The organism is Flavobacterium sp. AK-345 (genome assembly GCF_058310175.1).
Genome location: NZ_JBZEER010000010.1, coordinates 115,343 through 208,495 on the forward strand (window position 1 = coordinate 115,343; position 93,153 = coordinate 208,495).

A 93,153-nucleotide genomic window follows, 5' to 3' on the forward strand; every position below is an offset into this window, starting at 1 on the left:
CGATCACTTCAAAATCTGTAAAATTGTTGAAATAATTTTGCAAGACTTTGATAGCCAAAGGCTCATCATCAATCAATACGCATTTAATCTTCATTATGAATAGGTATTTGCAAGCGGATTATATAGTAATTTAGTTTTGTTTTGTGTTTTAAGCTGAAATCATTTTTATAAATTAATTTCAGTCTTTTTTTGGTATTGACTAATCCAATACCACTTTTCGGGTTAAGATTTTGTGAAATTACAAAATTATTTAAGATTTCAAAATCTAACCTTTTATTATCAATAACTTTACAATTGATCTTGATTTTTAAGTTTTTATTGTTTAGTCCGCCATGTTTAAAGGCGTTTTCAACCAACGAAATAAATATTAGCGGAGGCACAACAATATCTTCAATATCCGACTCAAGATTTATCGTAACTTCTACATTTTCAAAACGTAACTTCTCAATTTCAATATAATTCTGAATATAGTCTATTTCTTTTATAAGCGGAACAAATTTGGTTCCTTTAACATCATACAAGACATATTCCATCAAATTGGATAACTTGATAATTACGTCGGGAACCTTGTTTGAAGATTCTAAAGATAAGGCGTATAAGTTATTTAAGGTATTGAAGAAAAAATGCGGCTGAATTTGATTCTCCAAATATTTCAATTTGATTTTAAACTGATTTTCTCTTAATGATCTGTTTCTTTCTCTTTCCCTTAGCCAGGTTAAAGTCAGGTAAACAGATGAAGCCATGGCCAATACATATAATTCGCCAATGCAAACAGCAACAATATGATTGATTTCAAACGGATGATATTCTCTGTTGGCTTCCGGCCAGATATTCTCAGATATAATATAATAGGTAAGTGCGGTTTTTAATAAATAAATACCGAAAAGGCTTAAAATCAAGGCAAAAGTATATTGAATATATTTCTGTTTTAGTACAAATTTCGGTACCAAAACAAAAAGATTAAAATAGACTAACGGAATGTGCAATGAAAATTCAATCAGGTTAGATTTGAATGAATAAGGATAGTCATTAAAATAGGCTCCCCATCTTAAAAAGTTAAGAGTAAAGTAACTTCCCCAAAACCAAATATGATTTTGCAGTTTTATTTCAAATTTTAATTTTTGAATTTCGTTCAATTTTGATTATTGGGGGTTAATGTAATTATTCTTAGGAATAATAATTTGCAACTTTAAACAATTAGTTGGTAAAACGCAATTCTTTTGAATAAAATTTTATCAAAAATGGCATTTCGTCGATTATTTTTTAAAGGCATCGTTTTCGTAAAACGTATTATTGATTGTTTTCTGTTGTTTGTTTAAGGTTTAGGGTAGTTTGTTTAAAAAGTTTTATTTATGTTAATTTTAACAATAGATTTATCGCTTAACCAACAAAACCATGACAAAAATGAAGAAAATTGTATTAATCTTTGTTGTTTTTTTTACGTCGCAGGTTATTCTTGCACAAGTAAAAACAATCAAAGGTTTAGTAAGCGACCAAAAAGGACTGCCGTTGCCAGGAGTTACTGTTCTTATCCAGGGAACAGCGAAGGCAGCACAAACAGATTATGATGGTATGTACAGTATTGAAGCATCAAAAGGAGATGTTTTAGTATTTTCATACATTGGAATTAAAACTAAAGTTGTAACAATTGGAGATTCTCCGCAAGTAAACGTGGCGCTTGAAGAAAATGCCCAAAACTTAGATGAAGTTGTAGTTACGGCATTAGGTATTAAGAGACAAAAGAAGGAACTGGGTTACGCAGTTCAGGACATCAAAGGCGACCAGTTGAATAAGGTAATTACAACCAATGTAGCCACAGCACTTTCTGGTAAAATTGCGGGTGTAGATGTTTCTATACCAGCTACAGGTGCCGGCGGAAGTACCAGAGTTATTATTAGGGGGATTTCTAGTATAGGCGAGAATAACCAGCCGCTTTATATTGTAGATGGAGTTCCTATTGATAATACAGGTTTGTCTAATGATACTGCAGCATCAAGCAAATGGTTTGATGGAAGAGATAACGGTGACGGAATTTCAAGTATAAACCCAAATAATATTGAGAGTCTGACTGTATTAAAAGGTGCAGCAGCATCTGCTTTATATGGTTCCAGAGCTTTGAATGGTGTAATTTTGATTACAACCAAAAAAGGAAGTAAAGGTAAATTACAGGTAGAACTTACCAGCGGTGTTAGTTTTGACAGAGTAAATGCTAAATATCAGGATTTTCAAAGTGATTATGGAACGGGATCTCACGGGATTTTGCCGGACCCTTCAAAAGCGCCTTCTGAAATTTACGGATATACTACAAGTGCCTGGGGACCGAAATTCTCGGAAACAGTTGGGCAACAGGTTATAATATTTGATGGTTCTATGAAACCTTATGCCAAAGTAGACAATAATATTCAGGATTTTTTTAAGACGGGATTTACAACAACTAACGGAATTTCGCTCTCTGGCGGAAGTGAGAATGCCTATATTCGTTTTGGATTCAACAATCTTAAAAATGATGATGTTGTTCCGGGTTCAGGTTTAGAAAGAAATGATGCCAGTTTGAATGCTACTTTAAAATCAGAAAAATTTACTTTGGCGGCAAATGTAAATTACATGGTTGAAAACACCGAAAACAGACCAGGTTTGGGAGATTCTCCAAACAACGTAGGTTATTCTTTGAGTGGTTTAGCACCCAATATCGATCAGGCCTGGTTGAAAAATTATCAAGATCCGGATACAGGAGAAATCTACAAGTGGAATAATAATATTTATCAATTAAACCCATATTTTACAGTAGATGCCAATCATAACACCTCTAAGAAAAATCGTTTTATGGGGAATGTTACGGGAACTTATCAACTTGAAAAATGGGTTGGATTGACTTTTAGAACCGGTTTAGATACTTATAATTTTGGCACTAAAGATTTTATGGCGGCAGGAAGTACCTGGCCGGGCAGAGATACAGGTTATCTTGGATTGAATGATATTACGGTTTCTGAAATGAATACTGATATCATAGCTACTTTTAGCGATATTAAATTGGCTAATGACTTGACTTTCTCAGGAATTTTAGGAACAAGCAGAAGAGATTTTAGAAGACAGGAAAATTCTAGCCAGGGAACAAATATTATTGAGCCGGGAACAGAATATATTAGTAATTTTTCGACTCAGACAATCAACGCACCATCAGAAACCAAAACAAGAACAAATTCTGTTTACGGTTCTGCAAAATTTGATTATAAAGGTTATTTATATGCTGAATTTACAGGAAGAAATGACTGGTTTAGTGTGATAACCAAAGATGCTTTTTATCCGGCAGCTTCGTTAGGTTTTGTATTCTCAGATGCATTTGCTATTCAGAGCAATACTTTTTCTTATGGTAAATTGAGAGCATCATGGGCAAAAGTTTCGAATGCACCGGGTGCTTATAAAAATGCATTAAATTATACTACTTATTCTGCTTATGACGGACAAAGTGTTGTGAATATAAAAAATTCATCGGCACCAAATGCGAATCTTACTTTTCAATCAAAAACAGGAATTGAGTTTGGATTGGAAACAGCTTTCTTTAAAAACAGATTAAAAGCTGATATAACAGTTTACCGTGAAGATACTGCAGATCAAACGCTTGATTTAGCATCTTCTGCAACATCGGGTTATGAGTTTCTTTCTGTAAATGCAGGGAAATTGCGTAATGAAGGTATCGAGATATTTTTATCGGGTTCACCAATTAAAACTAAAGATTTTGAGTGGGGAATTGATTTGAACTTCTCAAAAAACAAAAACTCAATTCTTTCTTTACATCCTGACATTAATACTTATACTATTTCTGAGGCTCGCTGGGCCGGAGCAGCAATTGTAGCTCAGGTTGGCGGACAATACGGAACTATTATTGGTAAAGATTTTCAAAGAACACCTTCCGGCGAAATGATTGTAGGGGCAAACGGTCTTCCTGTTTACACAGATACAAAAGTAGAATTAGGAAAAGGGCTTCCGGATTGGGCGGCAGGTTTAACCAATAGATTTTCTTATAAAGGAATTACACTTCAATTTTTATTGGATATGAAGTTTGGTATGGATGTATATTCTATGACAAACTCTGTTGCCGCAGGAAAAGGACTTTTGGATGTAACTACAGAAGGAAGAGATGCTTACAATGCTGCAAGAGCAGAAGCCGCAGCAAATGATCCAAATTTCAATGTAGGAAATTGGACTCCAACAGCAGGTTATGTAGCAAACGGAGTTGTAAATACGGGAACGGCTGAAAATCCGGTTTATGTAAAAAATACGACTCCTGTAGATCCTCAAACATATTGGTCAAATGTTACTGAAAATACACCGGCACCTTTTATTTATGATGCTTCATACGTTAAATTAAGAGAGGTAAGTTTAGGCTATACAATACCCAGAAGTGTTTTTGGCAGCTCAAAAATAAGTTCAATCTATATTTCGGCATTTGCCAGAAACCTATTGACATTTAATAAAGATTTACCAAATATTGATCCTGAGTCTATGTACACTTCCGGAAACGGACAAGGTTTTGAGTATGGTTCATTACCGTCAAGAAAATCGTATGGTTTTAATATTAAAGTTACATTCTAAAAAAGTAAATTATGAAAATTAAATATATAGTAGCCATACTTGCAGTATTTACGGTAGTTGGCTGTACAGAAAATTTTGACGAACTGGTAAAAGATCCGGTGGCGTTATCTCCAAATCCGGCAGGACAGCTCACCTTTACTCAATTGTGTATGTCCGGAGATGGATATTACCAACACAGAACCAACCTTATATATGCCGGAGGTTTTGTGCAGCATTATTCAGGTTCCTGGGCAGTAACAGAATATGGCAGCAAATTTAAAAATAACGAAGAGTATGCAGTCGCTTTATGGAGAAATGTTTATGCCCACGAAATAAAAAGTATTGTCGATATTCTGGATAATACCAGTGCAGATCCTGCAGCAGTAAACATGAATGCTGTTGCTAAAATTATGAAAGTAATGATCGCACATCGTTTAACCGATATTTATGGTGATGTACCTTATTCAGAAGCCGGATTGGGATTTTCTCAGGGAATTGTAACACCAAAATATGATAAACAGGAAGATATTTACACTTCTTTTTTCAAAGAATTAGACGAAGCTTTTAATCAGTTAAATGCCGGAGGAGGCGCAGTAAAAGGAGATTTGTTTTATAATGGAGATATTGCAAAATGGAAAAAATTAGCCAATACAATGCGTTTGCGTTTAGCAATGAGAATCTCTGAAGTAAATCCAGCAGAAGCTGAAAAACAAGTAAAAGCCGCTTTTCAAAATGGCGTTTTTGCCAGTAATGATGACAACTGTATTATGCATCATTTGGATTTTCCTTTTAGTGATGACCCATCCAGATTGGATTATAGAGGAAATGGATTATCTTATGGTTTTATTTCAGATGAGCATGGAGACCATTTTAGTTCTTTATTAATAGATTTTTTAAGAGATAATGGCGATCCAAGATTAACCATGATCGCAACTCCAAAAACAAGCAGCAGCGTGGTTCCGTGGTCGCCAATACAGCCGGGAGAAACGTTATATGAAGGTGTTAAGCCGGGAATGTTTAGATGGGATCTTCCCGGTGGATCAAATTCGGCCTCTGGAATACAGCCTTATTTAAAACTAAGAACAACTCCTTTTTTACATGTTAGTTATTCAGAAACACAATTATTATTGGCCGAAGCAGCTGTGAGAGGCTGGGTTTCAGGCTCTGCCGCTGATTATTATAAAAATGGAGTAGAAGCAGGGATTAAACAAATGGAAATTTACGGTGCTGCGCCTGCAACTCAGGCAAATATAGATGCATATGTAAATGCAAATCCTTTGGTAGCCGGAACAGAAAAAGAGCAAATAGGAACACAAATTTGGGTTACTTATTTATTTAATAGTATAGAAGCTTATTCAAACTGGAGAAGAACAGGTTATCCTCATTTAGTGCCCATAACAAATTCAGATTCAGGAACAGGTGGTGTTGTACCAACACGTTTGTATTATCCGAATGATGAAATGCAAAAAAATGAGAAAAACTATTTAGATGCCTTATCAAGAATGGGAGGAAAAAATGACTGGCTTGGTAAAGTTTGGTGGGATGTAAACTAGCTAGTTACTTTATGGAATTAAAAATTAAAAATTAAAAAATCTGCTTAATCTGCAAAATCTGCGTGAAAAAAAATAAGCACAAACTTTCTATTTGTTAGAAACTATTAAAGGGTAATTCCCAAACATAAAGTCATGCCTAATAAGGTATTATTTTCATTCTAATTAAATTAAAAACAATAGTTTAAAATTAAAAATTATGATAAAAAATAAAGCCTTGTTAGGCATCCTTTTTTTTCTAAGTTCCCTTTTTTCAGTTTATAGCTGTTCACATCAAAAAGAAATTGATTCGGAAAATTCAAAGAATAAAACAGCCAGAGTAGTGGGGTATTTATCTTCGGATAATTTTGATAAAATGAATTTGATTCAGTTTTGCAAATTAACGCATCTCAATTTAGCATTTGCAAATCCGGATAAAAATGGAAATTTGAATTTTACGGGAGATATTGACGTACTTGTAAAATATGTAAAATCAGTTAATCCTAATATTAAAATCAGCATTTCGCTCGCAGGCGGAGTTTTATCTGAAGAAGTAGCTTCAAATTGGAAATATCTAATTGATAATCCGGAAAACAGGCCAAATTTAATTCAGAACATTATAAATTTTACAGAACTTCATCATTTGGATGGAGTTGATGTTGATCTCGAATGGGATGCTGTGACAACAGGTTACAGCGGTTTTGTTTTAGAATTAAGAAAAGAACTCACAACGAAAAATAAACTTTTAACGGCGGCCCTGCCTAATAATTCGCGTTTCGAAAATATAAGTCAGGAAGCTTTAAATGTATTTGATTTTCTAAATATCATGTCGTATGACAGCACCGGACCCTGGACACCGGATAATCCGGGACAACACAGCTCTTTTGAAAACGCAAAAGCCGGAATAGATTTTTGGCATAAACTGCAAAATGTGCCAAGCGAAAAATTGACTTTGGGAGTTCCTTTTTATGGTTATAATTTTACTTATAAAGAAGTTACAAGTTCAACTTATGGAGAAATTGTATCTGCAGGAACTCAATTTGCAGATCAGGATGAGGTTGGAAAAATTTATTATAACGGAAGACCTACAATAACTCAAAAAGTAGAATTTGCTTCTCAAAACACAGGTGGAATTATGATTTGGGAAATTGCCCAGGATTCTTTTGACAACTATTCGCTTTTAGATGTCATTCATCAAAAATATACTTCGTTAAAAATAAAAACGACAGGTTTGTGTGGCAATTAATATTCAATTAATTGTTCCATTACTTCTGTACTATTCTTTAAATTTTGTTAATTTTTTGGTTTCGGTTTAGCTAATATCTTCATTATTATGTAAATATCGGTTTTAATGCTAAAAAAATGATAATGCACAATTATTAAGTAAATACTCTTTTTTATTAAATATAATTCTAATAATTGCTAAAAATGTTAGCGTTTATTAATTTGAAAACGTTTTCGTGAAACGCATTATTGAATGTTTTATGTCGTTGGTTTAAAAAATAAAGCCGTTTGTATAAATAATTTTTTTTAACAATCCCTTAAGAATAAATTTACACCATAACTAACAAAATAAATTAACATGAAAAAAATTTTCTTAATCTTTATGATTGCTTTTACGGCGCAAGTTTCGCTTGCTCAGGTAAAAAGTATCAAAGGTGTGATTACAGATTCTGATGGGATGCCGTTACCAGGGGCGTCTGTTGCAGTACAAGGAGGTCAAAAAGGTGCAAGCACCGATTTTGACGGTTTGTATTCAATTGAAGCACAAAAAGGACAAACATTAGTTTTTAGCTATGTTGGTCTTGAAACACAAAGTATAGTTGTAGGTGATGCCACTACAATTAACGTTAAAATGGGACAAGCAGCATCAAACGCACTTAACGAAGTTGTAGTAACTTCATTAGGTATTAAGAAAACGAGAAAATCTTTAACATATGCTGCTCAGGAGCTAAAAGGTGAAGAGTTAACTCGTGTAAAAGATGCAAACGTTATTAATACTATCGCTGGTAAAATTGCCGGTGTTGCCGTAACTAAAAGTTCTGGTGGAACTGGAGGATCTACAAAAGTAGTTATTCGTGGAAATTCTTCAATCTCTAACAGTCAGCCTTTATATGTAATTGATGGTATCCCGATGTTAAATTCAGGTTCAGGTCAGCCAAATGATTCATTTGGTAGTTTATCAGGTGGTAACCGTGATGGTGGAGATGTTGTATCTTTAATAAATCCGGATGATTACGAAGGAATGACAGTTCTTAAAGGTGCTGCAGCTTCTGTATTATACGGATCTCAGGGAGCTAATGGTGTAATTTTACTTTCATCTAAAAAAGCCAAAACAGGAAAAGCTAATATTTCTGCTTCATCTGTTACTACTTTTGAAGAAGCGGCTTATATGCCTAAATTTCAAACAGATTATGTTGCAGCTCCAGGTGCTGATGAGTCTTGGGGACCAGCAGGAAAAACAAAAGATCACGTAAAAGATTTCTTCAATACAGGAACCACTCAAATTACTTCAATAGGATATTCAATAGGTTCTGAAAATTCTTCTACGGCATTTTCTTATGCAAATACTTCGGCTACAGGAATTGTACCTGGAAACAGCTTAAAGAAAAACAACTTTGGAGTTAGACAAACAGCTAAATTTTTTGAAGATAAATTGATATTTTCTGCTAATGCAAATTATACATCTCAAACAATTGCAAATAAACCAGTAAACGGATTTTACTTTAACCCTTTAACAGGAGTTTATTTAATGCCAAGAGGAAATGATTTTGATTATTACAGAGATAATTATGAAGTATTTAATCCTACGAGAAACTTAATGGCGCAAAACTGGATGACTAATAGAGATATTATGCAAAATCCATATTGGGCAATTAACAGAAACAGATCTGAAGATAAAAACGATTTCTTTAATGGAGCATTATCTTTAACGTATAAAGCTAACAATTGGTTAAGTATTGCATCCAGATATAGTTATAATAGAGTAACAAGTATTTTTGATAAAAAAATATATGCTACAACACAAGGAACGCTTTCTCATGTAAACGGAAGATATATCAATGAAAATTCTTTAAGTACACAACGTTATGCTGATTTAATCGCGACAATTAACACAAAAATTGGTTCAGATTTTACCTTCAATGCAAATATTGGTACAAGTATTACAAATACACTAACGAATCAAAAAACAATTTTAGATTCTGGAATTAGTGGAGGTTTGAATATTACAAACTGGTTTACACTTCATAATTTTAATAACAACACAGGTAACTATCAAACAGTAGATTCTCAAAGAGAAGTGCAATCAGTTTTTGCAGCTACTACTTTTGGATATAAAGACATGTTATTCTTAGATCTTGCAGGAAGAAATGACTGGTCGTCTACGGTAGATGATTCTTATTTCTATCCATCTGTGGGGGTAACAGCTCTTATTAGCGAAATGACAACATTGCCAGAATGGATTAACTATGCTAAAGTTCGTGGTACTTACGCACAAGTTGGTAATGATATTTATCCTTTCGTTACTGATCCTACATATTATTCTCAGCCGGGAATTTCAGGAATAAACCCTAAAGTTGGTCCAAGACCAGGTGAAACATTAAAACCAGAGTTAAAATCTGAATTTGAATTTGGTACTGAGTGGAGAATGTTTAATAACAGATTAGGTTTTGAAATATCTTACTACAACTCAGAAACTAAAAACCAATACTTACAAGTAGTAGCTCCGGTAAACGATCAAGGTTATGATTTTTATGGAATTAATGCAGGAAGTATAGAAAATAAAGGTATTGAGGTTGTTTTAAGTGGAGGAATCATCAGAGGAGAGAAATTTTCCTGGGATACTGCTGTGAATTTTTCTCAAAACAAAAATAAGGTAAAAGAAATCCCTACTGAATTAGGAGGTAGAGTAAATTTAACAGAAGCAGGCGTAAATAGCTATAGATATGCTTTGGTTGAAGGAAAACCTTATGGAGTAATTGAAGGAATCAACTTTAAAAAAGACGATCAGGGTAGAATTTTATTAAATGATGACGGAACTTTTCAAAAAACTGATTTCGAAGAAGTTGGAAATTCTAATCCGGATTTCATGTTAGGTTGGTCAAACTCATTCAAATTTGGATCTTTCTTTGCTAATGTATTGATTGATGGTCGTTTTGGAGGTGATGTAATGAGTTTAACAGAAGCTCAAAATGATTCATTTGGAGTTTCAAAAGCAACTGGAGATGCAAGAAATGCAGGTGGAGTAGCAATAAATGGCGTTAGAGCAAGCGATGGCGTAGCAGTAACAAATGTAACCGCACAATCTTACTATACACAAGTTGGAGGTAGAGCAGGTATTACAGGAGAATATGTATATGATGCTACAAATGTAAGCGTTAGAGAAGTTTCTATCGGTTATAATTTCAATCCAAAAGCTTTACCTTTTATTCAATCTGCAAGTGTCTCTTTAATTGCTAGAAACTTATTCTTTATCTATAAAGATGCGCCATTTGATCCAAACATTGCATTAAGTACAGGTCAAGGGTTACAAGGAGTAGATATTTATGGTTTACCATCTACTAGAAGTATCGGTCTTAATTTAAACGTAACTTTCTAAAATTAAAAACATGAAACTAAATAATATAACAAAAGCAGCTGTCTGTATTTCATTGTTGACAACGTTTGGTTGCACAGACAATTTTGAAGAAATTAATACTAATAAAGAAGGTATTACACCAGAATTATTAGAGCAGGATTTTAATCATATCAAACAAGGTTTTGCACCTATCTTTAATAATATTCAGGTAATCACTGCTAATTTTGAGTGGGTATACCAATTGCAACAAAACCTAAATAGTGATATTTGGTCAGGTTACATGGCTACTCCAACAGGTTTTGCAGGAGGTATTAACAATACAACATATTCATTAGTTGATGGTTGGAACGGTTTTATCTGGGATTATGCCTATAAAAATGTAATGTATAATGCTGTAGATATCGAAAAGAAATCAAAAGGAAAATTCGATCAGTTTTATGCCTTATCATTGATTTTGAAAGTTGAAGGAATGCACAGGCTAACAGATACTTTTGGTCCAATTATATATTCTAAATACGGAAACTCAAGTCCAACAGAATATGACAGCCAACAAGAAGTTTACAATCAATTTTTTAATGAATTAGATATTGCAGTTGCAGATTTAACAAAAAGAGTTGATGATGGAGATAGTGGAGAAAGTACTTTTAAAACTACTGATTTATCAGGATACAAAGGAAAATACAAACAATGGGTAAAATTTGCTAACACTTTGCGTCTAAGATTAGCAATGCGTATAGTAAAAGTAAACCCTGCACTAGCAAAACTTGAGGCAGAAAAAGCGGTATCTCATAAATTTGGTGTGATGCAGTCAAACGGTGATTTATTTAAAATTGTATCTCCAGTTTATACAAATCCACTTGCAACAATTAGTGGTTCATGGTTAGATATTCGTATGTCTGCTGATATGGAATCAATTATGGGTGGATACGAAGATCCAAGAATGGAGAATTATTTTGATACATCATCTCAATTTCCTGGTCAATACAAAGGTGTTCGTACCGGAATTGATATTGCGGCAAAAGCAGATCACCAGGATTTTTCTGGTCTTGGAACTGTTGCAAAATCTAACGAAATTGTTTTAATGACAACCGCTGAAGCTTATTTCTTAAGAGCAGAAGGTGCATTAAGAGGATGGGATATGGGAGGCGATGCCAAATCATTATATGAACAAGGTATTGCTGCGTCATTCGGACAAAGAGATGCGGCAGGTGTAGCAGCTTATATGGCTGATAATGTAAAATTGCCTAAAGATTATGTTGATCCTAAGTTTCCTGTAAATAATTCTCCTGCAGTTAATAATGTTACTGTTGCCTGGGATGAAGCTGCAACTAACGAAGTTAAGCTGCAAAAAATTATTACTCAAAAATGGATTGCAGGTTTCCCTGAAGGACAAGAAGCATGGTCTGATTACAGAAGAACAGGTTATCCTAAACTTTTCCCGGTACTTAAAAATTACAGCGGAAATACGATTACAACTGAGTTCGGTGTAAGAAGAATAAACTTTGTTCAATCTGAGAAATCAAGTAATCAAGGTGGTGTAGATAGTGGAATTTCAAAATTAGGCGGTCCTGATACAGGAGGAACCAGACTATGGTGGGATACTACTGCTCCAAATTTCTAAAAAATATCAAAGAATTATAAGATTTTAAGTTTGGTTAGTAAATGGTATAAGCAGTGAAAATTGCTTATACCATTTCAAAAACCAAAATTGTACATACAAAAAAAAGAAAAAAATGAAAAGTGCTTTAGAAATAAAACCTGATATCAGCTATAAAAGTGCAGGGAAATTTGAAGAGACCAGATTTGAGAAAATCCACAACGAAATTTTCAAAAGTTCTGCCGAAGCTTCAATAATCGTTGCCCAGGAAATTGCACAATTAATCAGAACCAAACAAGAAAAAAATAAATCTTGTGTATTGGGTTTGGCAACAGGTTCTTCTCCTATAAAAGTTTATGAAGAATTAGTGAGAATGCACAGAGAAGAAGGACTGAGTTTTAGCAATGTAATCACTTTTAATCTGGATGAATATTATCCAATGACAAAAGAGAACAATCAGAGCTACCATTATTTCATGCATCAGCATCTTTTTAATCATATTGATATTAAACCTGAAAATGTTAATATTCCAGATGGTACGGTATCTATTGATGAATTAAATCAATATTGTATCGATTATGAAATGAATATTAAAAATGCGGGAGGACTTGATTTTCAATTATTAGGTATCGGGCGTACAGGTCACGTAGGTTTCAACGAACCGGGATCACACATTAACTCCGGAACCAGAATTATTACACTGGATCACATTACAAGAGTAGATGCTTCATCAGATTTTAATGGTATAGACAACGTTCCAAAACGTGCTATCACTATGGGAGTTTCTACCATTATGAGATCAAAAAGAATCGTATTAATGGCTTGGGGACAAAACAAAGCCGATATCATCAAAAGAACTATTCAGGGTGATATCAGTTCAGAAGTTCCTGCTACATTTTTACAAAACCATCCCAATGCGACTTTCGTTTTAGATCAGTCAGCAGCGGTAGAATTAACACGTTTTAAAACGCCTTGGCTTGTGGGAGAATGTATCTGGACACAAGAATTAAAAAGCAAAGCGATTGTTTGGTTATGCCAAAAAACAAAACAATCGATATTAAAATTAACAGACCGTGATTACAATAATAACGGAATGTCTGATCTTTTGGCGCAAGAAGGTTCTGCTTATGATTTGAACATCAATATGTTCAACGTATTGCAGCATACCATCACAGGATGGCCGGGTGGAAAGCCAAATACAGACGATTCACATCGTCCGGAAAGAGCCAATCCTGCAAAAAAACGAGTGATTCTTTTTAGTCCACATCCGGATGATGATGTGATTTCTATGGGAGGAACTTTTTCAAAATTGATAAAACAAGGTCACGATGTACACGTAGTATATCAAACCTCCGGAAATATAGCTGTTACAGACGACGAAGCATTAAAATTTGCTGAGGTTGCCAAAGATTTTATTGGCGAAGCCGGCAGCGGAATAAACTTCAAATCTGTTATTGACTTTTTGAATAGCAAATCAGAAAATCAAATTGATTCTTTGGAAGTTCGAAAATTAAAAGGACTAATCAGAAGAAGAGAATCTTATGCAGCAACAAGATACATTGGCTTAAAAGATGAGAATACTCATTTCCTGGATCTTCCATTTTATGAGACAGGACAAGTAAAGAAAAATCCGCTGGGACCAGAAGACATTGCCATTGTAAAAGATATTATTGCAAAAATAAAACCACATCAGGTATTTGCAGCCGGAGATTTGGCAGACCCGCATGGAACACATGAAGTTTGTTTAAATGCAATTTTTGCTGCCATGAAACAATTGAAACCGGAGAAATACATGGATGATTGCTGGTTGTGGCTTTACCGAGGCGCCTGGCACGAATGGGATATTCATGAAATTGATATGGCCGTTCCGCTTTCTCCATCAGAAGTATTATTGAAACGTCACGCGATTTTATACCACCAGTCTCAAAAAGACAGAGTAATGTTTCAAGGAAACGACTCCAGAGAATTTTGGGTTAGGGCAGAAGATCGTAATAAAAATACAGCCATCTTATACGATGATTTAGGTTTGGCTGAGTATGAAGCTATCGAGGCGTTTAAGCGTTTTGACTATTAGCGTTGTTTTTAAAAAGGATTCGGGTGAGAGCGAATCAAACTACAAAATTCAGATTGACTTTCATAGCGATTTGTGAGGGTTTCTAGAAAGTCGTCTGAATTTGTTTTTCTGTTATCCAATTTATTAATGTTGCCCCGGTGACATCTTTTCAAACAAATTAAAATGAAATATTTATTAGTCCTACTATTAGCAGGTTTAACTTCTACTGCTCAAATTAAGAAAGAGCAGTTGAATCTTATGCCCTGGCCTCAAAGTGTTGTTTTAAACGACGGAAATTTTGCTTTAACCAAAAACTTTAAAGTAAACATTACCGGAAATCCAAATCCAAGAATTTTTGGAGGAGTAACACGTTTTTTACGTCGCTTAGATGGTAGAACCGGTATTTTTTTCGAACAGGGTTTTATTACGAAACTAAATGAATTCCCCTCAGCCCAACTTCAGATAAACTGTACCAAAAGCGGAAAAATTGGTTTATATGAAGATGAAAGTTATCATTTAGACATCAAACAAAACCAAATTACAATAAATGCAACCAGCGATTTAGGAGCCTTACACGGTCTTGAAACGTTATTGCAAATGTTGCAGAATAATAATACCTCATTTTATTTTCCGAACTCACAAATTTCAGATTTTCCAAGATTTACATGGAGAGGTTTAATGATAGATGCTGCAAGACATTTTCAGCCTGTAGATGTTATCAAAAGAAATATTGATGGACTGGCTGCCATGAAAATGAATGTTTTTCACTGGCATTTAGTAGACGATCAGGGTTGGAGAATAGAAATGAAAAAACATCCAAAATTAATCGATTTAGCTTCGGATGGAATGTATTACACACAAGAGGAAATCAAAAATATCGTAAAATACGCTGATGAGCGCGGTATTTTGATCGTTCCTGAAATTGATGTTCCTGGTCACGGATCTGCAATTCTTACGGCGTACCCGGAAATAGGAAGCAAAGTGATTACGCTGACAGGTGGAACTTCAGAAAAAAACATTCAGGGAACCGCAATTGCGACCTATGGAGTTGAAAGAAATGCAGGTATTTTTTCGCCAACATTAGATCCTTCAAATCCTAAAACGTATCAATTATTAAGTGAACTTTTTGATGAAGTTTGCCCTTTATTTCCCGGAGCTTATTTTCATATCGGGGGAGATGAAAATGAGGGGAAAGATTGGGATGCAAACCCAAAAATTCAGGCATTTAAAAAGAAAAATAATTTAACAACCAATCACGAATTGCAAACCTATTTTACGATGCAATTAGTGCCAATGCTTAAAAAACACGGAAAACAATTAATGGGTTGGGAAGAAATTTTGACAAAAAACATGTCAAAAGAAGCCATCATCCATTCCTGGAGAGGACCAAATGAAGGTGTTGTAGCGGGTCAGTCATTAGTAGATGCAGTAAAAAAAGGATACAAAACAGTATTGTCAAACGGATATTACATTGATTTGATGTATCCAATTGCAAGTCATTATTTAAACGATCCAATGCCAAAAGGCGCTGATTTAACTGCAGAAGAAAAAGCAAAAATATTGGGTGGAGAAGCCACAATGTGGACAGAGCTTACAACACCATCAACAATAGATTCAAGAGTTTGGCCAAGAACAGCAGCCATTGCAGAAAGACTTTGGTCTGCCGAAGATATTACAGATGTTGCCAATATGCGCAAACGTCTGGAAACAGTTTCTTTTAGATTAGAAGAATTGGGATTAACGCATATTCGCAACAAAGCGGTTATTTTAAGAAACATTGCCAATAACCAAAACATAAAATCACTTAACGAATTTGCAAATGTTTGCGAACCGTTAAAAGGATATACCAGAAATAAAGGCGGAACAGAATATCAAATGTATTCTCCGTTTACACTTTTTGCCGATGCGTGTACGCCAGATGCCAAAGATGCTTTGGCTTTTGATGAGGCAGTAACGCAATATCTGGCCAATAAAACACCAGAGAATAAAGCAAAAGTAGCAGGATTTTTAAACAAATGGATTGCAGTAAATAAAGGATTAGTTGAGTTGGGTTCCAATGCACCGTTAGTACAGCCAATTTTACCTTTATCAAAAAAATTAAATGATGCATCGCAGGAATTGTTACTTGTTTTAGATAACAAATCGACTTTAAAGAAAGAAGATTTAAAAAGTTTAATTGAGCAATGTAACACAAAAGATCATGCAGATGTGGAGCTGGCAGTTTATGCGAGTCTGAAGAAATTAATATAAAGTTTGAGTTGAATTAGTTTAGTAAGTTACAATGATTGTTTTAGATTACTAATTATCTCTACTGGAATATTTCAGTAGAGGTAATTATAATAAGACTTTAATAGTACAAAACTTTTTTTCGGACTTCAAAAAAATTAACCAAAAAAATCATTAAAAAATAACCATTAAAAGAGTATTAACCTTAAAAAACCAAATAAAAAGAATAAAAAACATGACAGAACAAGTATTTAGATTGATGAGTTCTCCCAAATTTATCATTTGTATGTAATACTAATTTTTTAAAAGAATTATACATAAATATCAATCAATACTATTTGCTAATGATTATGGTAGAATCAGTAATAGTAATATTTATTTATAGAAGTAAGATGAAGTAATTTCCAACGGATTGCAATGTTTTTATTGCAGTTTATTGAATCCCGATTGTTGTGTTTTATGTGTCGAAATTGACATGTAAGATGTTGTAATTGGAATATTTATTTTCTATTAACCAATATTTATTAATTATGAAACATTATTACAGATTGCTCTTATTGTTACTGTTTCCCTTGCTCGCCATGGCACAACCAGCTCATGGTAAAAAAGTAGTAGGGTATTATGCGCAATGGTCTATTTATGCGAGGGATTTCAACGTACCCAAGATAGATGGAAGTAAAATCACGCATTTGAATTATTCTTTTTATGGAACAACTTATGATCCCGCTCATCCGGAAAATACAAAGTTGTTATGTTTAGACACTTATGCTGATTTTGAGCATATGGAAGGCGGAATTCCGTGGGATGCTCCTGTAAAAGGGAACTTTTATGACTTAATGAAACTTAAGGAAAAGTATCCACATCTTAAAATTTTAATTTCTGTTGGAGGATGGACAAAAGGACAGGATCTATCTCCAATTGCAGCAAGTCCTGTTGCAAGAGCTGCTTTGGCTGCAGATATGGCAAACTTCATTGTAAAATACCCATTTATTGATGGATTCGATATCGACTGGGAATATCCTCTTTCTGGAGGAACAGACGGTACTGAAGTAATTAACGGAGCGCCAATTCCTCCACAAAAGTACAGCCCGGACGACAACAAAAATCTGGTTTATTTATTGAAAGCAATGCGTCAGGCAATGCCAAATAAATTAGTCACTATTGCTGCCGGAAACAATGTTCGAAATGTTGCCAAACAATATTTAGGGCCATCAAACAGAGCACAATACGGAATGACAGAAGATATTTCGACTTATTGTGATTACATTACTTATTTTGGATATGATTTCGGTGGAAACTGGTATGATAAAACATGCTACAACGCTCCATTATATGCAAGTGGAAACACAAATGACCCGCTTTATGGCGCAACACAATCAGAATCATTAGACGAATTAACCAATCAATATTTGAATGTTGTTGGTTTTCCTGCGAATAAATTAATCATGGGATTGCCTTTCTACGGAAAAAAATTCGATAACGTTGCCAATAACGGCACCAATCCGAATTTACCCGGATTATTCGTTGCTGCACCAAGATATGTAGTTTCTGGATGCACAAACCCACAAAACCCAACAGGAACCTGGGATGGCCCTGCAGCCTGCGAAAAATCAGGAAGTATCGAAATTTGTGATTTAGTTGGAAATCCGGTTACAAATTCACATGCTTATTTAGATCCAAATACCATGTTAGTTACACCAACTGCGGCTTCTGCAGGATGGGTACGATATTTTGACAACACAACAAAAGTACCTTATTTATACAATGCTACTTTAAAACAGTTTATTTCTTATGAAGATAAGCAATCAATGGATTTAAAAGTGCAGTATATTAAATCGAGAAACCTTGCCGGAGGTATGGTTTGGGAATTATCTCAGGATACAAGAGGCTCAATTCCAAACTCATTATTAACTCAGGTAGATACATCTTTCGGAAGCGTAGTTCCGGGAACAGTAAGTATTTCGGGTTCTGTAAAAAACGGATCAGCTTTAGTTACCAATGTTACAGTTGAATTACGTAACGGAAGTAATGTAGTATTGCAGACAGTAGTTTCTACAGGAGGAAATTTTACATTTAGTAATTTAACTTCGGGACAAAATTATATCCTTACAGCTGCAAAAGCCACGTATACTTTTACTCCGGTAACGTTAACCAATGTAACAACCAACCAAACGGCAGTTGTTATTAACGGAACGCAACCTTTATATACTGTTAGCGGAACAGTTCTTAACGGAGCAACAGGAGTTTCTGGTGTAACGGTTACAGCAACTTCAGGAGCTACAGTTTTAACAGCAGTTTCTAATGCAAGCGGTGTTTACAGCGTAGCAGGTTTAACAGCTGGACTTAACTTCACCGTTACAGCTGCAAAAACAGGATTCTCATATACACCAACTTCAACAGTTTATAACGCAATTGATGCAAACAAAACGTTGAATTTTGCTCAGGGTGCTCCAGTGGTTTATTACACAGTAAGCGGAACCGTTTTAAATAATACAACTCCGGTTTCAGGCGTAACGGTTACGGCAACTTCAACAACCGGAACTTTTACGGCAACTACAAATTCAAGCGGAGTTTATTCGATTGCTAATTTGCCTGCTGGCGGAAATTATACCGTAACGGCAGCTTTAGCAGGACAAACATTTACTCCGGCTTCAACAGTGTATACGAATCTGACTTCAAGCAAAACATTAAACTTTTCTCAGGACGCTGTTGTAGTTCCTTCAAGTAAAATTAGCGGAACAGTTAAAAACGGATCGACTCCTGTTTCTGGTGCAAAAGTAGAATTAGTTTTACCTTGGACAGATAACACACACAACTGGAAAAGTGTAATTGCGATAACAGATGCACAAGGAAAATACAGTTTTGACAATTCAGTTGTAGCAGGTTATACAACCGCTACAAGTTTAAAATTAAACTCTTGGGAAAACGGAGAAGTAGCTTACTTCCCTAATAATCTGGCCAACTTTGTAATTCCTGCAAACCCAACGGTTTATAACTTCAATACAAGTTCTACTGCAAAAGCAGCATTGGTAGCGGCAAACTTGATTAGCGGATCAGTTAAAAACGGGACAACTCCGGTTGCTGGTGCAAAAGTAGAATTAGTTTTACCATGGACAGATAACACACACAACTGGAAAAGTGTTTTGGCCACTACAGATGCATCAGGAAACTATACTTTCGATAATTCAGTTGTTGCAGGTTATACACAAATTTTAAGTTTGAAATTAAACTCATGGGAAAATGGTGAAGTGACTTATTATCCAAATAACTTAGCCAACTTTGCAGTTCCAACAACTCCAACGGTTTATGATTTCAATAGACAAGCGGTAGTTGCGACTAAGCCAGTGGTTACTATTACAGCGCCAACAGCTTCTGCGATTGCTATAAATTTAGGATCAGCAATTAATTTTGTTGCAAGTGTTGGATTAAGTGCCGCTGATGCCACTACAATCTCATCTGTTGTATTTAGTTTAGATGGACAAAGCCTGAGTGCTACCAATTCTTCGGGAACTTATACAGCGATTTGGACACCGGCAGCAAATCAGTTTTCGCTTCCTCATACGTTAACCGTTACGGCTACTGCATCAAACGGAACAACAGAAGCTAAAACATATAGTTTTACATTAACTTGTTCAGGTGCAAACTGCCCGAATTCATTGCCTGTAATTACTTGGAGTTCACCATCGAATACTACTGTAACCCAGAGTTCTTTTCAGGTTGTACCAATTTCAGTTACAGCTGTTGATAGTGACGGATCGATTTCAGGTGTTACAATTACAATAAATGGAGGTACATTTAATATGGCAGCAGGTACAAATAATACCTATACGTATAATTTTACACCATCTACTTATCAGGATTATCCGGTTGTAATCAAAGCAACAGATAATAAAGCTGCTGTAACTACATTAAACAATACAATTAAAATTGCTCCGGTGAGCACGAATAGATTCATTCCGCTTCCATCTAAAATTATTTTAGGATATGCACATTCCTGGGAAAATGCAGGTGCTCCATTTTTATATTTTTCTCAAATGGTAGGAAGTAAGTTTAACGTAGTTGATTATTCTTTCGTAGAAACCGTTAATCGTGATGGTTATACGCCAGTATTAACTACAAATGACACTAGATACTTGACCAATGGCGTTTTCAATAAACAATTGTTGAAAAACGATATAAAATCCTTAAGAGATAGCGGCGTTCCTGTTATTGTTTCTATCGGAGGTCAAAACGGTCATGTTGTTTTAGACAATGTAGCTCAAAAAAATATTTTTGTTAACGGTCTAAAAGCAATTATTGATGAGTATCAATTTGATGGAGTCGATATTGATTTTGAAGGCGGATCGATGAATTTTAATGCAGGAGGTTTAAGAGATATTTCTTATGCGGGTATTTCTGCTTATCCAAGATTAAAAAACGTAGTAGATGCTTTCAAAGAATTAAAAGCTTACTATGGTCCTGGATTTTTATTAACTGCAGCTCCGGAAACACAATACGTACAAGGAGGATATTCTACCTATACGGACACTTTTGGTTCCTTCCTGCCAATCATTCAAAACTTACGTAATGAATTGGATTTGTTAGCGGTACAATTGTATAATACAGGAGGAGAAAACGGATTAGATGGCCAATATTATGGTTCAGCTAAGAAATCAAACATGGTAACAGCCCTAACCGATATGATTATAAAAGGATATAACATTGCTACAACAGGAATGCATTTTGATGGTTTACCGCCCTCAAAAGTTCTTATTGCATTACCAGCTTGTCCAAGTGCAGCAGGTAGCGGTTATTTAACGCCGACAGAAGGAATTAATGCTATGCATTATTTAAGAACCGGAACCACTTTTTCAGGAAGAACATACACTATGCAGCCAGGCGGACCATATCCTTCTTTAAGAGGTTTAATGACTTGGTCTGTAAACTGGGATGCATCTTCTTGTGGTAATTCATCTGAATTATCTAAAGCGTATGCAGCTTATTTCGCATCACAATCAGCAGCAAAAACATTGGCAGTTGATAAAATTGAAGTAAAAAGTAATACAATTGTTTACTTTAAAAACAATGCCTTATCAGTTACAAACGAAACTGAAGACATTGCTCGTGTAGACGTATTTAATACAATTGGACAAAATTTGGTAAACCACCACAACATCCAAAATAATAAAGAGATTCTGCTACAAAACCAAAGTTTCTCAACAAAACAAATGTTTATAGTTGTAGTAACAGACAAAGCAGGAAACAAAAAATCATTCAAAGTAATAAACTTTTTAAACTAAGTTATAATGAATGTAAAATTTAGAAATAAAAAAATTGGGACGGTTAAAATTGAGTTTGGTTATTTATTTTTTAATCTGGTTTTTATTTCGAATAAATGTATCGAATTCAGTTGATTTGTTATTTGGTTTTCACCTGAAGGAGAGCATTATGAACCCGGCAATTTTATTGCCGGGTTTTTTTTATGGATTAAGATGAAGTAAAAGAATAATGTTTTTCAGGAGCTATTTCCTGCTATCCGTTTCAATCTTTTGTGCCTCCCGAAGCCTCGGGACCGGCACAAAAGGATTTCCACTTCTATCAGGGCTAGGGCTTTAGGTTTTATGAGAGGTTTGATATATTTTCAGACAGGTTTGTCATCCTGAACGAAGTCGAAAGAAATGCAGGAAACTCTGCATAGAAATTGCCAATCTTTGTAGATCCACTATCGTTACTTCTCCCGATGCCTCGGGACGCTCAGGATGACATAAAATGCGAATAAAAAAATGCAAGTAAAAAATCCGCAATAATCCGTGTCTTTGCAAAGCAAATCCGCGTCATCCGCGTTCTAAAAAGACAAGGCTTTAAAAAAAAATGGCTATTTTTGAATTTCAATAAAATCAAAAATGCAAAAAGCAATCACCATACTATTATTTCTAATATTCACGTCAAGTTTCGCCCAAACAAAATTTGGTAATCCAGAAGTCGACCCAATCCAAATTCAAAAAATATTTACAGATTGGTCAGCCTATCAAAGTAAAAAAATCATGCTTTCCAGAGATTTTGTGGCACTTGATGTTCTTTCAAAAGAAATCTCAAAAGAAACCTTTTTAGATCAGTTAGCAAACGGAAATTTCATCCCAATTCGATTAAAATCAGACGATTCAATTTACTATTATAAACTGTTTAAAATTCAGCCAAAATCAGATACAAGCATAAAAGCCACCATCAATCAAATTGGTTTTGATGCCTACAAAAATTATAAAATGGAAGGCACCGCTTTTCCAGATTTCTCCTTTAAGGATTTAAACGGAAATGTAGTTTCAAACGAATCAATGAAAGGAAAAATCATCGTGATAAAGTGCTGGTATATTCATTGTACGCCTTGTATAAGAGAATTTTCACAGGTAAATAGATTAACAGAGGAATACAAAGATCGAAAAGACATTCTTTTTATAAGTCTGGCCGAAGATTCTCCCGAACAATTAAAAACATTTCTGGCAAGAAAACCATTATCCTATTCCGTAATTCCGGATATGAAAGTGTATATGAATGAAAGCCTGCAATTGAATTCATTTCCAACACATTTTATCCTGAATAAAGAAGGCTTGATTTCTAAAGTGCTACCTAATTTTGAAAGTTTAGAAGTGGCTTTGGCGAAGGAAAGCAAATTGTGATTTTTTTTCACCATATAAGTTATATAAGAAATTATAAGTCTGGTTTAAATATTTACGAACTTATATGATTTCGAATTTTTAGCCACACAGTATTTCAGAATTATTAAGTATAGTTTTAAATGAACTTACATCACTTATATGGTGGAAAAATATTCGGTTACAATAAAAAAACTTAGCGCCTTTGTACCTTTGCATTTTTGAACCTTTTTCCGTACTTTTGCACCAAATTAATTAAAAAGACATTCATGTTAACAGTCAATAATTTATCAGTTCAATTTGGCAAACGAATTTTGTTTGACGAAGTAAATACCACTTTCACACACGGAAATATTTACGGCGTTATTGGAGCCAATGGTGCTGGAAAATCAACTTTTCTAAAAATCATTTCGGGCGATATCGATCCAACTTCTGGCCACATTCATTTAGAACCGGGAAAACGTATGTCGGTTTTAAACCAAAATCACAACATGTTCGACGAGCATACGGTTTTGGAAACTGTTTTGATGGGAAATAAAGTTTTGTATGCTGTTAAAAAAGAAATGGATGAACTTTATTTAGACTACAACGATAAAAACGCAGACCGAATTGGAGAATTACAAGTTCAGTTTGAAGAAATGAATGGATGGAATGCCGATTCTGATGCTGCTGCAATGTTATCTAACTTAGGAATCAACGAAGAACATCATTATACTTTAATGGGCGATCTGGAGGGAAAAATTAAAGTTCGTGTACTTTTGGCGCAGGCACTTTTCGGAAACCCGGATTTGCTTATTATGGATGAGCCTACCAACGATTTGGATTTTGAAACAATCGCCTGGTTAGAGAATTTCTTAGCAAATTATGAAAATACAGTAATTGTAGTATCTCACGACCGTCACTTTTTGGATGCCGTTTGTACACATATTTCTGACATCGATTTTGGGAAAATCAATCACTATTCAGGAAACTATACTTTCTGGTACGAGTCTAGTCAATTAGCGGCAAAACAACGTGCTCAGCAAAACAAAAAAGCAGAAGAAAAGAAACAGGAATTGGAAGAATTTATTCGTCGTTTTAGTGCGAACGTTGCAAAGTCTAAACAAGCCACTTCTCGTAAAAAAATGATTTCTAAATTGAATATTTCTGAAATCAAACCTTCAAGCCGTCGTTATCCAGCAATTATCTTTGATCAGGATCGTGAAGCTGGAGATCAGATTTTGAATGTTGAAGGTTTATCAGCTTCTATAGATGGAGATCTTTTGTTTAAAGATGTAGATTTGAATATGGCAAAAGGCGACAAAATTGTTCTTTTTTCTAAAGATTCACGTGCTACAACAGCTTTCTACGAAATTTTAAATAATCAGCAAAAAGCAGACTCCGGAACTTTTGATTGGGGAATTACAACAAATCAGGCTTATTTACCTGCAGAGAATCATTCCTTCTTTGAAAATGATTTGACATTGGTAGATTGGTTACGTCAATACGCAAAAACAGAAGAAGAGCGTGATGAGGTTTTCATTAGAGGATTTTTAGGTAAAATGATTTTCTCTGGAGAAGAAGCTCTAAAAACAAGCCGTGTATTATCAGGAGGAGAAAAAGTACGTTGTATGTTATCAAGAATGATGATGGAGCGTGCAAATATCCTGATGCTTGATGAGCCAACAAATCACTTAGATTTGGAGTCTATTACAGCTTTTAACAACTCATTGAAAAACTTTAAAGGTTCTGTAATTTTCACAACACATGACCACGAATTTGCACAAACGGTTGGTAATAGAGTAGTGGAGCTAACGCCAAACGGAGCAATTGACCGCTACATGACATTTGACGAATATCTTGATGATGAAAAAGTTCAGGAATTAAGAAAGAAGATGTATAATCTATAAGATTTTCTATAATACTAAAAATCCCGATCGTTTTGATGATCGGGATTTTTTTATGTTTTTTATTTTCTGAAAAACCTGCTAAAGATCCAGATTATTATCGCAATAACAAAAACGACGATAAAAATTCCGACACCCATTCCGGCTTTAAAAATGTCTCCAACTAGTTCGCAGCTTGTAAATGAAAACAGTATTACGAATACCATTAACAAACGTGTAATGTTTTTTTGCATGATGTTGCTTTTTTAATTTGTTTTAAAAAGAATTTTGTATTCTAATTATCGTAAAATAAAATTACTTCAAAGAGAAAAAAAATGTCTTATATAATTTGACTCAAAAGTTCTATGATTTTGGGATTACATCAATAGTAGAATGAAATAGATGGTTACTATTGTAAAGCTCCAGCGGAGCATCATATTTATAGCTAATAATTATACGCAATTGAGAAAAGCTCCAGCGGAGTGAAATTTATTATCCAATTATAATTGACACTAAACCTCACTAAATAGATATTCATCTTTAAAATCAATATTAAATAAATTCAAAAAATCAATATATTCTTCTTTGAATGTTTTTGTTTTATGATGTTCTTCCTGACGTTCAATATAATGTATAACATTTGTTAATTGGGAATGACTGTATGAAAAAGCTCCAAATCCATTTTGCCATTCAAACTTTCCATTAATCCATTTTTTGTCATTTATAAATTTTGATGAATTTGATTTTATATCCCTAACTAAATCTGAAATGGACATGTCTGGTTTTAAACCAATTAAAATATGGATATGATCAGGCATTCCGTTAATTGCAATTAGCTTTTGTCCCTTATTTGTAACAATACCAGTAATATATTTATAAATTTCGTCCTTCCAATTTGCTGAAATCAGGTTTTGTCTTCCCTTAACAGCAAAAACAATATGAATGTATAGTTGCGAGTAGGTATTTGCCATAAATTGTATATTTAAATTATAAGTCACCCCCGATGGGGTTCAATAAAATAAATCTACAAAATTGCTATAAGCATGCTTTCCCTATGGGATTTAATTGTATTAGATTTGGCCAATTACTTAATTGAGTTTAATGAATAACATCTATGCGCCATCGAGAAAAACTCCAGCGGAGCATAATATTTATAGAAAATTAATTACGGCAATAGAGAAAAGCTCCAGCGGAGTATTTTATAGCAAATTAATTACGTACAATTGAGAAAAACCCCAGAGGAGTATAATGTTTATAGCAAATTAATTACACGCAATAGAGAAAAGCTCCAGCGGAGCATAATATTTATAGAAAATTAATTACGCGCAATAGAGAAAAGCTCCAGCAGAGTATAATGTTTATAGCAAATTAATTACGTACAATAGAGAAAAGCTCCAGCGGAGTATAATGTTTATAACAAATTAATTACGTACAATTGAGAAAAGCTCCAGCGGAGTATAATGTTTATAGAAAATTAATTACGTGCAATTGAGAAAAGCTCCAGCGGAGTATAATGTTTATAGAAAATTAATTACGTGCAATTGAGAAAAGCTCCAGCGGAGCATAATATTTATAGCAAATAATTATGCGAAATTGAGAAAGCTCCAGCGGAGCGACATATCTCTTTGATTGTAGTATTGAAGATATCACCCCGATGGGGTTTTGCTGATTAGACTGATTTTTTCTATAAATATAGCGTCCCGCAGGGACTTGTATATGAGTTATCTACTCTCCAATAGTTCCAGTCTTAACTTCTCCGGCTCGTTTATAACTAACCGCAATAACGCCACTTGGCGTAGTCGTGCTTTCTATTAATGTAAATCCTGCAGGAGTTGAGCTATCACTAAATAGTTTTTTTCCTTTGCCCAAAATTATAGGATAAATTAAGAGTCCAAGTTCATCAACTAAATCATGTTGAAGCAAAAGCTGAACAAGTGCAGCACTTCCCCAAACTTTAATATCGCCGCCTTCTGAATTTTTGAGTTTTTTGATATTTTCTATGGTCGAAAGAAATTCGGTATTTTGCCAATCAGAGTTTTTTCTGGTCGAGGACAAAACGTATTTGGTAACTTCATTAATTCCCGGCCAGCCATCTGCATGTTTGGGCCAATAGTCTTCAAAAATATCAAATGTTTTTCTGCCTAAAAGAATATCGGCAGGCTTCATTTGTTCCTGCATAACATTGCCATATTCTTCATCTCCAAAAGGCGCCACCCAGCCTCCGTATTCAAAACCGTTTGATTTATCTTCATCAGGACCACCAGGTGCCTGTATTACGCCATCGATTGTAATCATGGTTATTACGATTATTTTTCTCATGATGGTTGGTGTTTTTGATGTTTATCAAATATAATAAAAAAGAGGAAAATTTTAAAATATGCTGATAAAGAGCCATCGGCTCGACGATATTGTAGGGCTGGATTTTAATCCAGTTTGTATTAAGGGAGGAAAAAAGAGCCGTAGGTTCGGCACATATTTATGTTTATTAATATGAATCGTCCCGATGGGACTTTATAGATGATGTATAATTTACAACGGATTAAAATCAGTTGCTAAAACATTGTTCATTCCTACGGAATTTTAACGCTGATTATACTTTGTGGAAACAGAAATAATTTCAAAACTATCTGATCTCTTTAGTTTATAGGTTCTTCATATAATTGTTTACCCCAATCTTGAATATTTCTTTCGGGATAACCAGAATGGTAAAATAATTCGTTGTATTCTGTTACGATTTTATCAACAGCAATTTTATCAATAGTTCTAATTCTTGTTTCATAATTATCTTTCGTTCCACTATATGTAAAATTTAGAGAACCCATAAAAACAATCTCGTCGTCAATTATATATATCTTTCCATGAATAAAGGTGCTTTCAAATGTATTTATGTTTTTAGGTGAAATATAAACTTTAAAAAGAAATAGTTGAGTATAGAAATAACTATAAATAATCTTCTTTTTTATTTTATTCAAATATATTTTTCTTGACAGATAGAATACTAATAATGGAAATAAGATAAAAAGTGTTTTGAAACTTTTAAATAAAAATAATGCGAAGATAAAAATAGCTACAAATCCAAAAACTATATAACGAAGCGTCTCTTCAATACCGATCCATTTATTTCTTAATTCTTGTGCTTCATTGTCAGTAACTCGCGTTTGATTTATTAATTTGTAGATATTTTTCTCATACGTTCCAGAGAAATCTTCTATTGTGTCACTTGTTACAAGTGAAATACTAATGCCTTTTGAATGAAGATTTATGAGTTCATTTATTAAAGAAGGAGAAAGATAGGGAGAAATTATTTTAACTGATTTTCTCGCATTTGAAATATCATAGAGTAATTTTTTCCCCGCACCTTTACCAATATAAATATCGCAATTTGCACTGTTATGAAATGTTCCCATATTTTAAATAAATAAATTGCAAAAATTTCACATCATACCTGATGATTTTTTACAGCATAATTTCTTACAAATTTAATGATTTTATTTTTAAATCTAACTAAGAAAGATATGCTTAAAAAATACAGACTAAGACCCAAAAATATTCGATAACTCAAAAAAAAATATTTCCCCACCCAACACCCCAACAAATAAATTCTGATTTCGTATATTTGCCCAACCAAACATTACACTTAATTATGAGCCAAAAAGTATTACTTAATTCAAAAGAAGTTACTATCATACTCCATCGTTTGGCTTGTCAGTTAATCGAAAAACATCTTGATTTCTCCGATACTATTTTAGTCGGAATCCAGCCAAGAGGGGTTTTTTTAGCTGAACGTTTAAAACAAATTTTAGAGAACGAATACCAAACTCCCGAAGTTCCTTTGGGATATTTAGATATCACTTTTTTTAGAGATGATTTCCGTCGTACTGATAAACCGCTAGAAGCCAATAAGACACAAATCAATTTTATAGTCGAAAACAAAAAAGTCATTTTTATAGATGACGTTTTGTTTACCGGACGCAGTATTCGTTCGGCCTTAACCGCAATTCAGTCTTTTGGGCGACCATCAGAAATCGAATTGTTAGTGTTAATCGACAGACGTTTTAGCCGTAATTTGCCTATTCAGCCCGATTATCGCGGCCGTCAGGTAGATGCCATAAATAATGAAAAAGTAAAAGTAAGCTGGAAAGAAAATGAAGGCGAAGATGCAGTTTACCTAATAACCAATTAGTTTAACCGTTAAATCGGTTAATTGTTTAATCGCAAAATGAGATGATTATAAAAAAGTTTAATCGGGTAAATCGTTTAACCGTTTAATCGGAAAAAAAAGAATAAACAATTAACAAATAAACGATTTAACAAATAAACGAATAAACAATAAAGAATGACAGAGAACGAAAAGTTTATTTATGAATCAATTTTTAATCAGGTTAGAATGGGATTTCTTTCTCTTGATGAAATTCAGGAAAACATTATAGAAGAAATCGAGGACAACGAATTTGCAGACGAAATCTCAGAAGAATGGGCTTTTGATAAAATAAGAATGGAATACCAAAAGTTACTTGCAGAAAGTAAACAATGGAAAAGCCCAACAGATACTGAAAGGCTTATAAATGCGTTTGATGAATTGTGTGATGAAAATATCATTGCGCTACATAATGCAGGTTACACCACAACCGACGGCGAATATGAAGTAGTTGAGGTGGAAAGAGATTTGCAGGAAAATGAAGTAGAGTCTGATGGTTATTGTTTTTACCATGAACAAGATTTAGCAAGAGCAATTGATACTGAAAATCCAGGTTTGTATATCGCTTTTCAGAAAGTTGATAATGCTGATGATGCGGTTACAATAGAAGTTGGAAAACGTGTTGCCGAAGTTTTAATAAATAACGATTTTAAAATAAAATGGGATGGCTCTGCAAGAACTAAAATTGAAATTCCGGGTTTCAGATGGCAGAAGATTTTTGATGAAGATGCGAGAGATCTCCAGGATTATAGTGAAGTTGTAGACAGAATGATTCAATAAACAGCTTCTCTTTAAGGAAGCATTGACAAATAATATTAAAGAAACAAAAATGAAAGAATTAAGCGTAAATCATTTATTAGGAATTAAATACATCAACGAGAATGATATTAACCTAATTTTTGAAACGGCAGATCATTTTAAAGAAGTCATTAACAGACCCATTAAAAAAGTTCCTTCATTACGAGATATTACCATTGCCAATATATTTTTTGAAAACAGTACCAGAACAAAACTTTCGTTTGAGTTAGCCCAAAAAAGATTGTCTGCAGATGTTATTAGTTTTTCTGCCGCACAATCTTCGGTTAAAAAAGGAGAAACTTTAATTGATACTGTTAACAATATCCTTTCCATGAAGGTTGACATGGTTGTAATGCGCCACTCCAATCCCGGAGCGGCTTATTTTTTATCTAAAAATGTCAAAGCCAGTATTGTAAATGCAGGAGACGGAGCACATGAACATCCAACTCAGGCTTTGTTAGACAGTTATTCTATCAGAGAAAAATTGGGCGATGTTGCCGGAAAAAAAGTAGTTATTGTAGGTGATATTCTGCACTCGCGTGTAGCGCTTTCGAACATATATGCTTTGCAAATGCAAGGCGCCGAAGTTAAAGTTTGCGGACCAAAAACACTGATTCCGAGATATATTGAATCACTTGGTGTTACGGTTGAACCAAACTTGCGAAAAGCATTAGAATGGTGCGACGTTGCCAATATGCTTCGTGTACAAAACGAACGTATGGATGTGAATTTCTTTCCTTCAACAAGAGAATACGCTCAGCAATACGGAGTAGATAAACCACTTTTGGATTCTCTTGGAAAAGAAATCGTAATCATGCACCCGGGACCAATAAACAGGGGAGTAGAGATTACTTCTGAAGTGGCAGATTCTGATCATTCTGTAATTCTAAATCAGGTAGAAAACGGAGTAGCAATTAGAATGGCAGTAATTTATCTTTTGGCGTCGAAAATTCAGTAAAGATTTATTTGTTTCAAGTTTCAGTTTTAACTTTGTCCCGTATTGAATTACAGATGTCATCCTGAGCGTCCCGAAGCTTCGGGAGAAGGCTTGTAAGTTAAAAAGGGCTTCTCCCGAAGCTTCGGGACGCTCAGCCTGACACTTGAAACTTGAAACCTGAAACAAAACAGAACAAAAAACAAAAACTAAAAAAACTTCGTACCTTAGCTTAAGAAATCAATTTTTATACTAGCCTCAAAATTATAAAATGAAAGTAGATCAAAAAGGACATACCGTTACGATAAAAGATACTCAGGGAGATTTTAAATCTTTTCTGGAAAAAGTAACGCAGCAATTTAAAACCTTTGAAAAACAAAATGTTATAATTGATTTATCAGCTGATGATAAATTGACCGAAAGTGATGTGAAACTTTTTTTACCACTTTCGAAACAACAAAAAAAAGCAAAAAAATCCTTTATTATTGTAGTTTCTGATCTTGATTTTAATGCTATTTCTGATAAATTGGCCGTGGTTCCTTCACTTTTAGAAGCACACGATATTATCGAAATGGAAGAAATAGAGAGAGACTTAGGATTTTAAGATTGGTTAATTGTTTATTTGTTTAACTGTTTAATCGATTTTAGCTGGGCTGAAATTTATCCGATTAATCGATTTTCTACTTTAACAATTATCCGATTAAACAAATAAACAATTAAACGAATAAACAAAACATTGAAGCTCACGATACTTGGCTGTTATGCAGCAACTCCCAGAACAATTACCAACCCGACTTCGCAGGTTTTAGAAATTAAGAACAGATTGTTTTTAATTGATTGTGGCGAAGGAACTCAGGTACAATTGCGTAAAAACAAGATTAAATTCTCAAAAATTAATCACATTTTTATTTCGCATTTGCATGGGGATCACTTTTTTGGATTAATAGGAACTATTTCGACTTTTGCACTTTTAGGCAGAACTGCAGATCTTCATATTTACGGACCAAAAGGCGTTAAGGAAATTATTACTTTACAACTGCGATTATCAAATTCCTGGACGACTTATGATTTGTTTTTTCATGAACTGGAATCAGACAAAAGTGAAGTAATTTTTGAAGATAACAGAGTGATTGTAAAAACGATTCCGCTCAAACATCGCGTTTATACCAACGGATTTTTATTTCAGGAAAAACCTGCAGAAAGAAAACTAAATGTCGATGCCGTTCAGCAATACGAAATCCACACGGCTTATTATCAAAAAATAAAAAACGGAGGAAATGTTACCCTTGATGACGGAACTGTAATTGAAAACGAAAAGTTATCATTTGATCCAATTGCGCCAATGAGTTACGCATTTTGTTCTGATACAGTTTACAACGAGGCTGTAATTCCAATTATAGAAAATGTAGATGTTTTATACCACGAATCTACTTTTTTAGAATCAGAAGCTCCTTTGGCACTAAAAACATTGCATTCAACCGCAAAAGAAGCTGCAACAATCGCGCTTAAAGCAAATGCAAAACAACTTATTTTAGGACATTATTCTACAAGATATGATGGAATTGAACGTTTTAAAGATGAGGCAGAAACTATTTTCCCAAATGTACTTTTGGGTGATGACGGAAGAAGTTTTGAATTCTAAGATGCTAAGGTTCTGAGGTGCTAAGTGACTAAGTTTTTGAGTTGCTATCCCAAGGCTTCGGTACAAAAATCTAAAATAAAAATATAACCTTTAGTATTTTAGACAATCCAAAGGAAATCTAAAATCTAAAGTCAACAATCTAAAATCTAAAGTCATGAACGATTTAAGCAATTATAGAAAATCATACGAGAAAAGCGAATTATTAGAAACTAATATACCCGAAGATCCAATTAATCTTTTTAACAGATGGTTTCATGAAGTAGAAGATTTTGGTGCAAACGGAGAAGTAAACGCCATGACAGTCTCTACAATTGGTTTGGATGGATTTCCAAAATCGAGAGTGGTTCTGTTAAAGAAATTCTCAGAAGAAGGTTTTATTTTTTACACCAATTATAATTCTGAAAAAGGAAAAGCAATTGCAGCGAACCCACATGTTTGTTTGTCTTTTTTTTGGCAGGAAATGGAGCGTCAGGTAATTATTAAAGGAATTGCTCAAAGAACTTCTGAAAACATATCTGACGGTTATTTTGATTCTCGTCCTGATGGAAGTAAATTAGGCGCAATAGTTTCCAACCAGAGCGAAGTAATTCCGTCCAGAACTTTTTTAGAAGAAAATCTAAAGAAATTAGAAACAGAATTTGAAGGAAAACCAATTCCGCGACCGGATAATTGGGGAGGCTTTTTAGTAACTCCTTTAGAAGTTGAATTTTGGCAGGGAAGACCGAACAGGTTGCATGACAGAATTCGTTATCAAAGCCAGTCTGATTTTTCATGGAAAATCGAGCGCTTATCCTCTTAATTGTAAGAAAAATATATTAAACTTAGTTAAAAACATGTATTTCATCGATTATTTTTGTAGTTTACCGATAAATTAAATAGGTTTGAATCAGAATTAGGAATTTATCACATAATAAATATAAAGCATTTGCCCCAACATTTACTTTAGAATTAAACTACCATTTTGATTATGAAAAAGATTATGTGCATCATGACGTTCGTTGTAATTTTTATTACAATGAACTCATGTACTGCAGACACTGCCGAGGCAACTCAAGATAGTAGCACGACAACAGAAACTCTGATAACTAGCTATAGTTACAATGATTCGGAGTTGGAAACCATGAAATTAATAAACGATTATAGAGTAAGCATTGGCTTAAATCCTTTGGAAAGAATCAATCATATTTCTTATAAATGTGAAGAACATAATAAATATATGATAGCAAATAATGTCATGAATCATAATGATTTTGTGGCACGTTCTGAGAATATCATTGAATTATTAGGCGCAAAAAAAGTGGGTGAAAATGTTGCTTATGGCTACCAAACATCTGCTGCTGTTTTAAAAGGCTGGTTAGAAAGTGCAGGGCACAAAGAAAACATCGAAGGAGATTATACTCATTTTGGCTTGGCGGTAACGACAGACGCTTCGGGTAAAAAATATTACACAAATATATTTGCTAAAATATAAAGATTTATTGGACTGGTTTTTTAGTTAGTCGTTGTAGCTCTTTGTTGAGTTACAACGATTTTTTTTGTAGAAAAAGCTGTCTTGGCCAAAGACAGCTTTTTAATTTTTTACACTTGTTTTTTTGTTATAATGCAGTGATAATAAATTCACTTCGTCTATTGGCCTGATGCTGCTCTTCGGTGCATATTACATTGTCTGAACATTGGTTAACAAGCTGAGTTTCTCCAAATCCTTTTCCGGTCAGCCTGTTTGCATTAATTCCATTTTTAATTAACCAGTCAATTGTTGATTTTGCTCTTCGGTTAGACAAAGCTTCATTGTATTTATGTGTTTGTCGGCTATCTGTATGCGAGCGAATATCAAGTTTCATTGTAGGATGGCTATCCAATACATCGAGTATTTTCTCCAAATCAATAGCTGCTTCTGTGCGAATATCGGATTTGTCCAGATCAAAATAAATCATTTTTATTCCAAAACATTTACCCAGATCATCTCCAATTGTGACTTTGCATTTTGATTTATCTAAGGCTATTGGCAAACTTGTTTTTCCGGATACCTTTTCAATAGTAATACTAACTTCTTTTGTGGCGTAATCTACTTTTTCGGCTCTGACATTATAAGTTTTCCCACATTCTACAGGAAAGATATAAAAGCCGGCAGCATCAGAAAGAATAGTATTTTTCATTACTTGATTTTCATATAAAGTAACTTTTGTACGCGGTAATATTATTCCTGATTCTGCATCTGTAATAATTCCGTTTAATTCCTGAATACATTGAAGTTTTCGGGTTTCCAGGAATTTGTAGATATCATCAGAACCATGTCCGCCCACTTTGTTAGAACTAAAATAACCTTTTCGGGAAACCGGATCAATTATATAAGCAAAATCATCTTTTGGAGAATTGACATCTGCACCAATATTTTGTATTTCACCTATGGTCCCGTCATCTTCGATTTCGCCCACATAAACATCCAATCCACCAAGTCCCGGCCGACCATCGGAGGAGAAGTAGATTTCTTTTTCATTGGTTACAAAAGGAAATGTTTCCTTCCCTTCAGTATTAATTGTTGGCCCTAAATTTTGTGGAGAACCATAACCTCCGTCGTTATCATTTATGGCTACCCTGAAAATATCAGACTGTCCTAACGTTCCAGGCATATCAGATGAAAAATATAGTGTTTTTTCATCCGGACTAAGTGCAGGATGTGCCGTACTATAATTGTCACTTGTAAAAGGTAAGGCGGTTATATTTGTCCACTTGTCGTTTTCAAGAGTAGCTTTGTAAAGCTTTACTAATGTAGTATTGTTTTCGTTCTTTCCTTTTTTTCCATTTATGTAGTTATTTCTTGTAAAATAAACTGTTTTTCCATCTTTTGTAAAAACAGGAGTGGCATCATGAAATTTAGAATTTAATGAAGATTTGAATTTTTTTACTTTAGCAGAATCAACATCAGACACATACAGATTAGTGAAATATTCACCAGTCCAGGTATGTTTTCGTTTAGAAAAATTTCCGGTATCTCTTGCTGAGGTAAAGTATAATTTCTTATTGTAAACAAAAGCACCATAATCTGAATATTTAGAATTGATACCTGCATCTTCAATTTTATAACGTCCCGAATTTTCTTTTATCAAATCCATATAATTTGGATTTTCTTTGTAGAGTTTACCGCGAGTATCGTTTTCAAATTTAGAAGTAAATTCATTCATCATTTTATCAGCTTTATCAATTTGCCCTGTTGCTCTTAAAGATTGGGCATATCTGTAATAATATTCAGGTTCAATATTTGTATTCATGGCAAATAATTCGCCATACCATTTTGCTGCACCTTCAAATTCTGAATTAAAATAATAGGAATCTCCCAGTTTTCTAAACATATCTTCAGATTTGTATCCTTTAAGTGCTACTTTCTCATAAGTTTTTATCACATCGATATAAGCATAGGTGTCGTAATCTTTGTTGGCTGCCTTTATTTTTGCCTGCTGGGCATTGCCCTCTAATGCAACAAAACTAAAAATGGTTATGTAAAAGAGTATAAAATTTTTCATAATAAATATTTTTAGAAGAAACGGGGGCTGGTTATCTTGTTGTTCTTTTTGATAAACTCATATCTAATAAATATCTCATGCGATCCTGAATTATAGTTGTTCAGGTTCGTAGTTTCACGATCGTAACCATATCCTATATAAAGACCGTCTGTGATCTGAAATCCGGCCATGGCACTTACAGAAGCACTCCATCTATAGGCAACGCCAAGCACAAATTTATCTATAAACATAAAATTGGCGGATACATCAACTTGCAGGGGTGCACCTTCTACCATTTTGGCCAAAACTGCCGGTTTAAATTTAATGTACTGATACTTATCAAGATCAAATACATAACCTCCCATTAAATAATAATTGATTTTATCTTTGTAAATAGCGATGTCATTATCATCATAACGATTGGTTTCGATAAAGTTAGGAACAGATAATCCGATATAAGCCTTATCAGAATGCCAATAAACTCCGGCTCCAACATTGGGAGAAAATTTATTGTCAAGATCCTGAAATTGTGGATCTCCCTGATCTTCCGGATTTAATTTACTGATATCCAGATTGAATAAATTAGCTGTTCCCTTGATACCAAAAGAAAGTTTAAAATCAGCAGATGTCTGAACCGTGTAAGAGAGATCTACAGAGAAGCTATTCTCATTTGTAGGCCCTATTTTATCGTTAACCAAAGAAAGTCCAATTCCTAAATTAGAATTGTTTATAGGTGTGTTGGCAGAAAAACTACTGGTTTCCGGTGCCCCGTCTAGTCCAACCCATTGCGTACGATACAACCCGAAAATGCTTAACGCTCCGCGAGAACCCGCATACGCAGGGTTAATATTTATGGTATTATACATGTATTGTGTAAACTGCGCATCTTGCTGTGCAAAACTTACAAAGGATACAAACATTATGACTAAGGATGGTAATTTTGCTCTCATAGTAGATGTTTATTAAATTACTATTGATTTTTTTTGGAAGTAAAAACCTAAGATTAAACTGCAGATTACATACTCAAAAATACGGATTTTTTTTATTAAATATATTTAAAACTCGTATAAAAGTTTGTTATACAGTTGATTATCTTTTTTTTTACTTCGATAAATATAAAAACCCATCTTTTTTATTTGATTGAATTATATTATTCCCGTCTAGAGATTTATAATTAATGATATAAAAATAAGTTCCTGTTGGCAACCCTTCTGATTGTTTAAAAGTTGTTCTGCCTCTGGAAGTTCCGTCGAATGCATTCGTTGTGTTATTGTAATTAACAGTTTCGAATACTAATATTCCCCATCGATTATAAATTTCAACTGTATTTTCAGGATAACATGTCAGGTCATCAATACTGTCAATTTTAAAAGCATCGTTTATTCCATCTCCGTTAGGAGAAAAAGCGTTGTGTATTATGACATTTCCACAAGCTAAAACTTGACAATCATTATTGATCTCCATATTTAGAATAATGCTTCGTGGACAAATTTCATCGGTAATTTGATATTCTAACAAATAATTGCCCAATGCCAGACCAAACGGATTGAAGATGTTGCCTTGCAATGCATTGCTGTTATTTTTATCAATCCAATTTCCGGTTGCAGTTGTGTTTACCGGCAAGAGTGCCAATAAATTAATAAGACTGGAATCGTCGGCGCAAGCCTCACTTGATATAGTAGTTACTTCATTTGGAGAACTTGGCTGTGTAATAATTACTGTTGCTGTTGCAGAACAAGTTTGGTTTTCATTAACAGGAAAAGAAGCTGTTAAGCTATATGTTCCGGCTGGTAAATTAGAATTTCCAACAATTTCATTTTCTTCGTTTGTAATAACAACAGTTGAACCTGCTGTATTTGTAACCAGAATTGAACCGTTGTCTCCGCCAAAACAAGTAACAGCAGAAGCAATTCCTGAAACTGAAATTTTATTTTCTACAGTAAACGTTTGTACTAAATCGGTTTTATTACCTGCACAATCCATCAAAGTATAGGTTCTGGTCAGGATATAAGCATTTCCTTCGCAACCAGAAGCTCCATTATTAGTATCATTAATCGTAATAGTTACATTTTGACTGCAGTTATCAGCGGCATCTATTATGTCTTGTGAATTTGCTAACGGAATATCTGTAATACTTTGTAAACCTGAAACATCTGCAGGAGCAGTTCCTGTTGGCGGAGTTGTATCTCTTACTGTAATAATTTGTGTAAATGAAGTCGTGTTTCCGGCACAATCACTTGTTGTCCATTGACGTGTCAAAGTATAATTAGAAGCACATTCATTTTGAATATCACTTTTAATTTCAGAAAATACAACTGGTAAACCTAAATTGCAATTATCTGCAACATTCATTTCAGCTGGTTCAGGAACGGCATCGCAAGAAACCGTAACATCAGTTGGAAGATCTCCGCTAAATATTGGTTTTGTAGTATCCTGAATCGTAATTACCTGAGTAAAAGTATCAGAAACATTTCCGCAATCGTCGGTAACTGTCCATGTATTGGTATACGTTCCCGCATTCGAACAAGAACCTGAAGCTATAAACTGTCCGTTGGTTTTTACAATATTCAAAACATCGGCATCGCATAAATCTGAAGCTGTTGGAAATAACGCTTGCGCGGATGCCAAAGCAGTTAAGTCGCTGCATTCTAAAGTTAAGTCTAATTCATTAGCAGTTGTTGTCCATGTTGGTTTTGTAGTATCTTCAATTGTAATCACTTGGAAAAAAATATCAGAAACATTTCCGCAATCATCTGTAACTGTCCATGTATTGGTATACGTTCCTGCATTCGAACAAGAACCTGAAGCTATAAACTGTCCGCTGATTTTTACGACATTCAAAACATCGGCATCGCATAAATCAGAAGCTGTTGGAAATAACGCTTGCGCGGAAGCCAAAGCAGATAAATCACTGCATTCTAAAGTTGCATCCAAAGAATTTACCTGACTTGTCCATGTTGGTTTTGTAGTATCCTGAATCGTAATTACCTGAGTAAAAGTATCCGAAACATTTCCGCAATCGTCGGTAACTGTCCATGTATTGGTATACGTTCCTGCATTCGAACAAGAACCTGAAGCTATAAACTGTCCGCTGGTTTTTACAACATTCAAAACATCGGCATCACATAAATCAGAAGCTGTTGGAAATAACGCTTGCGCGGAAGCCAAAGCAGATAAATCACTGCATTCTAAAGTTGCATCTAAAGAAGCGGTTTGTGTTGTCCATGTTGGTTTTGTAGTGTCCTGAATAGTAATTACTTGGGCAAAAGTATCAGAAACATTTCCGCAATCGTCGGTAACTGTCCATGAATTGGTATACGTTCCCGCATTCGAACAAGAACCTGAAGCTACAAATTGTCCGCTGATTTTTACAACATTCAAAACATCGGCATCGCATAAATCAGAAGCAGTTGGGAATAACGCTTGCGCGGAAGCCAAAGCAGATAAATCACTGCATTCTAAAGTCGCATCTAAAGAAGCGATTTGTGTTGTCCATGTTGGTTTTGTAGTATCTTCAATTGTTATCACTTGGAAAAAAATATCAGAAACATTTCCGCAATCATCTGTAACTGTCCATGTATTGGTATACGTTCCTGCATTCGAACAAGAACCTGAAGCTATAAACTGTCCGCTGATTTTTACGACATTCAAAACATCGGCATCGCATAAATCAGAAGCTGTTGGAAATAACGCTTGCGCGGAAGCCAAAGCAGATAAATCGCTGCATTCTAAAGTTGCATCCAAAGAAGCGGTTTGTGTAGTCCATGTTGGTTTTGTAGTATCCTGAATTGTAATTATTTGGGTAAAAGTATCCGAGATATTTCCGCAATCATCCGTAACTGTCCAAGTATTGGTATACGTTCCTGCATTCGAACAAGAACCTGAAGCTATAAACTGCCCGCTGGTTTTTACAACATTCAAAACATCAGCATCGCATAAATCAGAAGCCGTTGGAAATAACGCTTGTGCGGAAGCCAAAGCTGATAAATCACTGCATTCCAAAGTTGCATCTAAAGAACCTGTTTGCGTAGTCCATGTTGGTTTTGTAGTATCCTGAATCGTAATTACCTGAGTAAAAGTATCAGAAATATTTCCGCAATCATCTGTAACGGTCCATGTATTGGTATATGTTCCCGCATTCGAACAAGAACCTGAAGCTACAAACTGTCCGCTGGTTTTTGCCACATTCAAAACATCTGCATCACATAAATCAGAAGCTGTTGGGAATAATGCTTGCGCGGAAGCCAAAGCTGTTAGATCGCTGCATTCTAAAGTTGCATCTAAAGAATTTACCTGACTTGTCCATGTTGGTTTTGTAGTATCTTCAATTGTTATCACTTGGAAAAAAATATCAGAAACATTTCCGCAATCATCCGTAACGGTCCATGTATTGGTATAGGTACCCGCATTCGAACAAGAACCTGAAGCTATAAACTGTCCGCTGGTTTTTACAACATTCAAAACATCAGCATCACACAAATCAGAAGCTGTTGGAAATAGTGCCTGCGCGGATGCCAAAGCAGATAAATCACTACATTCTAAAGTTGCATCTAAAGAATTTACCTGACTTGTCCATGTTGGTTTTGTAGTATCTTCAATTGTAATTACTTGCGTGAAAGTAATAGACGCATTCAAACATACATCATTTGCAATCCACGTATTAGTGTAAGTTCCAGAATTGACACAAGAACCTGCAACAAAAATTCCGCTGGTTTTAGTGTACGTTACAGTTCCTCCACAATTATCGGTCGCAACCGGAGCTTGGTTTTGAGCTGTAGAAAGTCCCGCAGCATCACTGCATTGCAAAGTTACGTTTAATGCATTTGAAGCTGTTGTCCAGGTTGGCGCAGTATTATCAATAATTGTTATCACTTGTGTAAAAGTGGTAGAAGTATTCAAACATACATCATTGGCAACCCATGTATTAGTATAAGTTCCGGAATTAACACAAGAACCTGCAACAAAAATTCCGCTGGTTTTAGTGTAAGTTACAGTTCCTCCGCAATTATCGGTCGCAACCGGAGCTTGATTTTGAGCGTTTGAAATTCCTGCAGCATCACTGCATTGTAAAGTTACGTTCAATGCATTTGAAGCTGTTGTCCAGGTTGGAGGGGTATTGTCAATAATTGTTATCACTTGCGTAAAAGTGGTAGAAGTATTCAGACATACGTCATTGGCAACCCATGTATTGGTATAAGTTCCGGAATTAGCACAAGAGCCTGCAACAAAAATTCCGCTGGTTTTAGTGTAAGTTACAGTTCCTCCGCAATTATCGGTAGCAACCGGAGCTTGATTTTGAGCGTTTGAAATCCCTATAACATCACTGCATTGCAAAGTTATATTTAATGCATTTGAAGTTGTTGTCCAGATTGGCGCAGAAGTATCCTGAATTGTAATTATCTGAGTGAAAGTAGTTGAGCTATTCAAACAGGCATCATTGGCAACCCATGTATTGGTGTAAGTTCCGGAATTAGCACAAGAGCCTGCAACAAAGTTTCCGCTAGTTTTAGTATAAGTTACTGTAGAACAATTATCAGCTGCTATTGGCGCTTGGTTTTGCGCTGTTGCCAATCCAGCTGTGTCACTGCACTCAAGTGTTACATCAAGAGAAGCAGCTGGAGTTGTCCAGATTGGCGCTGTAGTATCTACAACATTTATAGTTTGACTTACCGGAAGCGATATATTATTGCAGGCATCTTTTGCTGTCCAGGTTCTGGTAATAGAGTATGTGCCGGTACAAGATCCGGGTGTATTTACATCTACATATGTTAATGAGGTTACTGTACCACTATTATCACTGGCTGTAGCCTGAGTAAACACAGGTAAATCCGGACAATTAACTGTAGAATTAGCTGGTAGCGGATCAATAATTGGCTTAATTAGATCTCCGCTTGTTATAGTCACAGAAAGCTGTTTAGTACAACTGTTACTATCTGTAACCGTAACAGTATAAGTTCCTGGTAATACATTTTGCAAATCTTTAGTTGTTGCACCTGTATTCCATAAGTAAGTGTAGGCCGGAGTTCCTCCTGTTGCTGTCAACGTTATAGTCGATGTACCTCCGCTACAACCCACATTAGTATGAGATTCACTTAACATCAATTCTGTTGGCTCAATTATCTGGAGTGTATATGAATTTGATATATTTTGTGAGTCCGTAACAGTTAATTTTGCCGTGTTATTCGAAGTCGTATAAGTATACGTTGGATTTGGTAAAGTTGAATCTGGTAAACCACCATTGTTTTGGAAATCCCAGGCGTAGGTGTAGGGTGTTTTACCTCCATTGGTTGTAGAGATAAAAGTAACTGTTGTGTTTGCTCCAACTTTACAAGCCTTGTAAGTAAATTGAACAGCTAATGGTTTAGAGATAATAAACGAATTTGTAAAATCACATTGTGAGTTTGTAAAACTGCCACATTGATAATTTGGACCAGGATCATTATTACTGTTCGTTTTCCATGCTATTATGGTATTGGTAAGACCTAATTCTTCACCGCAAGTCCAGTTAAATGGCCCGTACAATAACTTTTTGTTACTTCCCGGAACAATAGTTCCAAGCAATACATTCAAAAAAGTTGTAACTCCGTTTATAGTCAAATCAGAATTTAACCGTGCAAAGTGTATACTTGAATTTGAATTCGAAGAATAATTAAGGTAAATATATACCTGTTGCACTTGCCCAATAGTACAGGTAGTATTTGTTATTGGATCTCCATTTACATTAGAAAGACTTAAATATACATCTGTCAAAGTGTAATTGTTGGAGGTGCAGTCAAAACCGCATGTTCTCAAATCTACTTGTGAAAACGAAAAGTGGATATTAAATAGTAAAAGCAACGTTATGAAAACGCTCTTAACATTAATATTTTTAAAAAAAGAAGTAATGTTTTTCATAATCTCTATTTTTTAAACATTATTATTTTATTGAGATTTTTTATTTTTTTAATCAATATGTTTTTGATTAAAATTATCCGGCGATAAAATAATTTGATATCAAATATTTTTCGTTAGTTAAAAGGCGTATACAGTAATTTTGATATCAAATTATATATTGTTTTAATCAAATTATTTAGGATTTGATTAAGTACAAGGGTTTTTAAGTGTTTGTTTTTAAACTAAAAATTTATGCCCTTAAAGTTTTAAGTGTCAGTCGAAAACCGGTATTGTCTGAAATCAGGAAATGAGCATTTTTATAAGATGGAATGCTTCTGATGTTTCCCTGATTTTCAATCAAAATAGCATCAAAAGAAGCTGTTGGTGAAAATGAAATATGCAAGAGAGGAAAAATGTTTTTTTGATAAATCACTTTTTTGAAAGAAAAAATAGACTTACAATTTTTTACAAATTTGACCGCGGTTCTAAGAGTAATTTTTGTTCTCATAACTTAAGATTTTGTTTTGCATTATTTATAAAAAATTAACATAATCAAAGGTATATAGTCAGTTTATTTTTGATTTTTTTTATCCGTAACTAACCTAAAAACTCGTTGAAACGTTCTTTTTTTGTTAAATATGGATCAAAAAACGATTTTTTTTTGTCATTTGTAACAATTAAAAAAGTACGAATTTTTACTTTTTTGCCCAAATCTGTAAAAAAATAAAACAACATAACTGCTTATAAATCAATTATTTAGTTAATTTATTACGTATATCGTCATAATCGACTAAGTGATGGTTTTAAAGGATGAAGTACATAAAATGAAAAAAAACATATTCAGCTATTTTGTAAAATTTTGAATATTATGCATTTCATATTCTTGTTAAAATTTTCTTTAAATGTTAACAGAATTAAAAAAAAGAGAACTATTACAATTTCTTTTGTAAATTAGAACTTAATAAAAAAGTAACTTCAATTTTGATGTTTATAAATCCTTGCACATATGAAAAATTTAATATTGATACGACATGCAAAATCAAGCTGGGAAGCTCCTTTAAAGGATTTTGACAGACCTTTAATGAAAAGAGGAATTTTAGATGCTCATGAAGTATCAACTCATATTTCAAAATATCTCCCTAAAACCTATATAATCTGGAGCAGTACTGCAGCACGCGCGTCTGAAACGGCTCTTATCTTTGCTCAAAATATATCTTATCCTATAGAAAGTATCGTTTATAAAGATGATCTTTATACTTTTGACGATAAACAACTCGAAAAAGTTATCAAATCATGTGATAATAGTTTCGAAAGCGTTATTCTTTTCGGACATAACGAGGCTATTACAAATTTTGTTAATAAATTTGGGGATGTTTTTATTGAAAATGTACCTACTTCCGGATTTGTATCACTTAAATTTGATGCCGAAGCCTGGGATGCAATTCATAAAGGCAAAACCCAAAAAACAATTTTCCCCAAAGATTTAAAATAAATAAAGTGTACGAGCAGAAATATATCGATAGAGAAAAAAGTTGGTTAGCGTTTAATGCAAGAGTGCTTCAGGAAGCAGCAGACAACACAGTTCCACTTTTAGACAGGTTGCGTTTTGTTGGAATTTTTTCAAACAATTTAGATGAATTTTTTAGAGTTCGCTATGCCGCAATCCGGAGATTGAGTCTTTCTGGAATTTCAGGTGAAAAATATTTAGGAGGTGTTTCTGCCCACCAATTAATTAAGGATATTACAGAAATAGTAATTCAGCAGCAATCTGAAAGTTTACGTATTTTAGGAAATATCGAATCTGAACTCGAAGCCGAAAATATATTTATTATCAACGAAAATCAGGTTACAGAAAAACAGGAATGTTTTTTAAAGGACTTTTATATGCAGAAATTGAGTCCCGAATTGGTGACCATTATTTTGAATGACCTTGCAGAATTTCCTATTTTAAAAGATACTTTAGGATATCTGGCGGTGCGTTTGGAACTCAACAACGATGAAGTTCGCTATGCTGTTATTGAAATTCCCAAAACAATCAACAGATTTGTTGTTCTTCCATCAGAAGATGATAAACAATATGTTATCTTAATTGATGATGTAATTCGGCTTAAACTGAAAAACATCTTCAATATTTTCGATTATAAAACCGTTTCGGCACACATGATCAAAATTACTCGTGATGCGCAGTTGGATATCGACAGCGATTTGAGTAAAAGTATGCTTGAAAAAATTGCTACTTCTGTAAAAGACAGACGAATAGGAGAACCCGTTCGTTTTATTTATGATAGTTTAATTGAAGATGATACGCTGCATTTTTTCTTAGATAAAATGAAAATTGTCGAAACAGACAGTATAATTCCGGGAGGAAGATATCACAATCGTCGTGATTATATGGATTTTCCAAATTTAGGGCGCTACGATTTACTTTATAAAGCAAATGAGCCTTTACCAGTTCCGGGATTAAGCCTTGATGGAAGTATTTTAGAGAAAATCAATAAAAAAGATTATTTACTAAACGCTCCATATCAGTCTTTTTCATACATAACTAAATTTTTGCGTGAAGCAGCTTTAGACCCAAAAGTGACGAGTATAAAAATCACCTTGTATCGTTTGGCAAAAAATTCGCAAATTATTAGTTCGTTGATAAATGCCGCAAAAAACGGAAAAAAAGTAACGGTTCAAATCGAACTTCAGGCACGTTTTGATGAAGCTTCGAATATTTCGTATGCCGAACAAATGCAAACCGAAGGAATCAATTTAATTTTCGGAATAAAAGGGTTGAAGGTACACAGTAAAATTTGTGTTATCGAAAGAGCAGAAGAAGGTAAAAGTCGTCGTTACGGATTTATTTCAACAGGAAACTTTAACGAATCAACAGCCAAAATTTATACCGACGTAACGCTTTTAACCTGTCATCAGGGAATTTTGAAAGACATTTCTAAGATCTTCGAATTTTTTGATATCAATTACAGAGTTCACCGATATAAGCATCTAATAGTTTCTCCGCATTACACAAGAACCAAATTTGTAAAACTGATAGACCGTGAAATTTTGCACGCTTTAGCAGGTAGAAAAACGCATATAAAACTGAAGATGAATAGTTTGTCGGACTTTAAAATGATCGATAAATTATATGAAGCAAGTAATGCCGGAGTAAAAATTCAGCTGCAGGTAAGAGGAATTTGCTCTCTGATTCCGGGAATTCCGGGAATGAGCGAAAACATCGAAGCCATAAGTATTGTCGACAATTATCTTGAACATTCAAGAGTTTATATTTTTGGAAACGCCGGTTTAACTGAAGTTTACATTTCATCTGCCGATTTCATGACTCGAAATCTCGATGGAAGAGTTGAGGTAACCTGCCCAATTTATGACCTTGAAATTAAAAAAGAATTAATTGACAATTTTAATATTGGATGGAAAGGGAATGTGAAAGTGAGATATCATTCCTATAAATTAGATAATAAATATAAGCCCAGAAATCATCATGCCCCATTTAGAGCTCAATTGGAAACCTATAAATATTATCAGAATAAAATCTCGGTACTAGAAGCGGTTACTCAAAAAGTAAATTAATAAAACAAATTCAAATCATAAGTGAGCATGATTAATATAAAGAAATATGCAGCAATAGATATCGGTTCAAATGCCATGAGGCTTCTGATATCCAATGTTGTAGAACAAGATGGCAGAGAACCGCAATTTAATAAAAGTTCACTTGTTCGTGTACCAATTCGTTTGGGACAAGACGCCTTTACAGTTGGAGAAATTTCAGAAGAAAATATAGATCGAATGGTTGATGCCATGAAAGCATTCAATCTTTTGATGAAAGTACATAAAGTCGAACGTTATATGGCGTTTGCAACTTCGGCAATGCGTGAAGCTTACAATGCCAAAGAAGTTGTGGCATTAATCAAGAAAAAAGCCGATATTAAAATCGAAATCATTGATGGTAAAAAAGAAGCCGCTATAATTGCTTCTACAGATCTGCATCATTTACTTAAAACAGATGAAACTTATTTATTTGTAGATGTAGGTGGTGGAAGTACAGAATTTACGCTTTTCTCTGACGGAAAAATGATTACTTCAAGATCGTTTAAAGCAGGAACGGTTCGTTTATTAAACAATATGGTACATGATGTGGTTTGGGATGAAATCGAAAAATGGATTAAAACCAATACTGCAGATTATGAAGAAGTAACACTGATTGGTTCTGGCGGAAACATTAACAAATTGTTTAAAATGTCTGGAAAACAGCAGGAAAAACCGCTTTCATATATTTATATCAATTCACAATACGCATTTTTAAACTCGTTAACGTACGAACAAAGAATCGCCGAATTAGGTTTAAACTCTGATCGTGCCGACGTAATTATCCACGCCACTCGTATTTATCTTAATGCAATGAAATGGAGTGGAGCACGCCAAATTTTTGTTCCTAAAATCGGACTTTCTGACGGAATCGTAAAAGCAATGTATTACGGGAAAATATAATTTTTGAGCCACGAATTTCACGAATTTTTACTAATTATTTTTTAAGATTTAGAATAAAAAATCCGTGAAATTCGTGGCAACCTTTTAACTTATATAAAATGAATAAAACCAGACTCGAAGCCTTTAGTGATGGTGTTTTAGCAATTATTATTACCATTATGATTTTAGAAATCAAAGTGCCTCACGGACATGAGTTTGCCGATTTAAAACCACTTATTCCGAAGTTTTTGAGTTATATTTTAAGTTTTATTTACGTTGGGATTTACTGGAATAACCATCATTATTTACTTCACGGTTTATCCAAAGTAAATGCGAAAATAATGTGGGCAAACCTTCATTTATTATTTTGGCTGTCGCTAATTCCCGTAGCTACAGGCTGGATGGGAGAACATAATTTTGCAAAAGCAGCAATGGCATTTTACGGAATCATTTTATTACTTTCTGCAATTGCTTATGTAATTCTGCAAAAAACAGTTTTAGATGTCGAAGGAAAAAATTCTGCATTGGCAAAAGCTTTGGGGAAAGATTTAAAAGGAAAAGCTTCTGCAGTTTTATATACTGTTGGAATTATAGCTTCGTTTTACAACGAATGGATTTCCGGCGCAGCGTATTTTATTGTGGCAATGTCGTGGCTTATTCCCGATAAAAGAATTGAGAAGGCTTTTAGTAAATAGATTTCAGAATAAATATTTAGCCACGAATTCACGAATTTTTTGTTCTCAAATTAGCATAAATAATTCGTGAATTCGTGGCTAAAAATAATAGTTAGAAAGCCGGATGGATATTAGTGTTTTCAAATTTTAATATTTTTTTAAATGAAATCTATTTTTCAATCCATTCAGGTTTTACCACAAGATGAATTAGATCAGTTAGACGATTTAATTACTTTTAGAAAACTTAAAAAAGGAGAACTTTTATTGACAGAAAATCAGGTTTGTAACGAAATTGTTTTTATCAAAAAAGGAATTTTACGTTCGTATTTTTTCAATCATCAAGGCGATGAAATTACCAATTGTTTTGCTTTTGAAAATGAATTTATGGCTTCGTTTTCCAGTTTTATAACCCAGGAAGTAGCCGAAGAAAGTATTCAGGCTCTCGCTAATACGGAATTACAGATTATCAGTCGCGAAAGTTTAGAGAAACTTTATAAATCAGGAATTCATTGGCAGGAGATTGGAAGAAAATTAACAGAAATGGAATACGTAACGCTTCAAAAAAGAATGATTTCTTTTCAGAAATTATCCGGAAAACAGCGTTATGAAGAACTATATCAACACCATCAAAAATATATTCAGTTAATTCCACTTCAATATCTGGCTTCTTATCTGGGCGTTACGCCAAGACATTTAAGCCGCATTCGAAAAGCGATTTTATAGGACATTTGTCCGGTACCTTTTTTCATGCTAATAGTATTTTTGTAAAAACGTAAAACATGAAAAAAATACTGATTATAAACGGACATCCAAATCCTGCAAGTTTTAACTTTGGTATTGCAGATTCTTACCAAAAGGGCGCCATAACTTCGGGTGCGCAAGTAGAAACAATTACAATTGCTGAATTAGAATTCAACCCCAATTTAAAATTTGGTTACCAAAAACGAACCGAATTAGAACCGGATTTACTAGATGCATGGCAAAAGATTCAAAATGCTGATCATTTGGTTTGGATTCATCCCGTTTGGTGGGGCGGGCTTCCGGCAATTACAAAAGGATTTATAGATCGATTATTTTTACCGGGAATGGCGTTTCAATATCGCGAAAATTCAGTTTGGTGGGATAAACTCATAAAAGGAAAAACAGCGCATATTATCACAACTTTAGATCAGCCAGGCTGGTATTACAGATTGTTTTTTGGAAGACCGAGTGTAAATCAATTGAAGAAATCAACCTTGGAATTCTGTGGAGTAAAGCCCGTAAAAGTAACCTACATCGGAATCATAAAAACGGCCAACGATTCTCAAAGAGATAAATGGCTGCAAAAAGTCTATAATTTGGGATTAAGAAATAAATAAAGCAGAAAAAAAAATCTTAAGTATGTAAATCCAATCCAAATGTAGAACGTAAAAGTTCAATGTTTGGGTTGATTTCCAATAATCGATTGTATCTGTCCTGATCGCTAAAAGTTCTTTTGGTTTGTACAGCTTCATTTACAATAATTTCAATCGTAATATCATGATTGTGTAAATGTCCTTTTAAATGCCCTAAAAGCCCATTAATTTGACTTTCAAAATCTAATTTAGAACCTTCGTTTGGTAATTCAAGCGTAATCACCGTTCCGTTCAAAGTTGGGTCGTTAATCAGTAATAACGATTCCATAATTTTCAAACCTTTTTCACCCAGACGCTGTGCATATTTGTTCCAATGCAATAACATTTCGGTTTCTGTAAATTCCTCAGTTGGTAAAACAGATGAAGGTTTTACATACGATTTACTGCTTTCTTCCATCGCTTTTTTCGCGCGAATACTGGCTAGAGAAAAAGCAGAAACCTTAGAGGTACCATTTACTTCAGCTCTTGGAGTTTCAGGAGTTTCAACTTTTGGACTTTCAGTTTTTACTTCAATATTAGAATTTCCATTTTGATTGACATTGCCATTCTCTCCAGTATTTGGAATTTGGCTTTTATTAGTTGGAATTTCAGCATTCGAAATTTCATTTCCCTCATTTGGAATTTGGGATTTATTTTTTGGAATTTCAACTATAGAATATCCACCATTTTTAAAATAAGTGGGAGGAATTATGTATTGCTCAACTTTTTTTTTTCTCCATCAAAATTGATAGAGGCCAATTGCATCAAACATAATTCAACTAAAAGGCGCTGATTCTGACTTAATTTGTATTTTAAATCGCAGTCGTTGGCAATATCAATTCCTTTCAATAAAAACTCTTGCGAACATTTTTGAGCTTGTACACCGTACATTTGCTGTGCTTGTTCACCCACTTCAAGCAAACTTAAAGTAGCAGGAGTTTTGCTAACTAATAAATCTCTGAAATGCGAAGCCAATCCGGCAATAAAATGATGTCCGTCGAAACCTTTTGAAAGAATTTCGTTATAAGCCATCAAAAGATCCGGGATTTTATTTTCTAAAAGTAAATCGGTGATACTAATATAAGTTTCGTAATCTAAAACGTTTAGGTTTTCGGTTACGGCCTGACGTGTTAAGTTGGTTCCGCAATAAGAAACAACACGGTCAAAAATCGATAAAGCGTCACGCATGGCACCATCGGCTTTTTGAGCGATAATGTGCAATGCATCGTCTTCAAAATTGATTCCCTGACTTGCAGCAACTTCAGCCAGATGTTCTTTAGCGTCTTTTACCGTAATTCTCTTGAAATCAAATATCTGACAACGAGATAAAATCGTTGGAATAATTTTGTGTTTCTCCGTCGTAGCTAAAATGAAAATAGCATGTTTTGGCGGTTCTTCTAATGTTTTCAAAAAAGCATTAAAAGCGGCCGAAGACAACATATGAACCTCGTCAATAATATAAACTTTGTATTGCCCGGTTTGTGGTGGGATTCGAACCTGATCAATCAGGCTACGAATATCATCAACTGAGTTATTTGAAGCTGCATCTAACTCAAAAACGTTAAAAGCAAAATCTTCATTTGGATCATCATATCCCGGCTGGTTTATTTTACGAGCCAAAATACGCGCGCAGGTTGTTTTTCCAACACCACGCGGTCCGGTGAATAAAAGGGCAGAAGCAAGGTGATTGCTTTCTATGGCGTTCAGCAAAGTGTTGGTAATGGCTTTCTGACCCACAACATCCTTAAAGGTTTGCGGACGATATTTACGAGCCGATACTACAAATTGTTCCATATTCTATTTTATTCGATAGCAAATATAGTCTGAAAATTACCAAATCACAAATCTGAAATCAACAAATCTGAAAGGGATTTTTAAGTGTTTTGAATATGAGAAAGTAACCGTTAATTTTAAAATTGAACCCTTAAAAAATTAAGAAAAATTAGGGATTATTTCCTGTAAAAAATGGTATTTTTAAGAATAGCTAATTTTGGATTTATCCTCAAAACTTATTTTATGAGAAAGTTAAAATTACAAATGAACATGACTCTTGACGGATTTGTTGGAGATAGTAAAAGTAAAAATGAAGAAGTTGCCTACGCCAATTTGTTTGTAAAAACCCCAAAAATCATTTTCAGTAAAACATTAAAAAATTTTGAAGGCGAAAATACTTCAATCGAAAAAGGCAATTTAAAAAAAGCGATATCACAATTAAAAGCTGAACCCGGAAAAGATATAATGGTTTATGGCGGTGCAAGATTTGTTTTGTCTTTAATAGAACAAAATTTGATAGACGAATTACATTTGTTTGTTCATCCTGTAGCGATTGGAAATGGTTTACCCATTTTTGGTAAAAAATCTAAGTTTGAATTAGAAAAATCGGAGAGTTATAGTAATGGGATTGTGCTTCATTTGTATAAAAGTTTTTGAATTGTGAATTTATAAGGATTTATTTATAAGGATTTCGAATTCTTTTAAGATAAAGCACTATTTTGATCAATAGATAATGAATAAAAATAAAGAAAAGTAATATGAATAAACTAAATAAAAAAGAAGCGTTAAATAGTGTTTATAAATCTGTATTAAGTATGATCCCCTATGCGGGGACTGCCTTGACAGAATTGGTTTTTGAATATAATGGAAGATTAAAACAAAATAGATTGAATAAATTTGTAGAATTATTGTCTGATGGTTTTACCAATAATAAAGAAATTGATATTGATAATATAAACACAGAAAATTTTAATGATCTTTTTGAAGCAGTATTAAAGAGAGTATATCTAACAAAATCTGAGTTAAAATTAAAAAGGTTTAAAGATATATTATTAAAAGAATTAAGATATCCAACAAATGAAAGTGAATTAACAGATATATATCTGGATTTAATAACAAGTTTATCTGAAGATGAGTTGGGAATCTTATACAATCATAGGAATTTTGATAGAAACTATAATGATGAAATAAAGAAAATGAATGAACTAAGTGATAGATTATTTATCGCAAGAGAAAACAAGAAAAAAGAGACTATTGTTATTGGTGAGTCAAAATACTCAGAAATAATCAACAATTCAGAGGACGAAATTAAGGCTATAAAAAATAAACATGACAAATTTTTAAAATATAGAAAATCAGAATTTTATAATATAAATGATAATAAATTCATGTTTTACAAACAAAGACTTTACTCAAAAGCTTTATTAATTGATACTGGAGTTGGTGCAATTGGAACAAATTCATTTGAAATTATGACTATAACAGAATTTGGAATAGAATTCATTAATTTTATAAAAACCAATGAATAAGTAAGCAAGAATTATTTAGTGGGAAAATAAAACTAATTCGTTGCTAACTTATATTAAATCATGTCAAAACACTTCTTTCTTTTCTTCTTATTACTAATGTTTTCAAATCTTTCAGCACAAAAAATGAATTCAAAAACTCAAAATCAATTCCTAAAAATTACAAATCAATTTTCTGTGGAAGATTTTGAAAAGGTTAAAAGTTTCATTCTAAAAGAAGGAAATCAAAAGACTTATAGAAATTTGATAACAACAATCCATACTACGATTTTAAGAAATTTGCAGCTTATTTGGCTTCAGACATTGGGCAGCAAAATATTAACAATGACCCAAAAGTATCTGATTTTAATAGATTGACTTTAAAAGATGAAGATCAATATTATGAAATTATTATCGTAAGAAATGGAGATATTAAGGCAAAGAAAAAAGGAATTGTAAACGGGATGCTGGAAAATGAAGTTTACCTGACAGATTATGGCAGAAATGATTTAGATAAAATTCCGAATCAATTAATTATCTATTTTGATAACATGCTGAAACTTATAAAATAAAATCCTTATCATAGAAAAAATATAAAATTGTAAGATTATTATGTAATATTTGGTATTTTAATTCGTTTAACTTTATTAGTAAATAACTAAAAAATATCGATTATGAAGATTAAATCAGTTTTATTAGGAATGGGTCTTGCTGTTTCATTTGTAGCTTGCGGACCAAAAGATGCGGATATTCAAAAAGAAATCAGTGCCAAATTAAGTGACAGACCAGAAGTACAAGTTACTGTAGAAAAAGGTGTTGCGACTATTTCGGGTATTTGTAAAGATGATGCATTCAAACAAGAAGTTGCAAATTCTATAAAAGAAATAAAAGGAGTAAAATCTGTAGTGAACAACTGCCAGATCGTAGCTCCTCAGGAAACTGCTGCTGCAGCTGTTATCATTAGTCCGGATACTGAATTGGATAAATCATTACATAAAGTGATCGAATCTTACGATGGTGTGAGTGCAACTGTTGTGGGCGGTGTAGTAACGCTTAAAGGAGAAATTAAAAGAAGCCAATTGCCAAACCTAATCAAAAGTGTACAGGAATTGAAACCTAAAAAAGTTGATAACAAGTTAATTATTAAATAAGAAGCCATGAGTTTACAAGATAAATATAAAGAGTTAACGGATTTGGCGACTAATTTAGGAGTTTCAAATTTGCAGGTAAGAGATCAGGATAATGTTTTGTACATTGATGGTACGGCAAAATCTGCAGATGATAAAGAAAAACTTTGGAGTGCTTACGGAAAAATTGATCCCGATTTTAGAGCTGGAGATTTGGTTATGAATATTGAAGTTACCGAAGGAGCAACAACAGATTATACTGTTGTAAGCGGAGATTCTCTTTCGAAAATAGGAAAAGCTCACGGCGTTTCCTGGCAAACCATTTACGAAGCCAATAAAAATATTATTAAAAACCCTGATGTTATTCAGCCGGGTTGGAAATTAAAAATACCAACTGCATAATTTACTTTGTGTGTTGTGTTTAAAAGTCTGTCATTTTTTATGATGGACTTTTTTGCTTAAAAATGGCACACGGATGACGCGGATTTTGACGGATTTTTCTTTTTTTTGTCCTTGCGAGGAACGAAGCAATCTCACTTGCTTAATCAATTGTTAGTGAGGTTGCTTCCTTCGCCGCAATGACTTAGATTGTGGTTACTTTGTGAAAACAGTTCCTGAAAAATTACCTCCCCTTAATACTCAAATCGAATAAAAACTTTGAAGTCTCCAGATCAGAGCCTGCGGAGAAACCTGCTACATAAACGCCTTTTTTGCCTGATGTTGATTTAATTCCGTATACAACTGCCTCATCGCCCGGGTCCGATTCCCCTTCGTATCGATACACATGAACAATTTCAAATTTTTCGGGATTTTTTTTAATCATGTCTGAATTTGAGTTCAGATTAAAATCACATGTAAATCCTTTTTCATTCAATTGATCTAAAGCCTTTGAGACAGTTGCGTAATGATACATTTTAGCCATAATAAATGAATTTAAAAATTAAGGATTTTAAAGATAACTAATTTAAAATTAAAACGTTATCAAAATTTTATAAAAATCTTAAATTTAGATCCCTGTTTCTTCGCTTATAAATCGCTACTTTTGCGCCGCAGACCGCCTTATCGTCGTTCGCTTTTGCGGAGGGAGGAAAGTCCGGACACCACAGAGAAGCATAGCGGGTAACACCCGTCGGCGTTAGTAATAGCGTAAGGACAAGTGCAACAGAAAGTATGTACAGGTAATGCTGTAGTGAAACCAGGTAAACTCTATGCGGTGAAATACCAAGTATATCAGCATTTAAGGGCTTCTCGTCCGTTGTTGAAGGGTAGGTAGCTTGAGTTCCGGAGTAATTCGGAATCTAGATAAATGATAAGGCTCTGATTTATCAGGGACAGAATCCGGCTTATAGGTCTGCATTTTTTATATATTTGTGAATACTAACTTATCTTCATGAATATAACTACACCAAACGCTGCCGGTAAACCAAAGAAAAGTACTTTCAGGGCAGTAATTACCAATCTTACTTTTTGGGTTTTAATCGCCATAATTGCAGGTATTTTGCTTGGACATTTTTCGCCTCAAAATGGCGTAAAAATGGAAATTGTCGGGAAAACTTTTGTCGATATTATCAAGTTATTTATTGGACCAATTATATTTTTGACCATTGTTTTGGGGATTTCCGGAATGGGAAATCTTAAAAAAGTGGGTCGAATTGGTGTAAAAGCTTTGGCGTATTTTGAAGTCGTTTCGACAGTTGCTCTGGCAATTGGGGTAAGCGTTGCCTATTTTTTTCAACCCGGAAAAATTGACAAATCAGGATTAACTTTACAAGATCCAAGTAAGTATACCAGTCATGCTGCTGAGAATTTTTCATGGCTGCAATTTTTTCTCTCAAATTTTACCTTGCAGGTTCTTTTGGCTGCCATCGTTTGTGGTATTGCATTGAATTTTTATCAAAAAAGAGAACAAACTATTTTGGTTTTAGAACGCTTTTCAAAAGTTGTTTTTACAGGATTAAAATATGTTATGTATCTCGCTCCGCTTGGTGCTTTTGGCGGAATGGCATATACAATAGGTAAATTCGGATTAGAAACTTTGATTCCGCTTGGTAAATTGATGCTTTGCGTTTACCTGACAATGGCTTTGTTTGTGTTTTTTATTTTAGGAAGTATTTTAAGATACTATAAAATCAATATTCTTTCGATTTTAAAATACATTAAAGAAGAACTTTTATTAGTTCTCGGTACATCATCTTCAGAAGCAGCGCTGCCAAGTATTATGGTAAAATTAGAACAAATGGGCTGTAGTAAATCTGTAGTAGGTTTGGTAATCCCGACAGGATATTCGTTTAATCTCGACGGAACTTCAATTTATTTGTCGATGTCGGTTATATTTCTTGCACAATTGTATGATGTACATTTGAGTTTTTTTGAGATTTTAACCGTAATCGGAATTTTGATGATTACTTCAAAAGGAGCAGCTGGCGTTACCGGAAGCGGTTTTATTGTTCTGGCGTCGACTTTAACAGCTTTGCATAAAATTCCCGTCGAAGGTTTGGCTTTTTTATTAGGAGTAGATAAATTTATGAGCGAAGCAAGAGCGATTACAAATTTGATTGGAAATACTGTGGCAACGATTATAATTTCGAAAACAGAGCATGATTTTACAGAGTTAAATCTGGAGCCTGTTTTGGAGGAATAATTGCTTTGCCGTGAATGGCACGCGGATGAGACGGATTCGCTTTCGCGAAAGCGCGGATTTATAAGGATTTTTTTAATGGTTGTGTTTGTTTTAAGCAATCACCGCATTTTTTTGTCATTTCGAGGAACGAGAAATCTCCGTGAGAAACTCTACAAAGATTGGAATTCTCATTACGGAGTTACTTGCGTTCCTTCGACTCCGCTCAGGATGACAAACGGTTCGGTCACTGTTTAATGTTTATTGGAATTTGGAATTTTTTTAATTGGACTTTATCATGATAAGAATAGGGATTTTAGGACTTGGCGGTGTAGGTGGTTATTTTGGCGGACTTTTGGCGAAAGCCTATTTTAAATCTGAAAATGTTGAAATTATTTTTATCGCTCGCGGCGAAACTCAAAAAGCAATTGCAGAGAATGGGTTGAAAATTATAACAGATAATACTGAAACGATCGTGCATCCAAAATTAGTTTCGAATAATCCAGATGAAATTGGAATTTTAGATTATTTAATTTGTGCTACAAAAACCTATGATATTAAAGAAAGTTTACTTTCAATAAAAAAATGTATAGTTCCAAAAACTGTAATTCTTCCTTTGTACAATGGTGTTGACGCACCGGAACGAATTCAGAAAATATTCCCCGAAAATGATATTTTACAAGGTTGTGTTTATATCATTTCGATGATTTTTTCACCAGGAACTATTAGAAAAATTGGCTTTTACGAAAAACTATTTTTTGGTTCAAAAACAGCTTCAAAAGATAAACTAGATCAATTGCAACGTATTTTTGAAAAGGCCAAAATAGAAAGTTATTTAGTTGATAATATTGAAGAAACGGTTTGGGAAAAATTCATTTTTATTTCAGCACTTGCTTCTTCGACTTCTTATTTAAATCAAAACATAGGTGAGATTTTGAATAATAAAAAGTCTAAAGCTGTGTATGTAGAATTATTGAATGAAATTGAAGCTGTTGCAAAAGCAAAAGGCTTACAATTGCCAGGCGATATAATAGACCAGACAATTTTAAAACTCGAAAAATCGCCTAAAGAAGCGACTTCATCGATGCACAGAGATTTAACCGCCGGCAATAAAACCGAAGTTATTTCGCTAACGCAATTTGTTGTAAACGAGGGTTTGAAACATGGTGTAAAAACACCACTTTACGAAAAGATTGCAAATGCGTTGGTTTAACTACGATTCGTCTTTTGTAGTTCGAACTAAACTGATGCCCGACATGAAAAAAACGATTCCTAATATTCCGTAAATAATTAGTGATTTGATATCTCTTGTTTCGCCGGAAGTTCCTGCAAAAATAACTGCAGTATAGATAAGACCAACTATTCCCAGAATAGTAAGCAGTCCTCCAAAAAATCTTTTAAGGTTCATGATTTATGTATTTAATGTTTACAACAAATGTATTCGCTAAATACTGACACCTTGTTATACAATTGCTTATGAAACTTATATGATTTGCAGTACGACTTAATGTCGTTTCTATGAGTTTTTTTCTATCTTGAATTCCAGCCCAACATTACGAACACTTTCAATGCTGATTTTTGGATCTGAATTGAAATATTTTCTAAGCCTGCTGATAAAAACATCCATGCTTCGCCCGGAGAAATAATCATCTTTTTTCCAGACAGACATTAAAATTTGATCTCTTTTTAATAACTGGTTATTGTTCAAATATAAATATTCAATAAGAGAAGCTTCCATTTCTGTAAGCTGCTGGACATGATTTTTATTGTTTAGGGTTAGTCTTTCAGTATCAAAAATATATGAACCAATTTCAATAATATTATTTCCGTCCAGGCTTCTTTTTTGTTCGATTCTTTTTAGAATATTCTGCAAACGCAAAATCAGTTCGTCGACTTCAAAAGGTTTGACGATATAGTCGTCTGCACCTAATTTTAATCCAATGATTTTATCTTCTTTTAACTTTCTTGCGGTTAGAAAAATAAATGGAATCTCAGGATTGATTGTAATTATTTTTTCGGCCAATGAAAATCCGTCCAATTTCGGCATCATGACATCAAAAACACAAATATCAAAAGTCTGGTTTTTAAAATAGTCTAAAGCTATTTCTCCATTTTCTGCCCAGATTACTTCAAATTGATGCAGTTCTAAATATTGTTTTAAAATTGCAGCAAAATCAAAATCGTCTTCGGCTAAAAGTAATTTTTTCAAAATAAGGTAATTAAACTTTTAATAAAATAGTAAACTGAGTGCCTTTTCCTAAATCACTCACAACACTAACAGTGCCCTGATGCGCTTTTATAATTTGATCGACATAATATAATCCTAAACCTAAGCCTTTTGTATTATGAAGATTTCCTTGCTCTACGCGATAGAATTTTTCAAAAAGAAGTGATTGTTTGTTCTTTTCAATCCCGATTCCGTCATCTTCAATACTAACGGAAAATTGATTTTGAACTATTCTTGTTTTTATCTTAATCGTATTTGAACCATATTTTACAGCATTTTCCAAAACATTTAAAAAAGCGGTTGTCAGATGGAATTTATCCAAAACCAGAATTGTTTTTTTGGTTTGAAAATCAGTTTCAAGATGAATTTTAGGGTTTCCAATTTTAAAATCTTCAATAATTGAAAGTAGAAAAGCTTCCGTATTTATTTTTTCTTTTTGCAATTCGATTTCATTTTCTGCCAGTGAATTTGCCATAACCTGATCGATCAGGTTTTGCAAACGATTGTTTTGGCGCGAGATCGTATTGACAATAGCATTAAAATTTTCATCGTTTTCACGGATGTTTTTCTGTTCTAAAATTTTAGTAGAAATGCCTAAAGTTGCCAATGGCGTTTTGAGTTCGTGTGTGATATTATTGATAAAGTCAGTTTTAACATCGCTTACTTTTTTCTGTTTTATTAAAGCTTTTAAGGCAATTACAAAAAGAGTGATGAGCGTTAAAATCGAAAGTAAAGATAAAACGAGAATGAAAGTCATTCGTTTTAAAATAATCATTTCCCAATCGACAACAGAAATGTACATTGAATCTTCTGTCAATAACTTATAATCTTGATTTTCAAAACTTCCGTTCGTTGTTCCAACATAACTCCGAACCAAAAAAGCATGGTTTAAAGAAGCCAGATTTCCGTATAATTTATTCGCTATAAAAGGTTTTTCAGAGAAAATTGTATCTGCTTTTTTTGTGTTTTGATACAGAATAAATTTGTTCAGAACAATAGCAAAATCTATTTTAAGATTTGGCAAATCTCTTTCGAATTTGCGTTGAATTTTCTGTGTTAAAATATCTCTGAATGCATTTTGGAGAACACTATTTTTAAGATCAATTTTCGTCTTTTTTCCCTGAATATAATTCTCTGATAATTGCTTGTAAAGTGCTTCTTTTTTTGAAACAATAACAGAATCTATATCACTATAATTATTTGAAATTTGGGCGATTTCGTTTTTAATTTCAGTATGAAACTGTGCTACTTTATAATCGTAAGTTGTTTTTACCAAATAGCATTGCACCGTCGACAAAACGATTAAAGCTATTACAGAAAAAGCGATTAATAAATTGATTCTTTGTTTCATTAGTTTTTATGGCACGCGGATGACGCGGATTAAACAGGTGTACACTGATTTTTTTCACGCAGATTTAAAAAAGATTTAAGCAGATTTCTATAATAATTGAATCTGTGCAAACCAGTTTAATCCGTAAAATCTGTGGGCAATTTCGATTCAAAAATAAAGCTTTTATGATACACTTTTCGTATTAACCGCCCATTAACCTTCAATTAACTTTCGCAACCTTTTTTTAGAACCACTTTTGCATCAAATCAAACCAAAATCTTTCTAAAAATGAATCTTTATTTGCCTTTAAAACTTTTTCTGATCTTATTATTTATTTTGCTTTCTATAGCTGCAAATGCACAAAATGAGATGCCAAAAGATAGTATTTCCAATAAATTAAATGAAGTTATTATTACTCAAAATAAAAAAACATTTTCCAATCAAAACGGAAATATAAAAGTAGATGTTGCTAATTCTATTTACAATTCAATTCCTAATGCAGTCGATTTATTGGCAAAATTACCAACGGTTCAGGTAAGCTCTGACCAGGAAAGTATTACAGTTGTCGGAAAAGGAAATCCGTTGATTTATATTGACAATCAAAAAGTTGGGATAAACGATTTGAATGCTTTGGCTGTCGCCGATATTAAAACTATCGAAATCATTCAGAATCCATCTTCTAAATACGAAGCAGAAGGTCGTGCGGTAATTTTGATTACAAGGAAATTTAGTAAAAAAGACAGCTTTAGAACAGAGATATCTGAAGTGGCATCATTCAAAAAAAACTTTAATAATTACCTCGGATTTAATTCTAATTTCAAAAAGAATAAACTGGAGTTGAAAGCTAATTTCAATTATAATAGATTAAATCCGTGGGAAGGTCATAGTATTGATTATCAAATTCCAGCGGCAGAAATCGCTTCTAAATATGATGTAACGGCCACTACAAAAAGAAATCAATATGTTTTTGGAGCCGGCTTGTTTTACAAAATAAATGAAGACGATTATTTTTCGTTTAGCATCAATAGTAAGTTACAATCTGATACTTTTCCCATTAATACCATAACCGATAATAAAAATAAAGAGGTGGTAAATAACGTGGTGACTTTTACGGATAATGACAGCAAAAAGAATTTTGTAAACTTCTTTTTAAATTATCAGAAGAAAATAAAATCAATTGATGCACAGGTCTTTACTGGTTTTCAATATTCTAATTTCGATCAGGGATTGTTTACCGAAGTAAATAATAATTTTAATGATGCCCAATTTGAATTAGATCAAATCAGAGATCAAAAATTTCAAATTAATTATTTCTCAGGAAGAATTGATATCGAGAAAAAACTTAAAAATGACATGAAATTTGAGTTGGGAGGATTGTATTCATCGGCAAATTCTAAATCTGATGTGGCTATTTTTTATACCGAAACCAATCAAAACGAGTTAAGCTATTATGATTTTAAAGAAGAAAATTTATCAGGATACACGCAATTGTCAGGGAAAATTAAAAAAGTCGATTTCTCTCTTGGTTTTAGGGTTGAAAACTCCACTGTAAAGGGAAAATTCAGAGCAGATGAATTGCCATTATTGGATAAAAAATACACTAATTTTTTCCCGAAAGCACAGTTTACGTTTCCAATTGACAGCGTTAAAAGCATTTCTGTAAACTATGCCAGAAGCATTTCAAGACCTAATTATTCGTCTCTAAGTCAGGGATCAACTTATATAAATCCGTATTTTTTATATACCAGAAATATTAATTTGGGACCAACAATTATTAACGAAATTTCGACCACTTTTCAATATCACGATAAATCGGTTAAATTGAGTTATACTAACGCTAAAGACCCTGTTTACAATAGTTTTTCATTCGATGATCAAAATAATATAATGACTTTTAAGGACATTAATTTTGATAGAAGTTCTGCATTTACAGCTGATTTTACGTTGCCATTCACATACAAATTCTGGACGACAACCAATTCTTTAGTTTTTATTTTAGAAAAGATTGAAGATCATTCGGCGGCATTTATGGCTTCAAAACCTTATTTTTATTATACTTCAAATAACGAATTTAAACTTCCAAAAGACTATTCTTTAGTTTTAAATTTCTGGGGATTAACGAAACAATATACAGGCGTTTTTATCACAAATCCCAGATTTATAATGGATATGGCGGTTTCAAAAACATTCTATAAAAAATGGAATTGTACTTTAAGCTGTAATAATATTTTAAAAAATAATATCGAAACAGAAGAATTCACGATCAATACTATTAATTCTAAAGCACGATATGTTGTAGATAATCATTTGATTTCAATAGCAATAAAATATTCTTTTGGAAAAGTAAAAGAAACAGAATTTAGAGAGAAAAACAACGACGAAAATCAAAGCAGAGTTAATTAGGATTAATTTACCGCAAAGAACGCAAAGGTTTTTCGCAGAGTTCGCTAAGATTTAAGTTGTGTATACACAATCTAAGTTCGCAAAGCTTTGTATTGATTTAGCTTAGCGAACTTTGCCCTTTTCAAGGGTACTCTTAGATAAAAATCTTTGCGTTCTTTGCGGTAAAAAAACTTAGTAAAACGAAATTATCCTTCGTCTTCGTCTACTATTTTTAGAGGTGAATCATCAGGAAGTTCTTCATCATCATCTGTAGAATTTAATTCGAAGAAACTAAAAAACGAACCACCGTAACTTTTCTGAAAAGAGAAATTACTTAAATGCTCCATTTTGGTGTATTTAGAATGTTCGATAATCATCATTCCGTCGTCGTGAAGCAAATCTCTTTCGAAAACAGTTAAAACAATTTTTTCAAAAGCAGCCTGATCTAAACCGTAAGGCGGATCGGCAAAAATAATGTCATACGATGTTTTGCAGTTCTCAAGAAATTTATAGACATCACTTTTGGTTGCTGCAATATCAAAATCATATTCTGATGAAACCTGCTTGATGAATTTTACACACCCAAAATCGCCATCAACAGACGTAATTGGTGCACTTCCGCGTGAAGCGAATTCAAAACTAATATTGCCGGTTCCCGAAAATAAATCTAAAATCTTTAAGCCGTCAAAACTAAAATGATTATTTAAAACATTAAATAATGCTTCTTTACTCATGTCAGTCGTAGGTCTTACAGGAAGATTTTTTGGTGGGAAAATGCGGCGCCCTTTGTATTTTCCTGAAATGATTCTCATGATTGAAATAAGATATAATGTTTTTGATTCTGAGCAGTTGAAAAGTTGTTTTTTTCTTGTAATGTGCTTACATCCAAGAATGAAACGTTACGAATATATTTGTATGCGATGGCGTAATAAGCATCATTTTTTTCAATTGTTCCCAATAATTCAAGCGGAAAACTTTCCGGGTTTAAACTCAATTGTTCGGCAGTAAAAAGCAAATAATAAATAAAATCGGTTGGGGTTTGATATTCAAACGAATTAAATAATAATAACTTTTGATTTTGAACCACGATAATTTCAAAATGACCAACATTAAAATTGACAATCATTTTTTTATCATCATTATTTTTTGACGCTTCTAAAATTTTCTCGATTAAAATACTATTGGCATGTTTGTAATCAAACGAACCAACCTGATCAATCAGGAAATTATTGATGTTTACATACGGGATGTAAACAGAATTCATTTCGTACTTTGAAATTTGATCGTATGTAAAGAAATCAGTTTCAAAAACTTTGGTTGTATATTGTAAATAACTTCCCAGATAATGTTCGTCAAAAAGAGCTGAAGGCACAAAAGTGGAAAGATTGTTATTGTGAATAACTATAATTTCGTCGTAAGTATCCTTTAATTCAGCAAATTTTTTAAAATTATCGTGATATAAATCTTCTATTTTAGCTATTTTCTGTGAAGGATCGAAACTAACTTCATTAAAAGATGTAATCGTATTATTGAGTGTGTCAAAACAACAAAATGAAAATCCGGTCAGGGATACCTGAATCGAAAGTTTTTTGTATTTTTTTGATGTAATATTAGTATTTTGTAAAGACATAACTTGATTTACAATTCGTTACCTGCTTTAGAGTCAAGAAAGAATTTAATTCGAAGACAAACTTACAAATTAAAAAGCAACAATAATAATTGCAATTTCAAAAATCATTTTAATATGCAGTTTAAGCCAATGTTAAGATTTTTTTCACCATATAAGTTATATAAGTTCAATTAAGTAGAGTTGCGCAGTAAAGCTTATCATTAAAAAGAGATTTAAGAAGACATAGCGAGAAATTAAATGAACTTATATAACTTATATGGTGAAAAATTTATTGATTTTTGAAATTGGCATTTGCCATTTAAAAAACCGTACTTTGTATTTCAATTTTTCCCTATGAATTCATCATTGTTTTACGGCGTTTTACAAAAAAGATTTCCATTTGCACCAACTTACAAGCAGGATATTTTTTTTCAAAAAATTGCTATTTTCTTAACCGATACGCATAACGATACCATTTTTGTATTGAAAGGATATGCCGGAACGGGAAAAACAACTGTGATTTCGACTATTGTAAATAATCTTGGCGATATCAATAAAAAATTTGTTTTGCTTGCACCAACCGGACGAGCTGCAAAAGTCATTGCCAATTATTCGAATACGCCGGCTTTTACGATTCATAAAAAAATTTATTTTCCTAAAAAATCGTCGGGTGGAGGAGTGGCTTTTACCAAACAAGTCAACAAGCATAAAAACACGATTTTTATTGTCGATGAGGCTTCGATGATTTCAGATAGTACTTTAGACAGCGGTTCGCTTTTGGATGATTTGATTAATTATGTCTATTCAGGAACCAATTGCAAAATGATTCTTTTGGGCGATACTGCGCAGTTACCTCCTGTGAATTTAGATATTAGTCCGGCGCTTGATATTCAGACTTTGGGCGTTCATTATGATAAAGAAATCGAACATATAGAACTTGATGAAGTTATGCGTCAGGAAGAAAGTTCCGGAATTTTATTTAATGCGACGGAATTGCGTGAATTGCTGAAAGAAAGTTTTATTACAGAGTTTAAATTCAATGTGAAAAAATTCAAAGATATTGTTCGTTTAACCGATGGATATGATATTCAGGATGCTATAAATACCGCGTACAGCAATTATAGTATTGAAGATACTGCTTTTATTGTTCGCTCAAATAAACGAGCCAATCAGTATAATGAACAAATCAGAACCCGAATTTTATTTAAAGAAAGCGAACTTTCGGTTGGTGATTTTTTGATGGTAGTGAAGAATAATTATTTCTGGCTAAAAGAAACCGATGAAGCCGGATTTATTGCCAACGGAGATATTATCGAAGTTTTGGAACTCTTCGGAATCAAGGAATTATACGGATTTAATTTTGCGCGCGTAAAAATCAGAATGGTCGATTATCCGGATCAAAAACCTTTTGAAACGGTTTTGCTTTTGGATACGATTAAAAGTGAATCTCCGTCATTAACCTACGAAGAATCAAATCGTTTGTATGAAGAAGTGATGAAAGATTATGAAGATGAAAGTACGAAATACAAGAAATTCCAGAAAGTAAAAGAGAACGAATATTTTAATGGTTTGCAGGTAAAATTCTCCTACGCCATAACGTGTCATAAATCGCAAGGGGGACAATGGGATACGGTTTTTATCGAGCAGCCGTATTTACCAAACGGAATCGATCGCGATTATATCAGATGGCTTTATACCGCTATGACGCGCGCCAAAAATAAATTATATTTGATAGGATTTAAAGATGAGAGTTTTGAGGAATAAAAACACGAATTTCACTAATTTTCACGAATTATTTTAGATTAAGATTTGTGAAAATTAGTGCAATTCGTGTTGAATATCTAATACTATATGACAACACTAAACGACTTACATTCGATTTCGTCTACGTTTTCGAATACAGATAAAATGCCGGTTTTGTTTTTAGGGCACGGCAGTCCGATGAATGCGATTGAAGAAAATCAGTTTGTGGCGGGTTTTCGTAATCTGGCAAAAACCTTACCGCAGCCAAATGCCATTTTATGTGTTTCGGCGCATTGGTTTACCAACGGAACCAAAGTTACTTCAATGCAAATGCCAAGAACCATTCATGATTTTGGAGGATTTCCGCAAGCGCTTTTTGATGTACAATATCCCGCAAAAGGAAGTCCGGAATTGGCTATAGAAACTAAAAAAATATTAGAACCGGTAAATGTGGATTTAGACGAACACTGGGGTTTAGATCACGGTGCCTGGAGCGTTATCAAACATTTGTATCCTGAGGCAAATGTTCCTGTAATTCAGTTGAGTATTGATTATACCAAATCGGGGCAATATCATTTTGAGTTGGCACAGAAGTTACAATCTTTACGTCATAAAGGAGTTTTAATTATCGGAAGCGGAAATATTGTACATAATCTTCGTTTGGTAGATTTTAGAAATTTTGATAAAGATAATTATGGTTATGATTGGGCAATCGAAGCACGTGAAACCGTGAATAATTATTTATTAGATGGAAACTTTCAGCCTTTAATAGATTTCGAAAAAATGAGTAAAGCCGTTCAGGTTGCGATTCCAACACCTGATCATTATTTACCTTTGTTGTATACTTTAGGTTTAAAAGACAAATCAGAAGAATTAAGTTTGTTCAATGATAAATTACTGGCTGGTTCGTTAAGTATGACCTCAGTAAAAATTATGTAAAAAAAATTCTGTGAATCTCTGTGAAAACCTTTGCGAATCTCTGTGGTAAAATTGTTACGCAAAGTTGCAGGAAGATTTTCACAGAGATTCACAAAGAAGAAAATAAATTTAAAAATAGTAGAATGAAAATAATAGCTGTAATTCCGGCGCGATATGCATCAACACGCTTTCCCGCAAAGTTAATGCAGGATCTGGGAGGTAAAACGGTAATTTTAAGAACTTACGAAGCTTCTGTAGCTACAAATTTGTTTGATGATGTATTTGTTGTAACCGATTCAGATTTAATTTATGATGAGATCGTTTCTCATGGTGGAAAAGCCATTATGAGCATCAAAGAACACGAATCTGGAAGTGATAGAATTGCAGAAGCCGTTGCAAATCTTGATGTTGATATTGTGGTGAATGTACAGGGTGATGAACCTTTTACAGAAGCCGGACCTCTGGAACAGGTTTTATCTGTTTTTAAAAATGATGAAGAACATAAAATTGATTTGGCTTCGTTAATGCGAGAAATCACGAATGAAGACGAAATCAATAACCCTAATAATGTAAAAGTGGTGGTAGATCAATCGCAATTTGCATTGTATTTTTCAAGATCGGTAATTCCGTATCCAAGAGATACAGCTGTTGGAGTTCGTTATTTTCAGCATATTGGTATTTATGCTTTTAGAAAACAAGCTTTATTAGATTTTTATAGTTTACCTATGAAATCTTTAGAAGCTTCTGAAAAGTTAGAGCAGCTTCGTTACTTAGAATTCGGAAAACGTATTAAAATGGTTGAGACAACCCATGTTGGTATTGGAATTGATACGGCTGAGGATTTAGAGAAGGCGAGAGCTATTTTGGCATCTAAATAGATTGCGAGATGGCACGCGGATGACGCTGATTCGCTAAAGCGAAGACGCGGATTTTGACGGATTTTTAATAATAAGTCTTACTGACATGCGAACTTTGCTCAGCCTAATAGAGAAACAAAAAAGCTTATAAACAATTGTTTATAAGCTTTTTTTATATCGAAAACCTAATTAAATCCTAGTATAAAACGGGAAATTTAGAAGGATTTGCTTCATTCATCATGCTGTATACTTTCTCGAAAATATCTTCGGCAGAAGGTTTTGAGAAATAGTCACCATCAGTTCCGTAAGCAGGTCTGTGGGCTTTTGCAGCAAGTGTTTGTGGTTTACTGTCAAGATATTTATAAGCGTCTTGTTCTTCCAGAATTTGTTGAAGGATATAAGCTGAAGCTCCACCAGGAACATCTTCGTCGATTACTAAAAGGCGATTTGTTTTGGCAATACTTTTTACAATATCCTTATTAATATCAAACGGAAGTAAAGACTGAATATCAATTACTTCGCAATCAATTCCTAAATCTAATAATTCAGTTGCAGCCTGTTCTACCAGTCTTAAAGTAGATCCGTAAGAAACCAAAGTAATATCTGAACCTTCTTTTAATGTTTCAACAACACCAATTGGTGTTTTGAATTCACCAAAATTTAAAGGCGTTTTTTCTTTTAAACGATAACCATTTAAGCACTCAATTACTAAAGCAGGTTCATCACACTCTAAAAGCGCGTTGTAGAAACCAGCTGCCTGCGTCATATTTCTTGGAACCAAAACATGAATTCCGCGAATAGCGTTAATAATCATCCCCATAGGAGAACCAGAATGCCAGATACCTTCTAAACGGTGTCCGCGGGTTCTGATAATTAATGGTGCTTTTTGTTTTCCAACAGTTCTGTATTGCAATGTCGCCAAATCATCACTCATGATTTGAATGGCATACAATAAATAATCTAAATACTGAATTTCGGCAATTGGACGTAAACCTCTCAAAGCCATTCCAATTCCCTGACCAATAATAGTAGCTTCACGAATACCAACATCGGCAACACGAAGTTCTCCGTATTTTTCCTGCATCCCTTCAAGGCCTTGATTTACGTCTCCAATGTTTCCAACATCTTCACCAAAAATCAAAGTTTCAGGATATTTGGTAAACAAAGCATCAAAGTTATCACGTAAAATCATTCTTCCGTCCAGATCTGCTTTTGCATCATCTGCATATTTTGGAAGCACTTTTTCTACAGAAAATACATTTTTATCTGATTCAGAATATAAATTACTACTGAATCTTCCCTGTGTTATTCCGATATAGTTCGTAATCCAGTTTGATAAAAGAACTTTACTGTTTGGAACTTCAATAAAGCGTAAAATCTTTCTTGCAATGGCAAGCATTTCTTTTTTCAAAGGCGATTTTATTGCGCTTAATTCTGAGATATATTTTTGAATTCTTTCTTTATGGTTGATACTTGCTTCTGCAATTTGTTCTAGTAAAGCCAAAAGATTCTTTTGATCTTCAATAATAGGGCTGATAAAAGAATTCCACGCTTCTTTTTTAGCCTCAAGAATTTCTTTTTTGATTTCAAAATCAATTTCAGTCAATTCTTCAGGTGATGCAATATTAATGGCAATCATCCATAAACGCATTTGGCGAATACAGTCAAAATCTCTTTCCCAAGCCAGTCTTTCTCCGTTTTTATAACGTTCGTGAGAACCAGAAGTTGAGTGACCCTGTGGTTGTGTTAATTCATTAACGTGAATTAAAACCGGAACATGTTCTTCTCTTGCAACTGCTGCGGCTCTTTCATAAGTCGAAACCAGTTCAGCATAATCCCATCCTTTAACTCTAAAAATTTCATACCCTTTCGCATCTTCGTCGCGTTGGTATCCTTTTAAAATTTCAGATATATTTTCTTTAGTAGTTTGATGTTTGGCATGAACAGAAATTCCGTATTCATCATCCCATACACTCATAACCATCGGAACCTGTAAAACTCCGGCAGCATTTATAGTTTCAAAAAACAGGCCTTCAGATGTACTTGCATTACCGATAGTTCCCCAGGCAACTTCGTTTCCGTTTACAGAAAATTTGTCTTTAATAGTAATACCATCAACATTTCTGTAAATTTTTGAAGCCTGTGCTAATCCCAATAATCTTGGCATTTGTCCGGCTGTAGGAGATATATCTGCGCTTGAATTTTTTTGTTGTGTTAAATCTTTCCATGAACCGTCTTCGTTCAAACTGTGCGTTACAAAGTGTCCGCCCATTTGCCTTCCGGCAGACATTGGATCATATTCTAAATCGGTGTGACCGTATAAACCTGCGAAAAATTGCTTTGGAGTCAATTCGCCAATAGCCATCATAAAAGTTTGGTCGCGATAGTATCCGGAACGGAAATCTCCGTTTTTAAAGGCTTTTGCCATAGCAAGCTGCGGCACTTCTTTTCCGTCACCAAATATTCCAAACTTGGCTTTTCCTGTCAATACTTCTTTACGGCCTAAAAGACTACATTCACGGCTTGTAACCGCAATTCTGTAATCTTTCATTACTTCTGTTTTGAAATCTTCGAAAGTAAGTGTAGTATTGTTGTGTTCTTTAATCATAATCTCAAATGGGTCATGTTACGCAGCAAAATTAATTAAAAAGTATCAATAATCATAATTCATTAAAATAAATATAATTTAATTATTTATAATTAAAATGCTAAAACTACGTATATTTTTTGTGTAATATTTAAGTTTTTTCTGGTTCTAATAACAATAATTTATGTTTTTGTGTAAAATTTATTGAATTAAAACCATTTTCGGGTAAAAAGTGTGACTAAAGTTTTTGGAGAGAGTGTAACCACAAATCTAATTTTTTCATTGTATTTGTTCTGAGAAATCTCCCAGCCGTTATTCGAGTAAACCGGAAAATAGACTTCAAAATAATCAGTTACCAAGTTTAATCTGATACCACTATCATATATAAAACGTTCATTTTCATGTGTGTTTTTCATAAAACCAAGATCTCCGTAAACTTCAATCCAGTTCCAGATTGAGTAACTGGCATTTAAAGTTGTCATCCATTTATCGGCATATCGTGGTTCTATTTTCGATTTAAAACCACCTTCTGCCATTACATATTGCTGACTAAAAAATCCGGTGCTTTCTGATCTTCCGTAAAAATTATAATCAAACAAATAATCAGTTGGACGATCCAAACCAAAACTAAAATAATCTGAATTGGTTGTGTTGTATACAAAACTTCCCGCGTATAATCTCAAATTTAATTTTCGATTATTATCAAATAATCTTCTGTATTCTACTTCTGCTGCCAATTTTCCAAAATCACTTGAAAACTGTACATCAGTCATAAAATTAAAATGATTGATTAATTCGGTCTTTGTGTTCGAATATCGGGCATTGAAAATAGAATAGTTTGGTTTCGAATTGTCTGTTATATAAGTACTTGCTTCGCGATTTACAATAACCTGACGCAACAAAATCAATTGTTTTCTGTTGTCCCTGAAATTTTCTTCCCGAATTCTAAACTGAACCATCGGATTCAATCTAAAATAAGTAGCATCGGGAGCATAATGAAAATAATTCTGACTGATAGAGTAACGTACATTATAAAGTGTGCTGTTTCTATAATATTGACTGTATGAAAAAGCAGATGAACCCGTTAAAGTTTCCGTATTAATCGAATACGTTGGATTAATATCAAAATTAAAAGGCTTGTCGAGTATTGTTTTGTTGTGAAAACGTATTCCCGGCATAAAACCATCATATAAATTATAAGTCAGCGTTGGAATGTATAAAATCTGATTGTAATACGGATCTTCCAGATCTTTGGCAAAATTAAATTTTATGGGACGGTTTGTAACCACCAGACTTTTTAATGATTTCCAGTTATTTCTTTGGTTGTACTCCGGAACTTCATTGTCATAATTAATTACAATTTTATCTGCATTTTTTCGTCCAAATGTATAAGTTGTATCCTCATTTTTAGGTTCAATCCATTCTTTAAAAACGACCTCATTTTTCTTAATTCCGTACACAGGAATTGGAGCATAAATACCGGTTTTGTTTTTTATAGAAAATTGTACACTATCTTTTGTTCTCGAAACATTCGAGAATTTGTAGTCGATAATGTCGCGGGAATCAATTATAGTTTTAAAAAACCAATCGATATTTTTAGGACTCTTTTTGAGTAGTATTTCTTCAAAATCATATCGGTTTGTCTGTTTCGTTTTATTCAAATTATAAAATTCCTGAACACTTTCAGGAACAACACCATTATTTAAATAATCATCCAGATAGCTTAAACTTAAACCTGCGCGATATTTACTGGCAATTTGCTCATTAAATTTTATCAATGTATTTTTTGGGTCACCAAGAGGCTGATCGAGATTTTTTCGGGCCATCAGCATATAATAATAGCTGTATTGCTCATTAAAAGATAAGTTGGTAATATTATAACTTTTAAAAAGCTTCATGTCCGAAAGTTTTCCTAACATCTTCTGATCCAGATGTTGTTCTTCCATAAATTTCATCATGGCATAGATCTGAATTCCGTCATAAACCCAATTGTCTTTTCTGGGGTCCAGTCGGAGACTATTTTTTAAGTAATTATTCAGATATGTTTTTAAGAAAGTAATTTCGAAGATAAAATCATCCGGAAACGGACTAATAAATGATGGTAACTGATTTAGTCCATAAAATGGATTTCGATCATAATCTGCCTGAGAAACTGTGATTTTTTGATGTGGATATTTCCCAATAAACTCACTCGCAAAAGTCACCACTCTATTGATGATAATTGCTTTTTGAATGTCGCTGATTTTTTTACTTTTTAAATCCGAAAGAATCTCTAAAGAGTCATTGGTGTAACTTCTAAAAGTATTTTGTCTTTCAATAAAAAAGTTAAAATCAGTTCTGTTAGATCCCGAAAAAAGATAAGAAGTATAAGAAGGGTTGGAATTGTCTTTTGAAACCGAATTCAAATCAGTCGTTATCGAATATTCATTCGGAATTTTTATTTCAATTTCATAATCTGTACTTGCATTTGCAATATCATCAAGATTAAAATTATTGTTTTTCACAAAACTATGATTCTCAAAACGGGAAGGATTTAAAAACCAATTTTTTAAACTCATTCCGCCATTTTGATCAAAACCGTAATGTGTAAATTTATCACTCGGAATTTTAGAAATGTAAGTAAGGTGAAGTTCTATTTTTTCGCCGGGAAGTAACTTTTGCTTCAGTTTTACGATAATAAAATCCGGGTTTTTATCGGTTCTTTCCCATTCAAAAGCCAAATTATTAGAATCAGAAAGATTTAAAATCGTAGTATTTCCTCTTTCGGCTGCCTTCGCTAAATGAAAACCTCTGTAAAATTCATCCGAAAAACGTTTAGCCAAAGGCGTATTTTTATCAGAGAAAGCATTATTCCAGTCATTCAAAACAATCGTACTCAAAGTATCATTTGAAGTATTATAAAATGTGATATCTTGTTTTACATTCAATGTTTTAAGCTCAAGATTCACAGCTACTTCCATCTTAGATTGATGCTGTGCGTATTGTTTTATCGAGCTGAATAAAACTAGAATAATTAAAATGTTTCTATAAAATGGCTTCAATGATGACTTGGTATTAAAGTATATCACTTAAATTACGTGCATAAACTTGTTTTGGTTTTTTGTAAAAATAGCATAAAAAAAGCTGTTTTAAAAAACAGCTTTCATTTTTTGTAAGACTTAACGTTATTTGCTCATTCAGGCAAATTTATATCTATTTATTAAACTTAGGTTAACTTAAGTTACTATATAATTTAAAAATTAGAAATTAGGACTTAAATCATATTTCTTGTAGAATTTATCCAGAACATCAACTACTTCATCTTCAGTGTCTACGATTTTAAATAAGTTTAAATCATCAGGACTTACAGTTTGCATTTTTTCAACCAAAACTGTTTTTACCCAATCAATCAAACCAGACCAGAATTCAACACCAACTAATATAATTGGGAATTTTCCAATTTTCTTTGTCTGAATTAAAGTTATCGCCTCAAACATTTCGTCAAGAGTTCCAAAACCTCCAGGCATTACCACAAAACCTTGCGAATATTTTACGAACATTACTTTCCTCACAAAGAAATAATCGAAATTCAGGTTTTTGTCGTGGTCAATATAAGGATTAAAGTGTTGTTCAAAAGGTAGTTCGATGTTTAAACCAACCGAAGTTCCACCGCCTAAATGTGCGCCTTTATTTCCGGCTTCCATAATTCCCGGCCCTCCGCCTGTAATTACGCCATAACCGGCTTTACTAATTTTATAAGCAATTTTTTCGGCCAATAAATAGTATTTATCCTCTGGTTTTGTTCTCGCCGATCCAAAAATCGAAACACAAGGACCAATACGCCCCATGCTTTCGTAACCGTTTACAAACTCGGCCATGATTTTAAAAATCGCCCAGCTGTCATTGGTTCTGATTTCATTCCACGTTTTTTGTTTCAAACGGTCCTGAATTACTTTATCCTCATCATTATCAAAATCTTCTAATCTCATTTTAGGTATTTTAATTATTTATATTTTTATTTCTAGCTGTGTCGTTTAATTATTTTTATCTAGTCGAAGGAAGGAGCTGATTCCTGCTGTCCGCTATATCTTTTGTGCCGAACCCCGGCACAAAAGGATGCCTCCCGAAGCTTCGGGACCATCAGGGCTAGGGCACTCGTTTTCAATAGAAACATTGTTTTATAAAAAAAAGAATTGTCTTTTAATTAATACGTTTGTTCCTCAATTGATTTAGTAATGTTGCTTTTAACTTTTCCCGTATGTTCAGTAGTTTTCGATTCAATCAGCATTATTAAACATTCGTCAACAGATGAAACCCTATGATTTACGCCTTTTTTTACAACAAATAAATCGCCTTTTTTCATTGTAAAAGAGGGTTCATTCTCAATTTCCATTAAAAGTTCGCCATCAACGATGTAAAATAATTCATCTTCATTTTCGTGATTATGCCACGGAACTTCCTGACCTTTTATTTTAGCCACTTTGATATATTGATCGTTTACTTCATCAATTATTTTAGGTGAAAAATATTGGTCTACGTTACTGAATTTCTCTTTTAGATTCATAGAATTTATCTTAACCTTTCAAAATCAAATAAGCTTTGACAAAAAGGGCGTACTAAATTAGTGCTTTTTTTAAGAATTGTTACAAAAATGGGGATTTATTAATTTAAATGTAACATTTAAAATAGATGTAGACTGGAGTTGTTGTTCATTATCAAATGATTAATGAAATCAGAAAAATATGTCATTCCTGCGGAACTTGGTTGTGGTATAATTATATTGGTACCAACGGATTAAAATCCGTTGGTACCAATATATAGTTCCTACGGAACTTTTAGATGCTTTGATTATGACTAAACGGTAATATCCACGAAAAACAATCTCATTTTTTGTCTTCCTTCGTTCTCTGGGATGACAAGTGCATAGAGTAACATTGGATTTCAACCTTTGTCAAAGTTTTAAACTTTGACAAAGGTATCGCCGCAAATCTTATGCTTCTAATTCCTTTTTCAAAAACTTAGCTGTATAGCTTTTTTTATTTTTGGCAACTTCTTCCGGAGTTCCTTTGGCGATTAATTGTCCACCGCCTTTTCCGCCTTCTGGACCAATATCAATAATATAATCGGCAAGTTTGATAACGTCCATATTATGCTCGATTACCAAAATTGTATTTCCTTTATCGACTAGTTTATTGATAACATCCATCAAAACACGAATGTCTTCAAAATGCAAACCTGTTGTAGGTTCGTCCAGAATATAAAATGTATTTCCGGTATCTTTTTTAGACAATTCTCCGGCAAGTTTTATACGCTGCGCTTCACCACCAGAAAGTGTTGTACTTTGCTGACCAAGTGTAATATATCCTAAACCAACATCCTGAATTGTTTTTACTTTTCTGTAAATCTTCGGAATATTTTCAAAAAACGGAACCGCTTCATCGACTGTCATATTCAACACATCCGAAATAGACTTTCCTTTGTATCGAATTTCCAGTGTTTCTCTGTTAAAACGTTTTCCCTGACATGTTTCGCATTCTACATAAACGTCCGGTAAAAAGTTCATTTCGATCGTTCTTACTCCAGAACCTTCGCAGGTTTCGCAACGTCCGCCTTTTACGTTAAAACTAAAACGTCCTGCTTTGTAGCCACGAATCATACTTTCAGAAGTCATGGTAAACAAGTTTCTGATTTCGGTAAAAACTTCCGTGTAAGTCGCTGGGTTTGAACGTGGCGTTCTACCAATCGGACTTTGATCTATATCAATTACTTTGTCAATATGTTCTAAACCTTCTATCTTTTTATAAGGCTGTGGTTTTTTCACGCCATTAAAATAATAAGCGTTCAAAATAGGGTAGAGCGTTTCGTTAATCAAAGTCGATTTTCCGCTTCCCGAAACTCCTGTCACGCAAATCAATTGACCTAAAGGCAATTCTATAGAAACATTTTTCAGGTTATTTCCGGTTGCTCCGGTTAGTTTTAAAAACTTTCCGTTTCCTTTTCTGCGTTCTTTCGGAATCTCTAATTTCATTGTACCATTCAAATATTGAGCGGTAATCGTGTTCGATTTTAAAGTTTCTGCAGGCGTTCCAATACTAATGATTTCTCCACCGTATTTTCCTGCTTTCGGACCAATATCGATAACATAATCTGCTGTTTCGATCATGTCTTTATCATGTTCAACAACAATAACAGAGTTTCCAATATCACGTAATTGTTCCAGTGATTTAATCAGTTTTTCATTGTCTCTTTGGTGCAAACCAATACTTGGCTCATCCAAAATATACAAAACACCAACTAACTGTGAACCAATTTGTGTTGCCAGACGAATACGCTGCGCTTCACCACCGGAAAGTGATTTTGAACTTCGGCTTAAAGCCAGATAATTTAAACCAACATTCATCAAAAAGTTCAAACGATCTTTGATTTCTTTCACGACTTCTGATGCAATCAAAAGTTGTTTGTCTGTTAAATGACTATTTAAATCCTGAAACCAGGCTGTTAAATCAGAAATATCCATATCACATAATTCGGTGATATTTTTTCCATTAACTCTAAAAAATTGTGCTTCTTTTTTTAAACGTGAACCTTCGCAAACCGGACAATTTACTTCGTCCATAAAGTCTTTTGCCCAACGTTTTATAGTTGTCGAAGGGCTTTCATCATATTGATTTTTGATAAAATGCGAAATTCCTTCAAAATCTATTTTATAATCTCTTGTGACACCTAGGTCTTTTGAGTTTACGGTGAATTTGTCCTTTCCGCCGTGAAGAATCATATTCATGGCTTCTTCCGGAATTTTTTCAATCGGATCGGTTATTTTAAACCCAAATTTTTCTCCAATAACTTCCAATTGCTTAAAAATCCAGGACGATTTATATTCGCCAAGCGGAGCAAAACCACCGCTTTTTATTGATAATTTAGGATTTGGAATAATCTTTTTGATGTTGATTTCATGAACAGTTCCTAGTCCGTTACAATGCGGACAAGCTCCTTTTGGAGAGTTAAACGAAAATAAATTTGGTTCGGGATTTTGATAGGATATTCCGGTTGTTGGACACATTAAATTTCTACTGAAATAACGAACTTCATTTGTATCCTGATCTAAAATCATCAAAACATTTTCACCGTGATGCATCGCTGTGTTAATACTTTCGGCTAATCTTTTTTGATTGTCTTCGGTATTTTCGATCAACATTCGGTCAACAACAATTTCTATATCATGGGTTTTGTAACGATCCAGTTTCATCCCTGAAACCAAATCCTGAACTTCGCCATTTACGCGAACTTTCAAAAATCCCTGTTTGGTAATTTGCTGGAATAATTCAGCATAATGTCCTTTTCTGGCTCTAATAATCGGAGCCAAAATATTGATACGTTTTCCGTTGAAATCCTGCATAATCAAATCCTTAATCTGATCATCAGAATAAGAAACCATTTTTTCGCCTGTGTTGTAACTGTAAGCATCGGCTCCACGAGCGTATAAAAGTCTTAGGAAATCGTATATTTCAGTAATAGTTCCAACGGTTGAACGCGGACTTTTACTTGTTGTTTTTTGTTCAATGGCAATTACCGGCGAAAGTCCGTCGATTTTGTCAACATCAGGACGCTCCAAGCCGCCAAGAAACTGTCTGGCATAAGCCGAAAACGTTTCAACATAACGACGCTGTCCTTCGGCATAAATAGTATCAAACGCCAAAGATGATTTTCCCGAACCTGAAAGACCGGTAATAACAACCAGTTTTTCACGCGGAATAGAAATGTCTATATTTTTTAGATTATGAACTCTTGCACCAAGAACTTCAATAGTATTGTCTTTTTCTAACATAATTTTGAGCAAAACGCAAAGTTACCACTTTGATTTGTTCTTTTAGTACTCCAAAACAAAACTTTATGTTACAATTAGTAACAAAAAACGCTAACCTAAATTAGCGTTTTCTTTTTCGTGTAAGCATATATTCGTCTATGGCTTCTTTGGTTGTATACCAGTTTCGGCCTTCTTTATAAGCGTCTATTTTTCCTGTTCGGGCAAGTAAACTAATATATTCCTGACCATACGGAGTTTCTCGTTCGCTCACAATATTAATTATCGGTTGATAATCGTAACTGCTTCCCGGCATAGCACTTAAGTAAATATTTAAAGTTCTCTCTAAAGCTTGACACATCAAAAGGGTTAGTTTTTGATAATTGCCGTTATTGGCCTGATTAAGCGCTTCGTAATATTTTTTTCTATCATTTTTGAGGATAATTGCCGGTGGAAAACCACAACGCATCAACAATAAATTCATACTTAAACGAACGGTTCTGCCATTTCCATCAAAGAAAGGATGAATCCAGACTAATTTATGATGGTAAATTGTTGCGAGCTCAATATCGTTTAAACCCAACGGATTTGTATTGATAAAATCAATTAGTTCATCCAGATAATCTGAAACTTTATTGGCATTTGGAGGCATAAAATTAGCACCTGAAATTCGAACACCACCATTACGTAAACGTCCTGCAAAATCATCTTCAATAGAACGAAGGACTAATCCATGAATAGAAAGAATGTCAATACTTCGAAGCTTGTAATTATCATCAACAATTGAGTATAGATAATCAATGGCTTTGTCGTGATTGTGGGTTTCGAAATGCTCTCGCAAAGATTTTCCTTTTATGGTTATTCCTTCCTGAATAACCATTTGGGTTTCGCGCAAACTCATGGTGTTTCCTTCAATACTATTCGAATTGTATGTCCATTCCAGAGATAAACTTTCACGAATTTTATGCAAAGCGATATTTGGCAATGGTCTGCTGTTTTGCAAATCAAGCCTTTTTTGGTACAATCTATCAAAAGTTGATTGAAATTCTTCTCTGTATGTTACGTCTATATTCCACATAATCCCGCAAAGATATGTCTTAATATCGGATAACTAAAATTTTTAACTTATCCGATATTAAGCTTATTCAATTGTCATAGAACGCAACTTAGTTCGGTAAGCTTCGAGGGCAATAGATTTAGAAATAAAACCAAAATATTTTCCGTCGCGTAAGACAGGTATAAAGGCCGATTTTGATCTTTCAAATTTAGTCATAACCACTTCCATACTATCAAAAGAGGAAATAACTGCCGGAGGCGTTTTCATTACATCCTTAATCAAAGTATATTTGACACGATACGGATTAAAAATAATTTCGCGTATATCATTAAAATGAACGACACCAACAAGTTCGTTTTCTTTCGTGACAACGGCAAAAACAACCTGATTAGAATGCGAAATAAGATCGACTAATTTCGTTAGATGTTCATCCGGAGAAACCGTTAAATAATCGGATTGTATAATAGTGTCAATATCTAAAGTCGAAAGAATATTAGAATCTTTATTGCTCGTAAAAGCATGTCCTTTTTTTGCCAGGTTTTTTACGTCAAGCGAATATTTTTCAAAGCGTTTTGAAATCGCAAAACTTATAGAAGAAACAATCATAAGCGGAATCATTAAGCCATAACCACCGGTAATTTCGGCAATTAAGAAAATTGCTGTAAGTGGTGCATGAAACAATCCGCTCAAAATACCGGCCATTCCAACCATCGTAAAATTACTAATAGGCAGTTTTGATAAACCAATCAAAGTGATAAATTTGGAAAAGAAATAACCCAAATACGATCCCATAAATAATGAAGGGGCAAAGTTTCCTCCATTTCCGCCACTTCCAAGTGTTAATCCGGAAGCAAATACTTTTACCATCATCGTGCATCCCACAAAAAGAAGTAAAACCCATTGGTTGTTTCTAAAATCAGCAAACAAGGTATTGTCTAATAATTGTCCCGGGTCACTTTCTGATAGGGTTTTGATACTTTCATAACCTTCACCAAAAAGGGTTGGAAAAATAAAAATAAGCAAAGCCAATAACGAAGAACCTATTAAGGCTTTTCTGTACGGCCCCATTTTTAAATTGGAAAAATAATGCTCGACTCTCTGAAAATTTCGGGCATAATAAACCGCAACAAAACCGGTTAAAACACCTAAAAGAACATAAAAAGGAATGTTATGATAATTAAAAGTTTCTTGTTTTTTGAAAGATAATAAAATGCTTTCGTCTAATAAAATTGCAGAAACCAAAGCTCCGGTCGCAGCCGAAATCATAATAGGGGTAAAGGCAGAAATACTAACATCTACCAATAAAACTTCGATAGCAAAAAGAACTCCGGCGATAGGAGCATTAAAAGCGGCTGAAATTCCTGCGGCAACTCCGCAGCCAATAAGTAAAGTTCTGTCTCTATAAGATAGTTTGTAGCCTTGAGCATAGTTTGATCCAAAAGCAGCTCCGGTTATTACAATTGGACTTTCTAATCCGGCAGAACCTCCCAAACCTACAGTTAAGGAACTCGTAATGATTTGGGCATACATTTGCTTTTTAGGAATAATACTTGCCTTTTTTGCGACAGCATACAAAATTTGTGAAGTACCTTTTTGAATCGTGCCGTTCAAAACTTTTTTTACAACAAATACAGTTAGTAAAATACCAATTATGGGTAAAATACCATTAATGAAATTTAATTTAAGAATTCCGTTTATGTATGTCGCAAAAGAGAAAACACTGTGTGCAAATGTTTTTAAAACAATTACAGCCAATGAGCAGGAAATACCAACTAATACACTTGATAAAAAAATAAATTGCTTTGGGGTCAATATAGATTGAGCTAAAGCAATAATGCTCTCTAGTCTGCGAAAAAGTTTTCTTAACATTATTTGTTTAAAAAGTTAGGTAAACTACAAATTTAGGGCATAGAATTCGAAAATGTAAATTATTTCCGTTTATTTTTTCAGAATTTAAAAACCAGAAGCCGCATCGTCTCCTCGAAAATCGGCACCTCCTTCAAGATTTTTGTTTGGTAAAACCAAAATTGCATCGACTTTACCAAGTACGGGAGTTGGTTTTTCGTTAATCAAATAACCTTTAGATTTTAATAGGTCTAAAGTTTTGATATCAAAAGCATCAGCTTCAAAATTAATAAGATCCGGCAGCCATTGATGATGAAAACGTGGAGCATTTACAGCTCCCTGCATACTTAGTTTGTATTCGTAAACATTTAAAATAGTCTGTAAAACAGAAGTAATAATAGTAGATCCTCCCGGAGTTCCTACAACCATAAAAAGTTTTCCGTTTTTTTCTACGATTGTTGGTGTCATAGAACTCAACATACGTTTTTGAGGTGCAATACTATTCGCTTCGCTTCCAACCAGACCAAACATATTTGGAGATCCGGGTTTTGCACTAAAATCGTCCATTTCGTTATTCAGAAAAAAACCTAATTCGTCACAATAATATTTAGAACCGTAACCATCATTTAAGGTTGTAGTTGCAGCAACAGCATTACCAAATTGGTCTACTATAGAATAATGTGTAGTTTCTGTACTTTCGTTGTACGTTATTTTTCCTTCTTTTATTTCAGATGACAAACTGGCTTTTTCAACATTAAAAGTCGACATTCTATCTTTTAAATAGGTGTCAGAAAGTAATGCTTTTACGGGAATTTTGACAAAATCAGGATCGCCCAAAAACTGACTTCTGTCAGCATAAGCTCTTCGTTCGGCTTCAACGATTACCTGAATTGCTTCTGGCGAATTATGACCCATTTTTGCCAAATCATAAGGAGCAATCATTTTCAGGATTTGTGCCAGACAAATTCCACCGCTGCTTGGCGGTGACATCGAAGTGATTTTTAAATCTTTGTAATTAAACTGAAGCGGTTTTCTCCACTTGGCTTCGTATTTGGCTAAATCTTTAAGCGTAATAATTCCACCTTTTTGCTGCAGATATTCAACTAAAATTTTAGCGGTTTCTCCTTTGTAAAATTCATCTCGGCCGTTTTTAGAAATTCGTTTTAATGTATTGGCAAGAGCAGTATATTTAATAGTGTCTTTTTCTTTAAAATTAGTTGCCAAAAGCGTAGTTGAACCATTTACTTTTACAATAGATTCTCTGTAATTATTCATGCTTTTTTCCTGCTTTTTGGTAACAATAACGCCTCTTTCGGCAAGAGCGATAACAGGTTTTAAGATTTCGGACATTGGTAATGAACCAAATTTTTTATGCACTGCAAAAACTCCTGCAATAGTTCCGGGAATACCAATGGCAAGTGCAGTTTCGGTACTTTTTCCTTTTATAACATTTCCGTCTTTATCCAGAAACATATCTTTTGATGCTGCCAAAGGCGCTTTTTCACGATAATCTAAAGATCCAACTTCGCCGTTTGCTTTTCTGTAAACCATAAATCCGCCGCCGCCAATGTTTCCTGCAAAAGGAAAAGAGACTGCCAAAGCCAGTTCTGTAGCAATCATGGCATCAAAAGCATTTCCGCCTTTTTTCATGATCTCAACTCCAATTTTTGATGCTTCTTCGCGGGCAGAAACCACCATCGCTTTTGAAGTTACTAATCCTGTTGGATTTGTAGAAACCTGAGCTGAGCAGCTAATATAAATAAGGCTTAATAAAAGCGTAATTTTCTTCATAGTGATTGTAGTTTTTGACGGGCATGCAGTTTTATGTCTTCAAAAAACACAGTAAATTCCTGTTCAAAGTCGTCATAAAATTCTTTTAATTCTTCACTGGCAAATTGCATTTTTGATACATTTTTTGATCTTCTGTCCATTTGCGTTAAAATTTGATGAATTCCTTCAACGGTTCTATAACTCAAAAGCCAATTTTGATCAATCATGTAGGGCATCATACCTTGTGTTTTTTCGGTTAGAATATCATAATTTTCATGTAAGGAACTATAAAATCTATTAATGAAATCTTCGAGTTTTTCATCAGAATAATTGGACCAGTTTTTAGCTAAAAAATGATCATAAACAATGTCTACAATCACCCCCGAATAATGATGGTATTTTTCATGTAACCGTTTGGTGCTTTGTCTGAAAATATCGTGGGAATCGGTATAAGTATCAATAAAACGATGCAAAATAATTCCTTTCTGAACATCTTCAGGGAAATGTTCAAATTGTTTTCCGCGAATTCCATCGGCCATGAAATTGCCAATTTTAATTAAATCATTTTCACCGGAAAGATATATGTGGGCAAGGAAATTCATTCTTTTTAAGTTGCTAAGTTTCTGAGAGGCTAAGATTCTAAGTTTTTCTTTTTTAAAGTTGCTACCAGAAACTTCGGGACTAAGAAATTAAGTTGTTTTAGTAAAAGTATGAAATCTTTTTTAAATCGTTTTTACCAGTAGACTTCACAATATAAACTTAACATTTTAGTTTATTTTTAAATCTTAGAATCTTAGCAACTTAGTCCCGACACTTCGGGATAATAACTCTTTAAAAAAAATCTTAGCCACTTAGCATCTTAGAACCTCAGTATCTTTTTTATATTTGTAACCGGTAACTATAACTCAAAAAAATGACTTTAATAAAATCAATTTCCGGTATTCGTGGAACGATAGGAGGAAAAGTAGGCGATAACCTGACTCCTGTTGATGCTGTAAAATTTGCATCGGCTTACGGAACCTTTTTAAAAAATAATACTTCAAAAGAAAAACTAACAGTTGTAATTGGTCGTGATGCCAGAATTTCTGGTCCGATGATTCACAATCTTGTTGTAAATACGTTAATTGGTCTAGGGATTAATGTAATTGATCTTGGACTTTCGACAACACCAACTGTTGAAGTTGCAGTGCCTTTGGAGAAAGCAGATGGCGGAATTATTCTTACTGCTTCTCATAATCCAAAACAATGGAATGCTCTAAAATTACTGAATGAAAAAGGAGAATTTTTAAGCGGGGCCGAAGGTGCTAAAATTCTTGAAATTGCCGATGCTGAAGCTTTCGATTTCTCGGATGTAGACAGTTTAGGCGAAATCACGATGAACGACGCTTACATGGATATTCATATCGACGAGGTTTTGAATTTGCCTTTAGTTGATGTTGAAGCGGTAAAAGCAGCAAAATTTAAAGTTGTTGTTGATGGAGTAAATTCTTCTGGCGGAATCATTATTCCGAAATTATTAGAATTAATGGGCGTTGAAGTAGTAAAATTATATTGCGAACCAAACGGACATTTTCCTCATAATCCGGAACCTTTAAAAGAACATTTAACTGATATTTCTGAATTGGTAGTAAAAGAAAAAGCCGATTTGGGAGTTGTAGTTGATCCTGATGTGGATCGTTTGGCTTTTATTTGTGAAGACGGGGAAATGTTTGGTGAAGAATATACACTAGTCGCTTGTGCTGATTATGTGTTGAGCAAAACTCCTGGAAATACGGTTTCGAACATGTCATCTTCACGTGCTTTGCGCGATGTAACTGTTGGACATAAAGGAAACTACGAAGCCAGTGCAGTAGGCGAGGTGAATGTGGTTGAATTGATGAAAAAGAACAACGCGATTATTGGCGGTGAAGGAAATGGCGGAATTATTTATCCTGAATTGCACTACGGACGTGATAGTTTGGTAGGAGTTGCATTGTTCCTGACACATTTGGCGAATATAAAAATGTCAGTTTCGGCATTACGTGCTTCATATCCGGAATATTATATGAGCAAAAATAAAATTGAATTAACGCCACAAATTGATGTTGATGCTATTTTAGTTGCAATGACTGAAAAATATAAAAACGAAGATATTTCGACAATAGACGGTGTGAAAATTGATTTTGCTACAGAATGGGTTCATTTAAGAAAATCAAATACAGAACCTATTATTCGTATTTATACCGAAGCTCCATCTCAGGAAAAAGCTGATGTTTTGGCACTTCGAATTATAGACGAAATAAAAGCAATTGCGGGAATTTAAATAAAAAAATATACCACTTATTATTTTTTACCGCAAAGTTCGCAAAGGTTTTTTTAAAAGTGTGTTAACACAATAGAAAGTTCGCAAAGTTAAGTCAATACAAAGCTTTGCGAACTTTGTGCTTTAGAAGGCTACATAGATAAAAATCTTTGCGAACTTTGCGGTTAAAAAAACATCTTACCGTTTGATTAAAAAAAAATGCCCCGAACGTGAGTCCGGGGCATTTCTATATGTTTGAAATTCGATTAGAATTTGTATGTTAAGCTTCCCATAATTGTACGTGGAGCCTGAACGTTGATTGTTGTATAACCATTAAAGTACAATTCGTCTGTAAGGTTGTTTACTTTCAAAGATACTCTGTATTTAGGCTGATCGTAGTATAATGCAGCATTTACAACTGAGTAAGACGGAAGTTCAAAAGTTTGTCCAGGTCCTGCATTGTAGATGTATGTGGCATCTCCGTAATTACCTCCAAATCCTAAACCTAAACCTTTAAGTGTAGTAGTTTGTAAATTGTAGCTTAACCAGTAGTTGATTAAGTTTTCTGGTCCTGCAGTTGCTGGTCTTAAATCGTTTAACTCAGAATCATTTTTAGCATAACCAACCAATAAATTTAATCCTGCAATTGGGTTAGCCGTAATTTCTAATTCAAAACCTTTACTAAATTGTGTACCATTTTGTATGCTTGCATTTGGCAAATTTGGATCAGCTGTTACAATATCTTCAACTTTAATTTTGTAATAACTAATTGTAGCACTTACTTTATTTTGAAAAGCATTTACTTTTACACCACCTTCAAACTGATTGGCTTTTTCAGGATCAAATTGTTTCATTTGAAGAGCTCCATCAACATTTGCATTTAAGAACCCTTTGTTTGTAAAACTATTTTGGTAGCTACCAAATACAGATAACTGGTCTTTTATGATTTGATAAACTGCACCAAATTTTGGAGAGAATGCATTTTGAGAAAACGTATCAGCTTTTGTATTTGTAACAGCATCAAATGTTCCCTGATTGTCAAAATGATCAAAACGTACTGCTGCAGAAAGAATTAAGCTTTCTGTAATGTTAATTGCATCAGCAACATAAGCACTGTATGTTGATATAGCACTATTTGTAGTATATGGGGTATTACCATTTCCAACAAGCGCATTTTTTACATTGGTTGGGTTAAAATCATAATAATTAGCCGCTGTTCCGCTATAGTTTACTGTATCGTATGGAGCATAACCAGGCAAACTTTGGTATCCTAATTTATTTGTACCGTGATAAATATCACCACCAATTAGGAAACGGTTTCTCATTGATCCAATTTTGAAATCGCCATTAAAGTTTTGTTGGAATTCTATAGCATTGTCTCTACCATTTGCATCCCATGCATTTCTTGATAATTGCTCGTCTTTTAAAAGATAAAACCAAGTTTGTAAACCCGCTGCTTTATTTGAGCTGCTGCTGAATACAGTTTGTGAAGTCCATTCATCAGAGATTTTATAATTAGCCTGTGCAAAAACATTAAATGTTTTCGTATTGGTCATAAATTCATCTCCTAAAAATGATCTTTTAAAGTTGATGTTAAGATCTTTAGCGTTATTAAATCCTAAATCTGCGCTAGAAGCAGAAAGGTATATTAACGGCATACCAGAGTTGTCCTGATTTCCAATTTCAGCATCAATAGAGATATTCAGTTTTTCGTTTACCTGATAAGAGAAAGACGGTGCTATAAAGTAACTTTTTGAATAACCGAAATCCTGAAAAGTATTTGCAGTACCAACAGAAGCATTTAATCTGAATAATGCTGTTTTATCGTCGTTAATTGGCGTGTTAACGTCAGCAGACAAACGATTAAAACCATAGCTTCCGCTTTGGTAAGCAATTTCTCCACCAAAATTTTCAGTAGGTTTTTTGGTTACGCGGTTGATTAAACCACCGTATGAAGAAAGTACGTTTCCAAATAATGTAGCAGATGGCCCTTTTATAACCTCAATTTTCTCAAGATTTGCAGCATCAGAATTACTGTTTACTTTTCCTGCAATACCATTTCTTACCAAACTCTGAGTTGTAAATCCACGTAGTGAAAACCAAGAACCTCCGTCACCGGCACGGTTAGTAGCTCCCCATAATTGGTATAAACCCGGAACGTTTTTCAACGCTTCATCCTGATTTGTTACCAATTGGTCTTTCATTAATTGTTTAGTAACAACATTGTAAACCTGAGCATTTTCAAGATTTTTGATCGTCATTCTTGAAACATATTCACTTTCTGTTTTAGTATATTTGTTAGCATTTCCTTTTACAAATACTTCAGTAAGAGTTTCAGATGAAGTTGTCAATGTAAAGTTTTCTGTAAGTTCATCTCCATCCTGAATAGTGATGCTTTTTTCTTTAGAAGAAAAACCTACCGCAGTAGCTCTTAAAGTATAATTACCCGGTTTGATGTTTTTAATCTCATAGTTTCCCTGAGCATCAGTATTGGTTCCAATTTTAGTTCCTCTAATAGTTACAGAAACATTGTCGGCACTTTCATCACTAGATAATGAAACTCTACCTTTAATAGTACCTGTTTGAGCAAATGAAGTTACAGCTGTCAGCAACATTAGACTGCAGATCAACTTTGAAAATGATATTTTTACTTTCATGTTATTTAGAATTGTTTCGAATAGCACAAATGTATACGTTGTGTTAAAACAAACCAAATTATCTTTATTTATTCTAAATAATAAAGTAAATAACGTTTTTTGTTGTTCATTATTTAATAAATTATAAATTAAAACAAGTAATTCTCTTTTTTAAATATAATTACTTGTTTAATCAAACAAAAAATCCAAAAAGCAATATGCGCTTTTTGGATTTTAATTTCTTCTAAAATATTATTCAACCTTATGCTTCCATCTTTTATGTGTCCATAAATAATATTCAGGACACTCATAAATTTGTTTTTCTACTTCTTTTAAATACTTTTCAGTAATTTCAAAATTTTCAAAGTCATTAGGATTATCAGCAATAGTTAAGAAAGTGGCTTCATAATAACCTCTTTTTACTTTTTTTACTTTTACCATTATCACGCTTAAATCATATTTTTTTGCAAGCATTTCGGCTCCCGTGTGTACAGGAACTTCAATACCCATAAATTTCATTGAATGAAAAATTCTGTCCAGTTTCGGAGACTGATCACTTGCCAATCCGTATAAACTTAATTTTCCTTCACGCTGATTTTGAGCCATAGTCGGAATAGCTTGTCTTGTCTCAATTAACTCTGTATTATATTTTGAACGAATTTCACGGATTAATTTGTCAAAATAGCGATTGGCAATCCTTTTATATATTGCAATTCCCTGAAAACCAAGTTTAGGATTAATGGTCAAAAGCCATTCATAACTTGCATAATGCGAGGCAACTAGAATTACACTTTTACCTTTTTTTGCATAATCCTGTACGAGTTCAATATTAGTGACTTGAAATCTTTTCTCCATTTCTTCAGGAGAAATACTCATCGTTTTGATAGTCTCCAAAAACATATCACACATGTGCTTGTAGAATTTCTTTTCAATTTCTTTTCGTTCAGCATCATTTAAATGCGGTAAAGTCATTGCAAGGTTTTCTCGTACAACTTTTTTACGATAACCTATAATGTGATATATAATAAAATATACGAAATCAGACAGCCAATAAAATATTCGAAAAGGTAATATAGAGATAAGCCAGAGTAAAGGGTAGGCCAATATATAAACGAGAAATTGCATGTAATTTTTTTTACAAATATAAAATAAAAATGAATAAAGATGGATATTTTGGTCTCATGCTAACATATGTTTAAGAATGACTATATTTACATTTCAAATTAAATATTTTTATGAATATCATTTTAATTGGGATTATAGTTGCCAATGTTTTATTTAGCTGGAAAGGTTTTGAAGATTATTCTTTTATGAGAAAATATGAATTTCATGTAGGAAGTATCCGTTCCGGAGAACAAATTAGAATGCTGTCATCCGGTTTTTTGCATGCCGATATAATGCATTTAGTTTTTAATATGCTTACGCTTTGGTTTTTTGCTCCTGTGGTTTTAGGCTGGCTGGGTAATTTTTCGTTTGCATTGGTTTATTTTGGAAGCTTAATTTTTGGAAGTTTACTAACAATGGTTTTTCATAAAAACGATTATAGTTACAGAGCCGTTGGAGCTTCTGGCGCTGTAACGGGTGTTTTATATTCGGCAATTCTTTTACAGCCGGATATGATGTTGGGAATATTTTTTGTGATTCCAATTCCAGCCTATCTTTTCGGAATTTTATATTTATTGTATTCTATTTACGGAATGCGTGCTAAAAACGATAATATTGGTCATACAGCCCATTTTGGAGGTGCTGTGGGTGGTTATTTGATTACTTTGATAAAAGAACCATCATTACTAACAGATCATACGTTGATGGTAATCTTGCTGGCAATTCCGATTGTGATACTTTTTGCACTCGCAAAATTGGGAAAAATATAATGTGGCACAACTTTTGAAATGCCATTATTGAATAATTAAAATTTAACAAAAATGAAAAAACTAGTATTATTTTTAACAATCATGTTTATGACTATGTCTTACGGCCAGGAAACCAAACAAATTCCTCTAATTAATATAAATGGAGAAGGAAAAGTAAAAGTAGCGCCTGATCAGGTTTGTATTTCAGCTACAGTTGAAACAAAAGGGAATAATGCTAAAGACGTCAAAAAGCAAAACGACGAAAAAATGGATGCTGTTTTAAAATTCATTAAAAAAATGAATGTTCCAACAGCAGATTTTAAAACAAAACAAGTTGCGCTAAATCCGCAATACGATTACGAAAAAAAGAAAACAAGTTATAATGCTACTCAAACTGTAGAAATTGTATTAAAAGATTTATCTAAATACGATGAATTAATGGAAGGTTTGGTTCAACAAGGAATCAATCGTATAGATAAAGTTTCTTTTGAAACTTCTAAATTAGTTCAGTTACAGTCAGATGCTCGTAAATTAGCAATGAAAGATGCTAAAGTAAAAGCAGAAGATTACGTATCAGTTTTAGGACAAAAAGTAGGGAAAGCTTTTGTGATTTCTGATAATTCACAAATTTACCAGCCACAGCCAATGTATGCTGCAATGAGAATGAAAGAATCAGCAGATGCAATGGGAGCTTCAAACGAAACTCTTGCTATTGGAGAAATCGAAGTTACTGCAAACGTAAGTGTGAGTTTTATTTTAGAATAATATTTCAAATAAATTCCAAATAATAAATCCAAATTCCAATTTAAAAATTGGGATTTGGATTTTTTTATATTTAATTGAAAAAAGATTTAGTACAACGCCTGAGTAAAGTCGTCTATTAAATCCTGCGTGTCTTCAATTCCTATTGATAGTCGAATTAAAGAGTCTTCAATTCCCATTTCTTTTCTTCGTTCGGCACCAAGTTCATGAAAAATTGTCCTTGCGACCGGAATAGCGAGAGTTCTCGTATCTCCCAGATTACTGGATTTGATAACAATTTTCAAACGGTTTAAAAAAGTTACGCAATCAACTTTATCGTCTAATTCAAAACTCATCAAACCTCCAAATCCATCAAATAAATCGGATGCAATTTTATGTTGTGGATGACTTTCTAAACCAGGATAATTAACTTTTTTGACTAATTGATGATCTTCCAGAAAACGAGCTAAAATTAAAGCATTGCTACAGGTTCTTTCCAATCTTAAAGCCAAAGTTTCTGATCCTACCGAAATACTATGTGCGGCTTCCGGAGATAATGTACCGCCTCCATCTCGTAATCCTCTTTTTCTAATTTGAGTAATCCCAAGTAAAGCCGGAGAAATCTGTTCTTTTAAAATAGGTGCAATGTTGGAGAAATTATTCCAGTCATACAAACCCGTATCTGTAACGCTGCCTCCAAGTGCATTGCCGTGACCGCCTATATATTTTGTCAGCGAATTAATAACCAAACTGGCTTTGACATCAATAGACTTAAAAAGATATGGTGACGTCATCGTATTATCAACAACATATAGTAGAGTATTCTCTGAACAAAAAGTACCAATTTCATCCAATGCAGCGATTTGAGTAGCCGGATTTGCGATAGTTTCAACAAAAACCATACGAGTATTTTGTTGATACGCTTTTTTTACGTTCTCTATATTAGTAACATCCACAAAAGATATTTGAATACCAATTTCCGTAAATGTCTGCATAATACTTCTGGTGTTACCAAAGAGGTAAGAACTTGCAATAATGTGATCATCTTTTTTTAAAAGCGATGAAATAGTGGCACTTATGGCGGCCATACCAGTGGAGAAAGCCACCGTGGAAAGACCATTTTCCATTTGTGTTACCTTATTTTCTAATGCAGTCACCGTTGGATTGCCTTGTCTTGAATAAGCATAACCTTTTGTTTTATTCTGAAAAACATCAATAAGTCCGTTTACATCTTCATATCCCCACGTTACAGCTGTATGTATAGGTTGATGTAATGCGCCAAATTCAGGTTTTAAAAGTCGGTCTGAATGTAATATTGTAGTCGTAAATCCTTTTTTATTTTTCATAGGTATTGTATGCGCAACTTGTGTTTTGTTAATGTCTAATTTATTTTAAGCTAAATTAATCAATAAAATAGTAGTATCCCGATTTGAGCGAGCACAATTAATATGGATAAAACATTAATGTCAAAGAGAAAAAAGTTTCCTTGTATTTCTGCAAATTATGAATTGTATTTAACAAGTAACAGAGACCTGGAACTCTATTAAGACTTGATATGTCAATTATCAATGCTCGTTTCTAAAATTTCTTTTCTAAAATGAATACCCCAGTTTAAAATTTCATCTAGTAGTTTCCTCATGCTCTCTCCTAATGGAGTAAGTGAATATTCTACAGTTACAGGCATACTGTCATAAAGAGTGCGGGTAATAATCTTATTTGTTTCTAAAGCTTTTAGTTCCTGCGAAAGCATTTTAGGAGAAATATCCGTAATATCTCTTTGTATTTCTCCAAAACGTTTGTTTCCGTGATTTAAAGAGATAATTATAGGCAAGCGCCATTTTCCCTGAATAACTTCCAGAGTGTCCCTTGCAATCATTAATCTATGTCGGCAAACATCATTTTTTTGATTCATATCTAATTTGGTTTAAAACAATACTTACTTAAATGTAACTACTTACTAAGAGGTAACTAGTATATATTAGATAGTAAATGTATATAATTTTGCTCATATAATAAATTGTAAAAATTATGAAAAATAAAACAACTTGGGTTATAGACCCAGTACACTCCGAAGTGTTATTTAAAATCAAACATTTGGTTATCTCTTCTGTAACCGGTTCCTTTAGGAAGTTCGAGGGAAATGTAATTTCTGAAGGAACAGATTTTAGCAATGCAAAATTTGCATTGAGTATTGATGTAAAAAGTATAGATACGAATCAGTCACAAAGGGATGAACATTTACAAAGTGGTGACTTTTTTGAAGCTGTTACTTATCCTGAAATAACTTTTGATTCTACATCCTTTTTAAAAGTGAATAACAATCATTATAACATGATAGGGAATCTGACATTAAAAGGTGTAACCAAACCAATTGAATTGTATGTAGAATATGGCGGTTTTGAAAATGACGGACATGGGAATGTGAAACACGGATTTGAAATAACAGGAATAGTGAATCGAAAAGAGTTTGGAATGTCCTGGAACAAGATTACAGATAAAGGAGGTCTGGGGTTAGGGGAAGATGTAAAACTTATTGCAAATATTCAGATTTCTAAAATTGTGGAGTAGGATATTCTAAAGTTTATTTAAATGCACAAGGATTTTACTTGTGCATTACTCTTTTGCTAACATATATAATATAGTATAAAAAGGGTTTTTGAGAAAATTGAGTATTGATTCTAAAAATTATTTGAATATGTGTATCCAAAATCGATAGAAACATATGATAAGGCTCTGATATCAGTAAAAGAGAGTTTTTTTAAAAGTGTAAATTTACGTGCTTAATACAAATAGTAAGAAAAATCGTTATTTAATTGAAAAAAGATTTTAGTCTAAAATTATTGTTATCAGAAAGTTAGGAAATAGTTTTAAAAAAGATTGAAAAAAAGTGCTGGTAAAGTATTGCAAATGTCAATAAAGGTTGTACTTTTGCACCCGCTTTGAAACACAAGCGAAACAAAATTGAAACACGTTCGTAGACATATTGAATTGACAGCCGTT

Annotated in this window: 69 protein-coding genes and 1 other RNA gene (1 of these 70 running past the window's edge); 39 read left to right on the plus strand and 31 right to left on the minus strand. The window is 33.7% G+C overall.

The window, feature by feature from the left end; all coding sequences use genetic code 11:
* Together AC4FQ3_RS17435 and AC4FQ3_RS17440 are read right to left on the minus strand one after the other, a co-directional pair.
* A protein-coding gene (locus AC4FQ3_RS17435; protein WP_042565030.1) for a LytR/AlgR family response regulator transcription factor crosses the window boundary here: on the minus strand, window positions 1–94 show its 5' portion. The gene continues 608 nt to the left of window position 1, outside the view; the window shows 94 of its 702 coding nt (coding positions 1–94); the start codon lies at window positions 92–94; its stop codon lies off the left edge, out of view.
* Window positions 84–1,136: a sensor histidine kinase gene (locus AC4FQ3_RS17440; protein ID WP_042565029.1), complete on the minus strand. Its 1,053-nt coding sequence runs from the start codon at window positions 1,134–1,136 to the stop codon at window positions 84–86. Before AC4FQ3_RS17440 ends, AC4FQ3_RS17435 begins: the two co-directional genes overlap by 11 nt.
* A 268-nt stretch (window positions 1,137–1,404) precedes the next feature.
* On the opposite strand from AC4FQ3_RS17440, the gene AC4FQ3_RS17445 reads away from it, so the two are divergent.
* From AC4FQ3_RS17445 to AC4FQ3_RS17490, 10 genes are all read left to right on the plus strand, one after another.
* Window positions 1,405–4,593, plus strand: a complete 3,189-nt coding sequence (locus tag AC4FQ3_RS17445) for a SusC/RagA family TonB-linked outer membrane protein (protein WP_491182677.1) — start codon at window positions 1,405–1,407, stop codon at window positions 4,591–4,593.
* A gap of 11 nt (window positions 4,594–4,604) precedes the next feature.
* Window positions 4,605–6,125 carry a SusD/RagB family nutrient-binding outer membrane lipoprotein gene (locus tag AC4FQ3_RS17450; RefSeq protein ID WP_491182678.1) on the plus strand — a complete coding sequence of 507 codons (1,521 nt, stop codon included), beginning with the start codon at window positions 4,605–4,607 and terminating at the stop codon, window positions 6,123–6,125.
* A gap of 196 nt (window positions 6,126–6,321) precedes the next feature.
* On the plus strand, window positions 6,322–7,347 hold the full coding sequence (locus AC4FQ3_RS17455; protein WP_491182679.1) for a glycosyl hydrolase family 18 protein: 1,026 nt from the start codon (window positions 6,322–6,324) through the stop codon (window positions 7,345–7,347).
* 336 nt (window positions 7,348–7,683) lie between these two features.
* A complete protein-coding gene (locus tag AC4FQ3_RS17460) occupies window positions 7,684–10,701 on the plus strand; it encodes a SusC/RagA family TonB-linked outer membrane protein (protein WP_491182680.1) in 3,018 nt (1,005 codons plus the stop codon).
* A gap of 10 nt (window positions 10,702–10,711) precedes the next feature.
* On the plus strand, window positions 10,712–12,301 hold the full coding sequence (locus AC4FQ3_RS17465) for a RagB/SusD family nutrient uptake outer membrane protein (protein ID WP_042565025.1): 1,590 nt from the start codon (window positions 10,712–10,714) through the stop codon (window positions 12,299–12,301).
* Between the two features lie 112 nt (window positions 12,302–12,413).
* A complete protein-coding gene (nagB, locus tag AC4FQ3_RS17470) occupies window positions 12,414–14,351 on the plus strand; it encodes a glucosamine-6-phosphate deaminase (RefSeq protein WP_042565024.1) in 1,938 nt (645 codons plus the stop codon).
* Between the two features lie 162 nt (window positions 14,352–14,513).
* Entirely contained in the window at window positions 14,514–16,580 is a 2,067-nt protein-coding gene (locus AC4FQ3_RS17475; protein WP_491182681.1) for a beta-N-acetylhexosaminidase, read from the plus strand.
* 506 nt (window positions 16,581–17,086) lie between these two features.
* A complete protein-coding gene (gene chiA / locus AC4FQ3_RS17480; RefSeq protein ID WP_491182682.1) occupies window positions 17,087–21,835 on the plus strand; it encodes a T9SS-translocated chitinase ChiA in 4,749 nt (1,582 codons plus the stop codon).
* Window positions 21,836–22,438: 603 nt separating this feature from the next.
* Window positions 22,439–23,209, plus strand: a complete 771-nt coding sequence (locus AC4FQ3_RS17485) for a TlpA family protein disulfide reductase (protein ID WP_491182683.1) — start codon at window positions 22,439–22,441, stop codon at window positions 23,207–23,209.
* A gap of 245 nt (window positions 23,210–23,454) precedes the next feature.
* Window positions 23,455–25,074, plus strand: a complete 1,620-nt coding sequence (locus AC4FQ3_RS17490) for an ABC-F family ATP-binding cassette domain-containing protein (protein ID WP_042565020.1) — start codon at window positions 23,455–23,457, stop codon at window positions 25,072–25,074.
* A 59-nt stretch (window positions 25,075–25,133) separates the two neighbouring features.
* Here the strand turns inward: AC4FQ3_RS17490 and AC4FQ3_RS17495 are convergent, their stop codons facing one another.
* The 4 genes from AC4FQ3_RS17495 to AC4FQ3_RS17510 form a co-directional block, all read right to left on the minus strand.
* Window positions 25,134–25,304 (minus strand): hypothetical protein, encoded by a 171-nt coding sequence (locus AC4FQ3_RS17495; protein ID WP_165587198.1) that lies wholly within the window; start codon window positions 25,302–25,304, stop codon window positions 25,134–25,136.
* 258 nt (window positions 25,305–25,562) lie between these two features.
* A complete protein-coding gene (gene tnpA / locus AC4FQ3_RS17500; RefSeq protein ID WP_491182684.1) occupies window positions 25,563–26,021 on the minus strand; it encodes an IS200/IS605 family transposase in 459 nt (152 codons plus the stop codon).
* A gap of 754 nt (window positions 26,022–26,775) precedes the next feature.
* Window positions 26,776–27,369, minus strand: a complete 594-nt coding sequence (locus tag AC4FQ3_RS17505) for a dihydrofolate reductase family protein (RefSeq protein ID WP_491182685.1) — start codon at window positions 27,367–27,369, stop codon at window positions 26,776–26,778.
* Window positions 27,370–27,686: 317 nt separating this feature from the next.
* Window positions 27,687–28,457, minus strand: a complete 771-nt coding sequence (locus AC4FQ3_RS17510; RefSeq protein WP_491182686.1) for a phospholipase D-like domain-containing protein — start codon at window positions 28,455–28,457, stop codon at window positions 27,687–27,689.
* Between the two features lie 236 nt (window positions 28,458–28,693).
* Here AC4FQ3_RS17510 and pyrR point away from each other — a divergent pair, with 236 nt between their 5' ends.
* From pyrR to AC4FQ3_RS17545, 7 genes are all read left to right on the plus strand, one after another.
* On the plus strand, window positions 28,694–29,233 hold the full coding sequence (pyrR, locus tag AC4FQ3_RS17515) for a bifunctional pyr operon transcriptional regulator/uracil phosphoribosyltransferase PyrR (protein ID WP_042565016.1): 540 nt from the start codon (window positions 28,694–28,696) through the stop codon (window positions 29,231–29,233).
* A gap of 153 nt (window positions 29,234–29,386) precedes the next feature.
* On the plus strand, window positions 29,387–30,028 hold the full coding sequence (locus tag AC4FQ3_RS17520; RefSeq protein WP_491182687.1) for a DUF6891 domain-containing protein: 642 nt from the start codon (window positions 29,387–29,389) through the stop codon (window positions 30,026–30,028).
* Window positions 30,029–30,077: 49 nt separating this feature from the next.
* Window positions 30,078–31,004 (plus strand): aspartate carbamoyltransferase catalytic subunit, encoded by a 927-nt coding sequence (locus AC4FQ3_RS17525; protein WP_029273654.1) that lies wholly within the window; start codon window positions 30,078–30,080, stop codon window positions 31,002–31,004.
* Window positions 31,005–31,251: 247 nt separating this feature from the next.
* Window positions 31,252–31,584 carry a ribonuclease Z gene (locus AC4FQ3_RS17530; RefSeq protein WP_491182688.1) on the plus strand — a complete coding sequence of 111 codons (333 nt, stop codon included), beginning with the start codon at window positions 31,252–31,254 and terminating at the stop codon, window positions 31,582–31,584.
* A 132-nt stretch (window positions 31,585–31,716) separates the two neighbouring features.
* Window positions 31,717–32,622: a ribonuclease Z gene (locus tag AC4FQ3_RS17535; RefSeq protein WP_491182689.1), complete on the plus strand. Its 906-nt coding sequence runs from the start codon at window positions 31,717–31,719 to the stop codon at window positions 32,620–32,622.
* Between the two features lie 154 nt (window positions 32,623–32,776).
* A complete protein-coding gene (pdxH, locus tag AC4FQ3_RS17540; protein WP_491182690.1) occupies window positions 32,777–33,421 on the plus strand; it encodes a pyridoxamine 5'-phosphate oxidase in 645 nt (214 codons plus the stop codon).
* 189 nt (window positions 33,422–33,610) lie between these two features.
* On the plus strand, window positions 33,611–34,093 hold the full coding sequence (locus AC4FQ3_RS17545; protein ID WP_491182691.1) for a CAP domain-containing protein: 483 nt from the start codon (window positions 33,611–33,613) through the stop codon (window positions 34,091–34,093).
* Between the two features lie 124 nt (window positions 34,094–34,217).
* Here the strand turns inward: AC4FQ3_RS17545 and AC4FQ3_RS17550 are convergent, their stop codons facing one another.
* From AC4FQ3_RS17550 to AC4FQ3_RS17565, 4 genes are all read right to left on the minus strand, one after another.
* Window positions 34,218–36,143 (minus strand): OmpA family protein, encoded by a 1,926-nt coding sequence (locus AC4FQ3_RS17550; protein ID WP_491182692.1) that lies wholly within the window; start codon window positions 36,141–36,143, stop codon window positions 34,218–34,220.
* A gap of 11 nt (window positions 36,144–36,154) precedes the next feature.
* Window positions 36,155–37,072 carry a PorP/SprF family type IX secretion system membrane protein gene (locus tag AC4FQ3_RS17555; RefSeq protein ID WP_073395079.1) on the minus strand — a complete coding sequence of 306 codons (918 nt, stop codon included), beginning with the start codon at window positions 37,070–37,072 and terminating at the stop codon, window positions 36,155–36,157.
* A gap of 151 nt (window positions 37,073–37,223) precedes the next feature.
* A complete protein-coding gene (locus tag AC4FQ3_RS17560) occupies window positions 37,224–43,016 on the minus strand; it encodes an HYR-like domain-containing protein (protein ID WP_491182693.1) in 5,793 nt (1,930 codons plus the stop codon).
* 229 nt (window positions 43,017–43,245) lie between these two features.
* Complete coding sequence (locus AC4FQ3_RS17565; RefSeq protein WP_491182694.1) at window positions 43,246–43,503, minus strand: hypothetical protein; 258 nt, start codon at window positions 43,501–43,503, stop codon at window positions 43,246–43,248.
* Window positions 43,504–44,001: 498 nt separating this feature from the next.
* Between AC4FQ3_RS17565 and AC4FQ3_RS17570 the strand changes: the two genes are divergently transcribed.
* From AC4FQ3_RS17570 to AC4FQ3_RS17595, 6 genes are all read left to right on the plus strand, one after another.
* The gene (locus AC4FQ3_RS17570; protein WP_042565006.1) at window positions 44,002–44,487 is read left to right on the plus strand and encodes a SixA phosphatase family protein; all 486 of its coding nucleotides are present in this window, start codon (window positions 44,002–44,004) and stop codon (window positions 44,485–44,487) included.
* A 5-nt stretch (window positions 44,488–44,492) separates the two neighbouring features.
* On the plus strand, window positions 44,493–46,571 hold the full coding sequence (gene ppk1, locus AC4FQ3_RS17575) for a polyphosphate kinase 1 (RefSeq protein ID WP_491182695.1): 2,079 nt from the start codon (window positions 44,493–44,495) through the stop codon (window positions 46,569–46,571).
* Between the two features lie 27 nt (window positions 46,572–46,598).
* Window positions 46,599–47,489 carry a Ppx/GppA phosphatase family protein gene (locus tag AC4FQ3_RS17580; RefSeq protein WP_491182696.1) on the plus strand — a complete coding sequence of 297 codons (891 nt, stop codon included), beginning with the start codon at window positions 46,599–46,601 and terminating at the stop codon, window positions 47,487–47,489.
* A gap of 98 nt (window positions 47,490–47,587) precedes the next feature.
* Window positions 47,588–48,163 (plus strand): TMEM175 family protein, encoded by a 576-nt coding sequence (locus AC4FQ3_RS17585; RefSeq protein ID WP_463460430.1) that lies wholly within the window; start codon window positions 47,588–47,590, stop codon window positions 48,161–48,163.
* A 141-nt stretch (window positions 48,164–48,304) separates the two neighbouring features.
* Entirely contained in the window at window positions 48,305–48,865 is a 561-nt protein-coding gene (locus AC4FQ3_RS17590; protein WP_491182697.1) for a Crp/Fnr family transcriptional regulator, read from the plus strand.
* 56 nt (window positions 48,866–48,921) lie between these two features.
* Window positions 48,922–49,500, plus strand: coding sequence for an NAD(P)H-dependent oxidoreductase (locus tag AC4FQ3_RS17595; protein WP_491182698.1), 579 nt, complete (start codon window positions 48,922–48,924; stop codon window positions 49,498–49,500).
* A 16-nt stretch (window positions 49,501–49,516) separates the two neighbouring features.
* Here AC4FQ3_RS17595 and AC4FQ3_RS17600 read toward each other — a convergent pair whose 3' ends face one another.
* Window positions 49,517–49,933, minus strand: coding sequence for a DUF8439 domain-containing protein (locus AC4FQ3_RS17600; RefSeq protein ID WP_471733142.1), 417 nt, complete (start codon window positions 49,931–49,933; stop codon window positions 49,517–49,519).
* A 290-nt stretch (window positions 49,934–50,223) separates the two neighbouring features.
* Window positions 50,224–51,309, minus strand: a complete 1,086-nt coding sequence (gene dnaX, locus AC4FQ3_RS17605; protein WP_042564999.1) for a DNA polymerase III subunit gamma/tau — start codon at window positions 51,307–51,309, stop codon at window positions 50,224–50,226.
* Window positions 51,310–51,531: 222 nt separating this feature from the next.
* Here dnaX and AC4FQ3_RS17610 point away from each other — a divergent pair, with 222 nt between their 5' ends.
* The 5 genes from AC4FQ3_RS17610 to AC4FQ3_RS17630 all read left to right on the plus strand — a co-directional run bounded on the left by AC4FQ3_RS17610 (window position 51,532) and on the right by AC4FQ3_RS17630 (window position 54,322).
* Window positions 51,532–51,945 carry a dihydrofolate reductase family protein gene (locus AC4FQ3_RS17610; RefSeq protein WP_491182699.1) on the plus strand — a complete coding sequence of 138 codons (414 nt, stop codon included), beginning with the start codon at window positions 51,532–51,534 and terminating at the stop codon, window positions 51,943–51,945.
* 101 nt (window positions 51,946–52,046) lie between these two features.
* The gene (locus AC4FQ3_RS17615; RefSeq protein WP_491182700.1) at window positions 52,047–52,817 is read left to right on the plus strand and encodes a hypothetical protein; all 771 of its coding nucleotides are present in this window, start codon (window positions 52,047–52,049) and stop codon (window positions 52,815–52,817) included.
* Between the two features lie 287 nt (window positions 52,818–53,104).
* Window positions 53,105–53,365, plus strand: a complete 261-nt coding sequence (locus tag AC4FQ3_RS17620) for a hypothetical protein (RefSeq protein ID WP_491182701.1) — start codon at window positions 53,105–53,107, stop codon at window positions 53,363–53,365.
* Window positions 53,366–53,467: 102 nt separating this feature from the next.
* Window positions 53,468–53,944 (plus strand): BON domain-containing protein, encoded by a 477-nt coding sequence (locus tag AC4FQ3_RS17625; RefSeq protein WP_491182702.1) that lies wholly within the window; start codon window positions 53,468–53,470, stop codon window positions 53,942–53,944.
* Window positions 53,945–53,950: 6 nt separating this feature from the next.
* Window positions 53,951–54,322: a LysM peptidoglycan-binding domain-containing protein gene (locus AC4FQ3_RS17630; RefSeq protein WP_491182703.1), complete on the plus strand. Its 372-nt coding sequence runs from the start codon at window positions 53,951–53,953 to the stop codon at window positions 54,320–54,322.
* Window positions 54,323–54,542: 220 nt separating this feature from the next.
* On the opposite strand, the gene AC4FQ3_RS17635 is transcribed toward AC4FQ3_RS17630, so the two are convergent.
* A complete protein-coding gene (locus AC4FQ3_RS17635) occupies window positions 54,543–54,842 on the minus strand; it encodes an SH3 domain-containing protein (RefSeq protein ID WP_073395067.1) in 300 nt (99 codons plus the stop codon).
* 124 nt (window positions 54,843–54,966) lie between these two features.
* Here AC4FQ3_RS17635 and rnpB point away from each other — a divergent pair.
* The 3 genes from rnpB to AC4FQ3_RS17650 all read left to right on the plus strand — a co-directional run bounded on the left by rnpB (window position 54,967) and on the right by AC4FQ3_RS17650 (window position 57,750).
* An RNA gene (rnpB, locus tag AC4FQ3_RS17640) (RNase P RNA component class A) lies at window positions 54,967–55,282 on the plus strand.
* 28 nt (window positions 55,283–55,310) lie between these two features.
* Complete coding sequence (locus AC4FQ3_RS17645; protein ID WP_491182704.1) at window positions 55,311–56,561, plus strand: cation:dicarboxylate symporter family transporter; 1,251 nt, start codon at window positions 55,311–55,313, stop codon at window positions 56,559–56,561.
* A 274-nt stretch (window positions 56,562–56,835) separates the two neighbouring features.
* The gene (locus AC4FQ3_RS17650; RefSeq protein ID WP_491182705.1) at window positions 56,836–57,750 is read left to right on the plus strand and encodes a ketopantoate reductase family protein; all 915 of its coding nucleotides are present in this window, start codon (window positions 56,836–56,838) and stop codon (window positions 57,748–57,750) included.
* Here AC4FQ3_RS17650 and AC4FQ3_RS17655 read toward each other — a convergent pair whose 3' ends face one another.
* The 3 genes from AC4FQ3_RS17655 to AC4FQ3_RS17665 all read right to left on the minus strand — a co-directional run bounded on the left by AC4FQ3_RS17655 (window position 57,751) and on the right by AC4FQ3_RS17665 (window position 60,115).
* Window positions 57,751–57,945, minus strand: a complete 195-nt coding sequence (locus AC4FQ3_RS17655) for a hypothetical protein (protein ID WP_008467912.1) — start codon at window positions 57,943–57,945, stop codon at window positions 57,751–57,753.
* 108 nt (window positions 57,946–58,053) lie between these two features.
* The gene (locus AC4FQ3_RS17660) at window positions 58,054–58,746 is read right to left on the minus strand and encodes a response regulator transcription factor (protein ID WP_491182706.1); all 693 of its coding nucleotides are present in this window, start codon (window positions 58,744–58,746) and stop codon (window positions 58,054–58,056) included.
* A 10-nt stretch (window positions 58,747–58,756) separates the two neighbouring features.
* Window positions 58,757–60,115 carry a sensor histidine kinase gene (locus AC4FQ3_RS17665; RefSeq protein WP_491182707.1) on the minus strand — a complete coding sequence of 453 codons (1,359 nt, stop codon included), beginning with the start codon at window positions 60,113–60,115 and terminating at the stop codon, window positions 58,757–58,759.
* A gap of 267 nt (window positions 60,116–60,382) precedes the next feature.
* Here AC4FQ3_RS17665 and AC4FQ3_RS17670 point away from each other — a divergent pair, with 267 nt between their 5' ends.
* Entirely contained in the window at window positions 60,383–62,497 is a 2,115-nt protein-coding gene (locus AC4FQ3_RS17670) for a TonB-dependent receptor domain-containing protein (RefSeq protein ID WP_491182708.1), read from the plus strand.
* A gap of 185 nt (window positions 62,498–62,682) precedes the next feature.
* On the opposite strand, the gene AC4FQ3_RS17675 is transcribed toward AC4FQ3_RS17670, so the two are convergent.
* Together AC4FQ3_RS17675 and AC4FQ3_RS17680 are read right to left on the minus strand one after the other, a co-directional pair.
* Window positions 62,683–63,288 carry an RsmD family RNA methyltransferase gene (locus tag AC4FQ3_RS17675; protein ID WP_042564988.1) on the minus strand — a complete coding sequence of 202 codons (606 nt, stop codon included), beginning with the start codon at window positions 63,286–63,288 and terminating at the stop codon, window positions 62,683–62,685.
* The gene (locus AC4FQ3_RS17680) at window positions 63,285–64,106 is read right to left on the minus strand and encodes a DUF3822 family protein (RefSeq protein WP_491182709.1); all 822 of its coding nucleotides are present in this window, start codon (window positions 64,104–64,106) and stop codon (window positions 63,285–63,287) included. The genes AC4FQ3_RS17675 and AC4FQ3_RS17680 overlap by 4 nt, the downstream gene beginning before the upstream one ends.
* Window positions 64,107–64,439: 333 nt before the next feature.
* Between AC4FQ3_RS17680 and AC4FQ3_RS17685 the strand changes: the two genes are divergently transcribed.
* The 3 genes from AC4FQ3_RS17685 (at window position 64,440) to kdsB (ending at window position 67,624) form a co-directional block, all read left to right on the plus strand.
* Window positions 64,440–65,849: an AAA family ATPase gene (locus tag AC4FQ3_RS17685; RefSeq protein ID WP_115846447.1), complete on the plus strand. Its 1,410-nt coding sequence runs from the start codon at window positions 64,440–64,442 to the stop codon at window positions 65,847–65,849.
* A gap of 87 nt (window positions 65,850–65,936) precedes the next feature.
* Complete coding sequence (gene ygiD, locus AC4FQ3_RS17690) at window positions 65,937–66,767, plus strand: 4,5-DOPA-extradiol-dioxygenase (RefSeq protein WP_491182710.1); 831 nt, start codon at window positions 65,937–65,939, stop codon at window positions 66,765–66,767.
* 122 nt (window positions 66,768–66,889) lie between these two features.
* Complete coding sequence (gene kdsB / locus AC4FQ3_RS17695) at window positions 66,890–67,624, plus strand: 3-deoxy-manno-octulosonate cytidylyltransferase (RefSeq protein ID WP_491182711.1); 735 nt, start codon at window positions 66,890–66,892, stop codon at window positions 67,622–67,624.
* 175 nt (window positions 67,625–67,799) lie between these two features.
* Here kdsB and AC4FQ3_RS17700 read toward each other — a convergent pair whose 3' ends face one another.
* The 9 genes from AC4FQ3_RS17700 to AC4FQ3_RS17740 form a co-directional block, all read right to left on the minus strand.
* Entirely contained in the window at window positions 67,800–70,211 is a 2,412-nt protein-coding gene (locus AC4FQ3_RS17700) for an alpha-ketoacid dehydrogenase subunit alpha/beta (protein WP_491182712.1), read from the minus strand.
* 188 nt (window positions 70,212–70,399) lie between these two features.
* Complete coding sequence (locus tag AC4FQ3_RS17705; protein ID WP_491182713.1) at window positions 70,400–73,150, minus strand: gluzincin family metallopeptidase; 2,751 nt, start codon at window positions 73,148–73,150, stop codon at window positions 70,400–70,402.
* 279 nt (window positions 73,151–73,429) lie between these two features.
* Entirely contained in the window at window positions 73,430–74,158 is a 729-nt protein-coding gene (locus AC4FQ3_RS17710; protein ID WP_042564981.1) for an LOG family protein, read from the minus strand.
* Between the two features lie 215 nt (window positions 74,159–74,373).
* A complete protein-coding gene (locus tag AC4FQ3_RS17715; RefSeq protein WP_318803741.1) occupies window positions 74,374–74,733 on the minus strand; it encodes a cupin domain-containing protein in 360 nt (119 codons plus the stop codon).
* Between the two features lie 426 nt (window positions 74,734–75,159).
* Complete coding sequence (uvrA, locus tag AC4FQ3_RS17720) at window positions 75,160–77,994, minus strand: excinuclease ABC subunit UvrA (protein ID WP_491182714.1); 2,835 nt, start codon at window positions 77,992–77,994, stop codon at window positions 75,160–75,162.
* A gap of 100 nt (window positions 77,995–78,094) precedes the next feature.
* Window positions 78,095–79,048 carry a Fic family protein gene (locus tag AC4FQ3_RS17725; protein ID WP_491182715.1) on the minus strand — a complete coding sequence of 318 codons (954 nt, stop codon included), beginning with the start codon at window positions 79,046–79,048 and terminating at the stop codon, window positions 78,095–78,097.
* A 63-nt stretch (window positions 79,049–79,111) separates the two neighbouring features.
* The gene (locus AC4FQ3_RS17730) at window positions 79,112–80,896 is read right to left on the minus strand and encodes a chloride channel protein (protein ID WP_491182716.1); all 1,785 of its coding nucleotides are present in this window, start codon (window positions 80,894–80,896) and stop codon (window positions 79,112–79,114) included.
* Window positions 80,897–80,980: 84 nt separating this feature from the next.
* Window positions 80,981–82,663 carry a gamma-glutamyltransferase gene (ggt, locus tag AC4FQ3_RS17735; RefSeq protein WP_491182717.1) on the minus strand — a complete coding sequence of 561 codons (1,683 nt, stop codon included), beginning with the start codon at window positions 82,661–82,663 and terminating at the stop codon, window positions 80,981–80,983.
* Window positions 82,660–83,244: an acyl carrier protein phosphodiesterase gene (locus tag AC4FQ3_RS17740; protein ID WP_491182718.1), complete on the minus strand. Its 585-nt coding sequence runs from the start codon at window positions 83,242–83,244 to the stop codon at window positions 82,660–82,662. Before AC4FQ3_RS17740 ends, ggt begins: the two co-directional genes overlap by 4 nt.
* A gap of 311 nt (window positions 83,245–83,555) precedes the next feature.
* Between AC4FQ3_RS17740 and glmM the strand changes: the two genes are divergently transcribed.
* Window positions 83,556–84,944: a phosphoglucosamine mutase gene (glmM, locus tag AC4FQ3_RS17745; RefSeq protein ID WP_042564974.1), complete on the plus strand. Its 1,389-nt coding sequence runs from the start codon at window positions 83,556–83,558 to the stop codon at window positions 84,942–84,944.
* A 245-nt stretch (window positions 84,945–85,189) separates the two neighbouring features.
* On the opposite strand, the gene AC4FQ3_RS17750 is transcribed toward glmM, so the two are convergent.
* Both AC4FQ3_RS17750 and AC4FQ3_RS17755 read right to left on the minus strand, forming a co-directional pair.
* Complete coding sequence (locus AC4FQ3_RS17750; RefSeq protein ID WP_491182719.1) at window positions 85,190–87,580, minus strand: TonB-dependent siderophore receptor; 2,391 nt, start codon at window positions 87,578–87,580, stop codon at window positions 85,190–85,192.
* A 231-nt stretch (window positions 87,581–87,811) separates the two neighbouring features.
* Window positions 87,812–88,684, minus strand: coding sequence for a lysophospholipid acyltransferase family protein (locus tag AC4FQ3_RS17755; protein ID WP_491182720.1), 873 nt, complete (start codon window positions 88,682–88,684; stop codon window positions 87,812–87,814).
* A 110-nt stretch (window positions 88,685–88,794) separates the two neighbouring features.
* Here AC4FQ3_RS17755 and AC4FQ3_RS17760 point away from each other — a divergent pair, with 110 nt between their 5' ends.
* Both AC4FQ3_RS17760 and AC4FQ3_RS17765 read left to right on the plus strand, forming a co-directional pair.
* Window positions 88,795–89,433: a rhomboid family intramembrane serine protease gene (locus AC4FQ3_RS17760; protein ID WP_491182721.1), complete on the plus strand. Its 639-nt coding sequence runs from the start codon at window positions 88,795–88,797 to the stop codon at window positions 89,431–89,433.
* Between the two features lie 51 nt (window positions 89,434–89,484).
* A complete protein-coding gene (locus AC4FQ3_RS17765) occupies window positions 89,485–90,177 on the plus strand; it encodes an SIMPL domain-containing protein (RefSeq protein ID WP_073395044.1) in 693 nt (230 codons plus the stop codon).
* Window positions 90,178–90,263: 86 nt separating this feature from the next.
* On the opposite strand, the gene AC4FQ3_RS17770 is transcribed toward AC4FQ3_RS17765, so the two are convergent.
* Entirely contained in the window at window positions 90,264–91,499 is a 1,236-nt protein-coding gene (locus tag AC4FQ3_RS17770; RefSeq protein WP_491182722.1) for a cystathionine gamma-synthase family protein, read from the minus strand.
* Window positions 91,500–91,711: 212 nt separating this feature from the next.
* Window positions 91,712–92,029: a winged helix-turn-helix transcriptional regulator gene (locus AC4FQ3_RS17775; protein ID WP_491182723.1), complete on the minus strand. Its 318-nt coding sequence runs from the start codon at window positions 92,027–92,029 to the stop codon at window positions 91,712–91,714.
* Between the two features lie 152 nt (window positions 92,030–92,181).
* Between AC4FQ3_RS17775 and AC4FQ3_RS17780 the strand changes: the two genes are divergently transcribed.
* Window positions 92,182–92,721, plus strand: a complete 540-nt coding sequence (locus AC4FQ3_RS17780; RefSeq protein ID WP_491182724.1) for a YceI family protein — start codon at window positions 92,182–92,184, stop codon at window positions 92,719–92,721.
* Window positions 92,722–93,153: the final 432 nt, after the last annotated feature.

Coding starts and splice junctions, on each gene's coding strand:
- AC4FQ3_RS17445 (WP_491182677.1), top strand. CDS start 1,405: ATGAAGAAAATTGTATTAATCTTTGTTGTTTTTTTTACGTCGCAGGTT.
- AC4FQ3_RS17450 (WP_491182678.1), top strand. CDS start 4,605: ATGAAAATTAAATATATAGTAGCCATACTTGCAGTATTTACGGTAGTT.
- AC4FQ3_RS17455 (WP_491182679.1), top strand. CDS start 6,322: ATGATAAAAAATAAAGCCTTGTTAGGCATCCTTTTTTTTCTAAGTTCC.
- AC4FQ3_RS17460 (WP_491182680.1), top strand. CDS start 7,684: ATGAAAAAAATTTTCTTAATCTTTATGATTGCTTTTACGGCGCAAGTT.
- AC4FQ3_RS17465 (WP_042565025.1), top strand. CDS start 10,712: ATGAAACTAAATAATATAACAAAAGCAGCTGTCTGTATTTCATTGTTG.
- nagB (WP_042565024.1), top strand. CDS start 12,414: ATGAAAAGTGCTTTAGAAATAAAACCTGATATCAGCTATAAAAGTGCA.
- AC4FQ3_RS17475 (WP_491182681.1), top strand. CDS start 14,514: ATGAAATATTTATTAGTCCTACTATTAGCAGGTTTAACTTCTACTGCT.
- chiA (WP_491182682.1), top strand. CDS start 17,087: ATGAAACATTATTACAGATTGCTCTTATTGTTACTGTTTCCCTTGCTC.
- AC4FQ3_RS17485 (WP_491182683.1), top strand. CDS start 22,439: ATGCAAAAAGCAATCACCATACTATTATTTCTAATATTCACGTCAAGT.
- AC4FQ3_RS17490 (WP_042565020.1), top strand. CDS start 23,455: ATGTTAACAGTCAATAATTTATCAGTTCAATTTGGCAAACGAATTTTG.
- AC4FQ3_RS17495 (WP_165587198.1), bottom strand. CDS start 25,304: ATGCAAAAAAACATTACACGTTTGTTAATGGTATTCGTAATACTGTTT.
- tnpA (WP_491182684.1), bottom strand. CDS start 26,021: ATGGCAAATACCTACTCGCAACTATACATTCATATTGTTTTTGCTGTT.
- AC4FQ3_RS17505 (WP_491182685.1), bottom strand. CDS start 27,369: ATGAGAAAAATAATCGTAATAACCATGATTACAATCGATGGCGTAATA.
- AC4FQ3_RS17510 (WP_491182686.1), bottom strand. CDS start 28,457: ATGGGAACATTTCATAACAGTGCAAATTGCGATATTTATATTGGTAAA.
- pyrR (WP_042565016.1), top strand. CDS start 28,694: ATGAGCCAAAAAGTATTACTTAATTCAAAAGAAGTTACTATCATACTC.
- AC4FQ3_RS17520 (WP_491182687.1), top strand. CDS start 29,387: ATGACAGAGAACGAAAAGTTTATTTATGAATCAATTTTTAATCAGGTT.
- AC4FQ3_RS17525 (WP_029273654.1), top strand. CDS start 30,078: ATGAAAGAATTAAGCGTAAATCATTTATTAGGAATTAAATACATCAAC.
- AC4FQ3_RS17530 (WP_491182688.1), top strand. CDS start 31,252: ATGAAAGTAGATCAAAAAGGACATACCGTTACGATAAAAGATACTCAG.
- pdxH (WP_491182690.1), top strand. CDS start 32,777: ATGAACGATTTAAGCAATTATAGAAAATCATACGAGAAAAGCGAATTA.
- AC4FQ3_RS17545 (WP_491182691.1), top strand. CDS start 33,611: ATGACGTTCGTTGTAATTTTTATTACAATGAACTCATGTACTGCAGAC.
- AC4FQ3_RS17550 (WP_491182692.1), bottom strand. CDS start 36,143: ATGAAAAATTTTATACTCTTTTACATAACCATTTTTAGTTTTGTTGCA.
- AC4FQ3_RS17555 (WP_073395079.1), bottom strand. CDS start 37,072: ATGAGAGCAAAATTACCATCCTTAGTCATAATGTTTGTATCCTTTGTA.
- AC4FQ3_RS17560 (WP_491182693.1), bottom strand. CDS start 43,016: ATGAAAAACATTACTTCTTTTTTTAAAAATATTAATGTTAAGAGCGTT.
- AC4FQ3_RS17565 (WP_491182694.1), bottom strand. CDS start 43,503: ATGAGAACAAAAATTACTCTTAGAACCGCGGTCAAATTTGTAAAAAAT.
- AC4FQ3_RS17570 (WP_042565006.1), top strand. CDS start 44,002: ATGAAAAATTTAATATTGATACGACATGCAAAATCAAGCTGGGAAGCT.
- AC4FQ3_RS17580 (WP_491182696.1), top strand. CDS start 46,599: ATGATTAATATAAAGAAATATGCAGCAATAGATATCGGTTCAAATGCC.
- AC4FQ3_RS17585 (WP_463460430.1), top strand. CDS start 47,588: ATGAATAAAACCAGACTCGAAGCCTTTAGTGATGGTGTTTTAGCAATT.
- AC4FQ3_RS17590 (WP_491182697.1), top strand. CDS start 48,305: ATGAAATCTATTTTTCAATCCATTCAGGTTTTACCACAAGATGAATTA.
- AC4FQ3_RS17595 (WP_491182698.1), top strand. CDS start 48,922: ATGAAAAAAATACTGATTATAAACGGACATCCAAATCCTGCAAGTTTT.
- AC4FQ3_RS17600 (WP_471733142.1), bottom strand. CDS start 49,933: ATGGAAGAAAGCAGTAAATCGTATGTAAAACCTTCATCTGTTTTACCA.
- dnaX (WP_042564999.1), bottom strand. CDS start 51,309: ATGGAACAATTTGTAGTATCGGCTCGTAAATATCGTCCGCAAACCTTT.
- AC4FQ3_RS17610 (WP_491182699.1), top strand. CDS start 51,532: ATGAGAAAGTTAAAATTACAAATGAACATGACTCTTGACGGATTTGTT.
- AC4FQ3_RS17615 (WP_491182700.1), top strand. CDS start 52,047: ATGAATAAACTAAATAAAAAAGAAGCGTTAAATAGTGTTTATAAATCT.
- AC4FQ3_RS17625 (WP_491182702.1), top strand. CDS start 53,468: ATGAAGATTAAATCAGTTTTATTAGGAATGGGTCTTGCTGTTTCATTT.
- AC4FQ3_RS17630 (WP_491182703.1), top strand. CDS start 53,951: ATGAGTTTACAAGATAAATATAAAGAGTTAACGGATTTGGCGACTAAT.
- AC4FQ3_RS17635 (WP_073395067.1), bottom strand. CDS start 54,842: ATGGCTAAAATGTATCATTACGCAACTGTCTCAAAGGCTTTAGATCAA.
- AC4FQ3_RS17645 (WP_491182704.1), top strand. CDS start 55,311: ATGAATATAACTACACCAAACGCTGCCGGTAAACCAAAGAAAAGTACT.
- AC4FQ3_RS17650 (WP_491182705.1), top strand. CDS start 56,836: ATGATAAGAATAGGGATTTTAGGACTTGGCGGTGTAGGTGGTTATTTT.
- AC4FQ3_RS17655 (WP_008467912.1), bottom strand. CDS start 57,945: ATGAACCTTAAAAGATTTTTTGGAGGACTGCTTACTATTCTGGGAATA.
- AC4FQ3_RS17665 (WP_491182707.1), bottom strand. CDS start 60,115: ATGAAACAAAGAATCAATTTATTAATCGCTTTTTCTGTAATAGCTTTA.
- AC4FQ3_RS17670 (WP_491182708.1), top strand. CDS start 60,383: ATGAATCTTTATTTGCCTTTAAAACTTTTTCTGATCTTATTATTTATT.
- AC4FQ3_RS17675 (WP_042564988.1), bottom strand. CDS start 63,288: ATGAGAATCATTTCAGGAAAATACAAAGGGCGCCGCATTTTCCCACCA.
- AC4FQ3_RS17680 (WP_491182709.1), bottom strand. CDS start 64,106: ATGTCTTTACAAAATACTAATATTACATCAAAAAAATACAAAAAACTT.
- AC4FQ3_RS17685 (WP_115846447.1), top strand. CDS start 64,440: ATGAATTCATCATTGTTTTACGGCGTTTTACAAAAAAGATTTCCATTT.
- ygiD (WP_491182710.1), top strand. CDS start 65,937: ATGACAACACTAAACGACTTACATTCGATTTCGTCTACGTTTTCGAAT.
- kdsB (WP_491182711.1), top strand. CDS start 66,890: ATGAAAATAATAGCTGTAATTCCGGCGCGATATGCATCAACACGCTTT.
- AC4FQ3_RS17700 (WP_491182712.1), bottom strand. CDS start 70,211: ATGATTAAAGAACACAACAATACTACACTTACTTTCGAAGATTTCAAA.
- AC4FQ3_RS17705 (WP_491182713.1), bottom strand. CDS start 73,150: ATGGAAGTAGCTGTGAATCTTGAGCTTAAAACATTGAATGTAAAACAA.
- AC4FQ3_RS17710 (WP_042564981.1), bottom strand. CDS start 74,158: ATGAGATTAGAAGATTTTGATAATGATGAGGATAAAGTAATTCAGGAC.
- AC4FQ3_RS17715 (WP_318803741.1), bottom strand. CDS start 74,733: ATGAATCTAAAAGAGAAATTCAGTAACGTAGACCAATATTTTTCACCT.
- uvrA (WP_491182714.1), bottom strand. CDS start 77,994: ATGTTAGAAAAAGACAATACTATTGAAGTTCTTGGTGCAAGAGTTCAT.
- AC4FQ3_RS17725 (WP_491182715.1), bottom strand. CDS start 79,048: ATGTGGAATATAGACGTAACATACAGAGAAGAATTTCAATCAACTTTT.
- AC4FQ3_RS17730 (WP_491182716.1), bottom strand. CDS start 80,896: ATGTTAAGAAAACTTTTTCGCAGACTAGAGAGCATTATTGCTTTAGCT.
- ggt (WP_491182717.1), bottom strand. CDS start 82,663: ATGAAGAAAATTACGCTTTTATTAAGCCTTATTTATATTAGCTGCTCA.
- AC4FQ3_RS17740 (WP_491182718.1), bottom strand. CDS start 83,244: ATGAATTTCCTTGCCCACATATATCTTTCCGGTGAAAATGATTTAATT.
- glmM (WP_042564974.1), top strand. CDS start 83,556: ATGACTTTAATAAAATCAATTTCCGGTATTCGTGGAACGATAGGAGGA.
- AC4FQ3_RS17750 (WP_491182719.1), bottom strand. CDS start 87,580: ATGAAAGTAAAAATATCATTTTCAAAGTTGATCTGCAGTCTAATGTTG.
- AC4FQ3_RS17755 (WP_491182720.1), bottom strand. CDS start 88,684: ATGCAATTTCTCGTTTATATATTGGCCTACCCTTTACTCTGGCTTATC.
- AC4FQ3_RS17760 (WP_491182721.1), top strand. CDS start 88,795: ATGAATATCATTTTAATTGGGATTATAGTTGCCAATGTTTTATTTAGC.
- AC4FQ3_RS17765 (WP_073395044.1), top strand. CDS start 89,485: ATGAAAAAACTAGTATTATTTTTAACAATCATGTTTATGACTATGTCT.
- AC4FQ3_RS17770 (WP_491182722.1), bottom strand. CDS start 91,499: ATGAAAAATAAAAAAGGATTTACGACTACAATATTACATTCAGACCGA.
- AC4FQ3_RS17775 (WP_491182723.1), bottom strand. CDS start 92,029: ATGATTGCAAGGGACACTCTGGAAGTTATTCAGGGAAAATGGCGCTTG.
- AC4FQ3_RS17780 (WP_491182724.1), top strand. CDS start 92,182: ATGAAAAATAAAACAACTTGGGTTATAGACCCAGTACACTCCGAAGTG.